The organism is Pseudomonas sp. FW305-96 (genome assembly GCF_058783825.1).
The window spans coordinates 68,323-175,110 of the sequence record NZ_JBYSYW010000010.1 but is presented as its reverse complement, the minus strand read 5'-3'; the positions used below and the strand labels follow the sequence as shown (position 1 = coordinate 175,110).

General features: G+C 64.8%; 101 protein-coding genes and 1 riboswitch. Of the genes, 56 read left to right on the top strand and 45 right to left on the bottom strand.

Annotation, left to right across the window (positions count from 1 at the left end; translation table 11 throughout):
- Positions 1 to 346 precede the first annotated feature (346 nt).
- From AC3WL2_RS10705 to AC3WL2_RS10665, 9 genes are all read left to right on the top strand, one after another.
- A complete protein-coding gene (locus AC3WL2_RS10705; RefSeq protein WP_102685196.1) occupies positions 347 to 1,990 on the top strand; it encodes an acetolactate synthase large subunit in 1,644 nt (547 codons plus the stop codon).
- Positions 1,991 to 2,496: 506 nt separating this feature from the next.
- Positions 2,497 to 2,649, top strand: a complete 153-nt coding sequence (locus AC3WL2_RS10700; protein ID WP_158247506.1) for a hypothetical protein — start codon at positions 2,497 to 2,499, stop codon at positions 2,647 to 2,649.
- Positions 2,650 to 2,784: 135 nt separating this feature from the next.
- Entirely contained in the window at positions 2,785 to 3,681 is an 897-nt protein-coding gene (locus AC3WL2_RS10695; RefSeq protein ID WP_102685195.1) for a nitrilase family protein, read from the top strand.
- 93 nt (positions 3,682 to 3,774) lie between these two features.
- The gene (locus AC3WL2_RS10690) at positions 3,775 to 4,842 is read left to right on the top strand and encodes a hypothetical protein (RefSeq protein WP_232968190.1); all 1,068 of its coding nucleotides are present in this window, start codon (positions 3,775 to 3,777) and stop codon (positions 4,840 to 4,842) included.
- On the top strand, positions 4,839 to 5,816 hold the full coding sequence (locus AC3WL2_RS10685; RefSeq protein WP_102685193.1) for an asparaginase: 978 nt from the start codon (positions 4,839 to 4,841) through the stop codon (positions 5,814 to 5,816). The genes AC3WL2_RS10690 and AC3WL2_RS10685 overlap by 4 nt, the downstream gene beginning before the upstream one ends.
- An 82-nt stretch (positions 5,817 to 5,898) precedes the next feature.
- A complete protein-coding gene (locus AC3WL2_RS10680; RefSeq protein WP_102685192.1) occupies positions 5,899 to 6,453 on the top strand; it encodes a UPF0149 family protein in 555 nt (184 codons plus the stop codon).
- 177 nt (positions 6,454 to 6,630) lie between these two features.
- Positions 6,631 to 7,260, top strand: a complete 630-nt coding sequence (locus AC3WL2_RS10675; RefSeq protein ID WP_102685191.1) for a glutathione S-transferase family protein — start codon at positions 6,631 to 6,633, stop codon at positions 7,258 to 7,260.
- A gap of 18 nt (positions 7,261 to 7,278) precedes the next feature.
- Positions 7,279 to 9,294 carry a 2Fe-2S iron-sulfur cluster-binding protein gene (locus AC3WL2_RS10670; RefSeq protein WP_102685190.1) on the top strand — a complete coding sequence of 672 codons (2,016 nt, stop codon included), beginning with the start codon at positions 7,279 to 7,281 and terminating at the stop codon, positions 9,292 to 9,294.
- A 46-nt stretch (positions 9,295 to 9,340) separates the two neighbouring features.
- The gene (locus AC3WL2_RS10665) at positions 9,341 to 10,240 is read left to right on the top strand and encodes a LysR family transcriptional regulator (RefSeq protein ID WP_102685189.1); all 900 of its coding nucleotides are present in this window, start codon (positions 9,341 to 9,343) and stop codon (positions 10,238 to 10,240) included.
- Between the two features lie 50 nt (positions 10,241 to 10,290).
- Here AC3WL2_RS10665 and AC3WL2_RS10660 read toward each other — a convergent pair whose 3' ends face one another.
- The 5 genes from AC3WL2_RS10660 to pdxR all read right to left on the bottom strand — a co-directional run bounded on the left by AC3WL2_RS10660 (position 10,291) and on the right by pdxR (position 16,870).
- The gene (locus tag AC3WL2_RS10660) at positions 10,291 to 11,709 is read right to left on the bottom strand and encodes an aminotransferase-like domain-containing protein (RefSeq protein WP_102685188.1); all 1,419 of its coding nucleotides are present in this window, start codon (positions 11,707 to 11,709) and stop codon (positions 10,291 to 10,293) included.
- A 23-nt stretch (positions 11,710 to 11,732) separates the two neighbouring features.
- Entirely contained in the window at positions 11,733 to 13,157 is a 1,425-nt protein-coding gene (locus tag AC3WL2_RS10655) for an L-lactate permease (RefSeq protein WP_102685187.1), read from the bottom strand.
- Between the two features lie 288 nt (positions 13,158 to 13,445).
- A complete protein-coding gene (locus AC3WL2_RS10650) occupies positions 13,446 to 14,750 on the bottom strand; it encodes a type II toxin-antitoxin system HipA family toxin (protein ID WP_102685186.1) in 1,305 nt (434 codons plus the stop codon).
- The gene (locus AC3WL2_RS10645; RefSeq protein ID WP_177431934.1) at positions 14,747 to 15,124 is read right to left on the bottom strand and encodes a helix-turn-helix domain-containing protein; all 378 of its coding nucleotides are present in this window, start codon (positions 15,122 to 15,124) and stop codon (positions 14,747 to 14,749) included. Before AC3WL2_RS10645 ends, AC3WL2_RS10650 begins: the two co-directional genes overlap by 4 nt.
- A 246-nt stretch (positions 15,125 to 15,370) precedes the next feature.
- A complete protein-coding gene (pdxR, locus tag AC3WL2_RS10640) occupies positions 15,371 to 16,870 on the bottom strand; it encodes a MocR-like pyridoxine biosynthesis transcription factor PdxR (RefSeq protein ID WP_102685185.1) in 1,500 nt (499 codons plus the stop codon).
- A gap of 224 nt (positions 16,871 to 17,094) precedes the next feature.
- Here pdxR and AC3WL2_RS10635 point away from each other — a divergent pair, with 224 nt between their 5' ends.
- The gene (locus tag AC3WL2_RS10635) at positions 17,095 to 17,565 is read left to right on the top strand and encodes a GNAT family N-acetyltransferase (RefSeq protein ID WP_102685184.1); all 471 of its coding nucleotides are present in this window, start codon (positions 17,095 to 17,097) and stop codon (positions 17,563 to 17,565) included.
- A gap of 243 nt (positions 17,566 to 17,808) precedes the next feature.
- A complete protein-coding gene (locus AC3WL2_RS10630) occupies positions 17,809 to 18,129 on the top strand; it encodes a helix-turn-helix domain-containing protein (RefSeq protein ID WP_023628809.1) in 321 nt (106 codons plus the stop codon).
- 39 nt (positions 18,130 to 18,168) lie between these two features.
- Here the strand turns inward: AC3WL2_RS10630 and AC3WL2_RS10625 are convergent, their stop codons facing one another.
- The 4 genes from AC3WL2_RS10625 to AC3WL2_RS10610 form a co-directional block, all read right to left on the bottom strand.
- The gene (locus AC3WL2_RS10625) at positions 18,169 to 18,708 is read right to left on the bottom strand and encodes a BRO-N domain-containing protein (protein ID WP_102685183.1); all 540 of its coding nucleotides are present in this window, start codon (positions 18,706 to 18,708) and stop codon (positions 18,169 to 18,171) included.
- A 397-nt stretch (positions 18,709 to 19,105) separates the two neighbouring features.
- Positions 19,106 to 19,330, bottom strand: coding sequence for a DUF2188 domain-containing protein (locus tag AC3WL2_RS10620; RefSeq protein WP_102685182.1), 225 nt, complete (start codon positions 19,328 to 19,330; stop codon positions 19,106 to 19,108).
- Positions 19,331 to 19,713: 383 nt separating this feature from the next.
- Positions 19,714 to 20,964: a ribonucleotide-diphosphate reductase subunit beta gene (locus AC3WL2_RS10615; protein ID WP_038706634.1), complete on the bottom strand. Its 1,251-nt coding sequence runs from the start codon at positions 20,962 to 20,964 to the stop codon at positions 19,714 to 19,716.
- A gap of 241 nt (positions 20,965 to 21,205) precedes the next feature.
- Positions 21,206 to 24,085 (bottom strand): ribonucleoside-diphosphate reductase subunit alpha, encoded by a 2,880-nt coding sequence (locus AC3WL2_RS10610; RefSeq protein ID WP_038706633.1) that lies wholly within the window; start codon positions 24,083 to 24,085, stop codon positions 21,206 to 21,208.
- A gap of 847 nt (positions 24,086 to 24,932) precedes the next feature.
- Between AC3WL2_RS10610 and AC3WL2_RS10605 the strand changes: the two genes are divergently transcribed.
- Positions 24,933 to 25,628, top strand: coding sequence for a response regulator (locus tag AC3WL2_RS10605; protein WP_102683604.1), 696 nt, complete (start codon positions 24,933 to 24,935; stop codon positions 25,626 to 25,628).
- Entirely contained in the window at positions 25,625 to 27,229 is a 1,605-nt protein-coding gene (locus tag AC3WL2_RS10600; protein WP_102683605.1) for an ATP-binding protein, read from the top strand. The genes AC3WL2_RS10605 and AC3WL2_RS10600 overlap by 4 nt, the downstream gene beginning before the upstream one ends.
- On the opposite strand, the gene AC3WL2_RS10595 is transcribed toward AC3WL2_RS10600, so the two are convergent.
- Positions 27,226 to 27,927, bottom strand: a complete 702-nt coding sequence (locus AC3WL2_RS10595) for a 4'-phosphopantetheinyl transferase family protein (RefSeq protein WP_102683606.1) — start codon at positions 27,925 to 27,927, stop codon at positions 27,226 to 27,228. The genes AC3WL2_RS10600 and AC3WL2_RS10595 overlap by 4 nt on opposite strands.
- Positions 27,928 to 28,086: 159 nt before the next feature.
- Positions 28,087 to 28,878 (bottom strand): dienelactone hydrolase family protein, encoded by a 792-nt coding sequence (locus AC3WL2_RS10590; protein WP_102683607.1) that lies wholly within the window; start codon positions 28,876 to 28,878, stop codon positions 28,087 to 28,089.
- Positions 28,879 to 29,001: 123 nt separating this feature from the next.
- Here AC3WL2_RS10590 and AC3WL2_RS10585 point away from each other — a divergent pair, with 123 nt between their 5' ends.
- The 5 genes from AC3WL2_RS10585 to AC3WL2_RS10565 all read left to right on the top strand — a co-directional run bounded on the left by AC3WL2_RS10585 (position 29,002) and on the right by AC3WL2_RS10565 (position 34,309).
- Positions 29,002 to 29,607 carry an outer membrane beta-barrel protein gene (locus tag AC3WL2_RS10585; RefSeq protein ID WP_102683608.1) on the top strand — a complete coding sequence of 202 codons (606 nt, stop codon included), beginning with the start codon at positions 29,002 to 29,004 and terminating at the stop codon, positions 29,605 to 29,607.
- Between the two features lie 110 nt (positions 29,608 to 29,717).
- Positions 29,718 to 30,395, top strand: coding sequence for a response regulator (locus tag AC3WL2_RS10580; RefSeq protein ID WP_023632177.1), 678 nt, complete (start codon positions 29,718 to 29,720; stop codon positions 30,393 to 30,395).
- Entirely contained in the window at positions 30,392 to 31,732 is a 1,341-nt protein-coding gene (locus AC3WL2_RS10575) for an ATP-binding protein (RefSeq protein ID WP_102683609.1), read from the top strand. The genes AC3WL2_RS10580 and AC3WL2_RS10575 overlap by 4 nt, the downstream gene beginning before the upstream one ends.
- Positions 31,733 to 32,151: 419 nt before the next feature.
- The gene (locus tag AC3WL2_RS10570) at positions 32,152 to 33,474 is read left to right on the top strand and encodes a dicarboxylate/amino acid:cation symporter (RefSeq protein ID WP_102683610.1); all 1,323 of its coding nucleotides are present in this window, start codon (positions 32,152 to 32,154) and stop codon (positions 33,472 to 33,474) included.
- 181 nt (positions 33,475 to 33,655) lie between these two features.
- Positions 33,656 to 34,309, top strand: coding sequence for a calcium-binding protein (locus AC3WL2_RS10565; protein WP_207238391.1), 654 nt, complete (start codon positions 33,656 to 33,658; stop codon positions 34,307 to 34,309).
- 52 nt (positions 34,310 to 34,361) lie between these two features.
- Here AC3WL2_RS10565 and AC3WL2_RS10560 read toward each other — a convergent pair whose 3' ends face one another.
- On the bottom strand, positions 34,362 to 34,856 hold the full coding sequence (locus tag AC3WL2_RS10560) for a SprT family zinc-dependent metalloprotease (RefSeq protein ID WP_102683612.1): 495 nt from the start codon (positions 34,854 to 34,856) through the stop codon (positions 34,362 to 34,364).
- A 140-nt stretch (positions 34,857 to 34,996) separates the two neighbouring features.
- Complete coding sequence (locus AC3WL2_RS10555) at positions 34,997 to 35,596, bottom strand: Yip1 family protein (RefSeq protein WP_023630778.1); 600 nt, start codon at positions 35,594 to 35,596, stop codon at positions 34,997 to 34,999.
- Between the two features lie 263 nt (positions 35,597 to 35,859).
- On the opposite strand from AC3WL2_RS10555, the gene ttcA reads away from it, so the two are divergent.
- Positions 35,860 to 36,684, top strand: coding sequence for a tRNA 2-thiocytidine(32) synthetase TtcA (gene ttcA / locus AC3WL2_RS10550; protein WP_023630777.1), 825 nt, complete (start codon positions 35,860 to 35,862; stop codon positions 36,682 to 36,684).
- A 4-nt stretch (positions 36,685 to 36,688) separates the two neighbouring features.
- Positions 36,689 to 37,360 (top strand): DNA-3-methyladenine glycosylase I, encoded by a 672-nt coding sequence (locus AC3WL2_RS10545; protein WP_102683613.1) that lies wholly within the window; start codon positions 36,689 to 36,691, stop codon positions 37,358 to 37,360.
- A 33-nt stretch (positions 37,361 to 37,393) separates the two neighbouring features.
- On the opposite strand, the gene AC3WL2_RS10540 is transcribed toward AC3WL2_RS10545, so the two are convergent.
- The 3 genes from AC3WL2_RS10540 to arsC are packed head-to-tail and all read right to left on the bottom strand — an operon-like array spanning position 37,394 to position 38,755.
- Complete coding sequence (locus AC3WL2_RS10540; protein ID WP_031315197.1) at positions 37,394 to 37,807, bottom strand: DUF2069 domain-containing protein; 414 nt, start codon at positions 37,805 to 37,807, stop codon at positions 37,394 to 37,396.
- A complete protein-coding gene (wrbA, locus tag AC3WL2_RS10535; RefSeq protein WP_102683614.1) occupies positions 37,800 to 38,405 on the bottom strand; it encodes an NAD(P)H:quinone oxidoreductase in 606 nt (201 codons plus the stop codon). Before wrbA ends, AC3WL2_RS10540 begins: the two co-directional genes overlap by 8 nt.
- A complete protein-coding gene (arsC, locus tag AC3WL2_RS10530) occupies positions 38,402 to 38,755 on the bottom strand; it encodes an arsenate reductase (glutaredoxin) (RefSeq protein ID WP_046854521.1) in 354 nt (117 codons plus the stop codon). Before arsC ends, wrbA begins: the two co-directional genes overlap by 4 nt.
- Before the next feature lie 86 nt (positions 38,756 to 38,841).
- Between arsC and AC3WL2_RS10525 the strand changes: the two genes are divergently transcribed.
- Positions 38,842 to 39,309, top strand: coding sequence for a TlpA disulfide reductase family protein (locus AC3WL2_RS10525; RefSeq protein ID WP_102683615.1), 468 nt, complete (start codon positions 38,842 to 38,844; stop codon positions 39,307 to 39,309).
- A 59-nt stretch (positions 39,310 to 39,368) separates the two neighbouring features.
- Here AC3WL2_RS10525 and AC3WL2_RS10520 read toward each other — a convergent pair whose 3' ends face one another.
- The 4 genes from AC3WL2_RS10520 to AC3WL2_RS10505 form a co-directional block, all read right to left on the bottom strand.
- Positions 39,369 to 39,773, bottom strand: coding sequence for an META domain-containing protein (locus AC3WL2_RS10520; RefSeq protein ID WP_102683616.1), 405 nt, complete (start codon positions 39,771 to 39,773; stop codon positions 39,369 to 39,371).
- Positions 39,774 to 40,208 (bottom strand): hypothetical protein, encoded by a 435-nt coding sequence (locus AC3WL2_RS10515; protein ID WP_102683617.1) that lies wholly within the window; start codon positions 40,206 to 40,208, stop codon positions 39,774 to 39,776. It abuts the gene before it with no gap.
- A 186-nt stretch (positions 40,209 to 40,394) separates the two neighbouring features.
- Positions 40,395 to 41,390 carry a 2-hydroxyacid dehydrogenase gene (locus AC3WL2_RS10510; RefSeq protein WP_102683618.1) on the bottom strand — a complete coding sequence of 332 codons (996 nt, stop codon included), beginning with the start codon at positions 41,388 to 41,390 and terminating at the stop codon, positions 40,395 to 40,397.
- 122 nt (positions 41,391 to 41,512) lie between these two features.
- Complete coding sequence (locus AC3WL2_RS10505) at positions 41,513 to 44,269, bottom strand: response regulator (protein WP_102683619.1); 2,757 nt, start codon at positions 44,267 to 44,269, stop codon at positions 41,513 to 41,515.
- A gap of 197 nt (positions 44,270 to 44,466) precedes the next feature.
- Between AC3WL2_RS10505 and AC3WL2_RS10500 the strand changes: the two genes are divergently transcribed.
- The 7 genes from AC3WL2_RS10500 (at position 44,467) to AC3WL2_RS10470 (ending at position 52,802) form a co-directional block, all read left to right on the top strand.
- A complete protein-coding gene (locus AC3WL2_RS10500; RefSeq protein WP_102683620.1) occupies positions 44,467 to 45,183 on the top strand; it encodes a response regulator transcription factor in 717 nt (238 codons plus the stop codon).
- A 3-nt stretch (positions 45,184 to 45,186) separates the two neighbouring features.
- Positions 45,187 to 46,587, top strand: a complete 1,401-nt coding sequence (locus AC3WL2_RS10495; protein ID WP_102683621.1) for a HAMP domain-containing sensor histidine kinase — start codon at positions 45,187 to 45,189, stop codon at positions 46,585 to 46,587.
- A gap of 94 nt (positions 46,588 to 46,681) precedes the next feature.
- Entirely contained in the window at positions 46,682 to 47,581 is a 900-nt protein-coding gene (gene cysM / locus AC3WL2_RS10490; RefSeq protein WP_046854528.1) for a cysteine synthase CysM, read from the top strand.
- Complete coding sequence (gene rlmD / locus AC3WL2_RS10485) at positions 47,581 to 48,939, top strand: 23S rRNA (uracil(1939)-C(5))-methyltransferase RlmD (protein WP_102683622.1); 1,359 nt, start codon at positions 47,581 to 47,583, stop codon at positions 48,937 to 48,939. The genes cysM and rlmD overlap by 1 nt, the downstream gene beginning before the upstream one ends.
- Positions 48,940 to 49,038: 99 nt before the next feature.
- The gene (gene relA / locus AC3WL2_RS10480) at positions 49,039 to 51,279 is read left to right on the top strand and encodes a GTP diphosphokinase (protein WP_046854530.1); all 2,241 of its coding nucleotides are present in this window, start codon (positions 49,039 to 49,041) and stop codon (positions 51,277 to 51,279) included.
- 123 nt (positions 51,280 to 51,402) lie between these two features.
- On the top strand, positions 51,403 to 52,236 hold the full coding sequence (gene mazG / locus AC3WL2_RS10475; protein ID WP_102683664.1) for a nucleoside triphosphate pyrophosphohydrolase: 834 nt from the start codon (positions 51,403 to 51,405) through the stop codon (positions 52,234 to 52,236).
- Positions 52,237 to 52,262: 26 nt separating this feature from the next.
- Positions 52,263 to 52,802, top strand: coding sequence for a DUF2058 domain-containing protein (locus tag AC3WL2_RS10470; protein WP_102683623.1), 540 nt, complete (start codon positions 52,263 to 52,265; stop codon positions 52,800 to 52,802).
- Between the two features lie 46 nt (positions 52,803 to 52,848).
- Here the strand turns inward: AC3WL2_RS10470 and AC3WL2_RS10465 are convergent, their stop codons facing one another.
- From AC3WL2_RS10465 to purM, 4 genes are all read right to left on the bottom strand, one after another.
- On the bottom strand, positions 52,849 to 53,031 hold the full coding sequence (locus AC3WL2_RS10465) for a hypothetical protein (RefSeq protein WP_023630170.1): 183 nt from the start codon (positions 53,029 to 53,031) through the stop codon (positions 52,849 to 52,851).
- Between the two features lie 253 nt (positions 53,032 to 53,284).
- The gene (locus AC3WL2_RS10460) at positions 53,285 to 53,995 is read right to left on the bottom strand and encodes a DUF3108 domain-containing protein (RefSeq protein ID WP_023630171.1); all 711 of its coding nucleotides are present in this window, start codon (positions 53,993 to 53,995) and stop codon (positions 53,285 to 53,287) included.
- A gap of 8 nt (positions 53,996 to 54,003) precedes the next feature.
- Positions 54,004 to 54,657 carry a phosphoribosylglycinamide formyltransferase gene (gene purN, locus AC3WL2_RS10455; RefSeq protein WP_102683624.1) on the bottom strand — a complete coding sequence of 218 codons (654 nt, stop codon included), beginning with the start codon at positions 54,655 to 54,657 and terminating at the stop codon, positions 54,004 to 54,006.
- Positions 54,657 to 55,715, bottom strand: coding sequence for a phosphoribosylformylglycinamidine cyclo-ligase (purM, locus tag AC3WL2_RS10450; protein WP_102683625.1), 1,059 nt, complete (start codon positions 55,713 to 55,715; stop codon positions 54,657 to 54,659). Before purM ends, purN begins: the two co-directional genes overlap by 1 nt.
- A gap of 342 nt (positions 55,716 to 56,057) precedes the next feature.
- On the opposite strand from purM, the gene AC3WL2_RS10445 reads away from it, so the two are divergent.
- The 6 genes from AC3WL2_RS10445 to AC3WL2_RS10420 all read left to right on the top strand — a co-directional run bounded on the left by AC3WL2_RS10445 (position 56,058) and on the right by AC3WL2_RS10420 (position 63,206).
- Positions 56,058 to 57,113, top strand: a complete 1,056-nt coding sequence (locus tag AC3WL2_RS10445; protein WP_102683626.1) for a DUF2066 domain-containing protein — start codon at positions 56,058 to 56,060, stop codon at positions 57,111 to 57,113.
- Between the two features lie 12 nt (positions 57,114 to 57,125).
- A complete protein-coding gene (locus AC3WL2_RS10440) occupies positions 57,126 to 58,199 on the top strand; it encodes an AI-2E family transporter (protein WP_102683627.1) in 1,074 nt (357 codons plus the stop codon).
- Positions 58,200 to 58,409: 210 nt separating this feature from the next.
- A complete protein-coding gene (gene hda, locus AC3WL2_RS10435; protein ID WP_031314897.1) occupies positions 58,410 to 59,114 on the top strand; it encodes a DnaA regulatory inactivator Hda in 705 nt (234 codons plus the stop codon).
- Between the two features lie 125 nt (positions 59,115 to 59,239).
- Positions 59,240 to 59,875 carry a C40 family peptidase gene (locus AC3WL2_RS10430; protein ID WP_031314898.1) on the top strand — a complete coding sequence of 212 codons (636 nt, stop codon included), beginning with the start codon at positions 59,240 to 59,242 and terminating at the stop codon, positions 59,873 to 59,875.
- Between the two features lie 145 nt (positions 59,876 to 60,020).
- A complete protein-coding gene (locus AC3WL2_RS10425) occupies positions 60,021 to 60,554 on the top strand; it encodes a C40 family peptidase (protein ID WP_102683628.1) in 534 nt (177 codons plus the stop codon).
- A 96-nt stretch (positions 60,555 to 60,650) separates the two neighbouring features.
- Complete coding sequence (locus AC3WL2_RS10420; protein ID WP_102683629.1) at positions 60,651 to 63,206, top strand: dermonecrotic toxin domain-containing protein; 2,556 nt, start codon at positions 60,651 to 60,653, stop codon at positions 63,204 to 63,206.
- 6 nt (positions 63,207 to 63,212) lie between these two features.
- On the opposite strand, the gene AC3WL2_RS10415 is transcribed toward AC3WL2_RS10420, so the two are convergent.
- Positions 63,213 to 63,791: a hypothetical protein gene (locus tag AC3WL2_RS10415; RefSeq protein ID WP_102683630.1), complete on the bottom strand. Its 579-nt coding sequence runs from the start codon at positions 63,789 to 63,791 to the stop codon at positions 63,213 to 63,215.
- Positions 63,792 to 63,940: 149 nt separating this feature from the next.
- Positions 63,941 to 64,158, top strand: a riboswitch (cobalamin riboswitch).
- A gap of 112 nt (positions 64,159 to 64,270) precedes the next feature.
- Here AC3WL2_RS10415 and cobO point away from each other — a divergent pair.
- The 16 genes from cobO to AC3WL2_RS10335 all read left to right on the top strand — a co-directional run bounded on the left by cobO (position 64,271) and on the right by AC3WL2_RS10335 (position 77,649).
- Complete coding sequence (gene cobO / locus AC3WL2_RS10410; protein WP_046854540.1) at positions 64,271 to 64,882, top strand: cob(I)yrinic acid a,c-diamide adenosyltransferase; 612 nt, start codon at positions 64,271 to 64,273, stop codon at positions 64,880 to 64,882.
- Positions 64,879 to 66,174: a cobyrinic acid a,c-diamide synthase CobB gene (locus tag AC3WL2_RS10405; protein WP_102683631.1), complete on the top strand. Its 1,296-nt coding sequence runs from the start codon at positions 64,879 to 64,881 to the stop codon at positions 66,172 to 66,174. Before cobO ends, AC3WL2_RS10405 begins: the two co-directional genes overlap by 4 nt.
- Positions 66,171 to 66,821: a 5,6-dimethylbenzimidazole synthase gene (gene bluB / locus AC3WL2_RS10400; protein ID WP_102683632.1), complete on the top strand. Its 651-nt coding sequence runs from the start codon at positions 66,171 to 66,173 to the stop codon at positions 66,819 to 66,821. The genes AC3WL2_RS10405 and bluB overlap by 4 nt, the downstream gene beginning before the upstream one ends.
- Entirely contained in the window at positions 66,818 to 67,726 is a 909-nt protein-coding gene (gene cbiB, locus AC3WL2_RS10395) for an adenosylcobinamide-phosphate synthase CbiB (RefSeq protein ID WP_102683633.1), read from the top strand. The genes bluB and cbiB overlap by 4 nt, the downstream gene beginning before the upstream one ends.
- Positions 67,719 to 68,711 (top strand): threonine-phosphate decarboxylase CobD, encoded by a 993-nt coding sequence (cobD, locus tag AC3WL2_RS10390; protein ID WP_102683634.1) that lies wholly within the window; start codon positions 67,719 to 67,721, stop codon positions 68,709 to 68,711. The genes cbiB and cobD overlap by 8 nt, the downstream gene beginning before the upstream one ends.
- Positions 68,708 to 70,162 carry a cobyric acid synthase gene (locus AC3WL2_RS10385; RefSeq protein ID WP_102683635.1) on the top strand — a complete coding sequence of 485 codons (1,455 nt, stop codon included), beginning with the start codon at positions 68,708 to 68,710 and terminating at the stop codon, positions 70,160 to 70,162. Before cobD ends, AC3WL2_RS10385 begins: the two co-directional genes overlap by 4 nt.
- Position 70,163: 1 nt before the next feature.
- On the top strand, positions 70,164 to 70,685 hold the full coding sequence (gene cobU, locus AC3WL2_RS10380) for a bifunctional adenosylcobinamide kinase/adenosylcobinamide-phosphate guanylyltransferase (protein ID WP_102683636.1): 522 nt from the start codon (positions 70,164 to 70,166) through the stop codon (positions 70,683 to 70,685).
- The gene (cobT, locus tag AC3WL2_RS10375; RefSeq protein ID WP_102683637.1) at positions 70,682 to 71,737 is read left to right on the top strand and encodes a nicotinate-nucleotide--dimethylbenzimidazole phosphoribosyltransferase; all 1,056 of its coding nucleotides are present in this window, start codon (positions 70,682 to 70,684) and stop codon (positions 71,735 to 71,737) included. The genes cobU and cobT overlap by 4 nt, the downstream gene beginning before the upstream one ends.
- Positions 71,734 to 72,303: an alpha-ribazole phosphatase family protein gene (gene cobC, locus AC3WL2_RS10370; protein ID WP_102683638.1), complete on the top strand. Its 570-nt coding sequence runs from the start codon at positions 71,734 to 71,736 to the stop codon at positions 72,301 to 72,303. Before cobT ends, cobC begins: the two co-directional genes overlap by 4 nt.
- 1 nt (position 72,304) lies before the next feature.
- Complete coding sequence (locus AC3WL2_RS10365; protein ID WP_102683639.1) at positions 72,305 to 73,036, top strand: adenosylcobinamide-GDP ribazoletransferase; 732 nt, start codon at positions 72,305 to 72,307, stop codon at positions 73,034 to 73,036.
- A 93-nt stretch (positions 73,037 to 73,129) separates the two neighbouring features.
- The gene (locus tag AC3WL2_RS10360; protein WP_102683640.1) at positions 73,130 to 74,320 is read left to right on the top strand and encodes a glycoside hydrolase family 5 protein; all 1,191 of its coding nucleotides are present in this window, start codon (positions 73,130 to 73,132) and stop codon (positions 74,318 to 74,320) included.
- A gap of 42 nt (positions 74,321 to 74,362) precedes the next feature.
- Positions 74,363 to 74,767 (top strand): MarR family winged helix-turn-helix transcriptional regulator, encoded by a 405-nt coding sequence (locus tag AC3WL2_RS10355; protein WP_102683641.1) that lies wholly within the window; start codon positions 74,363 to 74,365, stop codon positions 74,765 to 74,767.
- 64 nt (positions 74,768 to 74,831) lie between these two features.
- Complete coding sequence (locus AC3WL2_RS10350) at positions 74,832 to 76,034, top strand: MFS transporter (protein WP_102683642.1); 1,203 nt, start codon at positions 74,832 to 74,834, stop codon at positions 76,032 to 76,034.
- Complete coding sequence (locus AC3WL2_RS10345; protein WP_256205968.1) at positions 76,031 to 76,153, top strand: hypothetical protein; 123 nt, start codon at positions 76,031 to 76,033, stop codon at positions 76,151 to 76,153. Before AC3WL2_RS10350 ends, AC3WL2_RS10345 begins: the two co-directional genes overlap by 4 nt.
- A 46-nt stretch (positions 76,154 to 76,199) precedes the next feature.
- Entirely contained in the window at positions 76,200 to 76,751 is a 552-nt protein-coding gene (locus tag AC3WL2_RS10340; RefSeq protein ID WP_102683665.1) for a glutathione peroxidase, read from the top strand.
- Positions 76,752 to 76,863: 112 nt separating this feature from the next.
- On the top strand, positions 76,864 to 77,649 hold the full coding sequence (locus tag AC3WL2_RS10335; protein ID WP_256582628.1) for an RHS repeat-associated core domain-containing protein: 786 nt from the start codon (positions 76,864 to 76,866) through the stop codon (positions 77,647 to 77,649).
- Between the two features lie 19 nt (positions 77,650 to 77,668).
- Here AC3WL2_RS10335 and AC3WL2_RS10330 read toward each other — a convergent pair whose 3' ends face one another.
- Positions 77,669 to 77,929: a DUF2798 domain-containing protein gene (locus AC3WL2_RS10330; RefSeq protein WP_102683644.1), complete on the bottom strand. Its 261-nt coding sequence runs from the start codon at positions 77,927 to 77,929 to the stop codon at positions 77,669 to 77,671.
- Between the two features lie 115 nt (positions 77,930 to 78,044).
- Here AC3WL2_RS10330 and AC3WL2_RS10325 point away from each other — a divergent pair, with 115 nt between their 5' ends.
- Positions 78,045 to 78,974 carry a LysR family transcriptional regulator gene (locus AC3WL2_RS10325; protein ID WP_102683645.1) on the top strand — a complete coding sequence of 310 codons (930 nt, stop codon included), beginning with the start codon at positions 78,045 to 78,047 and terminating at the stop codon, positions 78,972 to 78,974.
- A 43-nt stretch (positions 78,975 to 79,017) separates the two neighbouring features.
- On the opposite strand, the gene AC3WL2_RS10320 is transcribed toward AC3WL2_RS10325, so the two are convergent.
- The 3 genes from AC3WL2_RS10320 to AC3WL2_RS10310 all read right to left on the bottom strand — a co-directional run bounded on the left by AC3WL2_RS10320 (position 79,018) and on the right by AC3WL2_RS10310 (position 81,391).
- The gene (locus AC3WL2_RS10320) at positions 79,018 to 80,295 is read right to left on the bottom strand and encodes an OmpP1/FadL family transporter (protein WP_102683646.1); all 1,278 of its coding nucleotides are present in this window, start codon (positions 80,293 to 80,295) and stop codon (positions 79,018 to 79,020) included.
- Positions 80,296 to 80,439: 144 nt separating this feature from the next.
- Positions 80,440 to 80,922 carry a hypothetical protein gene (locus AC3WL2_RS10315; RefSeq protein WP_102683647.1) on the bottom strand — a complete coding sequence of 161 codons (483 nt, stop codon included), beginning with the start codon at positions 80,920 to 80,922 and terminating at the stop codon, positions 80,440 to 80,442.
- A gap of 244 nt (positions 80,923 to 81,166) precedes the next feature.
- Positions 81,167 to 81,391, bottom strand: a complete 225-nt coding sequence (locus AC3WL2_RS10310; protein ID WP_102683648.1) for a hypothetical protein — start codon at positions 81,389 to 81,391, stop codon at positions 81,167 to 81,169.
- Between the two features lie 937 nt (positions 81,392 to 82,328).
- On the opposite strand from AC3WL2_RS10310, the gene AC3WL2_RS10305 reads away from it, so the two are divergent.
- Positions 82,329 to 82,748, top strand: a complete 420-nt coding sequence (locus AC3WL2_RS10305; RefSeq protein WP_102683666.1) for a tetratricopeptide repeat protein — start codon at positions 82,329 to 82,331, stop codon at positions 82,746 to 82,748.
- A gap of 210 nt (positions 82,749 to 82,958) precedes the next feature.
- Entirely contained in the window at positions 82,959 to 84,317 is a 1,359-nt protein-coding gene (locus AC3WL2_RS10300; protein ID WP_173862442.1) for a DNA recombination protein RmuC, read from the top strand.
- On the opposite strand, the gene AC3WL2_RS10295 is transcribed toward AC3WL2_RS10300, so the two are convergent.
- Together AC3WL2_RS10295 and AC3WL2_RS10290 are read right to left on the bottom strand one after the other, a co-directional pair.
- Positions 84,289 to 87,765, bottom strand: coding sequence for a hybrid sensor histidine kinase/response regulator (locus AC3WL2_RS10295; RefSeq protein ID WP_102683649.1), 3,477 nt, complete (start codon positions 87,763 to 87,765; stop codon positions 84,289 to 84,291). The genes AC3WL2_RS10300 and AC3WL2_RS10295 overlap by 29 nt on opposite strands.
- Positions 87,766 to 87,896: 131 nt before the next feature.
- Positions 87,897 to 89,087 carry an MFS transporter gene (locus AC3WL2_RS10290; protein ID WP_102683650.1) on the bottom strand — a complete coding sequence of 397 codons (1,191 nt, stop codon included), beginning with the start codon at positions 89,085 to 89,087 and terminating at the stop codon, positions 87,897 to 87,899.
- A 159-nt stretch (positions 89,088 to 89,246) separates the two neighbouring features.
- Between AC3WL2_RS10290 and AC3WL2_RS10285 the strand changes: the two genes are divergently transcribed.
- Positions 89,247 to 90,386 (top strand): TDT family transporter, encoded by a 1,140-nt coding sequence (locus tag AC3WL2_RS10285; RefSeq protein ID WP_102683651.1) that lies wholly within the window; start codon positions 89,247 to 89,249, stop codon positions 90,384 to 90,386.
- A 6-nt stretch (positions 90,387 to 90,392) separates the two neighbouring features.
- On the opposite strand, the gene AC3WL2_RS10280 is transcribed toward AC3WL2_RS10285, so the two are convergent.
- Together AC3WL2_RS10280 and AC3WL2_RS10275 are read right to left on the bottom strand one after the other, a co-directional pair.
- A complete protein-coding gene (locus tag AC3WL2_RS10280; RefSeq protein WP_102683652.1) occupies positions 90,393 to 90,962 on the bottom strand; it encodes a LemA family protein in 570 nt (189 codons plus the stop codon).
- Position 90,963: 1 nt separating this feature from the next.
- Complete coding sequence (locus AC3WL2_RS10275) at positions 90,964 to 92,079, bottom strand: hypothetical protein (RefSeq protein WP_102703527.1); 1,116 nt, start codon at positions 92,077 to 92,079, stop codon at positions 90,964 to 90,966.
- Positions 92,080 to 92,351: 272 nt separating this feature from the next.
- On the opposite strand from AC3WL2_RS10275, the gene AC3WL2_RS10270 reads away from it, so the two are divergent.
- Complete coding sequence (locus AC3WL2_RS10270) at positions 92,352 to 94,226, top strand: MFS transporter (protein ID WP_102683654.1); 1,875 nt, start codon at positions 92,352 to 92,354, stop codon at positions 94,224 to 94,226.
- A gap of 16 nt (positions 94,227 to 94,242) precedes the next feature.
- On the opposite strand, the gene sugE is transcribed toward AC3WL2_RS10270, so the two are convergent.
- The 8 genes from sugE to AC3WL2_RS10230 all read right to left on the bottom strand — a co-directional run bounded on the left by sugE (position 94,243) and on the right by AC3WL2_RS10230 (position 101,086).
- Positions 94,243 to 94,560 (bottom strand): quaternary ammonium compound efflux SMR transporter SugE, encoded by a 318-nt coding sequence (gene sugE / locus AC3WL2_RS10265; protein WP_023631604.1) that lies wholly within the window; start codon positions 94,558 to 94,560, stop codon positions 94,243 to 94,245.
- Positions 94,561 to 94,797: 237 nt separating this feature from the next.
- A complete protein-coding gene (locus AC3WL2_RS10260; protein ID WP_102683655.1) occupies positions 94,798 to 95,763 on the bottom strand; it encodes a bile acid:sodium symporter family protein in 966 nt (321 codons plus the stop codon).
- A 42-nt stretch (positions 95,764 to 95,805) separates the two neighbouring features.
- Positions 95,806 to 96,459 carry an HAD family hydrolase gene (locus tag AC3WL2_RS10255; protein ID WP_102683656.1) on the bottom strand — a complete coding sequence of 218 codons (654 nt, stop codon included), beginning with the start codon at positions 96,457 to 96,459 and terminating at the stop codon, positions 95,806 to 95,808.
- 13 nt (positions 96,460 to 96,472) lie between these two features.
- Entirely contained in the window at positions 96,473 to 97,462 is a 990-nt protein-coding gene (locus AC3WL2_RS10250) for an ABC transporter ATP-binding protein (protein ID WP_102683657.1), read from the bottom strand.
- 1 nt (position 97,463) lies between these two features.
- Positions 97,464 to 98,258, bottom strand: a complete 795-nt coding sequence (locus AC3WL2_RS10245; protein WP_102683658.1) for an ABC transporter permease — start codon at positions 98,256 to 98,258, stop codon at positions 97,464 to 97,466.
- Positions 98,248 to 99,087, bottom strand: coding sequence for an ABC transporter permease (locus AC3WL2_RS10240; protein ID WP_102683659.1), 840 nt, complete (start codon positions 99,085 to 99,087; stop codon positions 98,248 to 98,250). The genes AC3WL2_RS10245 and AC3WL2_RS10240 overlap by 11 nt, the downstream gene beginning before the upstream one ends.
- Entirely contained in the window at positions 99,084 to 99,890 is an 807-nt protein-coding gene (locus tag AC3WL2_RS10235) for an alkaline phosphatase family protein (protein WP_046854568.1), read from the bottom strand. The genes AC3WL2_RS10240 and AC3WL2_RS10235 overlap by 4 nt, the downstream gene beginning before the upstream one ends.
- 137 nt (positions 99,891 to 100,027) lie before the next feature.
- Positions 100,028 to 101,086 carry an ABC transporter substrate-binding protein gene (locus AC3WL2_RS10230; RefSeq protein WP_102683660.1) on the bottom strand — a complete coding sequence of 353 codons (1,059 nt, stop codon included), beginning with the start codon at positions 101,084 to 101,086 and terminating at the stop codon, positions 100,028 to 100,030.
- A 336-nt stretch (positions 101,087 to 101,422) separates the two neighbouring features.
- On the opposite strand from AC3WL2_RS10230, the gene AC3WL2_RS10225 reads away from it, so the two are divergent.
- On the top strand, positions 101,423 to 102,136 hold the full coding sequence (locus AC3WL2_RS10225; RefSeq protein WP_102683661.1) for a UTRA domain-containing protein: 714 nt from the start codon (positions 101,423 to 101,425) through the stop codon (positions 102,134 to 102,136).
- A gap of 55 nt (positions 102,137 to 102,191) precedes the next feature.
- Here AC3WL2_RS10225 and AC3WL2_RS10220 read toward each other — a convergent pair whose 3' ends face one another.
- The 4 genes from AC3WL2_RS10220 to AC3WL2_RS10205 form a co-directional block, all read right to left on the bottom strand.
- Entirely contained in the window at positions 102,192 to 104,339 is a 2,148-nt protein-coding gene (locus tag AC3WL2_RS10220; RefSeq protein ID WP_102683662.1) for a mechanosensitive ion channel family protein, read from the bottom strand.
- Between the two features lie 44 nt (positions 104,340 to 104,383).
- Positions 104,384 to 104,554, bottom strand: a complete 171-nt coding sequence (locus AC3WL2_RS10215) for a hypothetical protein (RefSeq protein WP_167388396.1) — start codon at positions 104,552 to 104,554, stop codon at positions 104,384 to 104,386.
- A gap of 136 nt (positions 104,555 to 104,690) precedes the next feature.
- The gene (locus AC3WL2_RS10210) at positions 104,691 to 105,980 is read right to left on the bottom strand and encodes a M18 family aminopeptidase (RefSeq protein ID WP_102683663.1); all 1,290 of its coding nucleotides are present in this window, start codon (positions 105,978 to 105,980) and stop codon (positions 104,691 to 104,693) included.
- A 109-nt stretch (positions 105,981 to 106,089) separates the two neighbouring features.
- Positions 106,090 to 106,725, bottom strand: a complete 636-nt coding sequence (locus AC3WL2_RS10205; RefSeq protein ID WP_046854572.1) for an RluA family pseudouridine synthase — start codon at positions 106,723 to 106,725, stop codon at positions 106,090 to 106,092.
- Positions 106,726 to 106,788 lie beyond the last annotated feature (63 nt).

The window sequence follows — 106,788 nt, the reverse complement described above, 5'->3', positions numbered from 1 at the left end:
GTGAGAGTAGGTCATCGTCAAGATTCATTTCGCAAAACCCCTATCTGCGCGAGCAGGTAGGGGTTTTGTCTTTGTGCGTTCCGACAAGCCCGCTCCCACGGTATGTTGTTCCTACACGGGATCCGCTTGCTGACAATCACGCAAAAATCCTTTGCTCGTCGGCTACCTCACATCGCCGCGTCACAGGTGCGACAATATTGCCGTCACATTAAGTGACTTCCCCGTACCTACCCTGCGTCAAGGCTTAGGTTCGGGGCAATCCTGGCACCCGGACCGAGCGATGCCAGCGTACCGTGCTGCGCATTTCTGGACTTTCACCGTCCTATTACTTGAGGTTAGAAGCAAGATGGCCAAGGCCGCCGATGTCGTTGTGCAATGCCTGGAAAACGAAGGTGTCGAGTATGTGTTCGGCATTCCCGGTGAGGAAAACCTCGACCTGCTCGAGTCCCTGCGCAAGTCGAAGATCAAGCTGGTACTGACCCGCCACGAGCAATCCGCGGGCTTCATGGCCGCCACCTACGGCCGCCTGACCGGCAAGACCGGCGTCAGCCTGTCGACCCTCGGCCCTGGCGCGACCAACCTGGTGACCGCCAGCGCCTACGCCTACCTGGGCGGCATGCCGATGATGATGATCACCGGCCAGAAGCCGATCAAGAAGTCCAAGCAAGGCCGCTTCCAGATCATCGACGTGTGCGGCATGATGGACCCCATCACCAAGTACACCCACCAGTTCGCCTCGGCCGACAACATTCCTGCGCGCATGCGTGAAGCCTTCCGCCTGGCGGAAGAAGAGAAGCCGGGCGCCGTGCACCTGGAATTGCCGGAAGACATCGCCGCCGAGCAGACCGACGCCCTGCCGATTCCGCGCAGCCTGCACCGTCGCCCGCTGGCCGAGCACGTGGCCATCGAAGCCGCCGTGCAGAAACTGCAGAACGCTCGCAACCCGATCCTGGTGATCGGTGCCGGCGCCAACCGCAAGATGACCGCCAAGGTCCTCAAGCAACTGATCGACAAGACCGGCATCCCGTTCATCACCACCCAGATGGGTAAAGGTGTGGTCGACGAGCGTCACCCGCGCTTCCTGGGTAACGCCGCGCTGTCCTCCGGTGACTTCGTTCACCGCGCCGTCGAAGCCGCCGACCTGATTGTCAACATCGGCCACGACGTGATCGAGAAGCCACCGTTCTTCATGGTTCGTGGCGGCACCGAAGTGATCCACGTGAGCTTCCGCTCGGCTGAAGTCGATGCCGTGTACTTCCCGCAAGTAGAAGTGATCGGCGACATTGCCAACGCCGTATGGCAGATCAGCGAAGCGCTGACCGATACCAGCCACTGGGACTTCACCCGCCTGATGGCCATCCGCGAAGCGAACGAAGCGCAGATCGCCGAAGGCGCCGACGACGACCGCTTCCCGGTCTATCCGCAGCGCATGGTTGCCGACATCCGTCGCGCCCTGCCGTCTGAAGGCATCGTCGCCCTGGACAACGGTATCTACAAGATCTGGTTCGCCCGCAACTACAAGGCCCACAAGCCCAACACCGTGCTGCTGGACAACGCCCTGGCGACCATGGGCGCCGGCCTGCCATCGGCCATGGCCTCGCACCTGGTGTACCCGGATCGCCCGGTCATCTCGGTCTGCGGCGACGGCGGCTTCATGATGAACAGCCAGGAGCTGGAAACGGCCGTCCGCCTGGGTATGCACATCACCGTGGTGATCCTGCGTGACGACGGCTACGGCATGATCCGCTGGAAGCAGGCCAACATGGGCTTCACCGATTTCGGCCTGGACTACGGCAACCCGGACTTCGTCAAATACGCCGAAGCCTACGGTGCCAATGGCCACCGCGTGGAAAGCGCCGAAGCCTTCCTGCCGCTGCTCGAGCACTGCATCAAGACCCCTGGCGTGCACGTGATCGACTGCCCGGTGGACTACAGCGAGAACGACCGCATCCTCAACAGCGAGCTGCGTGAGCGCGCGCTGGCGGTCTAAACCGTAGCACCCTCATCGCGGGGCAAGCCCGCTCCCACGCCATCCGCAACCACAGAGCTAATACAGGGCTTGTGGGAACGGGTAGCGTGGGAGCGGGCTTGCCCCGCGATTGCGTCTGTTCTGGCAACGACGCACTCAGCACCGCGATACCCATCTACCACGCACCATCTCCCTCTCTCGCCATGCTCAGGCTCTTCACCTACCCTGAGAACCCGAAACCATGACCATCGGTTCAACGCACAACCATCCCGCCGACCTTATCGCGACGTCACTCAGTTAACGGCGTTTTCAGACATCGAGCTGGTGGGAAAATGCGTAGCTGAACTCGATCGGATTCTGTTGCGTTGCACCAACATCAGCGAGCCCATCACGCTGCATATCGATCTTGGAAACACCCACATACAAAGATGGATGACAGATAGGAATGCACTTGGTTGTGCGAAGTTGTACCGGGCGGGTGCCTATTACGACGCAGATAGCCTGATGTAGTACAACCGCGACCTTGAGTGCCCGTTCAGGGGTTCTCCCTCGCCGAGCCGTGTCTGCGCACCGCCATCGACACCGTGATCAACCTCTGCAACAACACCGGCGCACGTTTCAAGGATGGCTTCAACCTCGAGCACTATCCGCATTATCAGGTGCCTCTACAGGTGCTTTGAAACAACTTTGTAGGAGTGCTCCTCCCCGTATTTTCGCACTCTCCCGCAGTTCCAGAGGATCCTGCTGACTGTCGCTCCACCTGCCATGCCCGTTCTACTGGCGGCCTTCCATAACAACCAGAAAAGGAAGCCGCCATGCAGGAACACACCACCCCCGTCAGCCCCGTACGCATTGCCGTCATCCAGTACGACCCGCAGGTCGGCCTGGACCATTGTGATGGCAACCTGAGCCGTGGTTTGGCCCTGGCCCGCCGCGCCGTGCGTGAAGGGGCGAACCTGATCGTGCTGCCGGAGCTGGCCAACACCGGCTACACCTTCAACTCCCGCGCCGAGGCCTATGCCCACGCCGAGTCGCTGGAGGATGGACGATGCCTGCAGGCCTGGGCGGAGTTCGCCCGTGAGCAGCAGGTGTATCTGGCTGCAGGCTTCGCCGAGCGTGACGGCCTCAAGCTCTTCGACAGCGCCGTGCTGTTCGGCCCGCTGGGGCTGCTCGGGCATTACCGCAAGGCGCACTTGTGGAACCAGGAAAAGCTCTGGTTTACCCCCGGCGACCTGGGCTTCCCGGTGTTTGAAACGCCCATCGGCCGCATCGGCCTGCTGATCTGCTGGGACATCTGGTTCCCGGAGGTGCCACGGCTCATGGCAGCGCAGGGCGCCGACATCATCTGCAGCCTGAACAACTGGGTCTGGACACCGCCGCCGCTGTTCGACGAGGCCGGACGCTGCATGGCCTCGTATCTGACGATAACCGCAGCCCACGTCAACAATGTCTATATCGCCGCCGCCAATCGCATCGGTCGGGAACGGGGCGGGCGCTTCCTCGGTTGTTCGCTGATTGCCGGCACCAACGGCTGGCCCATCGGCGAGGTGGCCGGTGCCGAGGAGGAGTGCATCCTCTATGCCGACGTCGACCTCAGCGCCGCCCGCTCGGCGCCTATCTGGAACAGCCTCAATGACCTGCCGCGTGACCGCCGCACCGACCTCTACGACGCCACCTTGGGTTATCGGCTGCATGCGCCGATGCCACGTTGAGGAGGCGCCATGGAACAGCACCTCTCTTTACCGCGACAACGGTCGTCGTCGCTGATACTCCTGGGCCTCGCGCTGCTTTGCGTTGCCAGCCTGATGTTGGGTGGATGGCCCGATTATGCGCAACTCGTCGCAACCCTCGACCAGCCGCTGAGCAGGCTGCGCTGGATGGTCGGCGATATCAGTGAGGTCGCCTTCTACAAGCACGAGTTGCCGGCACTGGGGCTGCTGCTGGGGGCGAGCCTTGCGCATTGGGCCCAGCAGCGTGGGCATCGCTGGCAGGGCTTCGCCATCTGCTACGGCACTGGGCTGTGGCCCTGGCTGATTATCAGCTCGCTGCTCGGCCTACTGCTCAGCCATGCGTTGTGGGGCTGGACGCTGGACGGTGGTACCTGGCAGCCGACCTTCGTCGCCTTCGTCTCGCTGCCGGCGGCCATGGTCCTGCTGTTTGGCGGCGGTTGGCGCGTCGCGATCAATGGCGCGCTGCTCGGTGCCGTGCTGGTGACGCCGGCCAGCCTGCTGCTGGTCAACTACCTGTGCTACCCGCTGCAGTTGCCGGTGGTGATCGGCAATGTCAGTGGCATGGCCCTGGCCAGTGTGCTGGCGTTCCTGCTGTGCAAACGCTTCCCGGTGCTGGTTCGCGATGGACAGCGCCCAGCGCTCGTAGCGACAGCCAGCCAGCCGGACTATGGCGTGGCCTGGACCCTGCGTCGGGTACTGGCCGATTTCAGCGAAGCGCCGTTCTTTGGCAATGAACTGGCCAGCCTCGGCTTGCTGCTGGGCGTATTGCTGGCTTATGTATTGGCCCCGGCGGCACCGGCCTACGGATCGCAACTGGTGCTGCAGATGGTGGCCGGGCAGGGGTTGGCATCGCTGGTCGGTGTGCTGTTCTGGCGACGGCAATGGAAGGAGCGGGGCTGGTATCCGACCTATATTCCCATCGTGTCGATCGTGCCCGCCGCCGTGCTGACACTGGGTGGCAGCTGGCAGGTGATCATCGCCAGCGCAGTGCTCGGCGCGCTGATCGCGCCACCGCTTGCCGTGGCAATCAGCCAGCGCCTGCCAAGCTACATGCACGGTTATATCGGCAATGTCCTGTCCATGGCCATCAGCACCCTGGGTATCGTGCCCCTGGTTGGTCTGCTTGCGGGAGGTAACCCATGACAGCACCACGTGTTTCCATCGGCAGCCTGGGCGGTACGGTCAGCATGCAATCCGGGGCGCCGGGGCAGGGTGTGACACCCCGGCTCGACTGTGCCGCGCTGTTGAGTGCCCTGCCTCAGTTGCAGCAACTGGCGCAGATCAGCACCGCCACGTTGTGCCTGGTGCCGAGCGCCTCCCTGGCATTCACCGACATGCTGGATGCGCTGGCCTGGGCAAACGCACAAGTGCAAGCCGGGGCCCAGGCCGTGGTGCTTACCCAGGGCACCGATACGCTGGAGGAGACCGCGTATTTCCTCGATCTGCTTTGGCCCCATGACATTCCGCTGATCATGACCGGCGCCATGCGCTCGGCCTGCCAGCCGGGCGCAGATGGTCCGGCGAACCTGCTGGCGGCAGTGCAGGTTGCGATAGCCGATGGCAGCCGGGGGCGTGGCGTGCTGGTGGTGATCAACGACCAGATTCACTCGGCCGCCCGGGTACGCAAGACTGCCAGCCTGGCAATGGCGGCCTTCGAATCGCCCGGCGCAGGGGCGTTAGGGGAAGTGGTGGAGGGCTGTCCCATCTATCGTCAGGCTGCCGCGCCACGCTGGGTGTTGCCCCTGCCGGCGCAGGTCGGTCACCAGGTCGTCCTGCTGGAGGCCTGTCTCGATGCCGATACGCGGCTGCTGCGAGCCCTTGGTGGCATGGGCTATTCAGGGCTAGTGGTTGCCGGCTTTGGCGCAGGCCATGTCTGCGAAGCCTGGGCCGAGGCTTTGGAGGACGTCGCAGACACCATGCCAGTGATTATCGCCACACGCACCGGCAATGGCCCGACAGCCCGGGGAACCTACGGGTTCGTCGGTGGCGAGATCGACCTGCAGGCCCGCGGCCTGCACATGGCCGGCTGGCTTTGCCCGCGCAAATGTCGGCTCTTGTTGTGGCTGCTGGCCGGTAGCGGGCGGCAGGCCGAGCTGGCGCAGTGGCTGCAGCAATAGCCCGATGCCCGTTCCCATGAAGGGAGCGGGCAGGCGTTGCCTATGCTAGGGTGCACGCACATTTACCCAGGACACCCACCCCATGCTCCCCGCGCTCAGCGAAAAAGAACTCGACCGCCTCGAAGACCTGCTGATCACCTACGGCAACGATTATTCGGTACTCAACCTCGCCGAGCTCAACGGTTTCTTCACTGCTCTGGCCAGCTCCCCCAACAAGGTCAACCCTGAGCAATGGCTGCCCTCTGTCGCCGGTGGCAAGGTGCCCAAGTTCAAGAAGCCTGCCCATGAAGAAGCGTATACCGCGCTGATGCTGCGTTATGCCAGCCAGGTGGCCGAAGAGTTGGCCACGGACCTCGAGGACTTCGAGCCGATGTTCGAAGAGGGCGAGAGCGAAGAGGGCCCGATGATCATTCTCGAGGAATGGTGCTTCGGCTACATGCGCGGCACGCAAGTGGCCGAGTGGAGCGAGCTGCCGCCAGAGCAGGATCGTCTGCTCAAGGCCATTTCGCTGCATGGGCTGGAAGACAACTTCGAGCTGCTCGACTCGATGAGCTTCGATGAGCGCCAGGCCTGTGTACCGCTGGTGGTCGAGGCGGCGCGGGGGTTGTACCAGTACCAGAAACAGCACCGGCATTGATGACGTCATCGCGGGGCAAGTCGCATCGGCGCACCGCCGCTCCCACAAACAAGCAATGCTGATTATTCCACTTATCGAAATACTGGATTGCTCCCAGCACTGATTCTGCTGCCAGCCGATCCCGTGCAGCATGTCCTCCAGCAGCGCCACTCCCGGCGCTGACCTGGAGCCCCGCACATGCCAAGCCCGATCAAGCTCTACAACTTCCCCAAGTCCGGCCACGCCCACCGTATCGAGCTGATGCTGTCACTGCTCGAACTGCCTACCGAGCTGGTGTTCGTTGACCTGGCCAAGGGTGAGCACAAGCAACCCGGGTTCCTGGCCATCAACCCCTTCGGCCAGGTGCCGGTGATCGATGACAACGGCATCGTCATCGCCGACTCCAACGCCATCCTCGTCTATCTGGCCAAGGCCTATGGCGGCGAGCGTTGGTTGCCCGAAGATCCGGTCGGCGCCGCCCGTGTGCAGCGCTGGTTGTCGGTGGCGGCAGGCCCGCTGGCCTTCGGCCCGGCTGCCGCCCGCCTGGTGACCGTATTCGGCGCCTCGTTCAACACCGACGAAGTGATTGGCCGCGCCCACACCCTGCTCAAGGTGATCGACGCCGAACTGGCCAAGAGCCCGTTCTTGGTTGGTGACCAGGCGACCATCGCCGATATCGCCAACTACTCGTACATCGCCCACGCCCCCGAGGGCAATGTATCGCTGGAGCCGTACGCCAATGTGCGCGCCTGGCTGGCCCGGATCGAGGCGCTGCCGGGCTTCGTGCCGATGCCACGCACTGTCATCGGTTTGCAGACCACGCTCTGAACCCAGAGGAATGCCGCCATGCGATCGCCCTGGCATGCAGGTGAAAAACGGCTGCAGGAGCAAGTCGGTGTTGCAGAGCGTATGGAGGTGTTCGGCCAGAAGGTCATCCGCGACTTCATGCCCGACCAGCATCGCGCGTTCTACCAGCAATTGCCGTTCCTGGTGGCCGCTGCCGTGGATGCTGCTGGCACCCCTTGGGCGACGCTGCTCGAAGGCGCGGAAGGCTTTGTCAGCTCGCCCGATCCCCGGCAACTGCTGATCGGCACCGCGCCTGCCGCTGACGACCCGGCCATGCCGGGCCTGGTGGATGGCGGTGCCATTGGCTTGCTGGGGATCGAGCTGCACACGCGGCGGCGCAATCGCCTCAATGGCCTGATCCGCCGGGCTGGCACCGGCCAGCTGGAGGTGGTGGTCGAGCAATCGTTCGGCAACTGCCCGCAGTACATCCAGCTGCGCGAGTACACCCGCGTCGACGAGCCGCCGCAGGGGCGCCGGGACTCAGTGGCACTCGATACCGAGTCCCGCGCCATGATCGAACACGCCGATACCTTCTTCGTCGCCAGTTACGTTGAGCAGGAAAATGGCCAACGTGCCGTGGACGTGTCCCACCGCGGTGGCCGGCCCGGTTTCGTCAGGGTCGAAGGTAATCGCCTGACCATACCCGACTACGCCGGCAACCTGCATTTCAACACCCTCGGCAACCTGCTGGTCAACCCGGTTGCCGGCCTGTTGTTCATCGACTTCACCACGGGCGATGTGCTGCAGGTTTCAGGGCGAACCGAGGTGATTCTCGACAGCCCGCTGATCAGCGCTTTCGAGGGGGCCGAGCGGCTCTGGACCCTGGACATCGAGCAGGTGGTGGTCCGCCCGGCCGCCGTGTCATTGCGCTGGGCCTTCCAGGAATACGCCCCCACCAGCCTGATGACCGGCACCTGGAGTGAAGCCCAAGAGCGCCTGCAACAGCGTGAGCGCCAGCGCCAATGGCTGACCTGGCGCGTGCTGCGTATCGAGCAGGAAAGCCGCGATATCCGTTCGTTCTACCTGCAACCCGAGGAGGGTACGGCGGTGCCCTTCGTGCCCGGCCAGCATATTCCGGTGCGCTTGCAGGTTGATGGAGAGGCACCGCTGATCCGCACCTACAGCCTGTCCAGCGCACCGTCCGATGGCCACCTGCGCATCAGCGTCAAGGCGCAGGGGCCGGCGTCACGCTATCTGCACCAGCAACTGAAGGTGGGCGACCCTTTACAGGTGCGCCTGCCCATGGGCAGTTTCACCCTGGATCACACCAGCGACCGGCCCCTCGTGCTGGTCGGTGCTGGTGTCGGTATCACCCCGTTGATCGCCATGCTCCGCGAGCAACTGGCCTTGGGGCTGGGGCGGCGCATCTACCTGTTCCACGGTGGCCGTACGCTGGCCGACCTGCCGTTCCAGCACGAGCTTGCCGAACTCCAGCAGCACGCCGGTGGCCTGCTGAGCATTCACCGCGCCCTGAGCCTGCCCGAACCCCAAGCCGTGCAGGGCCGCGACTATGTGTTCGCCAGCCGCCTGGGCATCGAGCAGATCAAGGCCACGCTGCCGCTGGACGACTACGACTTCTACCTCTGTGGCCCGGCCAGTTTCACCCAGGACCTTTACGAAGGCCTGCGCACGGTGCATGTACCGGATGCCCGCATCCATGCCGAAGCCTTCGGCCCTTCGACCCTGCGCCGCCACAACGACGACAACCAGTCCACCCTGCAACAACCGCCGCCCGCCAGCGAACCGGTGCCGGTGTACTTCGCCAGCTCCGCCAAGGAAGCGCGCTGGGCGCCCGCGGGCGGCACCTTGCTGGAACTGGCGGAAAGCCGCGGCCTGTCGCCGGACTTCAGCTGCCGCGGTGGCTCGTGCGGTACCTGCAAGACCAAATTGGTCAGCGGCCAGGTCCATTATCCGAACCCGCCCGCCGAACTGCCCGAAGCCGGTAGCGTGCTGATCTGCTGCGCGATTCCGGCCCAGGCCGAGGAAGGCGTGCAGCCCTTGGTACTGGAGCTCTAGCGTGACCACGGCGATAATCGCTCGACGACAACGCGTGGGGCGCGGCATGGACCAGATCCACCTGATGAAAGTGTTCGTGGCCGTGGGCGAGCTGGAAAGCTTCGCCGCCGCCGCTCGCCGCCTGGCCATCTCGCCGGCGGCGGTGACCCGCGCCGTCAGCGCCCTGGAGGAACAGCTCGGGGTCAAGCTGCTGCTGCGCACCACCCGCAGCGTGCGCCTGACCGAGGCCGGCGGGCGCTATCTGGAAGACACCCGGCATATCCTCGCCAGCATTGTCGAAGCCAACGAAGCCGCCGCCGGCATCAACGCCGCGCCCAAGGGCGACCTGGCGGTGACCGCGCCGATCCTGTTCGGTAAGAAGTTCGTCATGCCCTGCATCGTGCGTTACCTGCAGCAGTACCCCGAGGTGGACGTCTCGGCGTTCTTCCTCGACCGCGTGGTGAACCTGGTGGAAGAGGGCATGGACGTGGCCGTGCGCATCGGCCAGTTGCCCGACTCGGGCCTGAAGGCGCTGCGGGTGGGCAAGATGCGCCGGCTGCTGTGCGCCTCGCCCGAGTACCTGGAACGCCATGGCACGCCGCGGCATCCCTCGGAGTTGCAGAAGCACGAGGTCATTGCCGCCGGGACGCTGTCACCTCGCACGGACTGGCGCTTCGGCGCCATCGACGACCCGACGCTGATCCGCATGAAGCCGCGCCTGACCGTGACCAGCAACGACGCCGCCATCGCCGCGGCCAGTGCCGGGCTGGGGATCGCCCGGCTGTTGTCGTACCAGGTGGCGGACGAAGTGGCGGCCGGGCGCTTGCAGGTGATTCTGGCCGAATACGAGGAGGCGCCGTGGCCGATCCATATCCTGCATCGCGAGAGCAAATATGGTTCGACCAAGGTGCGGACCTTTATCGATATGTTGGCCGAGCACTTGCGTAGCCAGGCGCATCTGGCGTGATTCCGGAACCTGGGGCTGCTGCGCAGCGGCCCCAAGTACCTCAAGCTCAATCAAGGCCTTGAAAGGCCAGCACACTCCGCCAGCACCCTCAACCCGCCCATCACCTGCGGCGTAATCACCCGCCCCAGGCACACCCGCAACCCAGTGCCACATTCCCCATCGGCAAAGAACATCCCGCTGGCGCCCACATTGCAGCCACGCTCCGCGGCAAGCCGTTGCAGCGCCAGCATGTCTGTCCCTCCCGGTAATTCGACCCAGTGGATGAAGCCGCCCCGAGGCGCCACATAGCGCGTCCCCGCCGGAAATACCGAGCGCACCAGCGCCTCCATCAGCCCGGCCTGCGCCGCCAGCCGCCCACGCAGTTTCGCGCAGTGCTCGTCCATGTACCCCCGTCCGATGAATTCATCCAGCACCCGCTGCGCCAGGCTCGATACCGCCAGGTTGCGTGAAAACATCTGGGCCAGGATCGCATCCCGGTACCGTCCGGCCACGCACCAGCCCACCCGGTACCCCGGCGCCACGGTCTTGGAGAACGACGAGCAATAGATCGTCTGCCCGGTCATGTCGTAGTGCTTGATCGCCCTGGGGCGCTGCGCCTCGTCCACCAGGTCGAAGAAGATATCGTCCTCGATGATCGGCACATCCGCCGCCTGCGCCAGCTGTGAGAGCCGTGCCCGCGCCGCGTCGGGCATGATGAAGCCCCGTGGGTTCTGCAGCGTCGGGTTGAGGAACACCACATCGACCTTCCCGCGCTTCAGGGCCCACTCCAGGTGTTCGAGGTCCATGCCGCTGTCGGTGTGGGTGCGAATGGGCAGGGCGCGCATCCCCAGGCGTTCGATGGTCTGCAGGATGCCGTAGTAGGTGGGTGTCTCGATGGCCACCGTGGCGCCCGGCCGGGCGACGGCTTCGAGGGCCAGTTCCAGCGCCACGGTGTCGCCTGAGGTCACCAGGATATCGTCCGGCCCGCAGGCCACGCCGCGTTGCAGCATCAGCCCGGCGATACGCCGGCGCAGCGAGGCCAGGCCGGGTGGCGCGATCAGCCCGGCCAGCGCCAGATCGGCCTTGCTCGCCAGCGATGCCAGGCATCTGCTCAGCAGCACCTGGGGGGCCAGTTCGTCATGCAGCACTGCCGAGCTCAGCGAAAGCGTGGTGTTGCTGGCCGCCTGGGCGAGCATGGCGACCACCGCGTGGTCGACGTTGACGGTGACGCTGGCCAGGTCGAACCCCTGCACCTGGGCCGCGCCCTTGGCGACGAAATAGCCCACCCGTGGCCTGGCCTGCACATAGGCATTGGCCTCCAGCTCCGCCAGGGCCCGTTGCACGGTGGCGATGCTGCTGTCGAACAGCCGCGCCAGCTCGCGCACCGAGGGCAATTGCATGCCGCTGGGCCATTCGCCGCTGTCGATCTGGCGCAGCAGCCAGGCGTTGACGGTGTGCCAGCGCTTGTCGGGCTTGGGAATGCGGTCCATGGGGGCTCTTTGTGGCGTCAGGTTCAGGCCCCCGAAAGGTAGAGCAAAACCACGCCGGTTGCAGCCACGATGACAATGTTCAGCACGACCAGGGCAAAACCGAAGCGGATCAGCCCGTGTTCCTCGTCGCGGTTGGCACCGGCCAGCCCGATGATCAGCGCCAGGATCGACAACGAGCCCAGCGCGCCGTGCCCGGCGGCACTGTTGGCCATGGCGGCCAGCCACGCACCATGGCTGTCGGACAATGCCGCGATGGCGGGCATCACCAAGGTGGTACCGCCGACATTGGAACTGGTGACATAGCCGGCCAGCCCTGCCAGCAACGACACCGTCGCGGCCAGCGATACGCCGGACAGCGACTGCAAGGCCCGTTGCGCCTCGACCAGGAAGCCCGCCTTGACCATCACCTGGGAGAGCAGCAGGAACAGGAAGATCGTTGCCACCGGAAACCGTGCGCGGGTGAACAGTGCCTGCCACGGGAAGCCGCCGCCCTGGCGTGCGGCCATCGCCAGCACCACCAGCAGCAGCGCCAGCCCCGGCGAGGCCAGTGGCTTCCACGCTACATTGGCGCCGTGCACCACCCACCCGCCGTCCCAGCCCGAGACCAGGAACAGCCCACGCGAGGCGACGATCACCCCCAGCAACGCCAGGTACGGCCACGCTGCCCGTGGCCAGTGCACCAAGGTTCCTCGCCGCGCCCAGGACAGCGCCAGGCCCGTGCAGGCCACCGCCAGCCCGGCCAGCACCCCCGAAGCCTCGGGCCCGATCCAGCGATTGGCCGTATACAGCACCGTGCTGAACAGCAGCGAGATTGCCGCCAGCCCTAGCCATGCCTTGAGGCTGCGGATCCCCGCCAAGGCCAGTGCCACGGCGGCCAGGCAGAGAAACACCGGTGCGCTGACCAGCGCCGAATGGCTGCCCAGTTCCTGCGCCGGTACATGGGCCAGCAGCGCGCCGATCACCGTGGCCAGCCCAAGGGTGCCCCACGGCATCACCGCCATCCCCGCCAACGCCATCTTCATGCCCGTCTGGCGCGAAAACAGCCCCATCAGCAATGGTACGGTAGCGATCAGCGACACCCCGAACCCGGTCATCGCTTCCAGCAGCGGCGCCAGGCCCAGGACGATGAAGATCACCTGCATCGGTGGCGTCCAGCCCAGCTCCCGTACCCAGGCCCCGATAGCCTGCGGGGCGCCGGCGCGCTCGACCAGAATGGCAAAGGCCAGGCCCGGGACGATCACGCCGGCGGTGCTGAGAAACAGGATCAGCGTGTCTTGCAGGATCGCGCCGGACACCGCCGTCGACAGCGGCTGCGCGACGCCCAGGCCCCACAGCAGCAAGACACCGGCCACACCGGTCAGCGCGGCCTGCACGGGGGGGCGGCGCAGCAGCAGGATCAGGGTGATCACCAGGCCTATGGGGGACATTTGCAGCAGCAGGGCAGCCATGATGCGGGTTCCTTTAGCCATCCGGGGGAGTGTGGAAGGGATGGTGGAGGGAAGGGAGAGACGGCAATAGATACAGGGGGGCTGGGTTTTTCAATACAGCTCTGGCGGCTAGCGAGGAGCGGCGCTCGGTCCTGCGTTTGCAGCGTTGGAAATCCGCGCTAGGCTTAATTATTAACTCGCCCATGACCACGTTCGACAGGATTTCCTGTCTGGCACTTTAGATGCCGATTTGTGGCGTGGGCGAGCCTACCTGCTTAATGCCTTAAGGGGATCGCAGACGATCTTCGTTCACAGCCCCTCTCCAAGGTACAGGCGATGAACTTCGCCGATCCGCTTACTGGCGGTGGCGGGTACACCGGCCTCTCTGGCAAAACGCGGCCACTGTGCGACGGCTTCACAGACTTCCTTGATGATCCCTCGTGCATCCATCCCCCTGACCTGGCTGGCCACGCTCAGCAAATCGTCGAGGGTGAAGTCGTCGCGTTTGCCGTTCACGGTCATCTGGTGGCTATCGACCCAGAAGCTTCCAGGCAGGTAGGAATAGGACACGTCATACGCCGGCGTGAGGTACCAGGTGCCGTCGGTGTCCATCATGAAGGCCGTGTTCTTGGTGTGGTCGTCCTGGTTACGTGCCACCAGGTTGAACACCATGCGGCGGTAGAACTGTTCGGCGCCGTCGCGGGAAATCCGCAGCGCGCGCATCACCCCGAAGGCCTCGGCATAGGAGTATTGGCCAGGCTTGCGGAAGTCGGCGTGGTCGAGTGCGCACAAGGTCGCGACGTGGATCTTTTCACCTTCGGCCGTGCGGTCGAAGCGTCGGGTCATGAAGTGAGCGCGTCCACCTTCCTCCAGCAATCGGCACTCGGTCATGGTGATGCCGGCCGCCTTGGCCATGAGGTGGTAGGCGTACTCGATGCGCCCGTAGCCTTGTGAGTCAGCCAGCACGGTCGAGTCCTTGGCCACATCGAACTTGAGCAACCAGTACTCGAAGCCCGGCGGCGCGGTGACCTGCCCCGAACGGATCTCGCCTTCGGCATTCATGGCGATCACCGCCTTGGCCCGGGCGCCGCCCGCGCTGGTACCGATCTGGATGAGGTGCTGCAGGGCGCCGTCGTCCAGCGATGGATCCTTGGCATCCAGGCGCTCGGCGATCGACTCGCGTTCGGACAACACCTCGCTGGCCAGGCGCACCAGTGCATCGATATGGATGCTCTCCCCCTTGTCCCGCTCGGTGGCCATCGCCGGGCGATACTCCAGGGCGCCCATGCCGCGCTTGCCCTGGTACAGCAGGCGCTCGACCGGGGTAAACGTTGCCTTGTCACGCCCCTGCTGGGCCAGCCAGGCATCGATCAGCGCGTTGCCGAAATCATCGGGCAGGGAGTCGGCGAGGATCGAGGGCAGGCCCTTGAAGGTTTCGCGGTCCAGCCCCTGGAACACGTAGGTGTAGTCCTGGCGCAACGGCATATGGACCGGCGAGATCTCAAGGCCCGTCCTGACGAACTCGGGGGTGTATTCGAACTCCCCGGTCTGGGTCTGCGTGTTCCAGTTGAGCGCGCCTACATACACATCCCAGAGATAGATCCGTGCAATCACCAGCTGTCATCCTTGTCGGGTTTCGGGGCACCAATGAGCGTGGGCTTGCCGATAGGCGTCCTGATTCCGTGTTCAGGCGCCGAAGGTGTAGCCCGTGTGACGGTCGCCCGCATCCGCTGCTTGCCCTGCATTTTTGCCAGTTGTACGGGGCTGGTCCTGACGTCCTCGATGAGGGAGGCGAGACGATCAAGCTCTCCCAGCACTCGCAGGACGGCAATCACGTTCACCAGGGTGCCTTTGCCTGCCGTGAGCTTGCGGTAGGTCTCCCGGGAAATCCCGGCTTCATGGGCGACGATGTCCTGGCCAATATTACGCTTCAGGCGGATAGCCTCAATGCGTTGGCCGATCTCGTTGGCGATAGCGTCGTCAGTCATTGATATGGCTTTCATAACGCCTAGGATCCTATGCTTAAAACGCCGTTATTGACCTGAATGCCTCTGATTCTAGGCTTTGTATAGTGCGCTTGAAAGGACAATTCGCTACTTGAATAAAGCCTAATTCTCTAGGCGTTAAGTGTGTATTTTAGGTTTTCCGCCAAGAATTATAGGCGTTGTCCGATCCTGGTGTTCGCGGCGGTTTTCAGCGTTTGGTTTACCACATTTCGTTTCGCGCAGAACTGGCTACCGAATCGAGCGTCCCGAAGTAACCAAACCTGCCAGCACCTTCCCCAGTTTCACCACCGCCTCCCTCATCTCAGGGGGCGTCAGTGCCGCAAACCCCATCAGCAAGCCGGCATCGTTCCTCGGCTGCGCATACAAGCTGCCCAGCCCCAGCAGATCGATCCCCGCCCCGCGTGCCGCCCTGACCACAGCGTCTTCCGCCAAGTCCTGAACGAAGTGGCAGGGCATCTGCAGCCCGCCCACCGGCACGTGTGGGCGCAGGAACGCCCCCAGGTGCCGCTGCACCAGGTCCGCCAGTACGTCGCGTCGCTCGGCATAGAGGCTGCGCATGGCCCGCACATGGGCGTTGAAGTGGCCGTCTTCCATGAACCGGGCCAGGGTCAGCTGGGCGACGGACGCGTTGTGGCCATCCTGCAACGTTCGCGCGGCGGTCATCGGCGTGACGAGCTGGGGCGGCAGCAGCAGGTAGCCGATGCGCAGCCCGGCGCCCAGCGACTTGGTGAAGGTGCCGATGTACAGCGTGCGCGCGTGCGAATCCAGGCCCTGCACGCAGGCGGTGGGGCGGCCGGCGTAGTGGAATTCGCTGTCGTAGTCGTCCTCGATGATCCACGCCTGCTGCTGGCGCGCCCAGTCGATGGCCCGCAGGCGCCGGTCCAGCGACAGGGTGGCGCCGGTCGGGTATTGGTGCGAAGGCGTGAGGAACAGCGCCCGAGCATCCGGCGCCCGCTGGGCCATGCCATCCACCTGCAAGCCGTGCGCGTCCACCGGCACCGGCACGCCTTGCAGCCCGGCAGCACTGATGGCCTTGCGGGTGCCCTGGTACAGCGGGTCCTCGACCAGTACCCGGTCGCCTGCGTCCATGAGCACCTGGGCGCACAGGCCCAGGGCCTGCTGCGAGCTGGTGAGGATCAGGATACGGTCAGCGGATGCCTGCGCGCCGCGTTCGAGGTTGAGGTAGTCGGCGATTGCACTGCGCAAGGCGAGCATGCCCTGTGGCTCGCTGTGTTCCAGGGCACGGGTGCCGTATTCCTTGTACACCTGCCGCTCCAGCTTCTCCCAGACGGCCAGGGGGAAATGCCGGGTTTCCGCCACGCCCGGGGCGAAGGGGCGGGGTGATTGGAAGTTGTGAACGCCACCGCTGTGCAATAGCGCTTCACCTCGGCGGCTCAACTGCACCGGGGCCTCGCTGTGTGCCGGTCGCTGGCGCTTGCGCGACGGCACGCAGCGGGCCCGTTGCGACACGAAGCTGCCGCTGCCTACGCGCCGCTCGATAAAGCCCTCGGCGTGCAACTGGCTGTAGGCCGACTCCACGGTATCCCGCGAGACGCCCAGCGAACTGGCCAGCGACCGCGACGCCGGCAGCGGCTTGCCGACCGGCAGGGCACCCTCAAGGATCAACTGGCGGATGGCCCGCTGGATGCGCACATGCCGCGCCAGTGCGCCATGGAGGGGATCCGTTAGCCAGGCTTTTACCGATTCCAGCTGGGCGTGTTTGAACATTGGCCTGGGTCCTTGGCGCGTGGATTTGAAAGGTGCCTGCCTATCCTGGGACGGATCGCGCCCCTGAAAATGGTCTGGTAACTACCGAATAATTGGCAGGTAAAAACCAGCCATTTATCCGCTATAAAACCCAGGTCCGCAAGCAATCACCAAGGAAGGCAAGCGCTGCGGACAGGCCGGCCCCCTCACTCATTCAGCTGTGTTGTCCAAAAGGGGTTTGAACAATGACCACCACCCAACTGCCCGTTTTCGTACGCGAAGTGAAGCAAGCCGACCTGCAGCCATGGTCCGACTACTGGGCGCAATATCAGGCCTTCTACCAAGTGGATCTGGGCCAAACCATCACCGAGCGCACCTGGGCCCGCTTCTTCGACCCGGCCGAGCCCATGCACTGCGCCGTGGCCACGGACGGCGAGCAAATCTTCGGCTTCGTTCACTATGTGTTCCACCGCTCGACCTGGGGGCGCAATGATTTCTGTTACCTGGAAGACCTGTTCGTGTCGCCGAATGCGCGGGGGAGGATGATCGGCAAGCGGCTGATCGAGTTCGTCCAGGACCAGGCCCGGCAGCAGCGGTGCGACCGGTTGTATTGGCATACCCAGCAGACCAACAAGACCGCGCAGCGGTTGTATGACTGGATTGCCGAGAAGCCGGGGGTGATCGAGTACCGGATGTCGTTGGATGTTGCTCACTAAGTCCATAGTGAGCAGATGAGGGCGTGGGAGCGGGCTGGCCCCGCGAAGGGTGGCACTGGCTTCGCGGTGTAGGTCCCTGTGGCGCACAGCCGCTCCCATGGCCAGGCATCAGAAATTCCCATTCGAAATCTGCCCGAGTCTTACGGTGCTGTCAGACCATTCAGAAAGATGAATCCCTCCCTGGCAGAGGAATACTTAATCCAATATTTTGTGTATTAACTGCCATCTATTCAGACAACACACATGAATTTGGATTTAAGTCTTACCAAACCCAGTGAACTCATGAGGGCGCTGTGCGAGCGCTTGCGCACCGAGCGGCTCGCTCAACAGATGTCGCAAGCGGAAGTGGCTGCTCGGGCTGGCATCGGCACCAATACTGTGTCCAACCTTGAAACGGGACGAAATGTCGGTTTTGAGAATCTGATTCGAGTGGCGATGGTTCTAGGCCGAAGAAAAGAGCTTGAGGCGCTGTTTTTGCCGAGGGTGGAGTGCATAGCCGACATTGCTCGCTACGAGCTCGGTGCCAAGCGCCAGCGCATCCGGAAGAAGTCAGGGCAGGGTTGAACAGGGCTGCATGGCAGCCCTTTCAGTGGATCGCAGGGTTCAATCGCCAACCCCATGTAACCGCAACGCCCGCTGCGCACATTCCTTCCAGCTCAGCTTGCGCTGCTCGGGCACCACCACGGGCAACTCCGCCGCCATCACCACCGGCATATCCCGCATCCGTACCCAAGGCTCACTCTGCCAATACAACAGACTCGCCGTATGCCCACCCGGCCAGCACATCCTGCCCAGGCGCGGCAGGTCTTCCAGCGCCGAGTCCTGCCCATCGCGCAGCACCGCCACCACCTCATGGGTCAGCCAGTGGCGCAGGTGGCGGTTTTCCGGAATGTGATGATGGGCCAGCAGGGTATAGGCCCCGGACTCGCTGACCATGGTGGTTTCGCCGTACTGGCCGTAGCGCAGCAACTGCACGGTGCGATGCTGGTCGGGGTCGAGCTTGCGGATGCAGTGTTCGTCGAAGAAGCGCCCGGTCATCCGGCCGAGTTCGTGAGCGCAGAACCAGGCTTGGGATTCGAGCCAGAGGGTGTGGAGGGGGCGGTTGTGGCGGGTGAAGAGGGTGGAGTCGTGGAGGTCAGTCATGGCTGGCCTCCCTGGTCCTGAGGGAGTGGAATAGGCGGGACGCATGTGCGAAAGGCCTGCGAACGGTTTCGATAGGCATTTCCTTTACCTCTACGTGATTGCCAGCTTTCTTAGGGCTGGGTGTCGGGAGTTAAGAAAACCCACGTAGAGGCCGGACGTATTTCCCTTTCGGGTCTTGTATTGGTCCACTCCCGACATAACACGTTTTTCGCGCGCAGGATTAGACCACGGGCACAAAAAAACCGCATCTGTCGGGGCGGAACGACCGCTACGTGAGGCGTTTCTTAGGCGCCGTACGCAAAGGTAGGGATGGGGGAAGCTACAGTCAATCAAATAGGCTGTAGGAGATTTCAGAAGATAGAGGGGAGGGGAGGGCTCATCCGTGAGCCCCTAGGCGTTAGCCCTTTGGTGGGTAGTCGTCGTTTCCGTGGCTATCGCGTTCGCGGATTTGCCCATTACGACCATGGATAAGCAGCTCGCTTTCTTGATTACGGGCTATTGCACGCCCGTAATCAATAGCTTCGCGTTGCGTCTCGAACTCTTTCGTTACCTTGGAGTTCCCTGCCCCGCGTACAGCCCATCCGCCATCATGAGGTACTACATGTTGATTTTTACCACTCATAGATAAAGCTCCATGATTATGGGCATTCAGCCCGATGAAATGACTGATTCTGGATCGCGTGGGCGCTCCAGCCGATTACAGGTTTCAGAAGTCCAAGCAGTCTAAGTAGCTGCCAAGACCGGTGGTGGCATGTCTCCGACATGAGGCCGTTGAAACCGTCCGTAAGTCATCTATAATCACGGCCCGCATTACCCAATGCTTCGTGATATGGAAACTTCAGTCACGGTCCGTACGCTGGGCTTCGTTCAGCAGTACGGTTAAGAACCCACGCTAGTTTGTGACGGTTGCCGCCGTCCCTCTTGCTAGCGTGGGTTTTTTATTTTCAGGGTTTCTCCCTGATCAATGAAAAGGGCCGGCATTGCCGCCGGCCCCTACGTCTATGATCAATCCCAGCTCAACGCCCCACCAGTCTGATACTCAATCACACGAGTCTCAAAGAAGTTCTTCTCCTTCTTCAAGTCCATGATCTCGCTCATCCAAGGGAACGGGTTAGTAGTCCCCGGATACTCTTCCTTCAACCCAATCTGAGTCAGTCGACGGTTAGCAATGAACTTGAGGTAGTCCTCCATCATCGCCGCGTTCATGCCCAGCACGCCGCGTGGCATGGTGTCACGGGCGTATTCGATCTCCAGCTGGGTACCCTGCAGGATCATCTGGGTAGCCTCTTCCTTCATCGCGGCATCCCACAGGTGCGGGTTTTCGATCTTGATCTGGTTGATCACGTCGATGCCGAAGTTCAGGTGCATGGACTCGTCACGCAGGATGTACTGGAACTGCTCGGCGACGCCGGTCATCTTGTTGCGGCGGCCCATCGACAGGATCTGGGTGAAGCCGCAGTAGAAGAAGATGCCTTCCAGGACGCAGTAGTAAGCAATCAGGTTGCGCAGCAGCTCTTTGTCGGTCTCGACGGTGCCGGTGTTGAACTCCGGGTCCGAGATGGCGCGGGTGTACTTCAGGCCCCAGGCGGCTTTTTTCGCGACCGATGGGATCTCGTGGTACATGTTGAAGATCTCGCCTTCATCCATGCCCAGCGACTCGATGCAGTACTGGTAGGCGTGGGTGTGGATCGCCTCTTCGAAGGCCTGGCGCAGGATGTACTGGCGGCACTCCGGGTTGGTGATCAGGCGGTACACGGCCAGGGCCAGGTTGTTGGCAACCAGCGAGTCGGCGGTGGAGAAGAAGCCGAGGTTGCGCATCACGATGCGGCGCTCGTCTTCGGTCAGGCCGTCCATGCTCTTCCACAGGGCGATGTCGGCGGTCATGTTGACCTCTTGCGGCATCCAGTGGTTGGCGCAGCCGTCGAGATACTTCTGCCAGGCCCAGTCGTACTTGAACGGGACCAGCTGGTTGAGGTCGGCGCGGCAGTTGATCATGCGCTTTTCGTCAACGGCGACACGGGCCGAGGAGCCTTCCAGCTCGGCCAGGCCTTCGGCGATGTCCAGGGCGTCCAGGGCAGCCTTGGCGCGCTTGACGGCGTCGGAGTCGGCGGCGGTGGCGGCGCGGGCTTCCAGGGCGGCGGCACCGCCGGCGCTGTCGAGCTTGTCGAGGGTGGTGGTGGCAGCGGCCTGTGCGGCGGTGTTGCCTTTGGCGGCGACTTCGCCGTCTTCTTTATCGAATTCGTCCCAGCTCAGCATGGTGAGATCTCCTGCTTGAGGGCCATCAATGAGTATGGCCGGTGGATCTTGGTTGCGGTGCGGTGCACGCAAATCTGGAGTGCCCGGGGAGGGCTGACCGGGGCGTTGGGCCCCGGCTTGTTATGTCTGGCTGTGGGGAGGTGCTGGCAGTGCCGGCCTCATCGCTGGCAAGCCAGCTCCCACAGGGTTCTGCGCCGTGGCGCAGAAAAGAGGCTACCCGGGGGTAGCCTCTGCGCAGGCCTTATTGGCAGGCTTCGCAATCCGGCTCGTCGATGGCGCAGGCCTTCGGTACCGGGGCTGGGCCCGCGGCCTGGACCGGGGCGCTGTCGCCGCCGCTCGACACGGCGTTGAGCTTGCCGGTGTTGATGGTCGACTTCTCGGTGCTGGTCGCGGCCAGGGCACGGAGGTAGTAGGTGGTCTTCAGACCACGGTACCAGGCCATGCGGTAGGTCACGTCCAGCTTCTTGCCCGAAGCGCCGGCGATGTACAGGTTCAGCGACTGGGCCTGGTCGATCCACTTCTGGCGACGGGAGGCGGCATCGACGATCCACTTGGTCTCGACTTCGAACGCGGTGGCGTACAGGTCTTTCAGCTCTTGCGGGATACGCTCGATCTGCTGCACGGAACCATCGTAGTACTTCAGGTCGTTGATCATCACCGAGTCCCACAGGCCGCGGGCCTTCAGGTCGCGGACCAGGTACGGGTTGATCACGGTGAACTCGCCCGACAGGTTCGATTTCACGTACAGGTTCTGGTAGGTCGGCTCGATGGACTGCGATACGCCGGTGATGTTGGCGATGGTCGCGGTCGGCGCGATGGCCATGATGTTCGAGTTACGAATACCTTTTTGTACACGCTCGCGCACCGGGGCCCAGTCCAGGCTTTCGGTCAGGTCGACGTCGATGTACTTCTGGCCACGGGCCTCGATCAGGATCTGTTGCGAATCCAGCGGCAGGATGCCCTTGGACCACAGCGAACCCTGGAAGGTCTCGTAGGCGCCGCGCTCGTCGGCCAGGTCGCAGGAAGCCTGGATCGCGTAGTAGCTGACCGCTTCCATCGACTTGTCGGCGAACTCGACGGCAGCATCGGAGCCGTACGGGATGTGCTGCAGGTACAGCGCGTCCTGGAAGCCCATGATCCCCAGGCCGACCGGGCGGTGCTTGAAGTTCGAGTTACGCGCTTGCGGCACCGAGTAGTAGTTGATGTCGATCACGTTGTCGAGCATGCGCACGGCGGTGTTCACGGTGCGTTGCAGCTTGGCGGTGTCCAGCTTGCCGTCGACGATGTGGTTCGGCAGGTTGATCGAGCCCAGGTTGCAGACCGCGATCTCGTCCTTGTTGGTGTTCAGGGTGATCTCGGTGCACAGGTTCGAGCTGTGGACCACGCCCACGTGCTGCTGCGGGCTGCGCAGGTTGCACGGGTCCTTGAAGGTCAGCCATGGGTGGCCGGTCTCGAACAGCATCGACAGCATCTTGCGCCACAGGTCTTTGGCCTGGATGGTCTTGAACACCTTGATCTTGTTGTACTCGGTCAGGGCTTCGTAGTACTCGTAGCGCTCTTCGAAGGCCTTGCCGGTCAGGTCGTGCAGATCAGGCACTTCCGATGGCGAGAACAGGGTCCACTTGCCGTCATCGAAGACGCGCTTCATGAACAGGTCGGGGATCCAGTTGGCGGTGTTCATGTCGTGGGTACGACGACGGTCATCACCGGTGTTCTTGCGCAGCTCGATGAATTCTTCGATGTCGAGGTGCCAGGTTTCCAGGTAGGCACACACGGCGCCCTTGCGCTTGCCACCCTGGTTCACGGCCACGGCGGTGTCGTTGACCACTTTCAGGAACGGCACGACGCCTTGCGACTTGCCGTTGGTGCCCTTGATGTACGAGCCCAGGGCGCGCACCGGGGTCCAGTCGTTGCCCAGGCCACCGGCGAATTTCGACAGCATGGCGTTGTCGTGGATCGCGTGGTAGATGCCCGACAGGTCGTCCGGCACGGTGGTCAGGTAGCAGCTCGACAGCTGCGGACGCAGGGTGCCGGCGTTGAACAGGGTCGGGGTCGAGGCCATGTAGTCGAAGGACGACAACAGGTTGTAGAACTCGATCGCACGGGCTTCTTTGTCTTTCTCTTCCAGCGCCAGGCCCATGGCCACACGCATGAAGAACACCTGCGGCAGCTCGAAGCGCACGCCATCCTTGTGGATGAAGTAGCGGTCGTACAGGGTCTGCAGGCCCAGGTAGGTGAACTGCTGGTCGCGCTCGTGGTTGATCGCCTTGCCCATGCGCTCCAGGTCGTAGCCTTTCAGCGCTGGGTCGAGCAGTTCGAACTCGACGCCTTTCTCGACGTAGGCCGGCAGGGCCTTGGCGTACAGGTCGGCCATCTCGTGGTGGGTGGCGCTGTCGGCGACGTTCAGGAAGCCCAGGCCTTCGGCGCGCAGGGTGTCCATCAGCAGGCGGGCGGTGACGAACGAGTAGTTCGGCTCGCGCTCGACCAGGGTACGGGCGGTCATCACCAGGGCGGTGTTGACGTCCTTCAGGGCGACGCCGTCGTACAGGTTCTTCAGGGTTTCGCGCTGGATCAGCTCGCCATCGACTTCGGCCAAGCCTTCGCAGGCTTCGCTGATGATGGTGTTCAGGCGCGCCATGTCCAGCGGCGCCAGGCTGCCGTCGGCCAGGGTGATGCGGATGCTTGGGTGCGGCTCGACCACGCTGTCGGCGTTGGAGCGGGTAGCACGCTCCTTGGCACGCTGGTCGCGGTAGATGACGTAGTCACGGGCGACTTTCTGCTCGCCGGCGCGCATCAGGGCCAGTTCGACCTGGTCCTGGATTTCTTCGATGTGGATGGTGCCACCCGATGGCATGCGACGCTTGAACGTGGCGGTGACCTGCTCGGTCAGGCGCGCGACGGTGTCGTGGATGCGCGACGAGGCGGCGGCGGTGCCGCCTTCAACTGCGAGGAACGCCTTGGTGATGGCAACGGTGATCTTGTCGTCGGTGTAGGGGACGACAGTGCCGTTACGCTTGATCACGCGCAGTTGGCCAGGGGCGGTGGCGGCCAGATCCTGGTTCGAATCGGCGGCCTGAGGCGCCTTGGCCTGCGGGTTCTCGCGAGTTGTGTCGGTTTGCATGGGTGGGTGTCTCCACAGTTTCTAGTTTGTTCAGGCGCCGTTGTCGGGCGCCACCGTTCCGTCCACTTGCTCGATGGCCCGGGCGGGGATGCGCGTGAAGCACACGCATCCGCCCGCTCGGGCTTACCGACTTCGGGACAGACTCAGGAATTAGGGGCAGTAACCTGCCGCTCCCTGGCCGAAGTCAAAGGTTCTGGGCGTACCCAAAATCTGTTGCTGATGAGTGCGGGCCTTGCCTGCAACACTCATACCCGAACAAGGCCGTCTGCGGCTTGCCTCGGTCGCCCTCCGCAGGAGCGGTTTGGCTGTTGAAATCACCTTAAGTTCAGCCAGAAAATTCGCTTGAATTTGCCTGTTGACTTGTGTTTGTGATTTTGCGCAAAACCCAATATCTAGTGGTTCGTTGCGATAGGGATACAAGATAATGCGGTCCAGGGGGCTTTGCAAGGTCGGCGCCTGTGGATAACTTGTGGGTACTTTGTGAGTCATCCGTGGGTATTCGCTGTAGGCCTTGTCCCAAGAGGTTTGCACTATTTTTTGCCTGTGCTAAGCCGCCGCGAAGATTTTTTAGGGCGCGCACCCTATCACAAAAAACGGTTCAGTCGAGGGCTGTTTGCGGTGGTTGGCAGGGGTGGGGGCGGGACGTAGTATCCGGGGCTGATGTTGCGCTTTGGTGAAAGGGAATACCCGTAGGATCAGGCATTTACATTGCCTGCACCGGCCTCATCGCCGGCAAGCCGGCTCCCACAGGTACGGCGCGGCTTTTGTGGGAGCCGGCTTGCCGGCGATGAGGCCGCTGCGGACAACGCAAAACAACAATAAAAGACCAGCACACAAGGGGGAGGCCATGGACCAGCCAATCAACCGCATCCTGATCGTCGAGGACGACCAGCGCCTGGCCGAACTGACTGCCGAATACCTCCAGGCCAACGGCTTCGAAGTGGCGGTGGAGGGCGACGGTGGCCGCGCCGCGCGGCGCATCATCGACAGCCAGCCGGACCTGGTGATCCTCGACCTGATGCTGCCCGGCGAAGACGGCCTGAGCATTTGCCGCCGCGTGCGCGGCCAGTACGCCGGCCCCATCCTCATGCTCACCGCCCGCAGCGACGAGCTCGACCAGGTCCAGGGCCTGGACTTGGGCGCCGACGACTACGTATGCAAACCGGTGCGCCCGCGCGTGCTGCTGGCGCGTATCAACGCCCTGCTGCGCCGCAGCGACGCCCCGGAGCGCCGCCAGGACCTGACCTTCGGCCCCCTGCATATAGACAGCCGCCAGCGCGAGGCGCGCCTGCATGGCCAGCTGGTCGAGCTGACCGGCGCCGAATTCGACCTGCTCTGGCTGCTGGCCAGCAACGCCGGGCGCGTGCTGTCCCGCGAGGAGATCTTCACCTCGCTGCGCGGCGTCGGCTACGACGGCCAGGACCGCTCCATCGATGTGCGCATCTCCAAGATCCGCCCCAAGATCGGCGACGACCCGATCACCCCGCGGCTGATCAAGACCCTGCGCAGCAAAGGCTACCTGTTCGTCGGCGAGGCGCCATGAACTCGATCTTCCTGCGCATCTACGGCGGCATGCTCGCGGTGCTGGTGCTGGTGGCCGTGCTTGGTGTGCTGAGCCTGCACCTGCTCAACGAGATCCGCGCCGGCCAGCACCGCGAGCGCCTGGCCCAGGGCACCTTCAGCCTGATGGCCGACAACCTGGCGCAGCAGAACGCGGTGGAGCGCACCCGTTCGCTGGTGATCTGGGAGCGCCTGCTCGGCGTGCCGCTGGACCTGCAGCCGCTGTCGGCCTTTACCCTCGACGGTGGGCAGCGGGCGCGGCTGTACCGCGACCTGGTGGTGGTGGAGAAGACCGGCCCGCATGCTGCCCGGGTGCTGCGCCGGGTCGGCCACGAGGACCTGCTGCTGGTGGCCGAGGTCAAGCAGATCAGCGAGCAGCTGGCCCGCGCCACCCTTTACCTGTTGGCCGACGAGCTGGTGCGCTACCCGGTGACCGAGCAGCAGGCGCGCCTGGCGCAGCTGCGCCAGAGCAAGGGTTTCGGTTTCGACATCGCCCTGCAGCGCATCGAGCGCGCCGCCCTGGACGACGACCAGCGTCGCCGGGTGGAGGAGGGCGACACGGTGATGGCCCTGGGCAGGGATGGCGATTCGATCCGCGTGTTCTCGGGGCTGTCCGGCTCGCCCTGGGTGCTGGAGATCGGCCCTCTGTATCAGCTCAACCCCTATCCGCCGCAGTTGCTGATCCTCATCGCCTTTCTCGGCTTGTGCCTGATCGGCCTGGTGGTCTACCTGCTGGTGCGCCAGCTGGAGCGGCGGGTGTCGGGCCTGGAGGTGGCGGCCACGCGCATCGCCCAGGGCAGCCTCGACACCCGGGTGCCGGCCGGCGATGCCGACTCGGTGGGGCGCCTGGCCGAGGCCTTCAATGGCATGGCCGAGCACCTGCAACGTTCATTGACCATGCAGCGCGAACTGGTGCGGGCGGTGTCCCACGAGTTGCGCACGCCGGTGGCGCGGCTGCGCTTTGGTCTGGAGATGATCGAGAGCGCCAGCACCGACGCTGCCCGGGCCAAGCACCTGGCGGGCATGGACGGCGATATCCAGGACCTGGACAAGCTGGTCGACGAGATGCTGACCTACGCCCGCCTGGAGCAGGGCGCGCCGGCCCTGCATTTCCAGGTGGTGGACCTGGACGAGCTGCTGGCGCGGGTAATCGAGGAGCTGGCGCCGCTGCGCGCCGAGGTGCGGGTGGTGCGCGGCGAATGCCACGGGCTCGACGGCGGCGACGCCCGGGTCGAGGCCGAGCCGCGCTACCTGCACCGGGCCCTGCAGAACCTGGTACGCAATGCCATGCGCCATGCCGAGTCCGAAGTGCGCGTGAGCTATCACCTGGGACAGCAACGTTGCCGCATCGATGTGGAGGACGACGGGCCCGGGATTCCCGAGGGCGTGTGGCACCGGATCTTCACCCCCTTCACCCGCCTCGACGACAGTCGCACCCGGGCCTCGGGCGGGCATGGCCTGGGGCTGTCGATCGTGCGGCGGATCATCTACTGGCATGGCGGCCGCGCCCTGGTCGGGCACAGCGAGCAGCTGGGCGGGGCGTGTTTCAGCCTGAGCTGGCCGCGGGAGCAGCCACGCGATTAAACGCTGATCAGGCTGAGTAGGTGGCCGTCCTGCAGGCAGAACTGGCCATCGAGTTCGACACCGTGGCGCCACTCGGCCGACAGGTCGGTGAGCAAGCGCAGGCGGGCGTGGCCGTCGCTGGACCATTCCAGCAGTTCGGCATGCTCGAAGTAGAAGCGCTTTTTCGTCAGCGGGTAGAGCGTCTTGAACAGGCTTTCCTTGAGCGAGAAGGTCAGGGTCACGGCCAGGGCCTGTTGGCTGCGATCCAGGCGTTCCAGCTCCGCGGGGGTGAGAATCTCCCCGGCCAGGCGTTCGGCGCGGTCTTCGCCGAGCAGGGTTTCCTGGTCCAGCCCCAGGCCGCGGCATTGGCCATCGGTAGCCACCACGGCGGCGGCCCAGCCCTGGCCGTGGGTAATCGAGCCGTGGATGCCGGCGGGCCAGATGGGCGAGCGGTCTTCATGAGGGGCGGGAGCGTAGCTGCGACCGTCGAGTATCCGTAGCGCCTCACGGGCGCAGACCCGACCGGCCAGGTACTCGGCCTGGCGCTTGGCCACCGAGCGTTGCAGGCTGGCGGTCTGTTCGATGCCGGCGCGCTGGTAGTCATCGGGCGCGAGCTTGGCCGGGTCGAAGGCACAACTGACCAGCACCGCGCCGGGGACCGGGCGCGGCAGGGGCCAATGGTGCTGGAGCGGGGCGCAGCAGGTGGGGAGTCTGTTCATGGCGGGTATTGTGCCAGCCTGGTGGCTGGTGGTGGAGCACAGATTTTGGGGCTGCTGCGCAGCCCTTTCGCCGGCGAGCCGGCTCCCACAGGGGGCGTCGCCATCTTTTGTGGGAGCCGGCTTGCCGGCGAAAGGGCCGCAAAGCGGCCCCGGCGATCATCAGTCGAGCGCATCCTTCAGGAACGCCTGCATATCCTTCCACGAGCTCTCGTCAGCCGCTTTGTCGTAGCCGATATCCGGCCCGCCATGCCCGCCATGGCTCAACCGGTCGGCATCCGGGTTGGTAAACCCATGCTTGGCCCCCGGGATCCCGACGAACTTGTAGTCCGCCTTGGCCGCATCCATCTCCGCCTTGAACGCCGCCACCTGCTGCGGGGTGACCATGCTGTCGGCCTCGCCATGCTCCACCAGGATCTTGGCCCGGACCACCCCCGGCTTGGCCGGCGTCTGGGTCACCAGCGCGCCATGGAAGCTCACCACGCCGTCGAGCTTCTCACCGCGGCGCGCCGCGTCCAGCACCACCTTGCCGCCAAAGCAGTAGCCGATGGCCGCCAGCTGGTGCTTGTTGGTGTTGGGCTGGATCTTCAGCAGCTCCAGCCCGGCATCGAAGCGCCGGGCGGCGGCCGCTGGGTCCTTCATCGCCGCGGCCATGAACGCTTGGGCATCCTGCGGGTGCTCGGTGTTCTTGCCGTCGCCGTACATGTCGATGGCCAGGGCGTTGTAGCCCAGCGCCGCGAGGTCGCGGGCGCGGCGCTTGGCGTAGTCGTTCAGCCCCCACCATTCATGCACCACCACCACGCCCGGGCGTTTGCCCTCGACGGCGTCGTCGTAGGCGTAGTAGCCGATCAGGCGGTTGCCGTCCGCATCCTGGTAGGGGATCTCGCGGGTCTGCACCGCCGCCTGGGCGAGGGTGGCGCCGCACAACAGGGTCAGTGCAAGCAGGGTACGCATGGTCGAGCTCCTTGTTCGGTTCGTTCAGCCCAGGTTCAGGCCGGGTTCAGCAGGGGTTCAGGGCGCCTTCCCTACTCTAGTCCCCAGACAGAAACAACGCATCCAACCCGGAGTACCTGAACCATGAAAACGCTCAATACCCTGATCGCCGCCATGGCGGTTTGCGCCGCCGGCCTCACCACCGCCGCCCAGGCCGATGACAACTTCGCCAGCCTGACCTACGGCCAGACCAGCGACAAAGTGCGCAAGTCCGGCCTGCTGCAACGCAACACCGACAACCTGAACGCCGACGGCATCATCGGCAAGGACAGCACCTGGGGCGTGCGCCTGGGCAAGATCAACGACCAGGGCCGCTACTACATGACCTACGACAACGTCTCGGGTGACCACAGCGGCGTCAAGCTACGCCAGGAAAACCTGCTCGGTAGCTACGACCTGTTCCTGCCGGTGGGCGATACCACCAAGCTGTTCGGCGGCGGCACCCTGGGCATGACCAAGCTGACCCAGGACTCGCCAGGCGCCAGCCGCGACACCGACTACGGCTATGCCGTGGGCCTGCAGGCCGGCGTGATCCAGGAAATCACCGACAAGGCCTCGGTGGAGATGGGCTACCGTTACCTGCGCAGCAACGCCGCCACCGAGATCGGCGCCCACGGTGGGCCGAAGGATGGCACCCTGCGCCTGACCAGCAGCGCGCAGACCTACCTGGCGGCAAGCTACAAGTTCTGAGGTCGCTGTTATCCTGTGCCGGCCTCATCGCGAGGAGTGCATGACCCGTGGGAGCGGGCTTGCCCCGCGATGAGGCCGGTACAGGCATTCGCTATTCAAAGGAGAACTGCATGAAATTGCTGGTGGTCGAGGACGAGGCGCTGCTGCGTCATCACCTGTTCACCCGCCTCGGCGAGGGCGGCCATGTGGTGCAGGCGGTGGCCAACGCCGAGGAAGCCTTGTACCAGGCCGAGCAGTACAACCATGACCTGGCGGTGATCGACCTGGGCCTGCCGGGCATGAGCGGGCTGGACCTGATCCGTCAGTTGCGCAACCTTGGCCAGACCTTCCCGATCCTGATCCTCACCGCCCGCGGCAACTGGCAGGACAAGGTCGAAGGCCTGGCCGCCGGCGCCGACGACTATGTGGTCAAGCCGTTCCAGTTCGAAGAGCTGGAGGCGCGCCTCAACGCCTTGCTGCGCCGCTCCAGCGGCTTCACCCAGTCGACCATCGCCGCCGGCCCGCTGGTGCTCGACCTCAACCGCAAGCAGGCGACCCTGGACGAGCAACCGCTGGCGCTGACCGCCTACGAATACCGCATCCTCGAGTACCTCATGCGCCATCACCAGCAGGTGGTGGCCAAGGACCGGTTGATGGAACAGCTGTACCCGGACGACGAGGAGCGCGACCCGAACGTCATCGAGGTGCTGGTCGGCCGCCTGCGTCGCAAGCTCGAGGGCGACAACGGCTTCAAGCCGATCGATACCGTGCGTGGCCTGGGCTACCTGTTCACCGAGCGCTGCCGATGATCCGTTCGCTGCGGGTGCGCCTGATGCTGGCGGCGGCGTTGCTGGCGCTGCTGTTCATGCTGGCGTTGCTGCCGGCGCTGCAGAAGGCCTTCAGCCTGGCGTTGCAGGAGTCCATCGAGCAGCGCCTGGCCTCGGACGTGACCACGCTGATTTCCGCCGCGCGCATCGAGCATGGCCAGTTGCAGATGCCGGCGCTGCTGCCGGACGAGCGTTTCAACCTGCCGTATACAGGCTTGCTCGGCTACATCTTCGACCGCCAGGGCAAGCTGGTGTGGCAGTCGCGGGCCACGCGCAACCGCAACATCAACTACCACCCGCGCTATGACGGGCGTGGCAACGAATTCGCCCGTATTCACCAGGACGACGGCGAGGAGTTCTTCGTCTATGACGTCGAGGTCAGGCTGCTTGGCGGCAAGAGTGCGGCGTTCAGCATCGTCGCCCTGCAACCGGTCCGCGAATACCAGGACACCCTCAATGGCCTGCGCGAGAAACTCTATTTCGGCTTCGGCGCGGCGCTGCTGGCGCTGATGGTGCTGCTCTGGGCCGGCCTGACCTGGGGCCTGCGCTCGCTGCGCCGGCTCAGCTCCGAGCTGGACGACGTGGAGAGCGGCGCCAGGGATGGACTGAGTCGCGAGCACCCACGCGAGCTGCTGCGCCTGACCGGCTCGCTCAACCGCCTGCTGCGCAGCGAGCGCGAGCAGCGCCAGCGCTACCGCGACTCGCTCGACGACCTGGCCCACAGCCTGAAGACCCCGCTGGCGGTGCTGCAGGGCGTGGGCGAGAGCATGGAGCAGGGCGACCGCGAGCAGGCGCGGGTGCTGCAGAGCCAGATCGAGCGCATGAGCCAACAGATCGACTACCAATTGCAGCGCGCCAGCCTGCGCAAGAGTGGCCTGGTAAAGCACCAGGTCGAGCTCAAGCCGTTGCTCGACAGCCTGTGCAGCACCTTGGCCAAGGTCTATCGCGACAAACGCGTCGAGGTCGGTTTCGATCTCCCGGCCGATGCGCGGGTGCCGATGGAACAGGGGGCCTTGCTTGAACTGCTCGGCAACCTGCTGGAGAACGCCTACCGGTTGTGCCTGGGGCAGGTGCGGGTCAGCCTGCGCGAAGCGCCGGGGCAACTGGAACTGTGGATCGAGGACGACGGCCCGGGCGTGCCGCCCGACCAGCGTGAGCGCATTCTCGAACGCGGCGAGCGGCTGGACCGCCAGCACCCCGGGCAGGGGATCGGCCTGGCGGTGGTCAAGGACATCATCGACAGCTATGACGCCGAGTTGAGCCTGGGCGATTCGCCGTTGGGCGGGGCTGCGTTCCATATCGCTTTCCGACTCGATTGATTCTGCCTTTCCAGTGCAGGGGGCGGTGCGTGGGAGCGGGCTAGCCCCGCGATACCGGCGAAGCCGGTGCCATCCGGAGCGGTCCTCATCGCGGGGCAAGCCCGCTCCCACCGGGAAGTCCCACTGAGTACCTCTGAGGCGGATTCCCGCCAACCCGCCCTGTACGATTTCCGCCATCGGGCGGAAATCCGCCATTTCCTACCGGCTACTGCGCCCCGTCCCGGGGCATTCACACCCTGTAATCATTGGCTGTGCACCTCAAGCGGGCACTTTGGCATCGCCCTTGCTATTCACCTGGCAGAGGCCTGCCCAGGCGCTCGAACACAACGACAAATCCCTCCGGGTACAGGAGGGTTCGCGATTCAGGTGCCCCGACATCCTGGGAAGGATGCGCCGGCCCACTTGAGGAAAAATTAGCCATGACGACTCGTCAGCCGCTGTACAAATCGCTGTATGTCCAGGTGATCGTCGCGATCACCATCGGTATCCTGCTCGGCCACTACTACCCGGAGACCGGCGTAGCCCTCAAACCCCTGGGTGACGGCTTCGTCAAGCTTATCAAGATGGTCATCGCGCCGATCATCTTCTGTACCGTGGTCAGCGGCATCGCGGGCATGCAAAGCATGAAGTCGGTCGGCAAGACCGGCGGTTACGCGCTGCTGTACTTCGAGATCGTCTCCACCATCGCCCTGATCATCGGCCTGGTGGTGGTCAACGTGGTGCAGCCGGGCGCCGGCATGCACGTCGACGTCAGCACCCTCAACGCCAGCAGCGTGGCTGCCTATGCCGCCGCCGGCGCGCAGCAGACCACCGTCGGCTTCCTGCTCAATGTCATCCCCAACACCGTGGTCGGCGCCTTCGCCAACGGCGACATCCTGCAAGTGCTGATGTTCTCGGTGCTGTTCGGTTTCGCCTTGCACCGCCTGGGCAGCTACGGCAAGCCGGTGCTGGACCTGATCGATCGCTTCGCCCATGTCATGTTCAACATCATCAACATGATCATGAAGCTGGCCCCGATCGGCGCCTTCGGCGCCATGGCCTTCACCATCGGCCAGTACGGCGTGGGTTCGCTGGTGCAGCTGGGCTACCTGATGGCCTGCTTCTACATCACTTGCCTGCTGTTCATCCTGGTCGTGCTGGGCGGTATCTGCCGCGCCCATGGCTTCAGCGTCATCAAGCTGATCCGCTACATCCGTGAAGAGCTGCTGATCGTGCTGGGCACCTCGTCCTCGGAGTCGGCCCTGCCGCGCATGCTGGCCAAGATGGAGCGCCTGGGCGCGAAGAAATCCGTGGTTGGCCTGGTGATCCCGACCGGTTACTCGTTCAACCTGGACGGTACCTCGATCTACCTGACCATGGCCGCGGTGTTCATTGCCCAGGCCACCGACACCACCATGGACATCACCCACCAGATCACCCTGTTGCTGGTGCTGCTGGTGGCCTCCAAGGGGGCCGCAGGCGTCACAGGTTCGGGCTTCATCGTCCTCGCCGCCACCCTGTCGGCCGTCGGCCACCTGCCGGTTGCCGGCCTGGCGCTGATCCTGGGTATCGACCGCTTCATGTCCGAAGCCCGCGCCCTGACCAACCTGATCGGCAACGCTGTGGCCACCGTGGTCGTGGCCAAGTGGGTCAAGGAGCTGGACACCGACACCCTGCAGGCCGAACTGGCGTCTGGCGGCTCGCCGCTGATCGACACCCGTCCGACCGACGACCTGGGCGTGGCCGAAGGCCCGGCGCGTTGACCACCTCGCGGTAAGTGCAAAAGCCCATCTTCGGATGGGTTTTTTTATTTCTGGTGTCGCTGCGGCCTGGGTGAACGTTCATGGAGGAGGTGGTAGATGGTTATCTACGGTTGTGATCCTGCGGCGGGTAGATTGGATTTCGCTGGGGGGCGCACGGCTTGGCCTGACAGGCACCCCAGGTATGCGTATTCCAACCGAAGAAGGAAATCATCCGATGGGCAAACCCAATGATATGCAACCCACTCCCACGATCACCTTGCGAGGAGGCTGCGGTGATGACGTGTTGGATGGAGGAAATGGAAATGATGTGATTGCCGGGGGCAAGGGGCGCGATGTGCTTGAGGGTGGCAAGGGCGACGACTGCCTGATCGGTGGCAAAGGCGACGATGTGCTGGATGGTGGCATGGGCGCCGACCGTCTGTATGGCGGCAGGGGTCATGATGTGCTGATTGGTGACAGCGGCAGGGATGTGCTCAGGGGCGGCAAGGGTAACGATTTTCTCGAAGGGGGCCTGGGCACCGATATCCTGGGCGGTGGCCAGGGTGCGGATGTGTTCGTGTTCTCGAAGCTCGCTGACATGGGCGTGGGCAAGCGGCGAGATATCGTCACCGATTTCAATGGTGCCGCCGGCGATCGTATTGACTTGCGTGGCCTGGCGAAATCCGAGGGACTGGACAGTCTGGTCTTTGTGGGGGATGCCGCCTTCACCGATACCGGGCAACTGCGTTTTGAGCGTGAGATCCTGTCTGGCAACGTACGCGGTACCCTCAAGCCGGACTTCGAGATCAAGTTGGCTGGCGTGACGACTTTCAAGGCTGAATATCTGATGCTTTGACCCCTGCGCTTGCGTGTTTGTCCATCAGCTGCCACGCCACGCGCGGGGTACATCATTCGACCCGGGTCTCGCCGCTGTACACCAGGATCTCCCGGCAGCGCCGGCACAGGTAGCGCCGCCCCTGGCGCACCAGCTTGTGGCGCTGGGCGGTGAACGGGAAATCGCTCTCCGGGCACGGACAACGGTAGATGTAGCGTGTCGCCACGCGCCGCTGCACCTCGTAGTTGTGGCAGCGGTTCGGCGGCAGCTCGTACACCCCGCGCATGATCAACTGCCATTCCTCGCCATGGGCCTGGATGCGCTCGCCGAATAGCTGGTGGGCGATCAGGTGGGCGACTTCGTGGGCCACGGTCTGGCGCAGGAAGTCTTCGGCGTTCTCGCGGTACAGCTGCAGGTTGAAGCGCAGCAGGTTCTCGTGCAGGTGGGCGACGCCGGCCTTCTGTCCGCGCAGCTTGAAGCTGACCTGCGGGCGCGGGAAGGGGCGTTTGAAGAAGGTTTCGGCTTGCTGGAAACAGGTTTCGACGCGTTGTCTGAGCAGCTCGGGCATGGCGGGGTAGTTCTCCTGACCGGGCATTATGCCGCAGGCAATGGGCGGCTGCCGAGCCGTCGGTCAGGCACACGAAGCGAGGCCGCCTTGCGGCGGCCTCGGTGATGCCCCAGTGTTGGTTGGATCTGGTTGGTATGCGTTTAGTTGGTGTAGACGGGCCCCACGCCCAGTCCCCAGATGATCACGGTTGCGGCCATGATCGCCACCAGAACCACGAGGCCCACCGCCAGCACGGAGCTTGAGAACAGGAAGCCTTCATCTGACGGTATGTTCATGAAGGTCGGCAAGCCGACATACAGCAGGTACACGGTGTAGCAGATCGCCGCTGTGCCGATCAGCATGCCCAGCCACAGGTGCGGGTACAGTGCCGCGAGGCCGCCGATGAACAGCGGGGTGGCGGTGTAGGTGGCAAAGGCGATGCACTGCGCCATGCTCGGGTTGGCGTCGTAGGTGCGCGCCATCCAGTGGATGAAGGCGCCCATCACCGCGACCCCGGCGAGCATCGCCAGGTAGGACATGATGCTCATCCACAACGCGCTTTCCATGGTCAGCATCACGGCTGGCCGCTCGCCGATCACCCAGCCGACCTGGGTGGTGCCGATGAACGCCGACACGGCGGGAATCGCCGCCAGGATCAGCGTGTGTGTCAGGTACATGTGGCTGATGCTTTCGTCCTCGCCACGAATCTCCCGCCACTCCTGGTCGGGGTGGGTGAACAGCCCAACAACGTGATGAATCATACGGGTCACTCCTATCGTCGTTGCCAAACGCCCCCCGGATGGAGCGCCTATGGCCCGAGGCCAGGACACCAGGTGCTGCGCCAATGTGGCCTTATGTCGCAGTATAGGAAGCCGTTCCCCACAGAAAACCGGCTTTTTAGAGCAAATCGCGCTGTCAGGACCGGTGCTGATTCCCTTGAAGTCTTTATCGGATTCACCTACTGCGCCGCCCGGTTTGTGCGTAAAATAGCCGGCTTTTGTCACACCTCGCGGATTCAAGCGCTATGGGCACCCTCTCGGTCAACCAGAACAAACTGCAAAAACGCCTGCGTCGCCTCGCTGGCGAAGCCATCACCGACTTCAACATGATCGAGGATGGCGACAAGGTCATGGTCTGCCTGTCCGGCGGCAAGGACAGCTACACCATGCTCGACGTTCTGTTGCACCTGCAGAAGGTGGCGCCGATCAAGTTCGAGATCGTCGCGGTGAACATGGACCAGAAGCAGCCGGGCTTCCCCGAGCACGTGCTGCCGGCCTACCTCAAGGAACTGGGTGTCGAGTATCACATCGTCGAGAAGGACACCTACTCGGTGGTCAAGGAGCTGGTGCCCGAGGGCAAGACTACCTGCTCGCTGTGCTCGCGCCTGCGTCGCGGCACCTTGTACACCTTCGCCGACGAGATCGGCGCGACCAAGATGGCCCTGGGGCACCACCGCGACGACATCGTCGAGACCTTCTTCCTCAACATGTTCTTCAACGGCGCGCTCAAGGGCATGCCGCCGAAGCTGCGCGCCGACGACGGCCGCAACGTGGTGATCCGCCCGCTGGCCTACTGCAGCGAGAAGGACATCCAGGCCTACTCGGACATGAAGGAATTTCCGATCATCCCGTGCAACTTGTGCGGCTCGCAGGAAAACCTGCAGCGCCAGGTGGTCAAGGACATGCTGGTGGAGTGGGAGCGCAAGCACCCGGGCCGTACCGAGAGCATCTTCCGCGCCCTGCAGAACGTCGCGCCGTCGCAGCTGGCCGACCGCAACCTGTTCGACTTCACCAGCCTGAAGATCGACGAGAGCGCCACCCCGCGCTTCCTCGACGTGCTGAACATCTGACCTTATGCGCGACTACCAGTGGTTGCATGAGTACTGCCTGAACCGCTTCGGTTCGGCCCAGGCGCTGGAAGCCTTCCTGCCGCAGCCGCGCACACCCGCGCAGCTGCGCGACATCACCGACGACCGCTACCTGTCGACCCTGGCCCTGCGCGTGTTCCGCGCCGGGCTCAAGCACAGCCTGGTGGATGCCAAGTGGCCGGCGTTCGAGCAGGTGTTCTTTGGCTTCGACCCGGAGAAAGTGGTGCTGATGGGCGCCGAGCACCTGGAGCGGCTGATGCAGGACGAGCGCATCATCCGCCACCTGGGCAAGCTCAAGAGCGTGCCGCGCAATGCGCAGATGATCCTCGACGTGGCGAAGGAGAAGGGCAGTTTCGGCGCGTTCATCGCCGGCTGGCCCGAGACCGATATCGTCGGGCTGTGGAAGTACCTGGCCAAGCATGGCAACCAGCTGGGCGGGTTGTCGGCGCCGCGTTTCCTGCGCATGGTCGGCAAGGACACCTTCATCCCCACCGACGACATGGCCGCCGCGTTGATCGCCCAGAAGATCATCGACAAGCCGCCGACCAGCCTGCGTGACCTGGCGCTGGTGCAGCAGGCGTTCAATCAGTGGCACGCCGAAAGCGGTCGGCCGCTGTGCCAGCTGTCGGTGATGCTGGCGCATACCGTCAACCATTGAGATCGCCGGGGCCGCAACGCGGCCCCGATACGTTCAGGCACCTTCGCCAGCCAGGCGTCGATCCTGCTGGAACTTCCAGCGCACGAACAACAAGCCGCTGACGAACAGCCCCAGGCTCACCAGCACCTCGACCCAGCCGAACAGCGCTCGGGCGGGGTCGAAGGCGGCCAGCACGCCCTTGATGAAGTAGATATTGACCACGAAGCAGGTCCAGGCATGCGCCCGGGCACTGCCCATCAGCATGCCCGGCAGCAGCAGCAGCAGGGGGATCAGCTCGATGGCCAGGATCACTTCGACCCGCGCCCCGTGCAGGTTGGCGAACCACAGATTGTTCACCACCAGCAGGGCGATCAGGCCGAAGAAGCAGGCCAGGCTCAGGGCGCGGGTCAGCCGTACGCGTGGGGCGAGCCACTCCAGCGGCGGCAGCACCTTGGGTTTTCTAGCCACGCTGGCCACCCAGGGCCTTGGCGGTGTTGGCCAGGCGTTGGCCGAGGGCGCGGCACAGGGTGATCTCGTGCTGGTCCAGCTCGCGCTTGCCGTCGGCGCCGGCATGGTGGCTGGCCCCATATGGGGTGCCGCCGCCGCGGGTATCGAGCAGCGCCGACTCGCTGTAGGGCAGGCCGGTGACCAGCATGCCGTGGTGCATCAGCGGCAGCAGCATCGACAACAGGGTGGTTTCCTGGCCGCCGTGCAGGCTGGCGGTGGAAGTGAACACCGCCGCTGGCTTGCCCACCAGCTCGCCGCCCAGCCACAGGCTGCTGGTGCCGTCGAGGAAGTACTTGAGCGGCGCGGCCATGTTGCCGAAGCGGGTCGGGCTGCCCATGGCCAGGCCCGCGCAGTGGCGCAGGTCGTCGAGGGTGGCGTACAGCGCGCCGCTGGCCGGGATGTCCGGGGCCACGGCTTCGCACTCGGTGGAGATCGCCGGCACCGTGCGCAGGCGTGCCTCCAGGCCGGTCATCTCGACGCCGCGGGCAATGTGCCGGGCCATCTCGCTGGTCGAGCCGTGGCGGCTGTAGTACAGCACCAGGATGTAGGGTTCGCTCACGGCAGGATCTCCAGGACCTTCTCGGGTGGGCGGCCGATCACGGCCTTGTCACCGGCTACCAGGATCGGGCGCTCGATCAGCTTGGGATGCTCGACCATCGCCTTGATCAGCTGAGCGTCGCTCAGGGCAGGGTTGGCCAGGTCGAGTGCCTTGTATTCGTCTTCGCCGGTGCGCAGCAATTGGCGCGCGCCGATGCCCAGCTTGGCGAGCAGCTGTTCGAGGGTGGCGGCGTCCGGCGGGGTTTCGAGGTAGCGCACGATGGTCGGTGCGAGGCCGCGCGCTTCGAGCAGTTCCAGGGCGCCGCGGGATTTCGAGCAGCGCGGGTTATGATAGAGGGTCAGATCGGTCATGACGGGTCGCATCCAGCTGGGTGTGGCGGCTATTCTAACCGCAGCGACCGACTTCAATGCTTGAAAACTTCGAGAAGGATTGACCCATGGCAAGGCGTTTGGCAGCTGCACTGGCCATCACCGCGAGCCTGCTGCTCGGCGGCTGCGGTGCGGACTACGGCGTGGACCAGCACGGCAATACGGTGAAGGCCGAACAGGTCGACGGGCACTGGTTGGTGCTCAACTACTGGGCCGAATGGTGCGGCCCGTGCCGTACCGAAATACCTGAACTCAATGCTGCTGCCAAGCAGTGGGAAAGCCAGGGTATCCGGGTGCTGGGGGTGAACTTCGATGGTTTGCAGGGCGCCGACCTCAAGGCCGCCGCCGAGACCCTCGGCATCGGCTTCACCGTGCTCGCGCAAGACCCGGCCGAGCGTTACGAACTGCCGCGCAGCGAGGCGCTGCCGGTGACCTACATCATCGATGACAAGGGCAAGGTGCGTGAGCAATTGCTGGGCGAGCAGACCCTCGAGGGTTTGCAGGCCAAGATCAAGGCGTTGAAAGGCGGCGCCTGAACCCTGCATCGCGGGGCAAGCCCGCTCCCGCATAGGAGCGGGCTTGCTCCGCGATGGTTTCAGCCTTCCTCAGGCCAGAACCGCAGCGGCTTGCCCTCGGCCGGCCAGAAGCGGATCTGCTCGATTGGCGACACGTCCCAGCGCTGCACCGTCTCCAGCGCCTGCAGGAAGCGTTTCTCCTGCTCCATCAGCGCTGGCGCGCACAGCTTGCGGGTCTTGCCGACCTTGCCGAAGCTCAAGTGCTCGCCGTTCAGCGTGTAGGGCGCGAACCAGTGGTTACAGCCGGCATTGCCATAGGCACGGCCATCGCTGGCCAGGGTCAGGGTCAGGTGGCTGTAGTCGATCAGCGGGCGTTCACCAATCCACTCCAGCAGGTAGCTTTGCTCCTGCTGCAGCTTCGAAGGTTGCGACGCGCAGCCCATCAGGCCGGTGGCGATCAGCACGCCGGTCAGCAGCTGTTTCACTCAGGCGCGCTCCTGGCACTGCGGGCACAGGTGCTTGTCGCCCTGGCTGGCCCAGCCCAGCTCCTGGACACGGGCGCTGGCTGCCGGGGCGTGGCCTTTCTTGCCGAGCTTGGCTTCGGCGGCGAACTCGAAGTCCAGCACCGCGTCGCAGCCGTCGCACTTGACTTGCCACTCGTGGATTTCCAGTTCGTTGAATACTGGCCCCTGGGCTACGGCCACCCACTGCCCGGTGGGGTTGATCAGGTGGCGCACGCTGTCCACGGTCAGGCGCATGGACAGGGTTTTGCTGCCTTTGAGCGAAACCAGCAGTGCGTCGCCTTTCTGGATCGAGCCGCCGTTGCCGGTGACCTGGTAGCGGCCCGGCACCAGCGCGCGGCACTCGATCAGGGTGTGTTGCGGGTTGAAAAGGGTGTAGCGGAAATCGTGTTCGACCATGGGTCCTCCAGAAATGCCGCGTATCTTAGTGTGGTGCTTCACAAATAACGACCCTAATTCGCGGCGCTTTTTGCGCTCATGCTGCGTTGTCGCTCCTCGCCGTAGCCGGGCTACGACTCGTCGCGACGCCTTGCTTGAGCACAAAAATCACGCGCGACTTATGGGGCGTATTTGCAAAGCACCACACTAGCATCCACCGTTTACAAGATTCTGCGGATTGCCTGCCGCCCAGCGGGAGATGTTGTCCAGGGTGGTGGCCGCGATGGCATCCAGGGCCTCGCGGGTAAGGAACGCCTGGTGGGCGGTGACGATCACGTTGGGGAAGGTCAGCAGCCGTGCCAGCACGTCGTCCTGCAGCGGCAAGTCGGAGCGGTCCTCGAAGAACAGCTGCGCTTCCTCTTCATAGACATCCAGCCCCAGGTAGCCAAGCTGGCCGCTCTTGAGCGCATCGATCAGTGCCGGGGTGTCGACCAGGGCGCCGCGGCCGGTGTTGATCAGCATGGCGCCGGGCTGCAGTTGGGCCAGGCTCTGGGCGTTGATCAGGTGGCGGGTGTGCTCGGTGAGCGGGCAGTGCAGGCTGATGATGCGTGCCTGGCGCAGCAGCTCGGGCAGTTCCAGGTAGCGGGCGCCGAGGGCGACCAGCTCAGGGTTGGTGTAGGGGTCGTAGGCCAGCAGCTGGCAGCCGAAGCCGGCCATGATGCGGGCGAAGGCCGCGCCGATCTGGCCGGTGCCGACCACGCCGACGGTCTTGCCGTGCAGGTCGAAGCCGGTCAGCCCGTGCAGGGTGAAATCGCCTTCGCGGGTGCGGTTGTAGGCCCGGTGCAGGCGGCGGTTGAGGGCCAGGATCAGGGCCACGGCATGTTCGGCGACGGCGTGCGGTGAATAAGCCGGGACGCGCACCACGCTGACCCCGAGACTCTGCGCGGCGGCCAGGTCGACGTGGTTGTAGCCGGCCGAGCGCAGGGCGATCAGGCGTGTGCCGCCGGCGGCCAGGCGCTGCAGGACCTGGGCGTCGAGTTCATCGTTGATGAAGGCGCAGACCACCTCGAAGCCCTGGGCGAGGGCTGCGGTGTCCAGGGTCAGGCGGGCGGGCTGGTAGTGCAGCTCCAGGGCGCCCGCGCTGGCGGCGCGAGTGAAGCTTTCCTGGTCGTAGTGCTGGCTGCTGAACAACAGGGCGCGCATGGGGGGCTTCCTTCTGTGAGTCGGCAACAGTCTAGGCCGTCAGAGAGATCGGGTATTGATCTGTGACGGCCCTGTCGCGGGGCAAGATGCACCGCCGCTCCCACGACTCTTGCAAAGCCTATTCAGGCGCTTTCGCGCGCCTGCTCGGCCAGTCGGCTGATGGCCTGGTCCAGTTCGTCCAGGGCCTGCAACGCCTGGGGGCTGTCCTGCTTGAGCAAGGTCTCGCTGCGCTGACAGGCCGCCCGCAACTGCGGTACGCCGCAATAACGCGAGGCGCCGTTGAGTCGGTGTACCCGTTCGATCATGGCATTGCGATCGGCCGCGTCGCGAGCGGCCTGGATCGCCTCGCGGTCAGAATCCAGCGATGCCAGGAGCATGGCCAGCATATCCGCCGCCAGGTCCGGCTTGCCGGCAGCCAGTCGCAGGCCTTCCTCCGGGTCGAGCACCTTCAGCTCGCTGCTGTCGGGCAGGCGTTCGCTGGTGCGCTCCTGTTGCGGTGCGCCCAGGTTCAGGCCGGTCCACTTCATCACGACCTGGGCCAGCTGGCGCTCGCTGATCGGCTTGGTCAGGTAGTCGTCCATGCCGCTGTGCAGCAGGGCGCGCTTTTCGTTGGCCATGGCGTGGGCGGTGAGGGCCACGATGGGTAGGGGCGGGCCGCTCTGGCTGGCTTCCCACTGGCGGATCTGTTCGGTGCAGGCACGGCCATCCATGCCGGGCATCTGCACATCCATCAGCACCAGGTCGAAGGGCTCGTCCTGCACGGCCTGCACCGCGGCATAGCCACTGTTCACCGCCAGTACCTCGGCGCCCATCCCTTCGAGCAGGGTCTGCACCAGCAGCAGGTTGGCCGGGTTGTCGTCGACGCAGAGGAGCTTGGGCATGCGCTGGCCGCCGTTGCTGCGCTGCTCGCATACTGGGCGGCGGGGTTGTACCAGTTCCAGCAGCAGGCGGCGCAACTTGCGCGTGCAGGTGGGCTTGGCCAGCAATTGGCCGTGGGCGTTGGGCAGGTAAGGATGGTAGAGCGGTTGCTCGGTGGTGGGGCACAGCACCACGCACTGGCAACCCAGGCGCTCGAGCTGTTGGTGGTACTGCCCCAATTGTTCCGGCGCCAGGCTGCCGAGGTTGACCCCGAGCACGGCGAACTCGAACGGCTGCCCGGCCTGGCTTGCCGCCTGCACGCCGTGCAGCAGCTGGTCGCAGGAGGCGAACACGCTGACCGCCAGGCCGCAGTCCTCCAGTTGGTGCTCCAACGCCTGGCGGGCCAGGTCGTGCCCGTCGACGATGGCCACGCTACGGCCGACCAGGGCCTGGGCGGGTTGCTCCTCGGTGTCGTCGTGGGCCTTGGGCAGGTTGAGGCTGATCCAGAACTGCGAGCCTTCGCCCGGCGTGCTGTCGACGCCGATTTCGCCCCCCATCTGTTCGATCAGGCGCTTGGAGATCACCAGGCCCAGGCCGGTACCGCCGGGCTGGCGCGACAGCGAGTTGTCGGCCTGGCTGAAGGCCTGGAACAGGGTGCGCACATCCTGCGGCGACAGGCCGATGCCGGTGTCTTGGACGCTGATGCGCAGTTGCACGCTGTCTTCCTGCTCGTCCTCGAGCATGGCGCGCACGACGATGGTGCCTTCGCGGGTGAACTTGATGGCATTGCTCACCAGATTGGTGAGGATCTGCTTGAGCCGCAACGGGTCGCCTACCAGCGACAACGGGGTGTCGCGGTAGACCAGGCTGAGCAGCTCCAGCTGTTTGGCGTGGGCGGCCGGGGCAAGGATGGTCAGGGTGTCCTGGATCAGGTCGCGCAGGTTGAGCGGGATGCTGTCGAGCACCAGCTTGCCGGCCTCGATCTTGGAGAAGTCGAGGATCTCGTTGATGATCCCCAGCAGGTTGTCGGCGGATTTCTCGATGGTGCCGAGGTAGTCGAGTTGGCGCGGGCTCAGCTCGCTCTTCTGCAACAGGTGGGTGAAGCCGAGGATGCCGTTGAGCGGGGTGCGGATCTCATGGCTCATGTTGGCGAGGAACTCGGACTTGATGCGGCTGGCCTCCAGGGCCTCCTTGCGCGCCATGTCCAGCTCGATGTTCTGGATCTCGATGGTTTCGAGGTTCTGGCGCACGTCCTCGGTGGCCTGGTCGATGCTGTGCTGCAGCTCTTCGTGGGCGCTGTGCAGGGTCTCGGCCATGCGGTTGATGCCGGCGCCCAGTTCGTCGAGCTCGTGGCTGCCCATGGCCGGCAGGCGTTCGTCGAGGTGGCCGTCCTTGAGCTGGTTGACCGCGTGCTTGATGCGGTTGATCGGGTCGTTGATGGTGCGGCTCATGCGCAGGGCGAGCAGCGCGGTCAGGCTCAGGCAGGCGAGGATCAGCAGCAGGCTGGTGAACAGGTTGCGGTAGCCGCGCAGCAGTGTGCCGTCGTGGGACAGCTCGATTTCTACCCAACCGAGCAGGCGCTCGGCCTCGGCGGGCACGGCGTCGGTGGCCAGGTCGCGGTGATGGCCGAACACCGGCATCAGGTAGCGGGTGGCATCATTGCCGGTGCGCTGCAGCAGTTGCGTGCCGGTACCGCCGCTGGGCGGCTGGTTGAGCATGCTGGGGCCGGCGTGGGCCAGGCGCGTGCGGTCGGCGGCGAGGAACGCCACGGCGCGCACGTCGACCTGCTCCAGGGCCTGGGCCGCGATGCGCTCCAGTTGCGCCGGGGACTGGCGGGCCAGGGCCGGCGCCGCCAGGGGCGCCAACTGCTCGGCGATCATCTTGCCGCGTTGCAGCAGCTGCGTGCGCAGGTCGCTCTGTTGCAACCAGGTGAAGTAACTGCCCAGCACCAGGGCCATCAGGCTGGCGGGGAGCAAGGCCAGCAGCAGGACGCGGCTGCGGATTCCCAAACGGTCGAGCACACCTGTCTCCTGTCATGTGCCTTTAAAAGCGCTGTTCGCGCATCAGCGGGAACGTTACTCCGCACCGGGGGCATTTGTAAGGCTTTTTGTTTGCCAAGTGAGGCTGGTCCCTCGATGGTGCGTCAGTCGGGCAATGGTTGCCTTGCCAGGAGCGCTTGCCCAATAATCACGCAACTGAGAATCGATGGCAGTTGCCAATGCATCCTGAAGCTATTCGCGCCACCAATATCCTGGCCATCGAGGACGACCCCGTGCTGGGTGCCTACCTGCACGAAGAGCTGCGCCGCGGTGGTTTCCGAGTGACCTGGTGCCGCAGTGGCCTGGAAGGCCTCGAGGCGGCGGGGCGACAGGTCTTCGACTTGGTTCTGCTGGATATCCTGCTGCCTGGCCTCAATGGCCTGGATGCCCTGGCCAGCCTGCGCCGGTGCAGCGCCACGCCTGTCATCCTGATGTCCGCGCTGGGGGCCGAGGCCGACCGTATCAGCGGTTTCGAGCGGGGAGCGGACGACTACCTGCCGAAGCCTTTCAGTTTCGCCGAGCTGCGGGTGCGCATCGAGGCGATCCTGCGCCGGGTGGCCTTCGAGCGGCGTGCGCTGGTGCCACGCGAGGCGGCGGCGGGGCAGTTGCGCTTCGATGAGCAGGCGGCCGATGTCTGCCTCGCTGGCGCCTGGGCCGGCCTGACCCCTAGTGAGTACCGCCTGCTCGACACCCTGCATCGCAGCCAGGATGAGGTGCTGAGCAAGCCGTTCCTTTACCAGCAGGTGCTGCAGCGTGGCTATTCGCGGCATGACCGCAGCCTGGACATGCATGTCAGCCAGATCCGCCGCAAGCTCAAGGCCATCGGCTATCACGAGCGGCAGGTCCGCACCGTCTGGGGCAAGGGCTATGTGTTCGGCGTGGGCGAGGCCGACTGAACCGTGCTCGATCGCCATTCGCTGTTCTGGAAACTGACCGTCCTGCTGGTGGGCTTCTGCCTGCTGATGATCGGCCTCAGCTACAGCTGGGGTCGCCATATGGAGACCCAGGACGCCTTCCTTTCCGAACCTGCGCGTCAAGTGCTGCGGGGTTACGCGGCCGAGGCGGAGCAGGCCTGGCGCAGCGGCGGCGCTGATGGTGTCGACGCCTGGCTGGCCGAGATGCGTGGGCGCGAGCAAGGCTGGGTGGGAGTGCTCGATGGCGACCTGCAGCCGTTGGGCAGCGCCGACCTGACCGCCGGGCAGGCCCAGCGCCTGACCCGCCTGCGCGGCGTCGACTGGCCGATGAGCCGGCGCAGTATCGGCCAGCCCTGGTTGCGTCTGCCGTTCCCCGGCGCGCCGGAGCAGGGCATGCTGGTGATCGAGCTGCCGGAACGCTTCAACCCGGGCCAGTACCGGTTGTTCTGGCGCATCGTCACCAACGGCATCATCCCTGGACTGTTTACCTTGCTGTTGTGTGTGGGCCTGTACCGCATGCTGATCGTGCCGCTCAATCAATTGCGGGAACAGGCCAGCGCCTGGCGCGCCGACCAGCTGGCGGCGCGCCTGGATTCGCGAACCACCCGGCGCAAGGACGAGCTGGGCGAACTGGCCCGTGCCTTCGATCAGATGGCCGAGCGCCTGCAGGGTACCGTGGCCTTGCAGCAGCAGTTGCTGCGCGACCTGTCCCACGAGCTGCGCACGCCGCTCAGCCGCCTGCGCGTGGCCTGCGACGGCGAGACCGACCTGCAGCGCCTGCGCGAACGCCTGCACCGCGAGGTGGACGGCATGCAGCAGCTGGTCGAAGACACCTTGCAGCTGGCCTGGCAGGACGCCGAGCGCGCCCCGCTGAACCTGGAGCCGATCCAGGTGCCGGCGCTATGGGACCTGCTCAGCGAGAATGCCTGTTACGAAAGCGGCTGGGCACCTGGGCGGTTGCACTGTGCGTTGCCGGCGGACTGCTGGGTGCGGGGCAGCCTCAACGACCTTGCCCAGGCGCTGGAGAACATGCTGCGCAACGCCATCCGGCACTCGCCCGAGGCGGGGGTGGTGCGTCTGGGCGGCTGGCGTGAAGGCGGGTATTGGCGTATCGACCTGGAGGACGACGGCGGTGGCGTGGCCGAGGAAGACCTCGAGCGGATCTTCGCGCCGTTTTCCCGGTTGGACGGGGCACGGCCCGGGGACGGTGGCTTCGGCTTGGGCTTGAGCATTGCCCGCAATGCGATCCGCCGCCAGGGTGGGCTGGTGTGGGCGGTCAATGGCGAGCGTGGCCTGCGCCTGTGCATGCGCCTGCCTGCCCATGAAGCGGGGCCATCGGTTGGTCCGGCGCGGGCAAGCCCGCGGCCAGGAAGCAACTCCTTATAGCTACCCGCTATAACCACCGACAATTGCGTGATATGGCCGCGCCGGGTTTGCCGGTATGATAGGCGCCCCTGCCGTCCGGATTGCGAAAACGCCCATGACCCTGCAGTACCCAACCATCGCCGACTGCGTCGGCCATACGCCGCTGGTTCGCCTGCAGCGCATCGCCGGGAACACCAGCAATACCTTGCTGCTCAAGCTCGAAGGCAACAACCCGGCAGGTTCGGTCAAGGACCGCCCGGCGTTGTCGATGATCACCCGTGCCGAACTGCGTGGCCAGATCAAGCCTGGCGACACCCTCATCGAAGCCACCTCCGGCAATACCGGCATCGCCCTGGCCATGGCAGCGGCGATCAAGGGCTACAAGATGATCCTGATCATGCCGGACAACTCCACCGCCGAACGCAAGGCGGCCATGACCGCCTATGGCGCCGAGTTGATCCTGGTGACCAAGGAAGAGGGCATGGAAGGGGCCCGCGATCTCGCGGAAAAACTGCAGGCCGAAGGCCGTGGGCTGGTGCTTGACCAGTTCGCCAACGGCGACAACCCGATCGCGCACTACAACAGCACGGGCCCGGAGATCTGGCAGCAGACCCAGGGCACGATCACCCACTTCGTCAGCTCCATGGGCACGACCGGCACCATCATGGGCTGTTCGCAGTACCTCAAGGAGCAGAACCCGGCGGTGCAGATCATTGGCCTGCAGCCGATGGAAGGCTCGGCCATTCCGGGCATTCGCCGTTGGCCCCACGAGTACCTGCCGAAGATCTTCGACGCCACCCGGGTCGACCGCGTGGTCGACATGTCCCAGCAGGAGGCCGAGGAAACCACCCGTCGCCTGGCCCGCGAAGAGGGCATTTTCTGTGGCGTATCCTCCGGCGGGGCGGTTGCGGCGATGCTGCGCCTGTCCCGTGAAGTCGAGAACGCGGTGATGGTCGCCATCATCTGCGACCGCGGCGACCGTTACCTTTCCACCGGCCTGTTCGATCCGACCTGATGTCCAGAAAGAAAAGCAACACCGGTCTGCGCTTCCAGCCGGCCGGCGGCAACCGTGCCGCACAAGTGCCGGTGGGCAAGAAGCAGCGCCTGCTGATCGAGCGCTTGGCCGGTGACGGCCGTGGCATCGCCTTCAGCGAGGGGCGCACCTGGTTCGTCAGCGGCGCGCTGGGCGGCGAGGACGTCGAGGCGCGGGTACTTGCCGCGCGCGGCAAGGTGGTCGAGGCGCGCCTGGAGCGGGTGTTCCAGGCCAGCCCCGAGCGCCGTGAAGCGCCTTGCCGGCATTACGCCCGCTGTGGTGGCTGCAACCTCCAGCACCTGCCCCATGACGGCCAGCTGGCGCTCAAGCAGCGCCTGCTCGCCGAGCAGTTGCAGCGGGTGGCCGGCGTGCAGCCCGAAGAGTGGGCTGTTCCCTTGTGCGGACCGGAATTCGGCTACCGCCGCCGGGCGCGAGTAGCGGTACGCTGGGATATCAAGGCGCGTCAGCTGGAGGTCGGTTTCCGCGCCGAGGCCAGCCAGGACATCGTTGCCATCGACGACTGCGCGGTGCTGGTACAGCCCTTGCAGGCGATCATGCGTCACCTGCCGACCGTGTTGCGCAGCTTGAGCAAGCCGCAGGCGCTGGGGCATGTGGAGCTGTTCAGCGGTACCGCCGAGGCGGTGTTGGTACGGCATGTGGCGCCATTGCCAAGTGAAGACCTGGCGCGGCTCGAGGCATTCTGCCGCGAAGCCGGCGCCCAATTGTGGCTACAAGGCGAGGGCGAGCCGGCACCGGTGGAGGCCACGGCGCAACTGGGCTTTGCCCTGGAGCCCTGGGGCTTGGAGCTGGCCTGGCGACCGGGCGACTTCGTCCAGGTCAATGCCCAGGTCAATACCTTGATGATCCAGCAGGCTTTGGCCTGGCTGGCGCCCGAGGCGCATGAGCGGGTGCTGGACCTGTTCTGCGGCCTGGGCAACTTTGCCTTGCCCCTGGCGCGTCAGGCGCGCGAGGTGGTGGCGGTGGAAGGCGTGCAGGCGATGGTCAGCCGTGCCGAGGCCAACGCCCACGCCAACAATGTGCATAACGCACGGTTTTTTCAGACCGATTTATCGCAGCCTTTGGCGGGCGCCGGATGGGCTGCCGAGGGCTTTTCTGCGGTACTCTTGGATCCACCGCGCGACGGGGCTTTCGAGGTGGTGCAGGGCATCGCCCGGCTGGGTGCGAAACGGCTGGTCTACGTATCGTGCAATCCGGCCACGCTGGCGCGTGACGCGCAAGTGCTGGTCGGGCAGGGGTACCGGTTAAAAAGGGCCGGGATTCTCGACATGTTTCCTCAGACGGCGCATGTCGAGGCCATGGCGTTATTCGAAGTGGGCTAGCCGGGCTGGCCCTCTTGGTGCGGCCTTCAGGGAGTGAGGGGCGCACAGGTGATAGCCAGTGCACCCGCGTGGTGCGCTGTATGGAAAGGTAAAGCAAAGATGGTACAGGTGAGAGTGCACCAGCCGGTCAACAACGACGGCAGTATCAATCTCGAAGCATGGCTCGATCATGTGGTGAGCGTCGATTCGCAACTCGATCGCCCGGGGTTGAAAGAGGCCTGCGAGTTTGCCCACGAGGTCGAGAAGAAAGGCAACCCGGCCAAGCATTCCTGGGCCGATGGCACGTCCAGTTTCCAGGCGGGGCTCGAGATCGCCGAAATCCTCGCCGACCTCAAGCTCGACCAGGATTCCCTGGTGGCGGCGGTCATCTACCGTTCGGTGCGCGAAGGCAAGGTGACCTTGGCCGAGGTCGGCCAGCGCTTCGGGCCGGTGGTGTCCAAGCTGATCGACGGCGTGCTGCGCATGGCGGCCATCAGTGCCAGCCTCAGTCCGCGCCAGTCGCTGGTGCTCGGCTCCCAGGCGCAGGTCGAGAACCTGCGCAAGATGCTCGTGGCGATGGTCGACGACGTGCGCGTGGCGCTGATCAAGCTGGCCGAACGTACCTGCGCCATCCGGGCGGTGAAGTCCGCCGATGACGAGAAACGCCTGCGCGTGGCCCGCGAGGTGTTCGACATCTATGCGCCGCTGGCGCACCGTCTGGGTATCGGCCATATCAAGTGGGAACTCGAGGACCTGTCGTTCCGCTACCTCGAGCCCGACCAGTACAAGCAGATCGCCAAGTTGCTGCACGAGCGCCGGCTGGACCGCGAGCGTTTCATCAGCGATGTGATGAACCAGTTGCAGAACGAGCTGCTGGCCACCGGTGTCAACGCCGATATCAGTGGCCGGGCGAAACACATCTATTCGATCTGGCGCAAGATGCAGCGCAAGGGCCTGGAGTTCAGCCAGATCTACGACGTGCGTGCGGTACGCGTGCTGGTGCCGGAAGTGCGCGACTGCTACACCGCGCTGGGCATCGTCCACACCCTGTGGCGGCACATTCCGAAAGAGTTCGACGATTACATCGCCAACCCCAAGGAGAACGGCTACCGCTCCCTGCACACCGCGGTGATCGGCCCCGAGGGCAAGGTGCTCGAGGTGCAGATCCGCACCCATGGCATGCACGAGGAAGCCGAGCTGGGCGTCTGTGCCCACTGGCGCTACAAGGGTACCGACGTCAAGCCCAGCTCGAACCACTACGAAGAGAAGATCTCCTGGTTGCGCCAGGTGCTGGAGTGGCACGAGGAACTGGGCGATATCGGCGGCCTGGCCGAACAGCTGCGCGTCGATATCGAGCCGGACCGCGTCTACGTGTTCACCCCCGACGGTCACGCCATCGACCTGCCCAAGGGTTCCACGCCGCTGGACTTCGCCTACCGGGTGCACACCGAGATCGGCCACAACTGCCGTGGCGCCAAGATCAACGGGCGCATCGTGCCGCTGAACTACAGCCTGCAGACTGGCGAGCAGGTGGAGATCATCACCAGCAAGCACGGCAGCCCGAGCCGCGACTGGCTGAACTCCAACCTGGGCTACGTGACCACCTCGCGGGCCCGGGCCAAGATCGTCCATTGGTTCAAGCTGCAGGCCCGAGACCAGAACGTCGCCGCCGGCAAGACCCTGCTCGAGCGCGAGCTGTCGCGTCTGGGCCTGCCGCAGGTGGACTTCGAGCGCCTGGCCGAGAAGGCCAACGTCAAGACCGCCGAGGACATGTTCGCCGCCCTCGGTGCCGGCGACCTGCGCCTGGCGCATATGGTCAACGCCGCCCAGCAGTTGCTCGAACCCGAGCGCCTGGAGCCGGTCGAGCTGATCCCGCGCCAGGCGCGGGGCATCCGTTCGGGCAAGCGCAACGACATCCAGATCCAGGGCGTCGGCAACCTGCTCACGCAGATGGCCGGCTGCTGCCAGCCGCTGCCGGGCGACGCCATCGTCGGCTACATCACCCAGGGTCGTGGCGTGAGCATTCACCGCCAGGACTGCGCTTCGGTGCTGCAGTTGGCGGGCAAGGAGCCGGAGCGCATGATCCAGGTCAGCTGGGGGCCGATCCCGGTGCAGACCTACCCGGTCGACATCATCATCCGTGCCTACGACCGCCCGGGTTTGCTGCGCGACGTGTCGCAGGTGCTGCTCAACGAGAAGATCAACGTGCTGGCGGTCAACACCCGCTCGAACAAGGAAGACAACACCGCCTTGATGTCGCTGACCATCGAGATCCCTGGGCTGGACGCCCTCGGGCGCCTGCTTGGCAGGATCTCGCAGTTGCCCAACATCATCGAGACGCGGCGTAACCGTACCCCTTGAGACAGAACGGGGCCGCTGTGCGGCCCATCGCTGGCAAGCCAGCTCCCACAGGTACGGCATAACCCTGTGGGAGCCGGCTTGCCGGCGATCGAGGGCAAGGCCCTCGCTGAGGAAAAGATATTCATGACCTACACCCTCGACGACCTGCTGCACCTGATGGCCCGCCTGCGCGACCCGCAATACGGTTGCCCCTGGGACCTCAAGCAGGACTACGCCAGCATCGTCCCGCACACGATCGAAGAGGCCTATGAAGTGGCCGACACCATCGAGCGCGGCGACTTCGAGCACCTGCAGGGCGAGCTGGGCGACCTGCTGTTCCAGGTGGTCTACTACAGCCAGCTGGCACGGGAAGAAGGGCGTTTCGAGTTCGACGGCGTGGTCGATGCGATCACCCGCAAGCTGATCCGCCGCCACCCCCATGTATTCCCCACCGGCGAGCTCTATGCGCCGCTGGACACCCCCAAGCTGGACGAGGCCCAGGTCAAGTCGCGCTGGGAAGAGATCAAGGCCGAGGAGCGCGCCGAGAGGAGCGAGCCTGAACAGCTCTCGCTGCTCGACGATGTGCCGGCGGCCTTGCCTGCGCTGTCACGGGCGGCCAAGCTGCAGAAGCGCGCCGCCACGGTCGGCTTCGACTGGCCGGACGCGCTGCCGGTGCTGGACAAGGTGCGCGAGGAGCTCGACGAAGTGCTGCAGGCCATGGCCGATGGCGACAGCGATGCGCTTGAAGATGAGCTGGGCGACCTGCTGTTCGCCACCGTCAACCTGGCCCGCCACCTGCGCCGCGACCCGGAAAACGCCCTGCGCCGCGCCAACCGCAAATTCGAGCGGCGCTTCCGATTCATCGAACAGGCATTGCGCGAGCAGGGCCTGAACATCCAAGATCGTACCCTCGACGAGCTGGACGCCCTGTGGGGCGAGGCCAAGCGTCAGGAAAAGAACCTGCCCAGCTGCGGCTGAGCTGATGCATAAGTGAGTGAACTTCCATGAGCCTTTCCCTTCGCGACCAATTGCTCAAAGCCGGTCTGGTCAACCAGAAACAGGTTTCTCAGACCAACAAGGCCGAGAAAAAACAGAAACGCCTGGAGCACAAGGGCCAGGCCGAGGTGGACGACAGCCAGCAGCGCCTGGCCAAGGAAGCCCTGGCCGAGAAAGCCCGAAAAGACCAGGAGCTGAACCGCCAGGTCCAGGAAAAAGCCGAGCAGAAGGCCCGTGCCGCGCAGATCAAGCAATTGATCGAGGCGACCCGCCTGCCCAAGCTGAATACCGAGGACTACTACAACTTCGTCGATGACAAGAAGGTCAAGCGCATCGCCGTCAACGCCCTGATGCGCAGCAAGCTGAGCAACGGCGCGCTGGCCGTCGTCGCTCATGGCGGTGGCTACGAAGTGATTCCACGCGAGGCGGCGGTGAAGATCCAGGAGCGCGACCCCAAGCGCATCCTGCTGCTCAACACCCATGTCGAGGAGGCGGACGAGGACGACCCGTACGCAGCCTACAAGATCCCTGACGATCTGATGTGGTAAGCATGAAAAACCCCGCCTAGGCGGGGTTTTTCGTTTGAAGGGGGTGTTATTGCGACGGTCGCTGGTTCTCTAGGTATTCCAGCTCCATGCGGTACTGCTGGGCTTGGTGCTCATCATGGAACATGCCGACCAGTTGGCCCTGTTGATGCACATCCCAGATCCGCACACCAGCGGCCAGGCCTTCGTGGGACATTTTCGATTCGTCGCGTTCGGTTACTTGGACTGTCATCGTTAAACTCCACTGCTTCAGTTGGCTGCGACAGCGTGTCGCACACCCTCTTTATAGAGTTTGTTAGCAGGCTAAGTAAATAAAACAGCGATGAAACAAGTTTCATGAATGGGCCAATCGCGGGGCAAGCCCGCTCCCACGAATCGAGCACAAATACGTGGGAGCGGGCTTGCCCCGCGATTGGGCGATACAAGCATTCACCAAAAAAGAAGCCCCGCACAAGACGGGGCTTCTGGTATTGCAGGCAGCGTCATCAGTTGCCTTTGACCGCCTTGCCGTCCACCGTGCCATCCTGCAGCACGATCACGTATTCCTTGCCATCGGTCTCGACCTGGCGCAGTTGCACCAGCAGGTAGTCCCAGTCCTTGGCGAACCACAGCTCGGTGATGCGCTTGCTCTGGCTAGGGTCGCGCACGCGCTCGACCTTGACCGCGTCGACCTGGCCAGTCTTGGTGGCCACTTTCTCGGTGCCCAGCACGCGGAAGTCGTAGGTGTCGATCTCATCACCGTCGACCACCTGGTAGGTCATGCTTTTCTTGCCGGCGGCCACGTCATGCTGCAGTGCCAGTTGATAGGACGACTTGTCCAGCACGCCACGGTTGAGCGGCAGGCTGATCGCGTCGCCACGGTCGCTGCCAGTCACCTTCTTGCCGGTCCAGTCGAAGGTGAGGTCGACTTTCTTCGCCTTGCCGAGGCCGCCGCGTTCGAAGTGGTACTTCTGCGGCAGCAAGGTGTCGTTGTCGAGCTTGAGGGTGCTTTGCTCGGTCAGGCTGGCGATCATCATGGAGGCCTTGAAATTAAGGTCCCAAGTACCGTTGGCGTTCTTCACCAGGCTGCGCTCGGCAGTGCCGCTCATGGGCAGCTGCTTCCAGTCAGCCGTGTAGCTGGCTGCGAAAGGCTTCAGATCAGCTGCCTGGAGGGGCAGGGCGAGCACGGCGAGAGCCAAGAGCAGGGCGCGACGCATAAATTCTCCTAGGATCGAATCAAGTGACCGCTGGCCGCCAGCGGCTGGCCATCCAGTAATGCACCGTGCTCGCCCAGACGCAAGCGTCCTTCGGCGAACCAGCGCACCGCCAGCGGGTAGATCTGGTGTTCCTGCAGGTGCACGCGCTGGGCAAGCGTCTGCGCGCTGTCATCCGCTGCAACCGGCACCACAGCCTGTACGACCAGAGGCCCGCCATCGAGTTCCTCGGTGACGAAGTGCACGCTGCAGCCGTGCTCGGCATCGCCAGCCTCCAGCGCACGCTGGTGGGTGTGCAGCCCTTTATACTTGGGCAACAGTGACGGATGTATGTTGAGCAGGCGGCCTTGATAGTGGCGCACGAAGCCGCCACTCAAGATGCGCATGAATCCAGCCAGCACCACCAGGTCGGGTGCGAAGCCGTCGATCAGCGCCATCAGCGCCGCATCGAAGGCTTCGCGACCGTCGAAGCCGGTGTGCGCGAGCACCGCGGTGTCGATACCGGCTGCCTTGGCGCGTTCCAGGCCGTAGGCATCGGCGCGGTTGGAAATCACCGCGCGGATGCGTACTGGGCCGTTGCTGGCGCTGTTGCTGTCGATCAGCGCTTGCAGGTTGCTGCCGGAGCCCGACAGCAGTACCACGACGTTGCAGGTCTTGCCCGGCATCAGTGTGCCTTGAGGTTCTTGAGCTCGACCTGGGCGGCGCCTTCGGCGGCCTCGGCGATCTGGCCGATGACCCACGGCTGCTCGCCGGCGGCGCGCAACACGTTCAGGGCGTTGTCGACCTGGTCCTGGGCGACGCAGATGATCATGCCCACGCCGCAGTTCAGCACGCGGTGCATTTCATGTTCGTCGACGTTGCCTTTTTCCTGCAGGAAGTCGAACACCATCGGGCGCTGCCAGCTGGCCACGTCGACCACGGCCTGGGCGCCTTTTGGCAGCACGCGCGGGATGTTGTCCAGCAGGCCGCCGCCGGTGATGTGAGCCATGGCCTTGACCGCGCCGGTCTGTTTGATCAGCTGCAGCAGGGGCTTGACGTAGATGCGGGTCGGCGCCATCAGCAGGTCGGCCAGCGGCTTGCCGTCGAGCTGGGTGTTGTCGATGTCGGTGCCGGACACTTCGAGGATCTTGCGGATCAGCGAGTAGCCGTTGGAGTGCGGGCCGGAGGACGGCAGGGCGATCAGGGCGTCGCCGGTGACCACTTTCGAGCCGTCGATGATCTCGGCCTTTTCCACCACGCCGACGCAGAAACCGGCCAGGTCGTAGTCTTCACCTTCGTACATGCCTGGCATCTCGGCGGTTTCACCACCGACCAGCGAGCAGCCGGCCAGTTCGCAACCGGCGCCGATGCCGGTGACCACGGTGGCGGCCACGTCAACGTTGAGCTTGCCGGTTGCGTAGTAGTCGAGGAAGAACAGCGGCTCGGCGCCGCACACCACCAGGTCGTTGACGCACATGGCGACCAGGTCCTGGCCGATGCTGTCGTGCTTGTTCAGGTTCAGCGCCAGGCGCAGCTTGGTGCCGACGCCGTCGGTGCCGGAGACCAGCACCGGCTGCTTGTAGCCGGCCGGGATCTCGCAGAGGGCGCCGAAGCCGCCCAGGCCACCCATGACTTCAGGGCGTGCGGTGCGCTTGGCGACGCCCTTGATGCGTTCGACCAGTGCTTCGCCGGCGTCGATGTCTACACCGGCGTCTTTGTAGCTCAGGGAGGGTTGCTTGCTCATTGATCCAGGCCTTTAGGAGGGAGGGATTCAGAAAAACGACCGGGACGGCCAAGGCCACTTTCAGAAACGGCGGCTGCCTGTACGTCACTGGTCTGCGAAGGCGCGCGATTTTATCAGGGTTGCCCCAAGGCGGCCATCCTCAGGCCGACGGGCAGGCGGGAAATCTGGGCAAAAAACGCTGTTTCACCCTGTGCGACTGGTTGCCGCGTCGGCGCCTGTATAAGGTATAGGCATGGCGACGTGCGCAAAGGCGCGGCACGGCGGAGCATTTTCCGGCGTGGCGCGGTCTCAGCCCACAGGCAAGGGCGCGTCGCCCCAAGGTCATCTGGACAGGAATCCTCAATGCGTCTTCTCAATTTCCTTGCTGGCGCCTGCCTCGCTGTGGCCGGCACCCTCGCGCAGGCCGAAACCGTCTCGGGCCTGTATCAGGTTCGCGAGCCCGTCGAAGGGCAGGGCAGCGAGGCCCGCGCCCAGGCGACCGGCAAGGCGCTCGATACCCTGGTGCTGCGCCTGACCGGCGACCCCAAGGCCGCGCAGAATCCGGCGCTGGCCGCGCTGCGCAAGGACCCGCAACAGATCATCAACCAGGTCGGCACCGAGGCAGGCCCACCGGAGTCGGTGCTGGTCGAGTTCGACCCCGGCAGCACCGAGCGCGCCCTGCGCCAGGCCGGGCTGGCATTGTGGGGCAGCAACCGGCCGTCGGTCCTGGGCTGGTGGCTGAACGACAGTGTCGAGGGCAGCAGCCTGGTCGGCGATGGCCAGGGCGCCGCCGAGCCATTGCGCCGTGCAGCCCAGCATCGCGGCCTGCCCCTGCGCCTGCCATTGGCCGATCTGCAGGAGCAACTGTTGGCCAATGCCAAGCTGCTCGAGGGTAACGACCCCGCGCCGCTGCGCGAGGCGTCCGAGCGCTATGGCGCCGATGCCTTGCTGGCGGTGCACGCCCATGAGGCCGACGGCAAGTGGCAGGGCAAGTGGCAGTTGTGGCTGGGCGACCAGCGTGAACAGGGCAATGCCGAGGGCAGCGATCAGGCGGCCCTGGCCGATGCGGTGCTGCTGGCGGTGAGCAACCGCCTGGCGCCGCGTTATGTCACGCGGCCAGGCGCCAGCAGCGACCTGCAGGTACAGGTGCAGGGGATGAACCTGCAGCGGTACGCCGAACTGAGCCGGGTACTGGAGCCTTATGGCGCCCGTTTGCAGATGGCAGAGGGCGGCACCTTGACCTACCGGGTCAGCGGCAATCGCGAGCAATTGCGCGCCCAGCTGGGCCTGGCCAAGCTGCAGGAGCTGCCTGCCGAGCCTGCAGCCGCCACGCCTGCGCCGAGCGCGCAGGGCGATACCGGCACAACGCCGCCCACCACTGCCGCAACGCCGTTCGACGGCTTGCGCTTTCGCTGGTAAGGAGTGGCGCAAATGACTGACATGCGTCGTTGGGTCTGGGTGGGCGCGGCCTTGGTGATCGCCGTGCTGCTGTACTTCCTGCACAACATCCTCTCACCGTTCCTGGTGGGCATCCTGCTGGCCTACCTGGCCGACCCGCTGGTCGATCGCCTGGAGCGGCTCGGGCTGTCGCGCACCTGGGGCGTGGTGGTGGTGTTCAGCCTGTTCACCCTGATCTTCCTGGCCTTGTTGCTGGTGCTGGTGCCGATGCTGGCCAAGCAGTTGCTGCGCCTGTACGAGCTGGCGCCGCAGATGCTCGACTGGCTGCAGCACGTGGCGCTGCCCTGGGTGCAGAGCCGCCTGGGCTTGGCCGACGGCTTCTGGAAGTTCGACAAGATCAAGGCCGCGATCGGCGAGCACATGGGCCAGACCACCGACATCGTCGGCGTGCTGCTGTCCCAGGCCACCGCCTCGAGCCTGGCGCTGATCGGCTGGCTGGCCAACCTGGTGCTGATCCCGGTGGTGGGCTTCTACCTGCTGCGTGACTGGGACCTGATGATGGCCAAGCTGCGCAGCCTGCTGCCGCGCCAGCGCGAGCCGCAGGTGGTGGGGCTGGCCGGCGAGTGCCACGAGGTGCTGGGGGCGTTCGTGCGCGGGCAACTGCTGGTGATGCTGGCGTTGGGCGTCATCTATTCCTCGGGGCTGATGCTGGTGGGCCTGGAGCTGGGCCTGCTGATCGGCATGCTGGCGGGGCTGGCGGCGATCGTGCCATACATGGGCTTCATCATCGGCATCGGCGCGGCGCTGGTCGCCGGGTTGTTCCAGTTCGGCGGCGACCTCTACCCCATGCTCGGTATCGTCGCGGTGTTCATGGTCGGGCAGGCGCTGGAGGGCATGGTGCTGACGCCGCTGCTGGTGGGCGACCGCATCGGCCTGCATCCGGTGGCGGTGATCTTCGCGATCCTGGCTGGCGGTGAGCTGTTCGGCTTTACCGGGGTGCTGCTGGCACTGCCGGTGGCGGCGGTGATCATGGTGTTGCTGCGCCATGTCCATGACCTGTACAAGGAATCGGACATGTACGCCGGGGAAGTAGACCCGGATCTGTGAGCGATCGCGGGGCAAGCCCGCTCCCATGCCTGGAGTCTTGAACACCCGGGGGTGGGAGCGGGCTTGCCCCGCGATGTGCTTACATTAAACGCAACTGCTTGATTTTACTTGTGCTATTCCCCTGCCGGATTGTGCCGTCCGCGTTGCGGGTATAGACTTTGCACACTGTTCATCAAAGGCCCCCTGTGGTCCCCGCGACCGCCCGCGAGCATGAAACCGATCCAGTTGCCCCTGGGTGTGCGTCTGCGCGACGACGCCACCTTCATCAACTACTACCCCGGCGCCAATGCCGCGGCACTGGGCTATGTCGAGCGGCTCTGCGAAGCCGACGCCGGCTGGACCGAAAGCCTCATCTACCTGTGGGGCAAGCAGGGCGTGGGCCGTACCCACCTGTTGCAGGCCGCCACCCACCGTTTCCAGCAACTGGGCGAGCCCGCCGTGTACCTGCCCCTGGCGCAATTGCTCGAGCGTGGCGTCGAACTGCTCGACCATCTCGAGCAATACGAGCTGGTATGCATCGATGACCTGCACGTGATCGCGGGCAAGGCCGACTGGGAAGAGGCCATGTTCCACCTGTTCAACCGCTTGCGCGACAGTGGCCGGCGCCTGCTGCTGGCAGCCTCCAGCTCGCCGCGGGAGCTGCCGATCAAGCTGGCCGACCTCAAGTCGCGGCTGACCCTGGCGCTGATCTTCCAGATGCGCGGGATGTCCGACGAGGACAAGCTGCGCGCCCTGCAACTGCGCGCTTCGCGTCGCGGCCTGCACCTGACCGACGAAGTCGGCCACTTCATCCTCACCCGTGGCACGCGCAGCATGAGCGCGCTGTTCGACCTGCTCGAACGTCTCGACCAGGCTTCCTTGCAGGCCCAGCGCAAGCTGACCATTCCCTTCCTCAAGGAAACCCTCGGCTGGTAGCGCTGAAAACACGGTGCCAGAGCGTCGAAACGGAAAAGTCACATGTTTTTCGATAAAATTTGCAAATGGGTCCGATAGAAGGCATAGTTTCCCCCTTCTAAAGGACTACAGACACGGTCGTGCCCATGCTGAAGCGCTTCGCACCCCTCGTGCCACTTGCACTTGTCACCCTTCTTTACGGCTGTGCCTCCACCGGCCCGGTCGCGCCTTCGCAGGATCAACGCATGGCCACCGAGCAATCGGTCAAGGCCAAGGCTTCAGCTTCTTCCGTATTCACCGAGGAAGAGCTGGCCAGCGAAGATGACCTCGAGGCATTTTCCAGCAACAGCAAGCCGTACCAGTTGCCCGTGCTGGCCGACAGCATTCTCGAACGCGGCATGGCGCTGATCGGTACCCGCTACCGCTTCGGTGGCACCTCCGAGAAGTCCGGCTTCGACTGCAGCGGTTTCATCGGCTACCTGTTCCGCGAAGAGGCCGGCATGAACCTGCCGCGCTCGACCCGCGAGATGATCAACGTCGACGCACCGAAAGTCGCGCGCAACAAGCTCAAGCCCGGCGACCTGCTGTTCTTCAGCACCAACGGTCGTGGTCGCGTCAGCCACGCCGGCATCTACCTGGGTGACAACCAGTTCATCCATTCCAGCAGCCGCCGCAGCGGTGGTGTGCGCATCGACAGCCTGGGCGATCGCTACTGGAGCAAGACCTTCATCGAGGCCAAACGCGCGCTCGCCATGGCGCCGACCACGATCTCGCGCAATTGAATTGATATCAAAATGCTGTACCCTGCCACGGCGGCGTAGCTGAAAAGCTCGCCGCCGTGCGCATTTACAGAAAGCGTCTAATCTAAATTCTCAACTCTTTTTACCTTCGGCCATGGCCGGGGCTCTCCGACAGGACGTTTACATCATGGCGATGTTGGCGCGCTTCGCATTCTTCTCCCTCGTGGCCCTGCTCGCGGCCTGCTCCAGCCGTGCACCCGCTCCGGCACCGATGGCCAAGGCCCCAATGGTGTTCAACCCATCGCCCTCGTCGCCTGCGGCGGACGATGTGCTGTTCCGCGCCATCGGCCTGGTGGGCACGCCCTATCGCTGGGGTGGCAATACCCCGGACTCGGGCTTTGATTGCAGCGGCCTGATTGGCTACGTGTACCGTGACGCCGCTGGCATCAGCCTGCCGCGCACCACCCGCGACATGATCGTCATGCGTGCGCCGAACGTGGACCTCGATGCGCTGCAGTCCGGCGACCTGGTGTTCTTCGCCACCAGTGGCGGCTCGCAGGTCAGCCATGCCGGGATCTATGTGGGTGAGGGGCGCTTCGTGCATGCACCGTCCACCGGGGGCACCGTGCGCCTCGACTACTTGTCGAACAGCTACTGGGCCAAGGCCTACCTCCAGGCCAAGCGGGTACTGCCGCCGGGGCATCTGGCGCAAAATCCCTGACGCCATGGCCGCCGCCGGGTCAGGCTAGACCTATCTAACGCACGCTTTTCGCGGTGTCGATGACCATGTTCGATTCCAATGAACCAGGAATCGAACATGAGTACCCTAGCGCAAATCACGCAACATAATCTGCAGGTTCTTGGCCTCGGGCATGCCCTCGCCCGGTTGGCCGACGACGTTCTACGTGACTACCCCGAACCCTACCTGCTGGCGCGTCGTCATGCCCGTGCGCTGCTGCGCAAGCACACCGGTAAACCGCTGGATCCCGAGCGGGTGTGGTGGCATCAGTTCAACCAGTCCCATAGCAACAGCCGTAGCTTCAGCGGCTGGGCGCACAACGGCCCGCCCGGCAAATCCATCAGCCTGGTGCAGTTGCTGATTCAACGCTTTGACCTGCCATTCCAGGATGCTGGCGATGAACTAGATGTCTACGGCGGCTTCTATCACCAGGGCCCGCATGGCGGTGCGTACGACGAGCGCAACGAAGTGCCGATGCTCGGCAAGGATGTTCAGGCAGACCTGTGGGCGCTGGACCTTGGGGCGCGACACCGCGAACAAGTCACCCTGTTCTGGGCGCGGCATGCCGATAATTTTCGCGTTTTGGCCAAGGTCAACCTGCTGGCGCAGCTGGAGCTGGCAGGCAAGGCCGGTCGTGTCGACGCCGCGGATGCTGCAAGCCTGCGCCAGAGCGTGGCACCGCAGTGGCTGAACGCGGATGTGCAGAGCACCGTGCAAGCGCTGCGTCGTCAAACCGCTACGACCCTCCCGGCGCTGCACTATGCCCTGGGTGCGAGCGAACGGGCGGCGCTGTGCTGCCTGCATCTGCCCAATGGCCATGTGCTGCTGTACTTGCCCTGGATGGAGCAGGCTCTGCGAGGGTTCGATTCGCCGGTGGCGTTGGCTGGGTGGTTGCGCGGGGAGTTGCAGGAGGGGCGTCAGCGCGCGGCGTACCAGCGCGCCCTCGCTGCCGATCCGCATGACCAGGCGCGAGCGGCAGCGGTTGACGAAGCATTGGCAGCGCTGGCGGCGGCGACCGATGCCAACGAGGCCTTGGCCTTGCTCGACGCATCGGCAAGGCCGCTGCCGGGCGACTTCTTCACTTGGCTGAGCGAAAGGGCCCGGGAGGACATGCAGCGCAGTGCTGAACGCATGATCAGCAATAGCGAGTTGCGCAAAGCCATGTGGCGCGGTTACCTCGGCGCTTTCCTGCAGGTGTTTGGCGGCTTCGCGCCGTTGGGATGGCCCGCTACCTTGGTGTTGCTGGGCGCGTCGCTGGGCCGGACCGCGCTGGACGTGGATGCGGCCGTGCATGCCTCGGACGCCAAAAGCCGCAAAGCTGCGCTGCGGGCTGCGATACTCGACAGCCTGTTCTCGGCACTGGGCATGGTCGAGGTCAGCTTCGGCAGCAGCTTTGCATCGCTGTCGTACGTGGCGCCTTTCCATGAAACCGGGGTTTCGCTCAGCTCCTGGACCCGTGCCGGCAGTCAGGGGGCGGGCGTGCTCGAGGCCCGTGTCGCCAACCAGGTGCTGATCGATCCGCTGCAGGGGCCTGGCTTGCTGCGCGGAATCACCCTGGGCGGCGATGGGCAGACCTGGATCGAGTTGCAAGGCATGCCGTACCGGGTGCGCTACAGCACGGACCTCGGTCATTGGCTGATCGTGCCGCCAGACAACCCGTTTGCCTATGTACCGCTGCGGCCGGTGCGCCTGTCGGCGGGTGGCCAGTGGGAGCTGCTGCAGCGGCCACGGCTGGTGGGCGGCAATCCGCCGCTGGCAGCCGGTCTGGAACGGCAGGGTTCGCCGTTCTGGGACGAGTACATGCGCACCGATGGCCAGCGCAGCGTGGAGATGTCCAATGCTGCCCTGGCGCGCCATCGCGCCGTGCTTGCCGAACAGGATATTCCGCAGTTGGGCGAGGACGAAGGCAGCAGCCAGGATGACGACGGCTTCTGCCACATTTTTGTCAATGGCGAGCCGGAATACACCTATCGGGAAGGCGGTCACTACCGCAACGACCTCATCTACACCTATACCGAGGAAGATTCACGTATCAATGACTATCTGCGCGAGGGCAGGCGGGAATTCGATCACGGCGACGAGGTCGACTACATCAACAAGCTCGCCGATTCGATGGTCGAGTTACCCAGGGACAATGTTGTTCCGCTGTATCGGGGCGGGCACGGCGGGCGCGGCACCAGCGGTCAGCACTTTCGGAGCGGCCAGTTGAAGGTCGGCGATGTGCTGGTCAATACGGATCTGGCCTCGTTCACTGAAAACCCTTATATCGTCCGTCGTTTTGCCGCCGATACCGAGCAGCCTGCTCCGGGCGGGCGCGCCGGGCTGTTCGACGACACTTCGGTAGTGTTCGAATTGCCAACTGGCCACTATCAGCGAGGCGTACCGATCTCGTCGTTTTCCAGCCTGCCGGACGAAGCGGAAACGTTGTTCTTGCCGGGAAGCTGCTTTCGTATCGAGGCGTTGTGTGAAGTGGAGGGCGCCGACTACCACTTTGTCCATGTCACCCTCAGGGAGATTGCCCGGCCTGCCAGCGGGCCATTGCATGATCTGCGCACCGGCGAGGTGTTCGACCTGACGGCCTATGCCATGCGCCTCGGCAACCAGCAGTTGGCCAGCCGTTTCTTCGAGGACTGATCGGCCTCAGGCCTGCTTGAGCAGCAAGGTCACCCCCGGGAAGTACTGGCCCAGCTCGTTGTGCAGCTTGCGATAGGCATAAGGGAAGTACCAGGCGATCGCACAGGCGGTGTGCTTCTGCAGGTCATCGACCAGGTCCTGCAGCTCCTCGGGGCTGGCGTGCTGGCCGGCCTTCCACGGGGTGACGAACAACGCCCCGGCCTTGAGCTGGCTGGCGTAGGCGATCGCCTTGGCCTGGTTGGCGGTTTCCAGCAGCGCCGACGCCAGGTCGAGACGGGTAATGCGTGGCCAGCGCTGGCTGGTGTGCAGGTGGATCGACTCCTCGGCGCTGCTGATGGCCAGGTCGACACGGGCTTCGCGTTCGCCTTCGTCGCGCTGCTTCTTGCTTGTGTATTGCTGCAGTGCCACCAGCTCGGCCTGCCAGGCGGCGGCCGCGAGCAGCCCGGCATTGGCGGCTGCACCGTGCCAGTAAGGGGCTTCGTTGTCGCCCTGGAACTGGTTGAAGCGGTCGATGCAGTCGACCCAGCGTTCCAGGGCCGGGCGCAGGAATTCCAGGCGCGGGTTATTGATGATCAGGCCTTGCATGCTGCGCTCCTTGTCATTGTGATCGAGGTCAGCCGAAATGGTGGCTATGTGATATCACTGCTTTGAGTGTGGCACAAGCTGGCGAATCGGCCATTGATCCAGGCCAGATCGGTCCTCGTTCGATTGACGCTCCCGGTGCAACCCTCTAACCTTCGCGGCGTGTTTCAGGTGCCCGGCGAACCGAGGTTCGGCAGGGTGAAACTGGGAAGCCGGTGGGCGCCAGCAGGCGCGAATCCGGCGCTGCCCCCGCAACGGTAGGTGAGTCGAAGACGGCGCATGGCCACTGGGTACAGGTATCCGGGAAGGCGCGTAGTCCGGGCATGGCCCGCTCACGAGCCCGGAGACCGGCCTGTCACTGCCAACGGCATCACGGAGGGTGATGTGCGGTGCGATGTGGCCTGGGGCCACGCCCCCTGCGCGTTCTCCGTCTGCCCGCCTTTTCCCTGTCGCCAACCGGCGACGGCCTGCGGAGACCCCTGATGAGCGAATCCACCGAACGCGACGAACGTCACCTGGCGCGCATGCTGCGCAAGAAGGCGATCATCGACGAGCGCATCGCCAATTCCCCCAACGAATGCGGCCTGCTGCTGGTACTGACCGGCAATGGCAAGGGCAAGAGCAGCTCGGCTTTCGGCATGCTCGCCCGGGCCCTGGGCCATGGCATGCAGTGTGGCGTGGTGCAGTTCATCAAGGGCCGCAACAGCACCGGCGAAGAGCTGTTCTTCCGTCGCTTCCCCGAGCAGGTGCGCTATCACGTGATGGGCGAGGGCTTTACCTGGGAGACCCAGGACCGCCAGCGTGACATCGCCGCTGCCGAAGCGGCCTGGGCGGTATCGCGCCAGTTGCTGCAGGATCCGTCGATCCAGTTCGTGGTGCTCGATGAGCTGAACATCGCCCTCAAGCATGGCTACCTCGACCTCGACCAGGTGCTCTCGGACATCCAGGCCCGCCCACCGATGCAGCATGTGATCGTCACCGGCCGTGCGGCCAAGCCCGAAATGATCGAACTAGCCGACACCGTCACCGAGATGGGCATGCTCAAGCACGCCTTCCAGGCCGGTATCCGCGCACAGAAGGGCGTCGAGCTGTGAGTGACTCACGCCAATGCCCCGCCGTGCTGATCGCTGCCCCGGCCTCGGGCCAGGGCAAGACCACGGTGACCGCCGCTCTGGCCCGCCTGCACCGCAACCTCGGGCGCAAGGTGCGGGTGTTCAAGTGCGGGCCTGACTTTCTCGACCCGATGATTCTCGAGCGCGCCAGCGGTGCGCCGGTCTACCAGCTGGACTTGTGGATGATCGGTGCCGAGGAGAGTCGTCGCCTGCTGTGGGAAGCGGCGGGCGAGGCCGACCTGATCCTGATCGAAGGCGTGATGGGGTTGTTCGACGGCACGCCGTCGAGCGCCGACCTGGCCCGCCATTTCGGCGTGCCGGTGCTGGCGGTGATCGATGGCACGGCCATGGCCCAGACCTTCGGCGCCCTGGCCCTGGGCCTGGCGCGCTACCAGCCCGACCTGCCGTTCGCCGGAGTGCTGGCCAACCGGGTTGGCAGCCTGCGCCATGCGCAGTTGCTCGAAGGCAGTCTCACCGAAGGCCTGCGCTGGTACGGCGGCTTGTCCCGCGAGCGTGGCATCGAGCTGCCCAGCCGCCACCTGGGCCTGGTCCAGGCCAGTGAACTCAACGACCTGGACGCGCGCCTGGATGCCGCCGCCGAAGCGCTCGGTGCCAGCTGCGATGCCGCATTGCCGCCACCGGTCGGTTTTGCCCGGCCTGAGCCGCTGGGCGTAACCACGCCGCTTGCCGGGGTGCGCATCGGGGTGGCCCACGACGAAGCCTTCGCCTTCACCTATGGCGCTAACCTGGACCTGCTGCGCAGCCTCGGCGCGCAGCTCGAATTCTTCTCGCCGTTGCATGATCGGGAGTTGCCTGATGTAGACAGCCTGTACCTGCCAGGCGGCTACCCGGAGTTGCACCATCAGGCCCTGGCCGCCAACGCTCCCATGCTGGGGGCGATCCGTGGCCACCACGCCGAGGGCAAGCCGCTGCTGGCCGAATGTGGCGGCATGCTCTACCTGCTCGACGCACTGACCGATGTGGCCGGTGTGCGTGCATCGCTGGCAGGCCTGCTGCCGGGCGAGGCAACCATGCAGAAGCGCCTGGCGGCCCTGGCCCTGCAGGCCGTCGAGTTGCCCGAAGGCACCCTGCGCGGCCACACCTATCACCATTCGCTGACCAGCACCGAGCTGGAACCGATTGCCCGTGGCCTGAGCCCCAATGGCGGACGCGGCAACGAGGCGGTCTACCGCCTGGGGCGGCTGACCGCTTCCTACGTGCATTTCTATTTTCCGTCCAACCCCGATGCGGCGGCGGCGCTGTTGCGACCATGAGCGAACACGCGTACAGCGCCGTTGAGCGCGCGGCGATCTACCGGGCCATCGGCGAGCGCCGCGACATGCGCCATTTTGCCGGCGGCGAGGTGGCGCCCGAGTTGCTGGGGCGTCTGCTGGCCGCCGCTCACCAGGCCCCCAGCGTGGGCCTGATGCAGCCCTGGCGCTTCATTCGTATCAGCCAGCGTGAGTTGCGCGAACGTATCCAGGCTTTGGTGGAGGAGGAGCGGGTGCGCACCGCCGAAGCCCTGGGCGAACGCTCCGATGAGTTCATGAAGCTCAAGGTCGAAGGCATCAACGACTGCGCCGAGGTGCTGGTGGCAGCGCTGATGGACAAGCGCGAGGCGCATGTCTTCGGCCGCCGCACCCTGCCGGAGATGGACCTGGCTTCGCTGGCCTGCGCCATCCAGAACCTGTGGCTGGCGGCGCGGGCCGAAGGGCTGGGCATGGGCTGGGTGTCGTTGTTCGAGCCGCAGGCCCTGGCCGATCTGCTGGGCATGCCCGTAGGCGCCAAGCCCATGGCGGTGCTGTGCCTGGGGCCGGTGACCGAATTCTACCCGGCGCCGATGCTGGTGCTCGAAGACTGGGCCGAGCAACGGCCGTTGAGTGACATGCTGTACGAGAACCATTGGGGAGAATGCCCATGAGCGTGGCCTTGCTGACCGTGGCCGGCGTGGCCCTGGATGCACTGCTGGGTGAGCCGCGGCGGCGCCATCCGCTGGTGGGCTTCGGCAACCTTGCCGCGCGCCTTGAGCAGCGCTTCAACGCTGGTGGCCGGGGCTGGCGCAGCCACGGTGTCACGGCCTGGTTCCTGGCGGTGGTGCCGCTGACCTTGCTGGCGCTGATCCTTTCCTGGCTGCCCGCTATCGGCTGGCTGGTGGACGTGCTGGCGCTGTACTGCGCCCTGGGCCTGCGCAGCCTCGGCGAGCATGTGCTGCCGGTGGCCCAGGCACTGCGTCAGGGCGACCTGGAGGAGGCGCGGCGGCGCGTCGGTTACCTGGTCAGTCGCGAGACCCGCGAACTGGACGAACCTGCCGTGGCGCGGGCGGCTACCGAGTCGGTGCTGGAGAACGGCAGCGATGCGGTATTCGCAGCGCTGTTCTGGTTCGTCGTGGCCGGGGCGCCGGGGGTGGTGCTGTATCGCCTGAGCAATACCCTGGATGCCATGTGGGGCTATCGCAACGACCGTTTCGAGCGCTTCGGCTGGTGCGCGGCGCGCATCGACGATGGGCTGAATTATATTCCCGCCAGGCTGGTGGCGCTGACCTATGCGCTGCTGGGCAAGACCCGGTTGGCCCTGGCCTGCTGGCGCAAGCAGGCGCCGCTGTGGGACAGCCCCAACGCCGGCCCGGTGATGGCGGCGGGGGCCGGAGCCCTGGGGGTGGAGCTGGGCGGCCCGGCGGTGTATCACGGCGAGCTGCACGAACGCCCGCGCCTGGGCGAGGGGCCGATGGCCGACGCCGACGCCATCGAGCGTGGCTGGAGCCTGGTGCAGCGCGGCGTGTGGCTGTGGGTGCTATTGATCTGCGTGGGAGCCTACCTGAATGCTTGAGCACGGTGGCCGCCTGCTACGGGCGGTGAAACAGTACGCGATCCCTCGGCACCAGTGGCTCGACCTGTCCAGTGGTATCGCACCCTGGCCCTACCCGATACCGCCGATTCCCGTGGACGCCTGGGCTCGACTGCCCGAGACCGAGGACGGCCTGGAAGCGGCGGCGCGGCGTTACTATGGCGCGCAGCCGCTGCTGGCGGTAGCTGGCTCCCAGGCAGCGATCCAGGCTTTGCCGTACCTGCGTTCGACCGCTCGGGTCGGGGTGCTGACGCCATGCTATGCCGAACATCCGCATGCCTGGGCGCGGGCGGGGCATGCGCTGGTCGAGCTGGATGAGGCCCAGGTCGAGGACGTACTCGACAGCCTGGATGTCCTGGTGCTGGTCAATCCCAACAACCCCACCGGTCGCCGTGTGCCCCGCGAACGCCTGCTGGCCTGGCATGCGCGTCTGGCTGCGCGGGGTGGCTGGTTGTTGGTGGACGAAGCCTTCATGGACAACACGCCCGCACACAGCGTGGTCGATCAGGCCGGACAACCCGGGCTGATCGTGCTGCGCTCGTTCGGCAAGTTCTTCGGCTTGGCCGGCGTGCGGCTGGGCTTCGTCGTCGCCGAGGCGGATGTGTTGCGGCAACTGGCCGAGGCGCTCGGGCCCTGGACCGTCAGTGGCCCGACCCGCGTACTGGGGCAGGCGTGCTTCGCCGACGAGGCGACGCACCTGGCGCAGATTGCCCGGTGCGCCCTGGCCAGCCAGCGCCTGGCCAGGTTGCTCGAAGGCGCAGGCTTGCCACCCAGCGGCGGTTGCGACCTGTTCCAGTACGTGCGTGACGAACGCGCCGCGCACCTGCATGACTATCTCGCCCGCCGGGGCATCCTGGTGCGGCTGTTCGAGCGACCGTGCGCGCTGCGCTTCGGCCTGCCCGCCACGGCGGCTGACGAACAACGCCTGGCCCAGGCCCTGGCGGACTACCACAAGGAATCGGCATGACCACCCTCATGGTGCAAGGCACCACCTCCGATGCCGGCAAGAGCACGCTGGTCACCGCCCTGTGCCGCTGGCTGCTGCGCCAGGGCGTCGCCGTGGTGCCGTTCAAGCCACAGAACATGGCGCTCAACAGCGCCGTGACCGCCGACGGCGGCGAGATCGGTCGCGCCCAGGCGGTGCAGGCCCAGGCCTGCCGGCTGGCGCCGCACACCGACATGAACCCGGTGCTGCTCAAGCCCAACAGCGACACCGGCGCCCAGGTGATCGTCCATGGCCGGGCGGTGACCAGCATGAACGCCGTGGCCTATCACGACTACAAGACCATCGCCATGCAGGCGGTGTTGGCCTCCCACGAGCGCCTGAGCGAAGCCTATCCGGTGGTGATGGTCGAAGGTGCTGGTTCCCCGGCGGAGATCAACCTGCGGGCCGGCGATATCGCCAACATGGGCTTCGCCGAGGCGGTCGACTGCCCGGTGGTCCTGGTGGCCGATATCAACCGGGGCGGCGTGTTCGCCCATCTGGTCGGCACCCTGGAGTTGCTGTCGGCGAACGAGCAGGCGCGGGTCAAGGGCTTCGTCATCAACCGTTTCCGTGGTGACATCGCCTTGTTGCAACCTGGCCTGGACTGGCTGGAGCAGCGCACCGGCAAGCCGGTGCTGGGCGTGCTGCCCTACGTCACCGACCTGCACCTGGAGGCTGAGGATGGTATCGATACGCGCCAGGGCGAAAAAAGTGAGCGCCTGCTGAAGGTGATCGTCCCGGTGTTGCCGCGCATCAGCAACCACACCGACTTCGACCCGCTGCGCCTGCATCCGCAGGTGGACCTGCAGTTCATCGGCCCGGGCCAGCCGATTCCGCCTGCCGACCTGATCATCCTGCCCGGCTCCAAGAGCGTGCGCGGCGACCTGGCGCAACTGCGCGAGCGCGGCTGGGACACGGCCATCGCTCGGCACCTGCGTTATGGCGGCAAGCTCATCGGCATCTGCGGTGGCCTGCAGATGCTCGGCGAGCAGGTGCATGATCCCCTGGGCCTTGAGGGGCCGGCCGGCTCCAGTGATGGCCTGGGCCTGCTGGCGTACAGCACCGTGCTGGAATCCGAGAAGCAGTTGCGTAATGTGGCGGGCACGCTCGATCTCGAGCAGGCCCCGGTGGCGGGGTATGAGATCCATGCCGGCGTCACCAGCGGGTTGGCGCTGGAGTGCCCCGCAGTGCAACTGGCCGATGGCCGTGCCGATGGCGCCATCAGCGCCGACGGGCAGATCCTCGCCACCTACCTGCATGGCCTGTTCGAGGGTAGCCAGTCGTGCGCCGCGCTGCTGCGCTGGGCCGGGCTGGCCGATGCGCAGACCATCGACTACGAGGCCCTGCGCGAGCGCGATATCGAGCGCCTGGCCGATCTGGTCGAGCAGCACCTGGACACCGCGCGCCTGCGCGAACTGTGTGGAGTCGCCTGAAATGCACAGCCTGATCCTCGGCGGCGCCCGTTCGGGCAAGAGCCGCCTGGCCGAGCAACTGGCCGAAGCCAGCGGCCTGCCGGTGACCTATATCGCCACCAGCCAGCCGCTGGACGGCGAGATGAATGAGCGCGTGCGCTTGCACCGCGAACGGCGTCCGCCCCATTGGGGGCTGGTGGAGGAGCCCGTGGCGCTGGCCGCCGTGCTGCACGCCGAAGCCGCCCAAGGGCGCTGCCTGCTGGTGGACTGCCTGACGCTGTGGCTGACCAACCTGCTGATGCTCGAGGATGACCAGCGCCTGGCGCAGGAGCGCGACGCGCTGCTCGCCAGCCTGGCGCAACTGCCGGGCACGATCATCCTGGTCAGCAACGAAACCGGCCTGGGCGTGGTGCCCATGGGCGAACTGACCCGCCGTTATGTCGACCTGGCAGGCACGTTGCACCAGGCCGTGGCCGAACGCTGCCAGCGCGTGGTGCTGACTGTCGCCGGCCTCCCTCTCATGCTCAAAGGACCAGCCTTATGACCCCGATGTGGTGGCGTGACGCCTGCCAACCCCTCGACAGCGCCGCCATGGACCAGGCCCGCGCCCGTCAGCAACAGCTGACCAAACCGGCCGGCTCCCTCGGCCAGCTCGAAGGCCTGGCGGTACGCCTGGCCGGCCTGCAAGGGCGCGAGCGTCCCAGCCTGGAGCGGGTCGCCATCACGATCTTCGCCGGCGACCATGGCGTGGTGGAGGAGGGTATCTCTGCCTATCCGCAGGCGGTGACCGGGCAAATGCTGCGCAACTTCGTCGGCGGTGGCGCGGCGATCAGCGTACTGGCGCGCGAGCTGGACGCCGAGCTGCAGGTGGTCGACCTCGGCACTATCGACGCGGACCTGCACCTGCCAGGCGTGCACCACCTGCGCCTGGGCGCCGGCACCGCCAACTTCGCCCGCCAGCCGGCGATGACCGACGCGCAGCTGGCGGCGGCGTTGCAGGCCGGCCGCGACAGTGCCTTGCGCGCGCTCGACAACGGCGCCCAGCTGTTCATCGGCGGTGAGATGGGCATTGGCAACACCACTGCCGCGGCCGCGCTGGCCAGTACCTTGCTGGGCTGCCCGGCGCGTGAGCTGAGCGGCCCGGGCACCGGCCTGGACAGCGCCGGCGTGCGCCACAAGGCCGAGGTGATCGAGCGCGCCCTGGTGCTGCACGGCCTGCGTGCCGACCAGCCGCTGCAGGCATTGGCCTGTGTCGGCGGCTTCGAAATCGCCGCGCTGGCAGGTGCCTACCTGGCCTGTGCCCAGCATGGCGTGGCGGTGCTGGTCGACGGCTTCATCTGCAGTGTCGCCGCCTTGGTGGCGGTGCGCCTCAACCCGCAATGCCGCCCGTGGCTGCTGTTTGCCCACCAGGGCGCCGAGCCAGGCCACAAGACCCTGCTGGCTGCGCTGGAGGCCGAGCCGCTGCTGGCCCTGGGCATGCGCCTGGGCGAGGGCAGCGGCGCGGCGCTGGCGGTGCCGCTGATTCGCCTGGCTTGCGCCCTGCATGGGCAGATGGCGACCTTTGCCGAGGCCGCGGTGGCGGATCGCCCGGTATGATTCTCGAGCTGCTGCGTCATGGCGAGACCGAGCTCGGCGGCGGCCTGCGCGGCAGCCTCGACGATGCCCTGACCGAAAACGGCTGGGCGCAGATGCGTCAGGCCACCGCCGATGCCGGCCCCTGGGACGTGCTGGTCAGCTCACCGTTGCAGCGTTGCGCGTCGTTTGCCGAAGAGCTGGGGGCACGGGTCAACTTGCCGGTGCAGCGTGAGACCGGTGTGCGTGAGCTGCATTTCGGCGACTGGGAAGGGCAGAGTGCCGCCCAGATCATGCAGGCCGATGCTGATGCCCTGGGGCTGTTCTGGCGTGATCCGTATGCGTTCACTCCGCCTGCGGGTGAGCCGGTGCTGGCCTTTGCCGAACGGGTGCTGGCCGCGGTCGAGCGCCTGCGCCGCGAGCATGCCGGCAAACGGGTGTTGGTAGTGACCCATGGCGGGGTGATGCGCTTGCTGCTGGCGCGTGCACGCGGGCTGCCACGTGAGCAACTGTTGCAGGTCGAGGTCGGCCATGGCGCGCTGGTACGCCTGGCTGTGGCTGAAGACGGTCAGTTGCGCGAGGTGCGCTGAGATGCTGCCGTTCTGGATTGCCCTGCAGTTTCTCAGCAGCCTGCCGGTGCGCCTGCCGGGCATGCCGGCGCCACAGGAAATGGGGCGTTCGCTGCTGTTCTATCCCGTGGTGGGGCTGCTGTTCGGTGTGTTGCTGTGGCTGGCCAGCCAGCTGCTGCATGGCGTGGCGGCCCCTCTGCACGCGGCCTTGCTGCTGGCGCTGTGGGTGTTGCTCAGTGGCGCGCTGCATCTGGATGGCCTGGCCGACAGCGCCGATGCCTGGCTGGGTGGGTTCGGCGATCGCGAGCGCACTTTGCAGATCATGAAGGACCCGCGCAGCGGGCCGATCGCCGTGGTCACCCTGGTACTGGTGTTGTTGCTCAAGTTCTGTGCTCTGTGGGTACTGGTCGAGCGGGGGGCTGGCGGCCTGCTGGTGCTGGCGCCGGTGGTGGGGCGGGCGGCGCTGCTTGGGTTGTTCCTCGGTACGCCTTATGTGCGCCCCGGCGGGCTCGGGTCGGCACTGGCGGAGCATCTGCCGCGGCGCGGCGCCGCGTGGGTGTTGCTAGGCAGCGCGGCACTCTGCGTCACCTTGGGCGGCTGGTCGGTGCTATGGGTGTTGCTGCTGACGGCAGTGGCGTTCGCCTGGTTGCGACGGGTGATGTGCAAGCGCTTGGGAGGGACCACCGGGGATACCGCCGGGGCACTGCTCGAGTTGCTGGAACTGGTGGTGGTGCTTGGCCTGGCGTTGCAGTAGGTCGCGTCTGAAAAATCCTGCGGGGAAAACGGAAAACCATACCAAGCACTTGTTCTATCCTCGTTCGCTCGCCAACCACCAGGAATGCCTCGCATGCACCACTGGATCCTCGCCGGCCTGCTTGTGCTTGCCGGCATGCCCGCCAACGCCGCCGACCTGATCGACTTCTGGGATACACCTCGCCATGGCGGCAACAGCTTCAATCGCCTGCCCCCGGACCAGGCCTACTTCGATGCCTTGAAAAGCTACGGTGCCAGCTGGGTACGCCTGTCGTACGACAAATGGCAGCCGGCCAAGCGCGATTTCCTGTTGGGCAATGCCGACGATTACCAAGGCTTGGCTGCCAGCGATCTGCGGCAGCTGGTCGAAGTACTAGACCGCGCCCACGCCGCTGGGCTCAAGGTGGTCATCACGCCACTGTCGCTGCCTGGCATGCGCTGGGCGCAGAACAACCAGGGCCGTTTCGACGACCGGCTGTGGCACGACAAGCGTTTCTGGACCCAGTCCGCGCGTTTCTGGCGTGATGTTGCCCTGGCGCTCAAGGATCACCCGGCCATCGCCGCCTACAACCTCGTCAACGAGCCTGCGCCTGAGAAACAGGGGGACCTGGCCGAGCATGCCGATCTTGCCCGGATGAAGCAGTGGTACGCCCGCGAGCAGGGCGGGCCGCGTGACCTGCCTGCGCTCTATCGGCAACTGGTAGCGGCGATCCGCGAGGTCGACGGCAAGACGCCGGTGATGGTCGATGCCGGCTGGTACGCTGCTGCCGACGCCTTCGGCTACTGGCCCGCGGCGCTGGAGGATGAGCGCGTGCTGTACAGCGTGCATATGTACGAGCCCTATGCTGCCACCAGCGCGCCGAACCTGGCCCGCCGCCAACCATACACCTACCCGGGGCCGGTACCGTTCGCCGGGAAGACGCAGCAGTGGGACGCCGGGCAGGTCGCGCGCTACCTGGAAAAGCCGGTGGATTGGGCCGCTGCCATCAAGCTGTCGCGTTCGCGCCTGGTGGTAGGCGAGTTCGGTTGCATGCGCCGCCTGCCCGGTTGCCGGCAATACCTGGAGGATGTGCTCACGGTGCTTGATCGCCAGCAGTTGCATTGGGCGTTCTACAGCTTCCGCGAAGACAGCTGGGACGGCATGGACTACGAACTGGGTTCGACCAAGGTGCCGTGGCGGTACTGGCAGGCGATCGACAAGGGGGCGCCTGACCCACTGGTACGCAAGGCCACAGTGGAGTTCGAGCCGATCCGTCGGCGTCTACAGCCCACAACCACCCCTTGAAATGTCTTGCAACGTCGTTGATGCGGGTATATACACGTATCCATGCTGACCAGTGAATGCATCTGTACCCATCTACGTCGTGCCGCCCGTGGGGTGAGCCGGCATTACGACGAGGCCCTTGTCGGCTTCGGCATCAATGTCGCCCAGTTTTCCCTGCTGCGTCATGTCCAGCGCCTCGACCGCCCCAGTATCACCTGCCTGGCCGAGGCCATGGGCCTGGAGCGCAGCACCTTGGGCCGCAACCTCAAGGTGCTCGAGGCCGAGGGCTTGGTGCGGCTGGCCGACGGAGAAGACCAGCGCAACCGTGTGGTGCTGTTGAGTGAGGCGGGCAGGGCATGCCTGGATGCCGCCTACCCGGCCTGGCAGCAGGCCCAGGCGCAACTGGTGAAGCGGCTGGGTGAGGGGCAGCGCGACGAGTTGGTGCGCTTGCTGGAGCAACTCGCCTGATACACGACGATTAAAAGCGGGTATATACCCGCATAAACCTTGCGATGGGCTGGAGACAACGACAATGACTTCCCTTTGGCGGAGCAGCGGTTGGGTACTTCTGGGGGCGGCGCTGATCCTCGCGCTGTCGCTGGGGGTGCGGCATGGTTTCGGCCTGTTTCTGGCGCCGATGAGCGCCGATTTCGGCTGGGGCCGTGAAGTATTTGCCTTCGCCATTGCCCTGCAGAACCTGATCTGGGGCCTGGCCCAGCCGTTCACGGGGGCCCTGGCCGACCGCCTGGGCGCGGCCAAGGTGGTGGTCATCGGCGGCATTCTCTACGCAGTCGGGCTGGCGATGATGGCCTTTGCCGATTCGGCCTGGTCGCTGTCGCTCAGTGCCGGCCTGCTGATCGGCATCGGCCTGTCCGGTACTTCGTTCTCGGTGATCCTCGGCGTGGTCGGCCGCGCCGTGTCGGCGGAGAAGCGCAGCATGGCCATGGGCATCGCCAGCGCCGCCGGCTCTTTCGGTCAGTTCGCCATGCTCCCAGGCACCCTGGGGCTGATCCAGTGGCTGGGCTGGTCGACAGCCTTGCTGGTACTGGGCCTGTTGGTGGCCTTGATCGTGCCGTTCGTGGGCATGCTGCGCGACCGCCCGCTGCCCAGCCATGGCGCCGAGCAGACCCTCGGCCAGGCATTGCGTGAAGCGTGCGCGCATTCCGGTTTCTGGTTACTGGCGCTGGGCTTCTTCGTCTGTGGTTTCCAGGTGGTGTTCATCGGCGTGCACCTGCCGGCCTACCTGGTCGACCAGCACCTGCCGGCGACTACCGGCACCACCGTGCTGGCGCTGGTAGGCCTGTTCAACATCGTCGGCACCTACACCGCGGGCTGGTTGGGTGGGCGCATGTCCAAGCCGCGCCTGCTGACCGGCCTGTACCTGCTGCGCGCCGTGGTCATCGTGCTCTTCCTTTGGGCGCCGGTGACCCAGTACAGCGCCTACCTGTTCGGCATCGCCATGGGCCTGCTGTGGCTGTCCACGGTACCGCTGACCAATGGCACCGTGGCCACGCTGTTCGGCGTGCGCAACCTGTCGATGCTCGGCGGCATCGTGTTCCTGTTCCACCAGCTGGGTGCGTTCCTTGGCGGCTGGTTGGGCGGCGTGGTGTATGACCAGACCGGCAGCTATGACCTGGTGTGGCAGATCTCGATCCTGCTCAGCCTGCTGGCCGCGGCGCTCAACTGGCCGGTGCGCGAACGCCCGGTCGCCCGCTTGCAGGCCCAGACGGCATGAACCGCCTTCTCGGCCGCGGCCTGCTGCTGGTTGCCGCAGTGCTGGTATTGGCGCTGGTGTGGTGGGGCTGGCACAAGGGTGGCCTGGCGCTGATGCAGTTGGGCATGAGCCTGTGTTAAGCGCTACCCTGCACAGTCAAGGAATCATGTGCAGGAGACCGATATCATGCATGCCCGCTGGCTGACCCTACCCCTGCTGGCCCTGGCCGCCGCCACTTCGAGCTGGGCGGCGGACTGCCCGGCGCTGCTTCAGGGCAGCCTGCCCGAGCTGCGCGGCAAGGAGCAGATCGACCTGTGCCAGCGCTTCGCCGGCAAGCCGCTGGTGGTGATCAACACCGCCAGCTACTGCGGCTTCGCCCCGCAGTTTGAAGGCCTCGAGGCGACCTACAAGGACTACCGCAAGCAGGGCCTGGAAATGCTCGGCGTGCCGTCCAATGACTTCAAGCAGGAGGACGCCGACAGCGAGAAGACCGCCAAGGTCTGTTACGCCAACTATGGCGTGACCTTCACCATGACCAAGACCCAGGCTGTTCGTGGCAAGGATGCTATCCCGATGTTTGTCGAGCTGGCTCGGCAGAGCAGTGCACCGAAGTGGAACTTCTACAAGTATGTGGTGGATCGCAAGGGCAAGGTGATCGGTAACTTCTCCAGCCTGACCAAGCCGGATGATCCGGCGTTCAGGGCGGCGATCGACAAGGCGATTGCTTCACAGCCTTGAGCCAATACGTCCAGAGTGGGGGGCAGGTCGGCTGATCTGGTATTTTTACCAGTTATCTCCGGCGTCGAGATGGTGCAGTCTTGCTGAAAGATCGCGCTTGCCCGGAGGGCACATGGCAATCAACCATCTCGCGATGTGTGACCGTCAACAGTCGATTCTGACGGCGGCTGAAACACCTCGCAGCTATACACCCTATGGCGGATTATCGACGGCTCTGGGGGCAAGACTGGCCTATTGTGGCGAGCTGCGGGATGGGCTAACGGGTAATTATCACTTGGGTAATGGGCACCGTACTTACAGTCCCGCTCTGATGCGTTTTCATTCCCCTGACAGCTTGAGTCCATTCGGAGCAGGGGGAATTAATACCTACGCCTATTGCAGCAATGATCCAATCAATTACCGAGATCCTGAAGGGCGTAGTAAAAGTACTGTTACCCGGTTACTTCAAGCCTTTGGTATGGGGAAAACAGCTGTTCAGCTGAAACATATCGAAGCGGCAGCACATATGTGGGAGGCTTCGGGAACAAAGAACGCTGCCGATTTGGGTGACTGGTCTACGCTGGCGGGGGCGGTCGTGCTAGGCGCCCTTAATACTGTACTCTCGGCGCATGCCATGGCAGGCGGGTCACCCATGGGTAACTCGGAAGGTCTCATCAGCCCATATGACAGGTATCGTGGTTATTACAAACCTTACAAGATGAGTTCGCTTGACGAGTTGCAGCAGAACCTGAAATACAACTTGCTCCAGCTTTCACTTGGAGCACTGTCCACCGCTGCAGATGCGTACGCATCGGTTAGGCTTCTGCGCTTCACTGATGAGTGGAAACCCGACAAGGTTCATCCCTCTGCTTTTGAAGAACTTCGTGTGCTACGAACGGGGGACGACTCGCCTGTTTAAATGCCACGCAGGGTCTCAGCTATTGTGAACTGACAGTCAGTGTTACTAGGCGAATGACCACTGGGCGCACAATCAAAACACAGACGAATGCTACTGGCATCGCAAGCTGGTAGGCCTTGATGACATCCTTCAGATAGTTTTCATCAATTCCGCCGTTAGCGGCCGTAATCACAAAGCACATCAGCAGCGCCATGATGGCCGACATGTAAAAAGCAAAAACATAGGGCGTTGTGCTTCGGTGCAGCTTGCGTCGGCGGCGCGGTGTAGCGAATCCAGTCATGGTACTTCCTGAACGATGGGGTGGAGGCGCAGGTTAGCAATGGGGGGTGAAGTGCTGTAGACCTTGATCGGTAAGTTTTTTATAAAGAGAAACTTACGAATCAGCCAGGCATCCCATGGACCTACTTAACGCCATCCGCAGTTTCATCAAGGTCGTCGAGGCTGGCAGCATCGCCGGTGGAGCCCGCAGCCTGGGACTTACTCCAGCGGCCGTGAGCCAAAACCTGGCGCGGCTCGAGACACACCTGCAGGTACGTCTGTTGACCCGTACTACCCGCAACATGGCCCTGACACCGCCTGGCAGCCTGTACTACGAGCGTGTGCGGCATATTGAGCGCGAGCTTGCTCTGGCCGAGCAGGCGGTCACCACGCCGGACAGCGAGCCCCAAGGGCGATTGTGCATCGCCTCCACCTCAGCCTTCGGCCGACATGTACTGGCGCCGTTGATCCCGGCATTCAGCGCCCGCTATCCGCTGCTTTCGATAGAGTTGGTGATGGCTGATCGCAAGGTCAATCACGCTCTCGAAGATGTGGATGTCAGCCTGCGCATCACCCCGCAGTTGGAAGACCACTTGCTGGCCCGGCATATCGCCCGTATTCCATTTGTCTGCTGCGCGTCGCCTGGCTACCTGACCAGCGCTGGTCGGCCCACCACCCCGGAAAACCTGCAAGACCATAGTTGCCTGGTGTTCCGCTACCCGGTGGATGGGCGCTTGCTGCCCTGGGGCTTCATGCGCGACGGGCTGCGTTTCGAGGCCCGATTCGGCAGGGTATTGATCAGTGACGACATCGATGCGCTGACCCAGATGGCCCTGAATGACGGCGGCATTACTCGCCTGGCGGAGTTCGTCGTGCGTCCGCACCTGGATGCCGGCCGGCTGGTGTCGTTGTTTGAAAACAATGGCGGTGGCCACGCTTATGCCCGGACTGAACCGATGGATGTCTATCTATGCTTGGCCGACCGCTTTGCTCTGACGACCAAGGTGCGTGTATTCATGGAATACCTGCAACAGTGCCTGGGTGAACAATGGCCCGTGCAGGCATGAAAAAACCGCCACGAGGGCGGTTTCTTCATGCCGCGGGTGACACTCAGAAGCGGTAGGTCAGCGAAGCACCAATACCGTGGGCGCTGTTTTCGTACTTGGCCTGGTAGCTGCCTTTGAGGCCGGCCTCGGTCAGGCTGTGTGGCTGGTTGTTGACCTTGGTGTCCTCTTCCCACAGGTAGGAGTAGGCCACGTCGATGGTCATGTCGTCGGACGGGCTCCAACCGGCACCGATGCTGAAGATCTTGCGATCGCCAGTGGGGATGCGCGGCGAACGGTTGGTGTTGTTGGTCGGCGACTGGTCAACCGAGAAACCGGTACGCAGGACCCATTCCTTGTTGACCTTGTACGAGGCACCAATGGCGTGAGCCCAGGTGTCGTGCCAGTTCTGCTCTTCGGTAATGGTCGCGAACTGCCCGGCAGGGCCTGCCGGCACTTCGTTGTTGACCGTGATGTTCTCCAGGCGGCTCCAACGGGTCCAGGTGCTGCCTGCGTACAGGGTCCACTGGTCGTCCAGCTCGTGGGTTACCGAGAAGTCCACCGACTCGGGGGTCTTGATCTTCAGGGTGGCATCGAACTTGTTGCCGTCCAGGCCCAGCAGCGGGTAGCTGACCTTGGTCTTGCCTTCGAGCTTGTAGTCGACCATCGAGTGGTAGGTCAGGCCGACGCGGGTGCGGTCGGTGGCTTGCACCAGGATACCGATGTTGTAGCCAACCGCGGTGTCGTCGCCCTTGATCTTAACTTCGCCATCGGCCGGACGCAGCGGCGAGATACTGGCCAGGTTTGAGCCCAGTTCACCCTCGATGCGGTTGATGGTCGGGCCGAAACCGATCGAGACCTTGTCGTTGAACGCATAGCTTACGGTCGGCTGGAAGGTCACGACCTGAACATGGCTTTTCTTGCCCCAGTAGCGCGCGGCATCGTCGCTGCCGTAGTCGGTGACCAGGCCGAATGGCACGTAGACGCCGAAACCGACGCTCCAGTGGTCATCGATGGACTTGACGTAGTAACCCATCGGCACGCCGACCAGAGGCACCATGTCGCCGTCCATTTCCCCCCCTTTGTTGCTGCCGCGTCCGGAAATATCGGACTTGGCGATGACCGCGGCACCGCCAACGGTCATTTGATCGCGCTTCAGGCGGGACATGCCCGCCGGGTTGCCATACACGGTGCTGGCATCTTCGGCAGAAGAAGAACGACCCGCAAAACCTGTCCCCATGCCGCTGATGCTCTGTTCGTTCAGGGCAAAGCCGCTGGCGAGCAATTGGCTGGAAGCGAGGGCAACGGCAACGCCGAGAGAGGTTTTGAGCATAACTTTTTTCATTATTAGAAACTCCTTGGGATCTCCGGGGCGAAACGCTACCAACAAATGCCGCGCTGCGCTATAGGCTAGAACGCAGGAGATAGAGCGGTTTTGTAGGACAATCCGACCAAAATTCCGTTTATTCCGGGTGTAGGACGTGGCTGTTCAGGAGGCGTGGGTCAGCATCGGCTCGATGCACTGGTGCCAGGCGTGGGTGAAATCCCGCAGGCGCCCCTGGGGGTGGAAGGTCTGCCGCCAAATCCGCGCCAGGCCCAATAGATCGTCGGCGGCCGGCAGCGGCGTGGCCTGCTCTTCTATCAGCATCCAGGCGATGGCGGTGGCATAGCGCAGGTTGACGGTGAGTTCGAGGTGCGGGCCACCGAGGAAGGCGTGCTGGCTGGCCAGGCCACGGACCAGGCTGGCCAGTTCGGGGTCGCGTGCGAGGTATTCGTCCCATAAACAACGGTGACGATTCTCACCGATCCGGTAAAGCCCATGGCCGCGTCGGTCATGCAGGGCAGCCCCTAGCCCCGACTGGCTTGCAGCAACGCCCAGTAACAAAGCTTCTGCGCTGTCGCAGTGGCGGCCCAAGTAGATCAGGGTCGGTCGGATCACGTATCGACTCAACTCGTTCGCAGCGATGCCCATGATGGCCTCTTACGAAAAGGGCCGACGGGCGCTGGAGCTTGGCAGCTGGTGAGTGGTCAGGCCCGCCGGAAGCGGCAGGTGCCGCTCGAGTTGAAGTGTAGTGTGATAACTGTGTTGTAAAGGGCTGTTTTTAAATCGATTGCAGCCAGAAGGCGCGGAGCATATGCCCGCTGGCGATTAAGCCAATTACCTTCAGGCTGGCGCGTGCAGGGTGTATTCATGACGTGAATTGCCCGTCATTCATTCATGCCGTCAACGACTGGCGCGCACGCTCGATCACGGCCTGCAGCGGCTCGGCCCGGTTGTATTGTTCCGGATAGAGGCGCTCGCTGTGGCAGGCGACACCGTATTGGTCGACCAGGGTGAAGCTGAAGCTGCCCTTACGTGGGGCAACGATAAGGCACTTGAGTGGAGCGAAGGCCTGGGAAAGGGTGCCAAAGGCAGCCTGGATTTGTTGATGGTTACTCATATTGTTGGATGTTCCTGCGTAAGACACGGTGTTTGATCCGTGCACAATAGAAACGTTCCAGTGACGTCTTTATTAAGGAGACGCAGAACCTGACTGGAACAGGGCAGCCAGAGGGGCGCATGCAATAAGTGGCGCTGGGCTGACTGGTAGGTACGACAGAAGGCAGGCAGCACACCGACACCAGGGTTCTGGGCGTCGGGGACGATCCTGATCAATCTGAAAACGTGATTCGTGCTGGGCAGGGTTTGCCGAGTGAATCATCGAATGGGCCGGTCCCGATGGGGCAGCGCCTGCTCGTCTTGAGCGTCGGGCTGTAGGGACTAAGTGGCCAGAATGACTTCAGCTGGGTACTAACAGTGCGCAACCCTACGCGAACATTCAAGGGTTGGCAAGTTTTTATTTCTTGCGGGGAGCCGACCATTATGTCGCCTATTGCACCTGCTGTGAAGAGGGGGAAATGCCCCGGTAATCGCCTGGATGTGCCGTTTTCGGGCGCAGTCGTGCCGTTTGTTGGTGCACTTGTACACACTCGCCCGGAGACTTGTAACGCACTTGCAACATCCTGTGGAGGGCTCGCCAATGACTTGACTAAGGGCTTAAGTCAATGAAAAAAAACACTAATTTTTGCTGGTGAAAAAATCGACAGTTTGACTGAAAGCCCCATTTCACAGGGGTTTGCGGGCTGCCTTCAGGGGTTGTCCACCGACTTATCCACAGGTTCTGTGGATTGTCCCGGGCGCTTGCTCTAGGACGGGCGTGCCAGCTGTTTTGTTGATTGTCCGACAATTGGTGGCGCGGTCTGGCACGGGCATTTTCACGGTGAAAACGTCAAGAAAAAATCATCGAAAAAAATGTCGATCAGCCGAAAGTCGCCCGGGCCAGCTTGCAAAAAATCGAGTAGAGTGGCGCGCCTCTCGAGTCACCCTTGCTGTTGGTCATGAAGCTTCGCGGTAAACACTTCGCCAGTCCTGATGCCTCTGCATCGCTGCCGTCCCCCAAGCGCTTTTCCCTGAAAGTGGCCCTGTGGCTACTCGACAGCCCGCACCTGGGCGACAAGCCCAGTGTCAAGCACCTGGCCGGGCGCATGCTCAAGCAACCGGCGCGCCAGGGTGTGGTGGTGGCGCAAAGCCGCCTGGGGCAGATGCTCTGCCGGGACTGCGGCAATGCCCGCGACCGGCGTATCGGTCATGAACTGTTGCGTCAGGCGGCGCGTGCCGGCGACCGTCGGGCACAGCTGGAATTTGGCCGATTGTGCCAGGCCCAGGAGCCTGAACTGGCCCGTTACTGGTTAGAGCTGGCGGCGGGGCAGGGTTCGCAGGAGGCGCGGCGGCTGTTGCGTCAGTGGTTCCCCGCTTGAGCAGGCGCGGGCGTGCCCGCGACAGGGCTGCACAGGCAACCGCGCCAGCAGCCTGATAAGCTGCGCAGCATCAATCAGTGTTCGATCGGGGTAGGCATGACAGTGGATCTGACCAGCATTCTGCTGGGCTTGGTGGCAGGTGCCGTGCCTTGCCTGGGCTGGGTCATGCAGGTACAGCGCAACCAGGGGGCGCGCAAGGCCGAGCAAGCTCTGCTTGCAGAGCGCCTTGCCGCCGCGCAGTTGGCCCAGGCCGGCCTGCAGGCGCAGCTGGAGGCCAGCCGTGACGAGGTCAGCGATCTCAGCGAGGCCAACACCGTCAAGCAGACCCAGCTCGCCGCCCAGGGGCGTGAGCTGGAGTTGCTGCAGATCGACCGTGACAACAGCCGCGACGCCGCCCACGCCTGGCACCTCGAGCGCGCCAACCGTGAGGCCGAGCTGCGCCGCCTGGAGGCGCAGGCCGCTCGCCTGGAGGCCGAGTTGCGCGAGCAGCAGGAAAGCCACCAGCAACGCCTGGAGGACCTGCAGGAAGCCCGCGACACCCTGCGCGCCCAGTTTGCCGACCTGGCCACCAAGATCTTCGACGAGCGCGAACAACGCTTCGCCCAGACCAGCCAGCAGCACCTGGGCCAATTGCTCGACCCGCTCAAGGAGCGTATCCAGGCCTTCGAGAAGCGTGTCGAGGAAAGCTACCAGCAGGAAGCCCGTGAGCGGTTCTCCCTGGGCAAGGAGCTCGAGCGCCTGCAGCAGCTCAACCTGCGCCTGTCCGACGAAGCCACCAACCTCACCCAGGCGCTCAAGGGCCAGAAGACCCAGGGCAACTGGGGCGAACTGATCCTGGAGCGGGTGCTGGAGCACGCCGGCCTGGAGAAGGGGCGCGAGTACCAGACCCAGGTCAGCCTCAAGAGCGCCGATGGCGAGCGGTTCCAGCCCGACGTGCTGATCATGCTGCCGGGCGACAAGCAGGTGGTGGTCGATGCCAAGGTCAGCCTCACGGCCTACCAGCAGTTCGTCGGCAACAACGATGAGGCCGCGCTCAAGCAGCATGTGCAGTCGCTGCGCAATCACGTCAAGGGTTTGTCGAGCAAGGACTACAACCGCCTGGAGGGCCTGCACAGCCTCGACTTCGTGCTGTTGTTCGTGCCCATCGAGGCGGCCTTCTCGGCGGCGCTGCAGGCTGAGCCCAACCTGTTCCAGGAGGCCTTCGACCGGCAGATCGTGATTGTCAGCCCGACCACCTTGCTGGCCACCCTGCGGGTGATCGACAGCCTGTGGAAACAGGAACGCCAGGGGCAGAACGCCCGCGAGATCGCCGAGCGCGCCGGCTGGCTGTACGACAAGTTCGTGCTGTTCATCCAGGACCTGGACGAGCTCGGCGCCCGCCTGGCCCAGGTCGACAAGGCCTACGCCGCGGCACGCAACAAGCTGTGCGAGGGGCGCGGCAACCTGGTCAGCCGCAGCGAGCAGCTCAAGCTGCTCGGCGCACGGGCCAGCAAGAGCCTGCCGGCCGAGCTGGTCGAGCGCGCCCTGAGCGACGAGGTCCTTACTGAACCAGGCTCAGATGCCGATTGAGCAGGGCGCGCAGGGCTGCCGGCTTGACCGGCTTGGCCAGGTAGTCCAGGCCCGCGGCATGGACCAGGGCGATGGTCTCGTTGCGCCCGTCGGCGCTGATCACCACGCCGGGCACCGGCTCGCCCAGGCGCGCCCGTAGCCAACCCATCAGCCCGGTGCCGGTCTCACCGTCATCCAGGTGGTAGTCCACCAACGCCAGGTGCGGGCGCAGGCCCTTGCCGAGCAGGGCCTCGCATTCGGCCTGGTTGCGCGCGGTCCACACCTGGCAGCCCCAGCGGCTGAGCAGGCTGTTCATGCCGATGAGGATGCTGTCCTCGTTGTCCACGCACAGCACCTGCAGACCGGCCAGCGGCTGGCCGGCTTGTTCCACGGGGGCGGGCGTCGCGGGCGCGGGGCTTCGGGCGATGGGCACGTTGACGCGGAACACGCTGCCCTTGCCCGGCCAGGAACGCACCTCCAGCGGGTGCGCGAGTACCCGGCACAGGCCGTCGGCGATCGCCAGGCCCAGGCCCAGGCCTTTTTCGGCGCGGGTCTGGTGGCTGTCCAGGCGTTTGAACTCCTGGAAGATCACCGCCAGCTTGTCGTCGGCGATGCCAGGGCCGCGGTCCCATACTTCCAGCCACAGGCTTTCACCTTTGCGTCGGGCGCCGAGCAGGATCGGGCCTTTGCCGTAGCGCAGGGCGTTGGTGAGGAAGTTCTGCAGCACCCGGCGCAGCAGCTTCATGTCGCTGTCGACCCGCAGGCGGCTGCCGCGCAGGCGGAACTCCAGGCCTTTTTCGGCGGCCAGTACCTTGAACTCGGTGCCGAGGGTATCGAACAGCTCGTTGAGGGCGAAGGGCTTGATGTCGGGGGTGACCTTGCCGTTCTCCAGGCGCGAAATGTCGAGCAGGTCGCTGATCAGCTCTTCGGCCGAGCGCAGCGAACTGTCCATGTGCCGCACCAGTTGCCGGGCTTCGTCGTTCATGCCCTCGGCTTGTTGCGACAGGGCGGCGGAGAACAGCCGGGCGGCGTTGAGCGGTTGCATCAGGTCGTGGCTGACGGCGGCAAGGAAGCGAGTCTTGGACTGGCTGACCGCCTCGGCGCGGCTCTTGGCCTCGGTCAACGCCTGGTTCAGCTGCGACAGTTCGTGGGTACGCTCGGCGACCCGCTGCTCCAGCCCCTCGTTGGAATCGCGCAGGGCCTGCTCGGCTTCGCGGAACGGGGTGATGTCGGTGAAACTCATGACGAAGCCGCCCCCGGGCATCGGGTTGCCGATCAGTTCGATCACCCGGCCATTGGGGAACAGCCGTTCGGAAGAGTGGGCGCGGCCCTGGCGCATCCAGTGCAGGCGCCGCGCCACATGCACCTGGGCCTCGCCCGGGCCGCACAGGCCGCGTTCGGCGTTGTAGCGGATGATGTCGGCGATCGGCCGGCCGACGCTGATCAGCCCGTCGGGGTAGTTGAACAGTTCGAGGTAGCGGCGGTTCCAGGCCACCAGGTGCAGGTTCTGGTCGACCACGCTGATGCCCTGGTTGATGTTCTCGATGGCCCCCTGCAGCAGCGCACGGTTGAATTGCAGCACTTCGCTGGCTTCGTCGGCGATGCGCACCACGTCCTCGAGCTGCATGTCGCGGCCTTCGATGGCGGCCTTGACCACCGCCCGGGTCGAAGAGGTGCCGAGCACGCCCGCCAGCAGCCGTTCGGTGTGTTCAATCCAGTCGCCGTCGGCGTTCTGGTTGGGGTTGAAGCCCTTGCCCTGGCGGTAGGCGAAGCGGATGAAGCTCTGCCGGGCACGTTCCTCGCCGACAAAACGTGCGGCGAGCTTGAGCAGGTCGTCGATCTGTACCGCCAGCAAAGGTTTGCTGGAGGGGCGGGCGCTGGTCTGCTGGCCGATGAAGCGCCCGGCCTGCCAGTGCTCGGAAACCCGCGTGCGCGACAGGATCGAGACCCAGGCGAACAGGGTGAAGTTGCCCGCCAGCGACAGCACCACGCCCTGGGTCAGCGGGGTGATTGGCAAGTTGAGCGGGTTGCCGTGCAGCCAGGCCAGGCCCGGGAACAGTTGCAGCGACCAGCCCAGGCTGTGGGCGGCGATCGGCAACACCAAGGTGTAGAACCACAGGAAGATGCCGGCGGCCAGGCCCGCGAACACGCCGCGGCGGTTGGCCTGCTTCCAGTACAGCGCGCCGAGCATCGCCGGGGTCAGCTGGGTGACCGCGGCGAAGGCGATCTGGCCGATGGTCGCCAGGCTCGCGGTGGAGCCGAGCAGGCGGTAGCTGACGTAGGCCAGCAGCAGGATCACCACGATGGTCACCCGGCGCACCGAGAGCATCCAGTGGCGGAACACCTCGAACGGCCGCTCGGCGTTGTTGCGGCGCAGCAGCCAGGGCAACAGCATGTCGTTGGAGACCATGGTCGACAGCGCCACGGCCTCGACGATGACCATGCCGGTGGCCGCCGAGGCGCCGCCGATGAACGCCAGCAGGGCCAGGCTTGGGTGGGCCTCGGCCAGCGGCAGGCTGATCACGAAGGAGTCGGAGATCACCGTGCCCGGCAGCAGCATCTGCCCAGCCAGGGCGATGGGCACCACGAACAGCGCGGCCAGGGCCAGGTACAGCGGGAACACCCAGCGCGCCAGGCGCATGTCCTGGGGCTCGATGTTCTCCACCACGGTGACGTGGAACTGCCGGGGCAGGCAGATGATCGCCATCATCGCCACGGCGGTCTGCACCACCATCGACGGCCAGTTGATGGTTTCTTCCCAGTAGTCGTTCAGGTGCACGGACTGCCGCGCCTGGGTGAACAGGTCGTCGAAGCCGTCGTACAGGTTGAACACCACGAAGGCGCCCACGGCGAGAAAGGCCAGCAGCTTGACCAGTGATTCGAAGGCGATCGCCAGGACCATGCCGCGGTGGTGCTCGGTGACGTCCAGGCTGCGGGTGCCAAAGACGATGGCGAACAGCGCCAGCACCAGCGACACCACCAGCGCGGTGTCCTGCACCCGGCTGCCAGTGGCGTCGGCATTGGCGCCGATCAGCAAATTCACCCCCAGCACGATGCCCTTGAGCTGCAGCGCGATGTACGGCAGCACGCCGACCAGGCAGATCAGCGCCACGACCACTGCGAGGGACTGCGACTTGCCGTAGCGGGCAGCGATGAAGTCGGCGATGGAGGTGATGTTCTGCTGCTTGCTGATCAGCACCATCTTCTGCAGCACCCAGGGCGCGAAGATGAGCAGCAGCACCGGGCCCAGGTAGATGGGCAGAAACGCCCAGAGCTGCTCGGCGGCCTGGCCGACCGCGCCGAAGAAGGTCCAGCTGGTGCAGTACACCGCCAGCGACAGGCTGTACACCCAGGCGCGCAGGCGCGGCGGCAACGGCGTGCTGCGGCGGTCGCCGTAGAAGGCGATGGCGAACATGATGGCCATATAGGCCAGGGCAACCACGGCGATCAGCCCGCTGGACAACGACATGCAAACTCCGGAGCAAAAAAGAAAACGCGGTCCCGATCAATCAGTCTGGCACGCAGGGCGCGGTTCGTCAGCGCCGACGATGGTCGCAGTGGCAGGACGTCGCAGGCCCCGTGACGGGCGGGTATTGCCAACTAAGCCTGTCGGGCCATGTGTGTCCCCAGCCAGTAGAACACCGCCGCCAGCATCACCGACCCGATCAACAGATAGAACACCGTCACCGGCACCACATGCCCCAGCGCCAGGCCCACCAGTATCGGGCCGAGCCCCGCGCCCAGGTTGGAGAGGTTCTGCGCGCCATAGTAAACCCCGCGCAGGTGCTCCGGCGCGATCAGGTCGATGAACATGAATTCGGCCGGAATCACGATGATCTCGCCCAGGGTGAACACCAGCATGGCCAGACACCAGACCAGCGCCGAAGCGGCCACGGAGAATCCCAGCAACCCGGCAACGAACATGGCCATGCCAGCCATCAGCCAAGGCATCAGGCGCTGACGGGTGATGCGTCGGCCAATCAGGTACTGCAGGCCGATCACTGCGAGGGCGTTGGTGGTGACCAGGTAGCTGGCCAGGCGCGCCACCTCGGCGGGATCGTGCTGAGTCACCACCAAGTACTGCGACAGGTAGGCGGTGAACTGGCCGAACACCACAGCACTGAGCACGCCGCCGAGGGTGAAGCAGACCAGCCGCCGGTCGCGCAGCATGCCCAGGGCGACCTGGGCGAAGCTCGCCGCCTGCCCGGCCTCGCGCAGGCCCAGCAAGCTGCGTTCGCCCAGGCGGTAGTAAGCCAGGCTCAGGCCGAGGCCGATCAAGGCCGACACCACGAACGGCAGGTGGTCGTCCGCCTCTATCAGCATCACCCCGAGCATCGGCCCTGCGGCCCAGGCGATGTTGTTGAACGTGTACTTGATGGCGAACACTTCGCCGCGTCGGTTCTCTGGCAGCAGGGCGCAGAACCCGGCCTTGGCGGCAATGTCGACCACCGTCTGGGCCAGGTAGGCCACCACCAGGAAACAGAAGAACGGCGCAGCCGAGGTACTGGCCACGATGCCGACGAAGGCCAGGGCGAACACCAGGGTGCAGGCGACGATCAGCGTATGGCTGCGCAGGGTGTCGACCAGGTGTCCGCCGTAGAGGCTGAGCAGGGATGCCAGGAGCATCGCGCCGCCGACCAGCAGGCCGGTCTGGCCGACCGACAGGCCCAGGTGCGTTGACAGGTACACCACCAGATAGGGCAGGGTGATCGCCCGGGCCATGGTCAAGGTGAAGGTGGTGAACAACAGCAGGCGAACCGCGGCGGGATAGCCTTTCAGGGCGCGGAGCATCGACTGATCCTTGTCATTGTCAGCGGTCAAGCATATGCCAGGTGCCGGACTGGCTGCTATATCTTTAAAATCGATAACAGATAGAGAAATTACCCGTTATATAGATATTCTATGCAGGCATAAGATATCTCTACCTTACACAAGGGCAGGAGACACCTTATGCCATGCACCCAGACCCGTACGCCTTCCTGGCGCCCGTTCAGCCAGTTGGCCCATCCCCGCGAAGTGATTCGCCAGTTCACCCCCAACTGGTTCGCCGCGACCATGGGCACCGGCGTGCTGGCCCTGGCCTTTCATCAGGTCCAGGTGCCGGGATTGGACAGCGTGGCCGAGGGACTGTGGTGGTTGACCATCGGCCTGTTTACCCTGTTCTGCGTCCTGTATGGCGCCCGCTGGATAATGTTCTTCAATGAGGCGCGGCGGATTTTCGCGCATTCCACCGTGTCGATGTTCTTCGGCACCATCCCCATGGGCCTGGCCACCCTCCTCAACGGCGCCCTGGTGTTCGGCTTGGCGCGCTGGGGTGAGGCTGTGGTGCCGTGGGTTGAAATGCTTTGGTGGCTGGACGTGGGCCTGGCGCTGCTATGCGGCGTGGCAATTCCCTACCTGATGTTTACCCGCCAGGAGCACAGCATCGACCAGATGACTGCGGTGTGGCTGCTGCCAGTGGTGGCGGCGGAGGTTGCCGCCGCCAGTGGCGGGTTGCTGGCGCCGCACCTGGCGGACGTTCACGCACAGTTCCTGGTGGTCATCACCAGCTATGTGATGTGGGCGGTTTCGCTGCCGGTGGCGTTCAGCATCCTCACCATCCTCATGCTGCGCATGGCCTTGCACAAACTGCCGCCGGCCAACATGGCCGCCTCCAGCTGGCTGGCGCTGGGCCCGATCGGTACCGGTGCGCTGGGCATGCTGGTGCTCGGTGGCGATGCGCCGGCGGTGTTCGCCGCCAATGGCCTGGGCGGCCTCGGCGAGGTGGCCCGTGGGCTGGGGCTGGTGGCCGGTATCGTGCTGTGGGGCGCCGGGTTGTGGTGGTTGCTGACGGCGGTGCTGATCACCCTGCGCTACATGCGCCAGGGCATGCCGTTCAACCTGGGTTGGTGGGGGTTCACCTTCCCCTTGGGCGTGTACTGCCTGGCCACGTTGAAACTGGCCGCCTGGCTGGGCCTGGGCTTCTTCACGGTGTTCGGCCAGGTGCTGGTGGTGGCGCTGGCGCTGCTCTGGCTGCTGGTGGCCAGCCGGACCCTGCGCGGGGCGTGGCGCGGCGAGCTGTTCGTGTCACCGTGCATTGCCCAGCGCTGATCGGCCTTACAGGTTGGGTGTGTAGTCGAAGGCGCTGGCGGCTTGGATATCGGTGAACGGGGTGACGGCCGCATGCTTGTTCATCACGCTGTTGACCAGAGAGCCTGGGAACATCTGGATGCCGTTGTTGAAGCGTTCCACTTCGCCGTTGAAAATCACGATGGCCGCGCCGACGTTCTGTTGCTGCTCGGCGATTTCGCGCATGAGGTTGTTCATCAGCTCCGAGGCCTTGAGATCGGGGTAGGCCTCGAAAGCCACGCGCAGCCCGCCGAGCAGCGAACGGGTTGCGTCCTCGGCCTTGGCCAGGGTCTTGCCGTCCGCCTCGACAGGCAGCTCGGCAATGGCGCTGCGCAGGCGGGTGATTCCGGCCAGCACGCCTTGTTCATGGTCGCGGTACAGGCCGGCCTGCTCTTGCAGCGCATCGAGCACCTTGGTCTTCTGCCGCTCATAGGTCAGCACATCGGCCCAGGCGCGTTTGACCCGGTTATGGTTGCCGACGATGCCGTTGTGCAGGCTGATGACGATCAGCGGTACGCCGATCAGCACGGCGAGCAGGATAAGGGCGAAAAGGTCCATGTCAGTGCTCCGTCTGTAGCTGTGCCGGGGTAGGCACGGTGAAATTGTCGTCGTGCTGCTCGGCCAGGGTGTGCACGGCGTCGAGCAGAGCGCTGAGCTGTGGCAGGTGCACGCCGTGGTCGATCAGCAAGCGGAAATCGCTCGCGCGGGACAGCTCGCAAGTCAGCTTGAAAGCGAGTGGGTTGTCGTTGCTGCTCAGGCACAGTTGCCCGTGCTGCGAGAACTCCAGGTTGGGCGTATCAAGCTGGCGATGCAGGTCGATCAGGTGCAGCACCGTCACCGGCTTGGCGAAGCGGACGCAGGCCATGGCCGAGCTGCCAGTGAGGCTGAAGGCGCGGTCGAAGTCGCTTGAGGCGGTCTTGAAGTGGTGCTCCATGTCGACCATGGATGAGCGGCCGCCGCTGCCGCCACCCAGGGCGATTCCCTGCACCCAAGGGAAGTCGATCACCAGGCTGTAGCGATCGTATTCCTGGTAGGAGGTCACGGTTTTCGAGGTTGTGCCGCCCTTGCCATCGGACTCGGTTTCCTGGTGGGTCTGTTTGTCCACGTAATGCAGGTGGTACCAGCGGTAGTTGAAGCTGTGCAGCCGACCCTGATAGTGGCCCTGCACGGCGCGGCGCAGGAAGCGCTTGTGGTTGCCGCGCACATAGTCGCGAAACTCGATTTGCAGGCCCTTGAGCAACTGGCTGTCGGTCACCGGGATTTCCTGCAGGCCGGCGGTGATCAGGCTGGAGCGCTCGGCCAGGTCGTAGGCAAGCTTGGGGATGAGCTTCCTGCGCTGATAAAGGACGATCAGGCTGAACGCAGCGCCACCGAGCAGGCCGAGCGTGAGGTTGGACGCAAGCTGCGGCACGCTCTGGCCCAGCAGCTTGGCCAGCGGCGCCAGCAGCGGCTCGTACGCCTGCAAGTAGCCTGCGATGCTGGCAATGGCCAGTGGTCCACAGAGCAGGGCCATCAGCCAGGGCACCCGGTTGTCGAACTGCATGTTGCCGTAAAAGGCGGCCATGGCGTCCACGGCGGCCAGCAGTTCCTGCTTGGTCGTCGCCGTGCGTGCGGTGTGGCTGGCCGCCCGCACTGTGCGTTTGAGCCGGGCGTTGTGGGTATTCAATTGAATCAATGGCTGGCCTTCATCCCTGTCCAGTTCGACCCCAAGTGGCGCACCTTTGCGCGTTGGTGAGGGGCGGCAGTCTGCCAGCTTCGCGGTTGCCGTTCCATCGTGTCGAGCGACAGGCGCTGAACTGACAGCCGCTGCTTCTGCCGCAGGCGTGGCGCAGCCGAAACTTATGGAAGGAGCAACGGGCTTGCCTTCATCGTCCATTCCCGTGCAGATTTGTGGCTTTATGCGCTGAACGTGCCTCCAATGACAAAGCCCAACCAGGTACACGGACGATGAGTCACCCCTCGCAATTCACCCTGCTCGGCAAGCGGCGCTTCCTGCCGTTCTTCATCACCCAGTCGCTGGGTGCCTTCAACGACAACCTGTTCAAGCAGTCACTGATCCTGGCGATCCTCTACAAGCTGAGCCTGGAGGGCGACCGCTCGATCTGGGTCAACCTCTGCGCCTTGCTGTTCATCCTGCCGTTCTTCCTGTTCTCGGCACTGGCCGGGCAGTTCGGCGAGAAGTTTGCGAAGGACCGCCTGATCCGCGCGATCAAGCTGGCCGAGATCGTCATCATGGCCATTGGCGCGACTGGTTTCGTCACGCACCACCTCGAGCTGATGCTGGTGGCGCTGTTCGCCATGGGCACCCACTCGGCGCTGTTCGGCCCGGTGAAGTACTCGATCCTGCCCCAGGCCCTGCGCGAAGAGGAACTGGTGGGTGGCAACGGCCTGGTGGAGATGGGCACCTTCCTGGCGATCCTGGCGGGTACCATCGGTGCCGGCGTGCTGATGTCTTCCAGCCAGTACGCAACGTTGGCCGCTGCGGGCGTGGTGGGCACCGCGGTGCTGGGCTACCTGGCCAGCCGCTGGATCCCGCGGGCGGCGGCCGCCGCGCCGCAGATGAAGCTGGACTGGAACATCTTCAAGCAGTCATGGCTGACTCTGCGCCTGGGCCTGGGCCAGACCCCGGCAGTGTCGCGCTCGATCGTCGGCAACTCGTGGTTCTGGTTCGTCGGCGCGATCTATCTCACGCAGATCCCGGCCTACGCCAAGGACTGGCTGCACGGCGACGAGACCGTGGTCACCCTGGTGCTGACCCTGTTCTCGGTAGGCATCGCCGTCGGTTCGCTGCTGTGCGAGCGCCTCAGCGGGCGCAAGGTGGAAATCGGCCTGGTGCCGTTCGGCTCGTTCGGCCTGACCCTGTTCGGTCTGCTCTGGTGGTGGCATTCGGGGGACGTCCCGGTCGGAGCCGCGCCCCATGACTGGCTGACCTTGCTGGGCATGAGCCAGGCCTGGTGGATCATGCTGTCGATCGTCGGCCTGGGCATCTTCGGCGGCTTCTACATCGTGCCGCTGTATGCGCTGATCCAGGCGCGCACCCCGGAAGGCGAGCGGGCCCGGGTGATTGCCGCCAACAACATCCTCAACGCACTGTTCATGGTGGTGTCGGCGATCATCACCATCGTCCTGCTGAGCCTGGCCAAGCTGAGCATCCCGCAGCTGTTCCTGGTGGTGTCGCTGCTCAACATCGCGGTCAATGCCTACATCTTCCGCATCGTGCCCGAATTCACCATGCGCTTCCTGATCTGGCTGCTCAGCCACTCGATGTACCGGGTCGAGCACCGCGAGCTGCAGCGCATTCCCGACGAAGGCGCGGCGCTGCTGGTGTGCAACCACGTGTCGTTCGTCGATGCACTGCTGATCGGCGGCGCCATCCGCCGGCCGATCCGGTTTGTCATGTACTACAAGATCTACAACCTGCCGGTGCTCAACTTCGTGTTCCGCACCGCCGGTGCCATCCCCATCGCCGGGCGTGGCGAGGACGAGGCCACCTACGAGCGTGCCTTTGCCCGTATCGCCCAGTACCTGGCCGACGGCGAGCTGGTGTGCATCTTCCCCGAAGGCAAGCTGAGTTCGGACGGTGAGATCGATGTGTTCAAGGGTGGAGTGAACCGCATCCTGCAGGAGACGCCAGTGCCGGTGATCCCGTTGGCGTTGCAGGGGTTGTGGGGTAGCTTCTTCAGCCGTGACCCGAACAAGGGCTTCTTCAAGCGCCTGTGGTCGCGGGTGACCCTGGTGGCCGGCGCCGCCATCCCGGTGGAGGCGGCGCAGCCTGAAGTGCTGCGCGAGCAGGTGAGCCTGCTGCGCGGCGACATGCGCTAAGGGAAAAGGAGGGAGGTCAGCTGGCGCTGACCTTCAGGCCGACCAGGCCGGTGATAATCAGGGCGACACTGGCCAGGCGGATCAGCGCCATGGATTCACCGAACAGGATGATCCCGGCGATCACCGTGCCGACCGCGCCGACGCCGGTCCAGATGGCATAGGCGGTGCCCAGCGGCAGCTCCTTCATGGCAAGGCCCAGCAGGCCGAGGCTGATGACCATGGCGCCGACCGTCAGAACGGTGGGCAGGGGGCGGGTGAAGCCGTCGGTGTACTTGAGGCCGACAGCCCAGCCAACTTCGAACAGGCCGGCGAAGAACAGGATGATCCAGGACATGGTGATTCTCCATCGTTATCAAAGATGGGGCCGTCCCCGGTATGTTCACGCACAGCGTCGTGAGGCCGTCCTCACAGTGCGCACTATAGTGCCCATTTGCCGAAGCTGGGGCAAGTTTCAAGGATCGGTGGTTGCCTCATCGCCGGCAAGCCGGCTCCCACAGGGTTAGCGCATGGCTGGCTTCATGCGGTCGGTGTGGGAGCCGGCTTGCCGGCGATGAGTCCGGGGCAGGCAACATCAATTTCTGGCAGATACGATGTTCTCTACCTCGGGCTCAGGCTCCTCCATTCGCCTGAACCACGTCGACAGCAAAGCCCCGGAGATGTTGTGCCACACGCTGAACAGCGCACTGGGCACCGCGGCCAGGGGCGAAAAGTGCGCCGACGCCAGGGCCGCGCCCAACCCGGAATTCTGCATGCCCACCTCCAGCGCCAGCGCCTTGCGCTGGGCCAGCGGCAGCTTGCACAGCTTGCCGGTCAGGTAGCCCAGCAGGAAGCCGAAGCTGTTGTGCAGCACTACCACCGCCATGATCAGCAGCCCCGATTCGGCGATCTTCGCCTGGCTGACCGCCACTACCGCGCAGACGATCATCACGATGCTTACCACCGACACCAGCGGCAGCACCTGCACCGCCAGCTGCACGCGGGCGCCGAGCAGGCGCTGGGCGAGCACGCCGAGCACGATCGGCAGCATCACCAACTGCAGGATCGACCAGAACATGTCCATGAACGAGACCGGCAGCCACGCCGAGGCGAGGAACCAGATCAGCGCCGGGGTAAGCAGCGGGGCGAGCAGGGTGGTCACCGCGGCGATCGCCACTGCCAGTGCCAGGTCGCCCCTGGACAGCCACACCATGACGTTCGACGCCGTGCCGCTCGGGCAGCAGCCTACCAGGATCACGCCCACGGCGATTTCCGGCGGCAGCTGGAACAGCTGGCACAGCAGCCAGGCCACCCCGGGCATGATCACGAAATGCGCCACTACCCCCAACGCCACCCGCCATGGCTGGCGGGCGACGGCGGCGAAGTCGTCGAGCTTGAGGGTCAGGCCCATGCCGAACATCACCAAGCCCAGCAGCGGCACGATGGCGACCTTGAGGGCGATGAACCACTGCGGCTGAAGGAAGGCCAGGCAGGCGAACACCAGCACCCACAGGGCGAAGGTGTTGCCGACGAAGCGGCTGAGGGCGGCGAGGGCACGCATGGGGCAATCCTTGTTGTTCTGTTCAGGTGCCCCCGATCATACTCAAGACCAGCTCAGAATGGGCCAGCCGTTGGTTTGCGCGTGCTCGCGCAGCACCGGGTCCGGGTTCACCACGTAGGGGTGATCCACCTTCAGCAGCAGCGGCAGGTCGTTGCGCGAGTCGGAATAGAAGCTCGCGCCTTCGAGGTTTTCCTGTTCCTGGTCGAGCCACTCCAGCAGGCGGACGATCTTGCCCTCGCGGTAGGTGAGCACGCCGTGGGTCTTGCCGGTGAATACGCCGTTGGCCGCTTCCAGCTCGATGGCGAGGTATTCGTCCACCCCCAGGCGCGCCGCGATCGGGCCGACGAGGTGGGTGCCGCTGGCCGAAATGATCAGAATCCGGTCGCCACGCTGGCGGTGCTCGGCGATGCAGCGGCAGGCGTCGCCGTAGATGATCGGCTCGATCACATCCTCTACCCAGGGCTCGACCAGGTGCTCCACTTCTTCCAGGGTGCGCCCGGCGATCGGCTCCAGGCTGAAGGCCATGTAGTCCTCCATCTGCAGGTGGCCTTTGCCGTAGGCTTCCATCAGTTCATGGTCGCGCTTGAGGAAACTCTTGCCATCGACCCAGCCCAGCCGGGCCATCTGCTCGCTCCACAACGACGCGCAGTCGCCGTGGATGAGGGTTTCGTCCAGATCGAAAATTGCCAGTGCCATGCGTTGAATCTCCTTAGGCCACTTCCCGTAGCGCCGTGGGGTCGATCGACAAGGATACCCGTTGTCCGTCCGCGTGCAGATCGCTGGCGCAACGATTGAGTACGTCCACCACCAGTTCAACGCCGCGCACCTGGACGCGGTAGCGGATCACGTTGCCCAGCAGGCTGTGGCTGCGGATCTCGCCATCCAGCTCGCCGTTCAGGCTCAGGGTGATCGACTCTGGGCGGATCGCCAGGCGCGCGGCCACCGGGCGTTGCAGCAGGCGGCTGGCGCTGTCGGCGTCGAGCAGGTTGTAGTTGCCGATAAAGCCGGCGGCGAACAGGTCCACGGGCGCGGTGTAGAGGGTTTCGGCATCGCCGCTCTGGACGATGCGTCCCTGGTTCATCAGGACGATGCGGTCCGACATGGTCAGGGCTTCTTCCTGGTCGTGGGTGACGAAGAGGGTGGTAAGCCCCAGCTCGCGCTGGATGGCGCGGATCTGTTCGCGCAAGTGCTTGCGGATACGCGCGTCCAGCGCCGACAGTGGCTCGTCGAGCAGCAGCAGGCGCGGGCGGGTGACCAGCGAGCGGGCCAGGGCCACGCGCTGGCACTGGCCGCCGGACAGCTGGTGCGGGTAGCGCGTGGCGAAGCTGCCGAGCTCGACCAGGTCGAGTACCTCGCGTACCCGTGCCTGGCTTTCTTCGGCCTTGACCTTCTGCATGCGCAAGCCAAAGGCGATGTTCTGTTCCACGGTCATGTTGGGAAACAGCGCGTAGCTCTGGAACACCATGCCGATGCCGCGCTTCTGCGGGCTCAACGGCACGATGTCCTGGCCGTCGAGCAGGATCCGCCCGCTATCCACCGGGGTCAGCCCGGCGATGCAGCGCAGCAGGGTGGACTTGCCGCAGCCGGAGGGGCCGAGCAGGGTGACGAACTCGCCGCGTTCGATCTGGCAGTCGATGTTTTCGAACACCGGGCTGCCGGCGTAGCTCTTTTGCAGTTTCTGTACGCTGACGAAGCTCATGTCAGGTCTTGTCCTTGTTCAGGCGGTTGGCGACCCAGGTCAGCACCAGCACGAAGGCGAAGTAGGAGATTACCAGGGCGCTGTTGAAGTGGCCGCTGCTGTTGCGCATGTTGTTCAGGTACACCTGCAGGGTCTCGTAGCGGGTGCCTACCAGCAGGTTGGCGAACACGAACTCGCCGAACAGGAACGAGAACGACAGCAGCAGCGCCACCATCAGGCCTTTGCGCAGGTTCGGCAGTACCACCAGGAACGCCGCCTGCCAGGTGCTGGCGCCGAGCAGTTGGGCGGCGTCCATCAGGTCGCGCAGGTTGATGGCCTGCAGGTTGTTGGTGATGGCTCGATACATGAACGGCAGGGCGATGGTGAAGTAGCAGCCGATCAGGATCCACGGCGTGCCGACCATGGCCATCGGTCCGCTGCCGTAGAGTTGCAGCAAGCCCACCGCAGACACCACGGGCGGCACCGCGAACGGCAGCAGGATCAGCACGTTCATCAAGGCGTCGAGCTTGGGGAAGTGGTAGTGCACCACGAACAATAGCGGCAGGATCAGCACTACCGACAGCACCAGCGCGCCCACGCACACCAGCAGCGACTGGCCGAAGGCTGCGAGAAAGCGCGGTTCGCTCCACAGCGCCACATACCACTTGAAGGTCAGCCCGCTGGGCAGCAGGGTGGCCGACCAGCTGGTGGCCAGCGAATAAAGCAGGGTGCCGGCCAGTGGCAGCAGCAGGATGAGGAACAGCAGGTAGACCACCACGCGGTGGTAGAGCCCGCCGGCCTTGTTTTCAGCGCGCATGGTAGCTCCTCTTGAGCAGCCATTGATGGGCCACCGTGACCACGGTCATCAGCCCCACCAGCACCATCGCCAGGGCGCTGGCCAGGTTCGGGTCGAGGCTGATGTCGCCGGCCACAAGGCCGGCGATGCGGATCGGCAGCACGTTGAAGTTGCCGGTGGTCAGGGCGTAGACGGTGGCATAGGCGCCCAGGGCGTTGGCCAGCAGGATGACGAAGGTGCCGAGCAGCGCCGGGGTAAGCACGGGCAGGCCGATGTGCCGCCAGAACTGCCAGTGGCTGGCGCCCAGCAGCGCGGCGGACTCACGCCAGTCTTCGCGCAGGGCGTCGAAGGCGGGGTAGAGCAGCAACACGCCCAAGGGGATCTGGAAGTAGGTGTAGACCAGGATCAGGCCGGTCTTGGAGTAGATGCTGAAGTCGCCGAGCAGCCCCATCTGCTTGAGCAGCAGGGTGAGCGCGCCATTGAAACCGAGCAGGATGATGAAGGCGAACGCCAGGGGCACGCCGGCGAAGTTGCTGGTCATGTTGGCAAAGGCGCTGACGAAGTCGCGCAGTTTCGAGTCGACCTGGCGTAGCGAATAGGCGCCCAACGTGGCGATGACGATGCCGAACAGGCTCGACCAGAAGCTGATCTCCAGGCTGCGTTGCAATGCCTGCAGGTAGAACTTCGAGGCGAAGATCTTGCTGAAGTTGGCCAGGCCCCAGCCACTCTCGCTTTGCAGGCTGTTGACGGCGACCCAGGCCAGCGGCGCGATCTGGAAAATGATGAAGAACACGGCGAACGGCAGCAGGCAGAGCAGGGCCAGGTAGCGGCCGCGATGGCTTGCATTCACTTGAGCAGCTCCCGGCAGACCGGTTTGTCGTGGGCGGCGCCGAGCAGTTCGCAGATCGTGCCGCACAGCTCGGTCTGCAGCGGCTTGGCCGCAGGGTCGAGGCTGAAGGCTTCGCCGAACACGAACAGCGGCACTTCACGCTCCTCGGCGAGCAGGCCGTTGTGCGAGCGGTCGTTGTTCATGCCGTGGTCGGCGGTGACCAGGACCTGGTAGCCCTCCTCGAGCCAGCGCGGCAGGTAGTCGGCCAGCAGGATGTCGGCGCTGCGCGCGGCGTTGCGGTACTGGCTGCTGTCCAGGCCGTGGCGGTGGCCGGCGTCGTCGATGTTCATCGGGTGTACCAGGAGGAAATTCGGCGCATGGCGGCGGCGCAGGTATTCGGCGTCGGCCAGCAGGTGCGAATCGGGGTAGTGGTCGGCGTAGTAGAACAGGCCGTGCTGGATCGGCAGCTTGGGGGCATGGGTGTGGCGGTCGCGCAGCGGGTCGAACGGCGAGCGGTTGTACAGCTCGCTCATCCAGTGGTAGGCCGCCGCCGCGGTGCCCAGGCCGGCCTCGCGGGCGTAGTGGAACACGCTGCGCTGGTTGGACAGGCGGTTGATGTTGTTATGCACGATGCCGCTGTCGATCGGCGGCACACCGGTGAGAATGCATTCGTACAGCGGTCGCGACAGCGACGGCAGCTCGCACTCCACGCGGTACAGCGCGGCGCGGTCGGCCTCGACATAGGCGTGCAGGTGGCCCATGGCGTGGTGGGCGACCTGGTGGTTGAGGCCGTCGAGCAGGACCAGGATGACGTTGTGTTGCATGGTGGCTCCGCAGGGGTATCAGTCGGTAGCGCGTCGCCCTCATCGCTGGCAAGCCAGCTCCCACAGGTCTTGCGCTGACCTTGTGGGAGCTGGCTTGCCGGCGACAGGGCCGGTTCAGGCAGAAGGGAATCTGCCCCTTATTCCATCTCGATGATCACCTGCTCCTGCCACTTCTGTGGCAGGGCCTTGGAGGTCGCTTCCCAGGCCGCAGCATCTTTGATTGGCTGGGCGGCCTTGTACTGCTCGTTGGGCAGCAGCTTGGCCTGTACGTCCGCCGGCAGCTTCAGGTGTTCGGCACGGATCGGCCGGGCGTGGCCGATGGCCAGGTTGGTCTGGCCGGCATCGCTGAAGATGTATTCACGGGTCAGCTTGGCTGCGTTAGGGTGCTTGGCGTACTTGTTGATGATGGTGGTGTAGCCGGAGATGACCGAGCCATCGGAGGGGATCAGCACCTCGAAGCGTTTCGGGTCGATCTGTTCGCGGTAGCTCAGGCCGTTGAAGTCCCACACCACGCCCACTTCCACCTCGCCTTTCTCCAGGGTCTGGATGGTCGGGTTGGCCAGCGACAGACGCTTCTGCTGGGCCAGTTTGGTGAACAGTTGCAGACCTGGCTCGATGTTGCTTTCGCTGCCCTTGTAGGCGATGGCGGCGGCAAGCACGCCGTTGGCGGCCTGGGCGGCGGTGCCGACGTCACCGATGGCGACCTTGTACTTGCCCTTTTCCAGGTCGTGCCAGGTGCTTGGGCGGTCCTCTTCCTTCACCAGGTCCTTGTTGATGATGAAGGCGATGGTGCCGGTGTAGGCCAGGGCCCAGTGGCCGTCCTGGTCCTTGGCCCACGCCGGGACCTGATCCCAGGTGCTTGGCTTGTAGGGCTGGGTCACGCCCTTGGTGACCGCGATCGGGCCGAAGGCCGCGCCGACGTCGCCGATATCGGCGCTGGCGTTGTCCTTCTCGGCATCGAACTTGGCGACTTCCTGGGCCGAGCTCATGTCGGTGTCGCTGTGCTTGAGGCCGTACTTTTTCGCCAGGTCTTCCCAGGTGCCTTTCCAGTTGGCCCAGGCATCGGGCATGCCCACGCTGTTGACCGTGCCTTCCTTGCGGGCGGCGTCTTCAAGGGCCTTGAGGTCCTGGGCCATGGCCGAGGTGCAAAAAGCGATGGCCGAACCGAGCAGTGACGCCATGAACAACTTTTTCATCCGAAGCTCCTTTGGTGGGTGCCTTGCATTCGTTGTTATGAACGGAAGCGGTGCTTGCGACCCTTTGGTCTAGGTCAGCAAACCTTGCGCCAAGGTAGGCCTGTTGCGTGACAGTTTGATGTAAGGGGCGGGGGCGGGTGGCAGGCCCAAGGCCCTGGAACTACAGCGTAGACCAGATCGAAAGCCTTGATTCGCGTGGGCTGGCGCGGATCTGGCATATCTGGCAAGTGCCCTGCGGCGCCTGTGTCACAGGATGTTCATCAGCCGTGCCTAGGCTTGCACTACGCTCCAACTGCCCCGTTTCGGGGCTGGACTAGTCCAGATAGGTAACCTTTGATGCAAGCGACGCCACCGCGCGCGGTAACAGCCATCTGCCACGCGCTGCAGGAGCAGATCGAACACGGCTTGCTGGCGCCCGGCGGCAAGCTGCCGGCCGAGCGCAGGCTCAGCGAGGTGTTCGACACCACGCGTATCACGCTGCGCGAGGCCCTGGTGCAGCTCGAGGCCATGGGCCTGATCTACCGCGAAGAGCGGCGCGGCTGGTTCGTCGCGCCCGAGCGTCTGACCTACGACCTGATCGAGCGCAGCCACTTCCATGCGATGGTGCGAGACCAGGGGCGCGAGCCGCGTACGCAGCTGCTGTCGGCGCGGCTGCAGCCGGCTTCGGCGGCGATCTGCGCGCGCCTGCGGCTGCCGGCGCTGTCCAGCGTGGTGCGGATCTGCCGGTTGCGGCGTATCGACGGGCGGGCGGTGCTGTATGCCGAGCATTATCTCAACCCGCGCTACTTCCCTGGCATCCTCGAGCTGGACCTGGCCCGATCACTGACCGAGATCTATGCGCGGGAGTACGCGATTCACTATGGGCAGGTGTGCTTCGAGATCCTGCCGACGGCGTTGCCGGTGGAGGCGGCGGCTGCCTTGAAGGTGTCGGCTGGCAGCCCCGGGCTGCATATCACCCGGGTCAACAGCGACCAGCATGGGCACCTGATCGACTGTGACCTGGAGTACTGGCGCCATGATGCGATTCGCATCCGCGCGCAGGCGGGGTAAGGGGGCTGCTGTGCAGCCCATCGCCGGCTTGCCGGCGATGGGGTGCGAAGCGGCCCTAGCTGGCGGCTTCAGGGATGGCACCACCCCCAGCCGTCACCACCTGCACCGACAGCCGTGGCGTCGCCAGATCCAACCCCGCTTCATCGAGCTGGCGCTTCAACGCCAGGTTGAACGCCCGCGAAACCTCCCACTGCTTGATCGGCGCAGTCTTGAACCGCGCCCGCAGGATCGCCGATCCCGACTCGAAGCTTTCCACCCCCTGCAACTCCAGCGGCGACCAGATGTTGCGGCGCATCAGCGGGTCGTTGCGCAGTTTCTGCCCGACCTCGCGAATCAGGGTGATGGCCTGGTCGATGTTCATGCTGTGCGGGATGGCCACACGGAAGATCGCGTAGCCAAACTCGCGCGAGTAGTTCTTGATGCTCTTGATCTCGCTGAACGGGATGGTGTGCACGATGCCGTCGATGTCGCGCAGGCGCACGGTGCGGATGGTCAGGCCCTCGACCGTGCCCAGGTGGCCGCCGACATCCACGTAGTCGTCGATGGCCAGCGAGTCCTCGATGATGATGAACAGGCCGGTGATCAGGTCGGCCACCAGCGACTGGGCGCCGAAACCGATGGCCAGGCCGATGACACCGGCACCGGCCAGCAGCGGGGTGACGTTCATGCCCATGTTGGCCAGGGCGACGATCACCGCGATGATGACGATCACCACGAACATCACGTTGCGGATCAGCGGCATCATGGTCTGCGCGCGGGCGTTGGCCAGCCCGCGCCGCGAATGCACCAGGGCATGGTGCACGGCAGTGTCGGCGAGGATCCACACCAGCCAGGCGACGATCAGCGTGCCGGCCAGGCCCAGCAGGCGCAGGCTGACTTCATGGCCGTCACCCTCGGCGAAGCTGATCATCGAGTGGCCCCATACACGCAGGCCCAGTTCGATGAACAGCAGCCAGATGAACAGGTGCACCAGGACATAGCCGAAGTTGCGCAGGCGTTCGGTGTAGACCGCCTGGCGCTTGTTGGCGCGCCTGGGCTTGGCGGCATGGCGGCGGACCAGGCCATTGAGCACCATGCACACCACCACCAGCACCGTGCACATCAGCGACTGGCGCAGGGCGGTGCTGGTGTCGCCGGCGGAGACGAAGGTGGCGAACAGCGAAATTGCCACCAGGATCAGCGCCGGGATATACCAGAAGCTGCCGAGCAGTTCGATGGTGTCGCTCAGGGTGCGCCGGGTCAGGCGCCGTGACAGGGGCTGGTTGCGAATCAGGTGGGCGATCGGGCGGCGGAAGCGCAGGATGAACAGCCCGGTGCACAGCGCGGCGATCACATTGGCCAGGGTTGCCAGGGCGTGGGCCAGGTGGCTGCCCAGCGCGGTGGTCAGGCGTGGGTCGCTCATCGCCTCGCCGAACGCGGCGAAGCTGCCGATCAGCCACAGCGGGCGGAACGCCTGGTGCCGCAGAATGTGAAGGGCACGGTGGCGATGTGGGCCATCGAGCAGCGAGAAGGCAATCACGCAGATCGCCGAGAACAGGGTGCCGACCACCAGCGCGTAGGCCAGCACCATGGCCATCGACTTGCCCAGCGAGGAGGGCAGGGCGAAGCTCAGGTACACGGTGAACACCAGCGCCACCAGCCATGGGCCCAGCTTGCGCAGGGCAAAGCGCACCAGGTCCCAGGTCCGCGGGTGCTGCGGCAGGTCTTCGGTCAGGCCGAAACGCAGGCGCACACGGTGGCCGATCCAGTTGAAGGCATAGGCCAGCAGGCCCCAGACCAGGATGACTCCGGCGAAGCCGAACAGGATCGCCGGCCATTGATGCACCGGCACCACCAGTGCGGCCAATTCGTCCTGGGCCTGGTCGATTTCCAGCGACCAGCGCTTGAACGGGCTGGCATCGCCGCTGAACTGTTTCTCGAAATCATGCAGGGCACCGCCGATCAGGCCGAGCACGCCCTGTTCGACGGTGGGTTGCGATTGCCGGGTGGCGTCGCGCAGCTTTTTCAGGTCGGCCAGCAGCTTGGCGCGTTGCTGGTCGTTTTCCAGGTTCTTGATCACCTCGTCCAGGGACTTGCCCAAGGGCTCGCTGGCCTCGGGCTGGGCGGGCGTGCTGGAACCGAGCAGGCCGGGCAGGCCGGCGGCATGCGCTGGGGTGGCGAGCAACAGGAACAGCAGCGTGATGCAACGCAGGAGGGCTGGCACCGGGAAATCTACCTCAGGTCAAACGTTTGCCCGAGTGTAGAGGTTTACGACGGCAGTTTCTCGAGGATCTTCCAGCAGGTGAGGCCGAAAATGCCGAGGGTGCCGATCCACATCATCAGCACGCCGACATTGCGCTCGCGCAGGCTGAAACCGATGGTCAGCAGCATCAGGAACAGGAACACCGGCACGAACAGGGACAGGAACGGCGATGACATGGACAGCATCCTTCTGTTTTGGGGGCCATGTATCAAGCATAGCGCTTTGCAAGCGAGGCGGATTGACCGGGGGCAGGGGCTGATCCGATCGCGGGCCAACCCGCTCCCACAGGTCCGTGTGGGAGCGGGTTGGCCGTCAGGGCAGTTCGCGGCTGCGGTAGAAGGCGCCGAGCACCTTCACCAGGTGGGCCAGGTCATGGCTGCCGCACAGCTCGCGGATCGAGTGCATGGCGAAGGTCGGCAGGCCGATATCGACCGTGCGCACGCCCAGGTGGCTGGCGGTGATCGGGCCGATGGTCGAGCCGCAGCCCATGTCGCTGCGCACCACGAAGCTCTGCACCGGTACTTCCTCGGCCATGCACAGGTGGCGGAAGAACCCGGCGGTTTCGCTGTTGGTGGCGTAGCGCTGGTTGTTGTTGACCTTGATCACCGGGCCTGCGTTGAGCTTGGGGCCGTGGTTGCCGTCGTGCTTGTCGGCGTAGTTGGGGTGCACGCCGTGGGCATTGTCGGCCGAGACCATCAGCGAGCGCTGGATGGTGCGCACATAGTCGTCGCCATCGGGCAGCAGGCGTTGCAGGGTCTGTTCGAGCATCGGGCCGTCGGCGCCGCAGGCCGAGCAGGAGCCGACTTCCTCGTGGTCGTTGCACACCAGTACGCAGGTCTCGTCGCCTTCGGCGTTCAGCAGCGCCTGCAGGCCGGCGTAGCACGACAGCAGGTTGTCCAGGCGGGCGGCGGCGATGAAGTCGCCGTTCAGGCCGATCAACGCGGCGTCCTGGGTGTCGTAGAAGCTCAGCTCGTAATCCAGCACCACGTCGGCGTTGAGGTCATGCTCGCGGGCCAGCTGCTCGGTGAGCAGGGCGCGGAAGTCGATGCGCTCGTCGCCGGCGACCTGTGCCAGGATCGGTGGCAGCTCGGTCTGCGGGTTGATCTGCCAGCCTTCGTTGGCGGTGCGGTTGAGATGGATCGCCAGGTTGGGGATCACCGCGATCGGCAGCTTGAAATTGATCAGTTGGCTTTCCACCTTGCCGTCACGGCGGAAGGTGACCCGGCCGGCCAGCGACAGGTCGCGGTCGAACCAAGGGGCAAGCAGGGCGCCACCATAGACTTCGACGCCCAGTTGCAGGAAGCCCTGGCGTTGCAGTTCGGGCTGCGGCTTGACCCGCAGGCATGGGCTGTCGGTGTGGGCGCCGACCATGCGGATACCGCCGATCAGCGGCGAATGCTTGCCGACCTTGATGGCGATGATCGAGGAATCGTTACGGGTCACGTAGTAGCGACCACCAGGCGTAGTGGCCCAGCTGTCGCGCTCGTCCAGGCGCTGGTAGCCGGCGGCCTCGAGGCGCTGCGCGAGGCTGGCGGTGGCGTGGAAGGGCGTCGGGGAGGCCTTGAGGAATTCGATCAGGCCGGCGTTCAGGGCATCGCGCATAAGTCACTCCAGACAGCAGTGGCGCGAGTTTAGCGTAAATGCTCGAAAAATTGTGTCAGCCCTATCGCGAAGCGTGGGAGCGGGCTTGCCCCGCGATCGGGCCCGAGTCTCAGAACGGCGCCGGACACTCGAATTTCAGGCGTTCGCCAGACACCGGATGGGTGAAGCTCAGCATCGAGGCATGCAGGCACAGCCGCTCATGGGCCGCCAGCGCCTCGGGGTTGGCGTACAGCCGGTCGCCGAGCAGCGGATGGCCGATCGACAGCATGTGCACGCGCAGCTGGTGCGAGCGCCCAGTGATCGGCGTCAGTTCGACCCGGCAGTGATCGCCGCAGCGCTCGACGATGCGCCAGAAGGTCAGGGCATGCTTGCCCTGCTCATGGTCGACCACGTGGCGCGGCTTGGTCGGTGGGTCGTAACGCAGGGGCAGGTCGATGCTGCCGCTGTCGAGCGCGGGCTGGCCCCAGCACAGCGCGGTATAGGCCTTTTCGGTCTCGCGGTCGTGGAACTGGCGTGACAGTTCGCGGTGGCTGTCGGCGTCGCGGGCGAGCAGGATGATCCCCGAGGTTTCCCAGTCCAGGCGGTGGACGATCAGGGCTTCCGGGTAGCCGTTTTCCTGCAGGCGGGTGATCAGGCAGTCCTTGTTGTCCTCGGCGCGGCCCGGCACCGACAACAGCAGGGTCGGCTTGTTGATCACCAGGACGGCGGCGTCTTCGTGAAGGATCTGGATGTTCGACAGCGGCATTGCTAGGTCTCGGTGAAATGGCGGAAAGCACTGGGGCCGCCTTGCGGCCCATCGCCGGGGGGG

Coding starts and splice junctions, on each gene's coding strand:
- AC3WL2_RS10415 (WP_102683630.1), bottom strand. CDS start 63,791: ATGCAAGGCCTGATCATCAATAACCCGCGCCTGGAATTCCTGCGCCCG.
- cobO (WP_046854540.1), top strand. CDS start 64,271: ATGAGCGAATCCACCGAACGCGACGAACGTCACCTGGCGCGCATGCTG.
- AC3WL2_RS10250 (WP_102683657.1), bottom strand. CDS start 97,462: ATGAGCTTCGTCAGCGTACAGAAACTGCAAAAGAGCTACGCCGGCAGC.
- AC3WL2_RS10205 (WP_046854572.1), bottom strand. CDS start 106,725: ATGCCGCTGTCGAACATCCAGATCCTTCACGAAGACGCCGCCGTCCTG.
- AC3WL2_RS10235 (WP_046854568.1), bottom strand. CDS start 99,890: ATGCAACACAACGTCATCCTGGTCCTGCTCGACGGCCTCAACCACCAG.
- AC3WL2_RS10215 (WP_167388396.1), bottom strand. CDS start 104,554: ATGTCATCGCCGTTCCTGTCCCTGTTCGTGCCGGTGTTCCTGTTCCTG.
- AC3WL2_RS10465 (WP_023630170.1), bottom strand. CDS start 53,031: ATGACAGTCCAAGTAACCGAACGCGACGAATCGAAAATGTCCCACGAA.
- AC3WL2_RS10705 (WP_102685196.1), top strand. CDS start 347: ATGGCCAAGGCCGCCGATGTCGTTGTGCAATGCCTGGAAAACGAAGGT.
- AC3WL2_RS10430 (WP_031314898.1), top strand. CDS start 59,240: ATGCTGAAGCGCTTCGCACCCCTCGTGCCACTTGCACTTGTCACCCTT.
- AC3WL2_RS10360 (WP_102683640.1), top strand. CDS start 73,130: ATGCACCACTGGATCCTCGCCGGCCTGCTTGTGCTTGCCGGCATGCCC.
- rlmD (WP_102683622.1), top strand. CDS start 47,581: ATGTCCAGAAAGAAAAGCAACACCGGTCTGCGCTTCCAGCCGGCCGGC.
- cbiB (WP_102683633.1), top strand. CDS start 66,818: ATGAGCGTGGCCTTGCTGACCGTGGCCGGCGTGGCCCTGGATGCACTG.
- AC3WL2_RS10245 (WP_102683658.1), bottom strand. CDS start 98,258: ATGCGCGCTGAAAACAAGGCCGGCGGGCTCTACCACCGCGTGGTGGTC.
- AC3WL2_RS10440 (WP_102683627.1), top strand. CDS start 57,126: ATGACTGACATGCGTCGTTGGGTCTGGGTGGGCGCGGCCTTGGTGATC.
- AC3WL2_RS10695 (WP_102685195.1), top strand. CDS start 2,785: ATGCAGGAACACACCACCCCCGTCAGCCCCGTACGCATTGCCGTCATC.
- AC3WL2_RS10280 (WP_102683652.1), bottom strand. CDS start 90,962: ATGGACCTTTTCGCCCTTATCCTGCTCGCCGTGCTGATCGGCGTACCG.
- arsC (WP_046854521.1), bottom strand. CDS start 38,755: ATGACCGATCTGACCCTCTATCATAACCCGCGCTGCTCGAAATCCCGC.
- purN (WP_102683624.1), bottom strand. CDS start 54,657: ATGCCGGGCAAGACCTGCAACGTCGTGGTACTGCTGTCGGGCTCCGGC.
- AC3WL2_RS10255 (WP_102683656.1), bottom strand. CDS start 96,459: ATGGCACTGGCAATTTTCGATCTGGACGAAACCCTCATCCACGGCGAC.
- AC3WL2_RS10325 (WP_102683645.1), top strand. CDS start 78,045: ATGGACCTACTTAACGCCATCCGCAGTTTCATCAAGGTCGTCGAGGCT.
- relA (WP_046854530.1), top strand. CDS start 49,039: ATGGTACAGGTGAGAGTGCACCAGCCGGTCAACAACGACGGCAGTATC.
- AC3WL2_RS10320 (WP_102683646.1), bottom strand. CDS start 80,295: ATGAAAAAAGTTATGCTCAAAACCTCTCTCGGCGTTGCCGTTGCCCTC.
- AC3WL2_RS10470 (WP_102683623.1), top strand. CDS start 52,263: ATGAGCCTTTCCCTTCGCGACCAATTGCTCAAAGCCGGTCTGGTCAAC.
- AC3WL2_RS10295 (WP_102683649.1), bottom strand. CDS start 87,765: ATGTCGTTGTCCAGCGGGCTGATCGCCGTGGTTGCCCTGGCCTATATG.
- AC3WL2_RS10685 (WP_102685193.1), top strand. CDS start 4,839: ATGACAGCACCACGTGTTTCCATCGGCAGCCTGGGCGGTACGGTCAGC.
- AC3WL2_RS10580 (WP_023632177.1), top strand. CDS start 29,718: ATGAAATTGCTGGTGGTCGAGGACGAGGCGCTGCTGCGTCATCACCTG.
- cysM (WP_046854528.1), top strand. CDS start 46,682: ATGACCCTGCAGTACCCAACCATCGCCGACTGCGTCGGCCATACGCCG.
- AC3WL2_RS10330 (WP_102683644.1), bottom strand. CDS start 77,929: ATGACTGGATTCGCTACACCGCGCCGCCGACGCAAGCTGCACCGAAGC.
- AC3WL2_RS10560 (WP_102683612.1), bottom strand. CDS start 34,856: ATGCCCGAGCTGCTCAGACAACGCGTCGAAACCTGTTTCCAGCAAGCC.
- AC3WL2_RS10310 (WP_102683648.1), bottom strand. CDS start 81,391: ATGAGTAACCATCAACAAATCCAGGCTGCCTTTGGCACCCTTTCCCAG.
- AC3WL2_RS10655 (WP_102685187.1), bottom strand. CDS start 13,157: ATGGCTGCCCTGCTGCTGCAAATGTCCCCCATAGGCCTGGTGATCACC.
- cobT (WP_102683637.1), top strand. CDS start 70,682: ATGACCCCGATGTGGTGGCGTGACGCCTGCCAACCCCTCGACAGCGCC.
- AC3WL2_RS10315 (WP_102683647.1), bottom strand. CDS start 80,922: ATGGGCATCGCTGCGAACGAGTTGAGTCGATACGTGATCCGACCGACC.
- AC3WL2_RS10600 (WP_102683605.1), top strand. CDS start 25,625: ATGAACTCGATCTTCCTGCGCATCTACGGCGGCATGCTCGCGGTGCTG.
- cobD (WP_102683634.1), top strand. CDS start 67,719: ATGCTTGAGCACGGTGGCCGCCTGCTACGGGCGGTGAAACAGTACGCG.
- AC3WL2_RS10565 (WP_207238391.1), top strand. CDS start 33,656: ATGCGTATTCCAACCGAAGAAGGAAATCATCCGATGGGCAAACCCAAT.
- AC3WL2_RS10270 (WP_102683654.1), top strand. CDS start 92,352: ATGAGTCACCCCTCGCAATTCACCCTGCTCGGCAAGCGGCGCTTCCTG.
- AC3WL2_RS10460 (WP_023630171.1), bottom strand. CDS start 53,995: ATGCGTCGCGCCCTGCTCTTGGCTCTCGCCGTGCTCGCCCTGCCCCTC.
- AC3WL2_RS10425 (WP_102683628.1), top strand. CDS start 60,021: ATGGCGATGTTGGCGCGCTTCGCATTCTTCTCCCTCGTGGCCCTGCTC.
- AC3WL2_RS10605 (WP_102683604.1), top strand. CDS start 24,933: ATGGACCAGCCAATCAACCGCATCCTGATCGTCGAGGACGACCAGCGC.
- AC3WL2_RS10500 (WP_102683620.1), top strand. CDS start 44,467: ATGCATCCTGAAGCTATTCGCGCCACCAATATCCTGGCCATCGAGGAC.
- AC3WL2_RS10225 (WP_102683661.1), top strand. CDS start 101,423: ATGCAAGCGACGCCACCGCGCGCGGTAACAGCCATCTGCCACGCGCTG.
- AC3WL2_RS10585 (WP_102683608.1), top strand. CDS start 29,002: ATGAAAACGCTCAATACCCTGATCGCCGCCATGGCGGTTTGCGCCGCC.
- AC3WL2_RS10660 (WP_102685188.1), bottom strand. CDS start 11,709: ATGGACCGCATTCCCAAGCCCGACAAGCGCTGGCACACCGTCAACGCC.
- AC3WL2_RS10350 (WP_102683642.1), top strand. CDS start 74,832: ATGACTTCCCTTTGGCGGAGCAGCGGTTGGGTACTTCTGGGGGCGGCG.
- hda (WP_031314897.1), top strand. CDS start 58,410: ATGAAACCGATCCAGTTGCCCCTGGGTGTGCGTCTGCGCGACGACGCC.
- sugE (WP_023631604.1), bottom strand. CDS start 94,560: ATGTCCTGGATCATCCTGTTCTTCGCCGGCCTGTTCGAAGTTGGCTGG.
- AC3WL2_RS10620 (WP_102685182.1), bottom strand. CDS start 19,330: ATGAGTGGTAAAAATCAACATGTAGTACCTCATGATGGCGGATGGGCT.
- AC3WL2_RS10340 (WP_102683665.1), top strand. CDS start 76,200: ATGCATGCCCGCTGGCTGACCCTACCCCTGCTGGCCCTGGCCGCCGCC.
- AC3WL2_RS10690 (WP_232968190.1), top strand. CDS start 3,775: ATGTTGGGTGGATGGCCCGATTATGCGCAACTCGTCGCAACCCTCGAC.
- pdxR (WP_102685185.1), bottom strand. CDS start 16,870: ATGTTCAAACACGCCCAGCTGGAATCGGTAAAAGCCTGGCTAACGGAT.
- AC3WL2_RS10365 (WP_102683639.1), top strand. CDS start 72,305: ATGCTGCCGTTCTGGATTGCCCTGCAGTTTCTCAGCAGCCTGCCGGTG.
- AC3WL2_RS10355 (WP_102683641.1), top strand. CDS start 74,363: ATGCTGACCAGTGAATGCATCTGTACCCATCTACGTCGTGCCGCCCGT.
- ttcA (WP_023630777.1), top strand. CDS start 35,860: ATGGGCACCCTCTCGGTCAACCAGAACAAACTGCAAAAACGCCTGCGT.
- AC3WL2_RS10445 (WP_102683626.1), top strand. CDS start 56,058: ATGCGTCTTCTCAATTTCCTTGCTGGCGCCTGCCTCGCTGTGGCCGGC.
- AC3WL2_RS10515 (WP_102683617.1), bottom strand. CDS start 40,208: ATGGTCGAACACGATTTCCGCTACACCCTTTTCAACCCGCAACACACC.
- AC3WL2_RS10260 (WP_102683655.1), bottom strand. CDS start 95,763: ATGCGTGCCCTCGCCGCCCTCAGCCGCTTCGTCGGCAACACCTTCGCC.
- AC3WL2_RS10595 (WP_102683606.1), bottom strand. CDS start 27,927: ATGAACAGACTCCCCACCTGCTGCGCCCCGCTCCAGCACCATTGGCCC.
- AC3WL2_RS10335 (WP_256582628.1), top strand. CDS start 76,864: ATGGCAATCAACCATCTCGCGATGTGTGACCGTCAACAGTCGATTCTG.
- AC3WL2_RS10345 (WP_256205968.1), top strand. CDS start 76,031: ATGAACCGCCTTCTCGGCCGCGGCCTGCTGCTGGTTGCCGCAGTGCTG.
- cobC (WP_102683638.1), top strand. CDS start 71,734: ATGATTCTCGAGCTGCTGCGTCATGGCGAGACCGAGCTCGGCGGCGGC.
- AC3WL2_RS10545 (WP_102683613.1), top strand. CDS start 36,689: ATGCGCGACTACCAGTGGTTGCATGAGTACTGCCTGAACCGCTTCGGT.
- AC3WL2_RS10645 (WP_177431934.1), bottom strand. CDS start 15,124: ATGACTGACGACGCTATCGCCAACGAGATCGGCCAACGCATTGAGGCT.
- AC3WL2_RS10615 (WP_038706634.1), bottom strand. CDS start 20,964: ATGCTGAGCTGGGACGAATTCGATAAAGAAGACGGCGAAGTCGCCGCC.
- AC3WL2_RS10210 (WP_102683663.1), bottom strand. CDS start 105,980: ATGCGCGATGCCCTGAACGCCGGCCTGATCGAATTCCTCAAGGCCTCC.
- AC3WL2_RS10230 (WP_102683660.1), bottom strand. CDS start 101,086: ATGAAAAAGTTGTTCATGGCGTCACTGCTCGGTTCGGCCATCGCTTTT.
- purM (WP_102683625.1), bottom strand. CDS start 55,715: ATGAGCAAGCAACCCTCCCTGAGCTACAAAGACGCCGGTGTAGACATC.
- cobU (WP_102683636.1), top strand. CDS start 70,164: ATGCACAGCCTGATCCTCGGCGGCGCCCGTTCGGGCAAGAGCCGCCTG.
- AC3WL2_RS10625 (WP_102685183.1), bottom strand. CDS start 18,708: ATGACTGACCTCCACGACTCCACCCTCTTCACCCGCCACAACCGCCCC.
- AC3WL2_RS10510 (WP_102683618.1), bottom strand. CDS start 41,390: ATGCGCGCCCTGTTGTTCAGCAGCCAGCACTACGACCAGGAAAGCTTC.
- AC3WL2_RS10610 (WP_038706633.1), bottom strand. CDS start 24,085: ATGCAAACCGACACAACTCGCGAGAACCCGCAGGCCAAGGCGCCTCAG.
- AC3WL2_RS10590 (WP_102683607.1), bottom strand. CDS start 28,878: ATGCGTACCCTGCTTGCACTGACCCTGTTGTGCGGCGCCACCCTCGCC.
- AC3WL2_RS10575 (WP_102683609.1), top strand. CDS start 30,392: ATGATCCGTTCGCTGCGGGTGCGCCTGATGCTGGCGGCGGCGTTGCTG.
- mazG (WP_102683664.1), top strand. CDS start 51,403: ATGACCTACACCCTCGACGACCTGCTGCACCTGATGGCCCGCCTGCGC.
- AC3WL2_RS10635 (WP_102685184.1), top strand. CDS start 17,095: ATGACCACCACCCAACTGCCCGTTTTCGTACGCGAAGTGAAGCAAGCC.
- AC3WL2_RS10290 (WP_102683650.1), bottom strand. CDS start 89,087: ATGCTCCGCGCCCTGAAAGGCTATCCCGCCGCGGTTCGCCTGCTGTTG.
- AC3WL2_RS10680 (WP_102685192.1), top strand. CDS start 5,899: ATGCTCCCCGCGCTCAGCGAAAAAGAACTCGACCGCCTCGAAGACCTG.
- AC3WL2_RS10665 (WP_102685189.1), top strand. CDS start 9,341: ATGGACCAGATCCACCTGATGAAAGTGTTCGTGGCCGTGGGCGAGCTG.
- AC3WL2_RS10385 (WP_102683635.1), top strand. CDS start 68,708: ATGACCACCCTCATGGTGCAAGGCACCACCTCCGATGCCGGCAAGAGC.
- bluB (WP_102683632.1), top strand. CDS start 66,171: ATGAGCGAACACGCGTACAGCGCCGTTGAGCGCGCGGCGATCTACCGG.
- AC3WL2_RS10305 (WP_102683666.1), top strand. CDS start 82,329: ATGAAGCTTCGCGGTAAACACTTCGCCAGTCCTGATGCCTCTGCATCG.
- AC3WL2_RS10285 (WP_102683651.1), top strand. CDS start 89,247: ATGCCATGCACCCAGACCCGTACGCCTTCCTGGCGCCCGTTCAGCCAG.
- AC3WL2_RS10555 (WP_023630778.1), bottom strand. CDS start 35,596: ATGATTCATCACGTTGTTGGGCTGTTCACCCACCCCGACCAGGAGTGG.
- AC3WL2_RS10420 (WP_102683629.1), top strand. CDS start 60,651: ATGAGTACCCTAGCGCAAATCACGCAACATAATCTGCAGGTTCTTGGC.
- AC3WL2_RS10670 (WP_102685190.1), top strand. CDS start 7,279: ATGCGATCGCCCTGGCATGCAGGTGAAAAACGGCTGCAGGAGCAAGTC.
- AC3WL2_RS10630 (WP_023628809.1), top strand. CDS start 17,809: ATGAATTTGGATTTAAGTCTTACCAAACCCAGTGAACTCATGAGGGCG.
- AC3WL2_RS10570 (WP_102683610.1), top strand. CDS start 32,152: ATGACGACTCGTCAGCCGCTGTACAAATCGCTGTATGTCCAGGTGATC.
- AC3WL2_RS10525 (WP_102683615.1), top strand. CDS start 38,842: ATGGCAAGGCGTTTGGCAGCTGCACTGGCCATCACCGCGAGCCTGCTG.
- AC3WL2_RS10675 (WP_102685191.1), top strand. CDS start 6,631: ATGCCAAGCCCGATCAAGCTCTACAACTTCCCCAAGTCCGGCCACGCC.